The 115,343-nt window shown below is 47.1% G+C and carries 97 protein-coding genes, 1 tRNA gene, 1 pseudogene and 1 riboswitch (2 of these 100 cut by a window edge); of the genes and pseudogenes, 77 read left to right on the top strand and 22 right to left on the bottom strand.

The genetic code is table 11. From position 1 onward, the window contains the following. From cysS to nadA, 16 genes are all read left to right on the top strand, one after another. A protein-coding gene (gene cysS / locus OCV29_RS07220) for a cysteine--tRNA ligase (protein WP_073602787.1) crosses the window boundary here: on the top strand, positions 1 to 721 show its 3' portion. It extends 662 nt beyond the left edge of the window; only the last 721 of its 1,383 coding nucleotides appear in the window; the start codon falls outside the window, past its left edge; its stop codon occupies positions 719 to 721. A gap of 82 nt (positions 722 to 803) precedes the next feature. Then, a complete protein-coding gene (gene ruvC, locus OCV29_RS07225; protein ID WP_073602788.1) occupies positions 804 to 1,325 on the top strand; it encodes a crossover junction endodeoxyribonuclease RuvC in 522 nt (173 codons plus the stop codon). 83 nt (positions 1,326 to 1,408) lie between these two features. Beyond that, the gene (gene ruvA, locus OCV29_RS07230) at positions 1,409 to 2,023 is read left to right on the top strand and encodes a Holliday junction branch migration protein RuvA (protein ID WP_073602789.1); all 615 of its coding nucleotides are present in this window, start codon (positions 1,409 to 1,411) and stop codon (positions 2,021 to 2,023) included. Next, positions 2,020 to 3,024, top strand: coding sequence for a Holliday junction branch migration DNA helicase RuvB (gene ruvB, locus OCV29_RS07235; RefSeq protein ID WP_073602790.1), 1,005 nt, complete (start codon positions 2,020 to 2,022; stop codon positions 3,022 to 3,024). Before ruvA ends, ruvB begins: the two co-directional genes overlap by 4 nt. Positions 3,025 to 3,486: 462 nt before the next feature. Then, complete coding sequence (gene cydA / locus OCV29_RS07240; RefSeq protein ID WP_073602791.1) at positions 3,487 to 5,073, top strand: cytochrome ubiquinol oxidase subunit I; 1,587 nt, start codon at positions 3,487 to 3,489, stop codon at positions 5,071 to 5,073. 17 nt (positions 5,074 to 5,090) lie between these two features. Beyond that, positions 5,091 to 6,227, top strand: coding sequence for a cytochrome d ubiquinol oxidase subunit II (cydB, locus tag OCV29_RS07245; protein WP_073602792.1), 1,137 nt, complete (start codon positions 5,091 to 5,093; stop codon positions 6,225 to 6,227). A 15-nt stretch (positions 6,228 to 6,242) separates the two neighbouring features. Further along, positions 6,243 to 6,353, top strand: coding sequence for a cytochrome bd-I oxidase subunit CydX (gene cydX, locus OCV29_RS07250; RefSeq protein WP_073602793.1), 111 nt, complete (start codon positions 6,243 to 6,245; stop codon positions 6,351 to 6,353). Next, a complete protein-coding gene (gene ybgE / locus OCV29_RS07255) occupies positions 6,343 to 6,648 on the top strand; it encodes a cyd operon protein YbgE (protein ID WP_073602794.1) in 306 nt (101 codons plus the stop codon). Before cydX ends, ybgE begins: the two co-directional genes overlap by 11 nt. Positions 6,649 to 6,981: 333 nt before the next feature. Beyond that, on the top strand, positions 6,982 to 7,386 hold the full coding sequence (gene ybgC / locus OCV29_RS07260) for a tol-pal system-associated acyl-CoA thioesterase (protein ID WP_245796779.1): 405 nt from the start codon (positions 6,982 to 6,984) through the stop codon (positions 7,384 to 7,386). Continuing rightward, complete coding sequence (gene tolQ / locus OCV29_RS07265) at positions 7,376 to 8,065, top strand: protein TolQ (protein WP_073602796.1); 690 nt, start codon at positions 7,376 to 7,378, stop codon at positions 8,063 to 8,065. Before ybgC ends, tolQ begins: the two co-directional genes overlap by 11 nt. Next, complete coding sequence (locus OCV29_RS07270) at positions 8,065 to 8,508, top strand: ExbD/TolR family protein (RefSeq protein WP_073602797.1); 444 nt, start codon at positions 8,065 to 8,067, stop codon at positions 8,506 to 8,508. The genes tolQ and OCV29_RS07270 overlap by 1 nt, the downstream gene beginning before the upstream one ends. Before the next feature lie 11 nt (positions 8,509 to 8,519). Continuing rightward, positions 8,520 to 9,527: a cell envelope integrity protein TolA gene (gene tolA / locus OCV29_RS07275; RefSeq protein WP_073602798.1), complete on the top strand. Its 1,008-nt coding sequence runs from the start codon at positions 8,520 to 8,522 to the stop codon at positions 9,525 to 9,527. Between the two features lie 38 nt (positions 9,528 to 9,565). After that, positions 9,566 to 10,915 carry a Tol-Pal system beta propeller repeat protein TolB gene (tolB, locus tag OCV29_RS07280; protein WP_073602799.1) on the top strand — a complete coding sequence of 450 codons (1,350 nt, stop codon included), beginning with the start codon at positions 9,566 to 9,568 and terminating at the stop codon, positions 10,913 to 10,915. Between the two features lie 35 nt (positions 10,916 to 10,950). Continuing rightward, entirely contained in the window at positions 10,951 to 11,496 is a 546-nt protein-coding gene (pal, locus tag OCV29_RS07285; RefSeq protein ID WP_073602800.1) for a peptidoglycan-associated lipoprotein Pal, read from the top strand. A 20-nt stretch (positions 11,497 to 11,516) separates the two neighbouring features. Further along, a complete protein-coding gene (gene ybgF, locus OCV29_RS07290; RefSeq protein ID WP_073602801.1) occupies positions 11,517 to 12,275 on the top strand; it encodes a tol-pal system protein YbgF in 759 nt (252 codons plus the stop codon). A gap of 124 nt (positions 12,276 to 12,399) precedes the next feature. Next, a complete protein-coding gene (gene nadA / locus OCV29_RS07295; protein WP_073602802.1) occupies positions 12,400 to 13,443 on the top strand; it encodes a quinolinate synthase NadA in 1,044 nt (347 codons plus the stop codon). A 77-nt stretch (positions 13,444 to 13,520) separates the two neighbouring features. Here nadA and OCV29_RS07300 read toward each other — a convergent pair whose 3' ends face one another. After that, complete coding sequence (locus OCV29_RS07300; RefSeq protein ID WP_073602803.1) at positions 13,521 to 14,093, bottom strand: UPF0149 family protein; 573 nt, start codon at positions 14,091 to 14,093, stop codon at positions 13,521 to 13,523. Positions 14,094 to 14,386: 293 nt separating this feature from the next. Between OCV29_RS07300 and OCV29_RS07305 the strand changes: the two genes are divergently transcribed. From OCV29_RS07305 to OCV29_RS07345, 9 genes are all read left to right on the top strand, one after another. Continuing rightward, positions 14,387 to 14,827 carry an L-alanine exporter AlaE gene (locus OCV29_RS07305; RefSeq protein ID WP_073602804.1) on the top strand — a complete coding sequence of 147 codons (441 nt, stop codon included), beginning with the start codon at positions 14,387 to 14,389 and terminating at the stop codon, positions 14,825 to 14,827. 139 nt (positions 14,828 to 14,966) lie between these two features. Further along, entirely contained in the window at positions 14,967 to 15,173 is a 207-nt protein-coding gene (locus tag OCV29_RS07310; protein WP_073602820.1) for an alternative ribosome-rescue factor A, read from the top strand. Positions 15,174 to 15,356: 183 nt separating this feature from the next. Further along, positions 15,357 to 16,010 (top strand): hypothetical protein, encoded by a 654-nt coding sequence (locus tag OCV29_RS07315; RefSeq protein WP_073602805.1) that lies wholly within the window; start codon positions 15,357 to 15,359, stop codon positions 16,008 to 16,010. A 9-nt stretch (positions 16,011 to 16,019) separates the two neighbouring features. Next, positions 16,020 to 16,703, top strand: coding sequence for an ABC transporter ATP-binding protein (locus tag OCV29_RS07320; protein WP_073602806.1), 684 nt, complete (start codon positions 16,020 to 16,022; stop codon positions 16,701 to 16,703). Beyond that, positions 16,691 to 17,950, top strand: coding sequence for an ABC transporter permease (locus OCV29_RS07325; protein ID WP_073602807.1), 1,260 nt, complete (start codon positions 16,691 to 16,693; stop codon positions 17,948 to 17,950). Before OCV29_RS07320 ends, OCV29_RS07325 begins: the two co-directional genes overlap by 13 nt. After that, complete coding sequence (locus OCV29_RS07330) at positions 17,943 to 18,704, top strand: outer membrane lipoprotein-sorting protein (RefSeq protein WP_073602808.1); 762 nt, start codon at positions 17,943 to 17,945, stop codon at positions 18,702 to 18,704. Before OCV29_RS07325 ends, OCV29_RS07330 begins: the two co-directional genes overlap by 8 nt. Further along, positions 18,704 to 19,972 (top strand): hypothetical protein, encoded by a 1,269-nt coding sequence (locus OCV29_RS07335; RefSeq protein WP_073602809.1) that lies wholly within the window; start codon positions 18,704 to 18,706, stop codon positions 19,970 to 19,972. The genes OCV29_RS07330 and OCV29_RS07335 overlap by 1 nt, the downstream gene beginning before the upstream one ends. After that, the gene (locus OCV29_RS07340) at positions 19,972 to 21,033 is read left to right on the top strand and encodes a sensor histidine kinase (protein ID WP_073602810.1); all 1,062 of its coding nucleotides are present in this window, start codon (positions 19,972 to 19,974) and stop codon (positions 21,031 to 21,033) included. The genes OCV29_RS07335 and OCV29_RS07340 overlap by 1 nt, the downstream gene beginning before the upstream one ends. 5 nt (positions 21,034 to 21,038) lie before the next feature. Next, positions 21,039 to 21,827 carry a LytR/AlgR family response regulator transcription factor gene (locus tag OCV29_RS07345; RefSeq protein WP_073602811.1) on the top strand — a complete coding sequence of 263 codons (789 nt, stop codon included), beginning with the start codon at positions 21,039 to 21,041 and terminating at the stop codon, positions 21,825 to 21,827. Positions 21,828 to 21,919: 92 nt separating this feature from the next. On the opposite strand, the gene OCV29_RS07350 is transcribed toward OCV29_RS07345, so the two are convergent. Continuing rightward, positions 21,920 to 22,192 (bottom strand): hypothetical protein, encoded by a 273-nt coding sequence (locus OCV29_RS07350; protein WP_073602812.1) that lies wholly within the window; start codon positions 22,190 to 22,192, stop codon positions 21,920 to 21,922. A gap of 453 nt (positions 22,193 to 22,645) precedes the next feature. Here OCV29_RS07350 and OCV29_RS07355 point away from each other — a divergent pair. Beyond that, positions 22,646 to 22,733: transfer RNA gene (locus OCV29_RS07355), tRNA-Ser, on the top strand. Positions 22,734 to 23,018: 285 nt separating this feature from the next. Here the strand turns inward: OCV29_RS07355 and OCV29_RS07360 are convergent. From OCV29_RS07360 to OCV29_RS07370, 3 genes are all read right to left on the bottom strand, one after another. Beyond that, positions 23,019 to 24,323, bottom strand: a complete 1,305-nt coding sequence (locus OCV29_RS07360) for a hypothetical protein (protein WP_073602814.1) — start codon at positions 24,321 to 24,323, stop codon at positions 23,019 to 23,021. An 11-nt stretch (positions 24,324 to 24,334) separates the two neighbouring features. After that, positions 24,335 to 25,890 (bottom strand): IS3 family transposase gene (locus OCV29_RS07365; protein WP_370737238.1). Its coding sequence is split into 2 segments (ribosomal slippage): positions 24,335 to 25,437 and positions 25,437 to 25,890, totalling 1,557 coding nucleotides; the frame shifts between segments, so codons are not numbered across the junction. A 36-nt stretch (positions 25,891 to 25,926) separates the two neighbouring features. After that, entirely contained in the window at positions 25,927 to 26,163 is a 237-nt protein-coding gene (locus tag OCV29_RS07370; protein WP_139281724.1) for a hypothetical protein, read from the bottom strand. A 590-nt stretch (positions 26,164 to 26,753) separates the two neighbouring features. On the opposite strand from OCV29_RS07370, the gene OCV29_RS07375 reads away from it, so the two are divergent. Further along, positions 26,754 to 26,990, top strand: a complete 237-nt coding sequence (locus OCV29_RS07375; protein ID WP_245796982.1) for a hypothetical protein — start codon at positions 26,754 to 26,756, stop codon at positions 26,988 to 26,990. Beyond that, positions 26,977 to 27,318: a hypothetical protein gene (locus tag OCV29_RS07380; protein WP_073606155.1), complete on the top strand. Its 342-nt coding sequence runs from the start codon at positions 26,977 to 26,979 to the stop codon at positions 27,316 to 27,318. The genes OCV29_RS07375 and OCV29_RS07380 overlap by 14 nt, the downstream gene beginning before the upstream one ends. Positions 27,319 to 27,529: 211 nt before the next feature. Here the strand turns inward: OCV29_RS07380 and OCV29_RS07385 are convergent, their stop codons facing one another. Beyond that, the gene (locus tag OCV29_RS07385; protein WP_073606156.1) at positions 27,530 to 28,354 is read right to left on the bottom strand and encodes a hypothetical protein; all 825 of its coding nucleotides are present in this window, start codon (positions 28,352 to 28,354) and stop codon (positions 27,530 to 27,532) included. A gap of 475 nt (positions 28,355 to 28,829) precedes the next feature. Between OCV29_RS07385 and OCV29_RS07390 the strand changes: the two genes are divergently transcribed. Next, positions 28,830 to 29,039: a hypothetical protein gene (locus OCV29_RS07390; protein WP_073606158.1), complete on the top strand. Its 210-nt coding sequence runs from the start codon at positions 28,830 to 28,832 to the stop codon at positions 29,037 to 29,039. Positions 29,040 to 29,290: 251 nt separating this feature from the next. Beyond that, positions 29,291 to 30,556, top strand: coding sequence for a cytosine deaminase (codA, locus tag OCV29_RS07395; protein ID WP_073606159.1), 1,266 nt, complete (start codon positions 29,291 to 29,293; stop codon positions 30,554 to 30,556). 32 nt (positions 30,557 to 30,588) lie between these two features. On the opposite strand, the gene OCV29_RS07400 is transcribed toward codA, so the two are convergent. After that, positions 30,589 to 31,500, bottom strand: a complete 912-nt coding sequence (locus OCV29_RS07400; protein WP_073606160.1) for a LysR family transcriptional regulator — start codon at positions 31,498 to 31,500, stop codon at positions 30,589 to 30,591. 91 nt (positions 31,501 to 31,591) lie between these two features. On the opposite strand from OCV29_RS07400, the gene OCV29_RS07405 reads away from it, so the two are divergent. From OCV29_RS07405 to OCV29_RS07470, 14 genes are all read left to right on the top strand, one after another. Further along, positions 31,592 to 31,867, top strand: a complete 276-nt coding sequence (locus OCV29_RS07405; RefSeq protein ID WP_073606161.1) for a DUF1330 domain-containing protein — start codon at positions 31,592 to 31,594, stop codon at positions 31,865 to 31,867. 252 nt (positions 31,868 to 32,119) lie between these two features. Further along, complete coding sequence (gene trpS / locus OCV29_RS07410; RefSeq protein ID WP_073606162.1) at positions 32,120 to 33,142, top strand: tryptophan--tRNA ligase; 1,023 nt, start codon at positions 32,120 to 32,122, stop codon at positions 33,140 to 33,142. 268 nt (positions 33,143 to 33,410) lie between these two features. Continuing rightward, the gene (locus OCV29_RS07415) at positions 33,411 to 34,571 is read left to right on the top strand and encodes an MFS transporter (RefSeq protein ID WP_073606163.1); all 1,161 of its coding nucleotides are present in this window, start codon (positions 33,411 to 33,413) and stop codon (positions 34,569 to 34,571) included. 410 nt (positions 34,572 to 34,981) lie between these two features. Next, positions 34,982 to 37,150, top strand: a complete 2,169-nt coding sequence (locus OCV29_RS07420; protein WP_261887381.1) for a type VI secretion system Vgr family protein — start codon at positions 34,982 to 34,984, stop codon at positions 37,148 to 37,150. Further along, a complete protein-coding gene (locus OCV29_RS07425; protein ID WP_073605788.1) occupies positions 37,147 to 38,040 on the top strand; it encodes a DUF4123 domain-containing protein in 894 nt (297 codons plus the stop codon). Before OCV29_RS07420 ends, OCV29_RS07425 begins: the two co-directional genes overlap by 4 nt. A gap of 5 nt (positions 38,041 to 38,045) precedes the next feature. Next, positions 38,046 to 41,426: a toxin VasX gene (locus OCV29_RS07430; protein WP_139281696.1), complete on the top strand. Its 3,381-nt coding sequence runs from the start codon at positions 38,046 to 38,048 to the stop codon at positions 41,424 to 41,426. A gap of 636 nt (positions 41,427 to 42,062) precedes the next feature. After that, positions 42,063 to 42,725 (top strand): hypothetical protein, encoded by a 663-nt coding sequence (locus tag OCV29_RS07435; RefSeq protein ID WP_139281697.1) that lies wholly within the window; start codon positions 42,063 to 42,065, stop codon positions 42,723 to 42,725. A 358-nt stretch (positions 42,726 to 43,083) separates the two neighbouring features. Further along, a complete protein-coding gene (locus OCV29_RS07440) occupies positions 43,084 to 45,642 on the top strand; it encodes a hypothetical protein (RefSeq protein ID WP_073605791.1) in 2,559 nt (852 codons plus the stop codon). A gap of 3 nt (positions 45,643 to 45,645) precedes the next feature. Further along, positions 45,646 to 46,956, top strand: coding sequence for a hypothetical protein (locus OCV29_RS07445; protein ID WP_139281698.1), 1,311 nt, complete (start codon positions 45,646 to 45,648; stop codon positions 46,954 to 46,956). Between the two features lie 344 nt (positions 46,957 to 47,300). Then, a complete protein-coding gene (locus OCV29_RS07450) occupies positions 47,301 to 48,584 on the top strand; it encodes a hypothetical protein (RefSeq protein WP_073605793.1) in 1,284 nt (427 codons plus the stop codon). 344 nt (positions 48,585 to 48,928) lie between these two features. Further along, positions 48,929 to 50,212: a hypothetical protein gene (locus tag OCV29_RS07455; protein ID WP_073605794.1), complete on the top strand. Its 1,284-nt coding sequence runs from the start codon at positions 48,929 to 48,931 to the stop codon at positions 50,210 to 50,212. A gap of 856 nt (positions 50,213 to 51,068) precedes the next feature. After that, positions 51,069 to 51,839, top strand: a complete 771-nt coding sequence (locus OCV29_RS07460) for a hypothetical protein (RefSeq protein WP_139281699.1) — start codon at positions 51,069 to 51,071, stop codon at positions 51,837 to 51,839. A 553-nt stretch (positions 51,840 to 52,392) separates the two neighbouring features. Continuing rightward, positions 52,393 to 53,517: a hypothetical protein gene (locus OCV29_RS07465; RefSeq protein WP_073605797.1), complete on the top strand. Its 1,125-nt coding sequence runs from the start codon at positions 52,393 to 52,395 to the stop codon at positions 53,515 to 53,517. 642 nt (positions 53,518 to 54,159) lie between these two features. Further along, positions 54,160 to 54,444, top strand: a complete 285-nt coding sequence (locus OCV29_RS07470) for a hypothetical protein (protein WP_073605798.1) — start codon at positions 54,160 to 54,162, stop codon at positions 54,442 to 54,444. Positions 54,445 to 54,534: 90 nt separating this feature from the next. Here OCV29_RS07470 and OCV29_RS07475 read toward each other — a convergent pair whose 3' ends face one another. Both OCV29_RS07475 and OCV29_RS07480 read right to left on the bottom strand, forming a co-directional pair. Further along, positions 54,535 to 57,246: a cation-transporting P-type ATPase gene (locus tag OCV29_RS07475; protein WP_073605799.1), complete on the bottom strand. Its 2,712-nt coding sequence runs from the start codon at positions 57,244 to 57,246 to the stop codon at positions 54,535 to 54,537. Positions 57,247 to 57,257: 11 nt separating this feature from the next. After that, the gene (locus OCV29_RS07480; protein WP_073605800.1) at positions 57,258 to 58,196 is read right to left on the bottom strand and encodes a universal stress protein; all 939 of its coding nucleotides are present in this window, start codon (positions 58,194 to 58,196) and stop codon (positions 57,258 to 57,260) included. 323 nt (positions 58,197 to 58,519) lie between these two features. Here OCV29_RS07480 and OCV29_RS07485 point away from each other — a divergent pair, with 323 nt between their 5' ends. Next, positions 58,520 to 59,839 carry an MFS transporter gene (locus OCV29_RS07485; protein ID WP_073605801.1) on the top strand — a complete coding sequence of 440 codons (1,320 nt, stop codon included), beginning with the start codon at positions 58,520 to 58,522 and terminating at the stop codon, positions 59,837 to 59,839. Positions 59,840 to 59,927: 88 nt separating this feature from the next. Here OCV29_RS07485 and OCV29_RS07490 read toward each other — a convergent pair whose 3' ends face one another. Beyond that, complete coding sequence (locus OCV29_RS07490) at positions 59,928 to 60,941, bottom strand: sugar ABC transporter substrate-binding protein (protein WP_073605802.1); 1,014 nt, start codon at positions 60,939 to 60,941, stop codon at positions 59,928 to 59,930. A gap of 409 nt (positions 60,942 to 61,350) precedes the next feature. Here OCV29_RS07490 and OCV29_RS07495 point away from each other — a divergent pair, with 409 nt between their 5' ends. Then, the gene (locus OCV29_RS07495) at positions 61,351 to 63,675 is read left to right on the top strand and encodes a methyl-accepting chemotaxis protein (protein ID WP_073605803.1); all 2,325 of its coding nucleotides are present in this window, start codon (positions 61,351 to 61,353) and stop codon (positions 63,673 to 63,675) included. 24 nt (positions 63,676 to 63,699) lie between these two features. Here OCV29_RS07495 and OCV29_RS07500 read toward each other — a convergent pair whose 3' ends face one another. From OCV29_RS07500 to OCV29_RS07510, 3 genes are all read right to left on the bottom strand, one after another. Then, positions 63,700 to 65,082 carry a GGDEF domain-containing protein gene (locus OCV29_RS07500; protein ID WP_073605804.1) on the bottom strand — a complete coding sequence of 461 codons (1,383 nt, stop codon included), beginning with the start codon at positions 65,080 to 65,082 and terminating at the stop codon, positions 63,700 to 63,702. 161 nt (positions 65,083 to 65,243) lie between these two features. Continuing rightward, complete coding sequence (locus tag OCV29_RS07505) at positions 65,244 to 65,432, bottom strand: hypothetical protein (protein WP_073605805.1); 189 nt, start codon at positions 65,430 to 65,432, stop codon at positions 65,244 to 65,246. 189 nt (positions 65,433 to 65,621) lie between these two features. Beyond that, positions 65,622 to 66,635, bottom strand: a complete 1,014-nt coding sequence (locus OCV29_RS07510; protein WP_245796978.1) for a LysR substrate-binding domain-containing protein — start codon at positions 66,633 to 66,635, stop codon at positions 65,622 to 65,624. An 89-nt stretch (positions 66,636 to 66,724) separates the two neighbouring features. Between OCV29_RS07510 and OCV29_RS07515 the strand changes: the two genes are divergently transcribed. Next, positions 66,725 to 67,519, top strand: coding sequence for a TSUP family transporter (locus OCV29_RS07515; protein WP_073605806.1), 795 nt, complete (start codon positions 66,725 to 66,727; stop codon positions 67,517 to 67,519). On the opposite strand, the gene OCV29_RS07520 is transcribed toward OCV29_RS07515, so the two are convergent. Together OCV29_RS07520 and OCV29_RS07525 are read right to left on the bottom strand one after the other, a co-directional pair. Next, on the bottom strand, positions 67,516 to 68,064 hold the full coding sequence (locus tag OCV29_RS07520; RefSeq protein ID WP_073605807.1) for a hypothetical protein: 549 nt from the start codon (positions 68,062 to 68,064) through the stop codon (positions 67,516 to 67,518). The genes OCV29_RS07515 and OCV29_RS07520 overlap by 4 nt on opposite strands. Next, on the bottom strand, positions 68,061 to 68,522 hold the full coding sequence (locus OCV29_RS07525; RefSeq protein ID WP_073605808.1) for a MarR family winged helix-turn-helix transcriptional regulator: 462 nt from the start codon (positions 68,520 to 68,522) through the stop codon (positions 68,061 to 68,063). Before OCV29_RS07525 ends, OCV29_RS07520 begins: the two co-directional genes overlap by 4 nt. A gap of 85 nt (positions 68,523 to 68,607) precedes the next feature. Here OCV29_RS07525 and OCV29_RS07530 point away from each other — a divergent pair, with 85 nt between their 5' ends. The 11 genes from OCV29_RS07530 to OCV29_RS07580 all read left to right on the top strand — a co-directional run bounded on the left by OCV29_RS07530 (position 68,608) and on the right by OCV29_RS07580 (position 79,887). Next, a complete protein-coding gene (locus OCV29_RS07530) occupies positions 68,608 to 69,546 on the top strand; it encodes an MDR/zinc-dependent alcohol dehydrogenase-like family protein (protein ID WP_073605809.1) in 939 nt (312 codons plus the stop codon). A gap of 20 nt (positions 69,547 to 69,566) precedes the next feature. Beyond that, positions 69,567 to 70,073: a DUF4405 domain-containing protein gene (locus OCV29_RS07535; protein ID WP_073605810.1), complete on the top strand. Its 507-nt coding sequence runs from the start codon at positions 69,567 to 69,569 to the stop codon at positions 70,071 to 70,073. A 152-nt stretch (positions 70,074 to 70,225) separates the two neighbouring features. Further along, positions 70,226 to 70,705, top strand: coding sequence for an NUDIX domain-containing protein (locus OCV29_RS07540; RefSeq protein WP_073605978.1), 480 nt, complete (start codon positions 70,226 to 70,228; stop codon positions 70,703 to 70,705). A 136-nt stretch (positions 70,706 to 70,841) separates the two neighbouring features. Next, entirely contained in the window at positions 70,842 to 71,735 is an 894-nt protein-coding gene (locus tag OCV29_RS07545; RefSeq protein ID WP_073605811.1) for an exonuclease/endonuclease/phosphatase family protein, read from the top strand. A 210-nt stretch (positions 71,736 to 71,945) separates the two neighbouring features. Continuing rightward, positions 71,946 to 72,779, top strand: coding sequence for a hypothetical protein (locus OCV29_RS07550; RefSeq protein WP_073605812.1), 834 nt, complete (start codon positions 71,946 to 71,948; stop codon positions 72,777 to 72,779). Positions 72,780 to 73,112: 333 nt separating this feature from the next. Continuing rightward, a complete protein-coding gene (locus OCV29_RS07555; RefSeq protein WP_073605813.1) occupies positions 73,113 to 74,597 on the top strand; it encodes a PTS fructose transporter subunit IIC in 1,485 nt (494 codons plus the stop codon). Between the two features lie 84 nt (positions 74,598 to 74,681). Continuing rightward, a complete protein-coding gene (locus tag OCV29_RS07560; RefSeq protein ID WP_073605814.1) occupies positions 74,682 to 75,173 on the top strand; it encodes a PTS sugar transporter subunit IIA in 492 nt (163 codons plus the stop codon). Continuing rightward, positions 75,170 to 77,875 (top strand): glycoside hydrolase family 38 N-terminal domain-containing protein, encoded by a 2,706-nt coding sequence (locus tag OCV29_RS07565; protein WP_073605815.1) that lies wholly within the window; start codon positions 75,170 to 75,172, stop codon positions 77,873 to 77,875. Before OCV29_RS07560 ends, OCV29_RS07565 begins: the two co-directional genes overlap by 4 nt. A gap of 101 nt (positions 77,876 to 77,976) precedes the next feature. Beyond that, positions 77,977 to 78,786: a MurR/RpiR family transcriptional regulator gene (locus tag OCV29_RS07570; protein WP_073605816.1), complete on the top strand. Its 810-nt coding sequence runs from the start codon at positions 77,977 to 77,979 to the stop codon at positions 78,784 to 78,786. 11 nt (positions 78,787 to 78,797) lie between these two features. Then, on the top strand, positions 78,798 to 79,694 hold the full coding sequence (locus tag OCV29_RS07575; RefSeq protein ID WP_073605817.1) for an ROK family protein: 897 nt from the start codon (positions 78,798 to 78,800) through the stop codon (positions 79,692 to 79,694). Then, positions 79,648 to 79,887 (top strand): hypothetical protein, encoded by a 240-nt coding sequence (locus OCV29_RS07580; protein ID WP_139281701.1) that lies wholly within the window; start codon positions 79,648 to 79,650, stop codon positions 79,885 to 79,887. Before OCV29_RS07575 ends, OCV29_RS07580 begins: the two co-directional genes overlap by 47 nt. An 8-nt stretch (positions 79,888 to 79,895) precedes the next feature. Here OCV29_RS07580 and OCV29_RS07585 read toward each other — a convergent pair whose 3' ends face one another. Next, the gene (locus OCV29_RS07585; protein WP_073605819.1) at positions 79,896 to 80,135 is read right to left on the bottom strand and encodes an RNA recognition motif domain-containing protein; all 240 of its coding nucleotides are present in this window, start codon (positions 80,133 to 80,135) and stop codon (positions 79,896 to 79,898) included. Positions 80,136 to 80,686: 551 nt separating this feature from the next. Between OCV29_RS07585 and OCV29_RS07590 the strand changes: the two genes are divergently transcribed. Then, on the top strand, positions 80,687 to 84,157 hold the full coding sequence (locus OCV29_RS07590; RefSeq protein WP_073605820.1) for a PKD domain-containing protein: 3,471 nt from the start codon (positions 80,687 to 80,689) through the stop codon (positions 84,155 to 84,157). An 81-nt stretch (positions 84,158 to 84,238) separates the two neighbouring features. Here the strand turns inward: OCV29_RS07590 and OCV29_RS07595 are convergent, their stop codons facing one another. After that, positions 84,239 to 85,777 carry a methyl-accepting chemotaxis protein gene (locus OCV29_RS07595; RefSeq protein ID WP_073605821.1) on the bottom strand — a complete coding sequence of 513 codons (1,539 nt, stop codon included), beginning with the start codon at positions 85,775 to 85,777 and terminating at the stop codon, positions 84,239 to 84,241. A gap of 314 nt (positions 85,778 to 86,091) precedes the next feature. On the opposite strand from OCV29_RS07595, the gene OCV29_RS07600 reads away from it, so the two are divergent. Continuing rightward, a complete protein-coding gene (locus OCV29_RS07600) occupies positions 86,092 to 86,283 on the top strand; it encodes a hypothetical protein (protein ID WP_139281702.1) in 192 nt (63 codons plus the stop codon). A 77-nt stretch (positions 86,284 to 86,360) separates the two neighbouring features. Here OCV29_RS07600 and OCV29_RS07605 read toward each other — a convergent pair whose 3' ends face one another. Then, positions 86,361 to 87,134 carry a type 2 periplasmic-binding domain-containing protein gene (locus tag OCV29_RS07605; RefSeq protein ID WP_073605823.1) on the bottom strand — a complete coding sequence of 258 codons (774 nt, stop codon included), beginning with the start codon at positions 87,132 to 87,134 and terminating at the stop codon, positions 86,361 to 86,363. A 405-nt stretch (positions 87,135 to 87,539) separates the two neighbouring features. On the opposite strand from OCV29_RS07605, the gene OCV29_RS07610 reads away from it, so the two are divergent. The 6 genes and pseudogenes from OCV29_RS07610 to OCV29_RS07635 all read left to right on the top strand — a co-directional run bounded on the left by OCV29_RS07610 (position 87,540) and on the right by OCV29_RS07635 (position 96,760). Further along, positions 87,540 to 89,174, top strand: coding sequence for an ABC transporter substrate-binding protein (locus OCV29_RS07610; RefSeq protein WP_073605824.1), 1,635 nt, complete (start codon positions 87,540 to 87,542; stop codon positions 89,172 to 89,174). 70 nt (positions 89,175 to 89,244) lie between these two features. Next, positions 89,245 to 90,219 (top strand): ABC transporter permease, encoded by a 975-nt coding sequence (locus OCV29_RS07615; protein WP_073605825.1) that lies wholly within the window; start codon positions 89,245 to 89,247, stop codon positions 90,217 to 90,219. An 8-nt stretch (positions 90,220 to 90,227) separates the two neighbouring features. Continuing rightward, a pseudogene (locus OCV29_RS07620) lies at positions 90,228 to 91,218 on the top strand (ABC transporter permease). Continuing rightward, positions 91,215 to 92,204, top strand: a complete 990-nt coding sequence (locus OCV29_RS07625; RefSeq protein ID WP_073605826.1) for an ABC transporter ATP-binding protein — start codon at positions 91,215 to 91,217, stop codon at positions 92,202 to 92,204. Before OCV29_RS07620 ends, OCV29_RS07625 begins: the two are co-directional and overlap by 4 nt. A gap of 13 nt (positions 92,205 to 92,217) precedes the next feature. Then, on the top strand, positions 92,218 to 93,198 hold the full coding sequence (locus OCV29_RS07630) for an ABC transporter ATP-binding protein (RefSeq protein ID WP_073605827.1): 981 nt from the start codon (positions 92,218 to 92,220) through the stop codon (positions 93,196 to 93,198). A gap of 115 nt (positions 93,199 to 93,313) precedes the next feature. Further along, positions 93,314 to 96,760 carry a hypothetical protein gene (locus OCV29_RS07635; RefSeq protein ID WP_073605828.1) on the top strand — a complete coding sequence of 1,149 codons (3,447 nt, stop codon included), beginning with the start codon at positions 93,314 to 93,316 and terminating at the stop codon, positions 96,758 to 96,760. 219 nt (positions 96,761 to 96,979) lie between these two features. On the opposite strand, the gene OCV29_RS07640 is transcribed toward OCV29_RS07635, so the two are convergent. Next, positions 96,980 to 97,981 (bottom strand): LacI family DNA-binding transcriptional regulator, encoded by a 1,002-nt coding sequence (locus OCV29_RS07640; RefSeq protein ID WP_073605979.1) that lies wholly within the window; start codon positions 97,979 to 97,981, stop codon positions 96,980 to 96,982. Between the two features lie 645 nt (positions 97,982 to 98,626). On the opposite strand from OCV29_RS07640, the gene OCV29_RS07645 reads away from it, so the two are divergent. Both OCV29_RS07645 and OCV29_RS07650 read left to right on the top strand, forming a co-directional pair. Next, positions 98,627 to 99,910 carry a carbohydrate porin gene (locus OCV29_RS07645; protein WP_073605829.1) on the top strand — a complete coding sequence of 428 codons (1,284 nt, stop codon included), beginning with the start codon at positions 98,627 to 98,629 and terminating at the stop codon, positions 99,908 to 99,910. A 335-nt stretch (positions 99,911 to 100,245) separates the two neighbouring features. Beyond that, positions 100,246 to 101,586, top strand: coding sequence for an MATE family efflux transporter (locus OCV29_RS07650; protein ID WP_073605830.1), 1,341 nt, complete (start codon positions 100,246 to 100,248; stop codon positions 101,584 to 101,586). Positions 101,587 to 101,629: 43 nt separating this feature from the next. Here the strand turns inward: OCV29_RS07650 and OCV29_RS07655 are convergent, their stop codons facing one another. Next, positions 101,630 to 102,436, bottom strand: coding sequence for a PA3715 family protein (locus OCV29_RS07655; protein ID WP_073605831.1), 807 nt, complete (start codon positions 102,434 to 102,436; stop codon positions 101,630 to 101,632). A 202-nt stretch (positions 102,437 to 102,638) separates the two neighbouring features. Between OCV29_RS07655 and OCV29_RS07660 the strand changes: the two genes are divergently transcribed. Together OCV29_RS07660 and ribB are read left to right on the top strand one after the other, a co-directional pair. Then, entirely contained in the window at positions 102,639 to 103,112 is a 474-nt protein-coding gene (locus OCV29_RS07660; RefSeq protein WP_073605832.1) for a GNAT family N-acetyltransferase, read from the top strand. A gap of 108 nt (positions 103,113 to 103,220) precedes the next feature. Next, a riboswitch (FMN riboswitch) is annotated at positions 103,221 to 103,378 on the top strand. 102 nt (positions 103,379 to 103,480) lie between these two features. Then, entirely contained in the window at positions 103,481 to 104,137 is a 657-nt protein-coding gene (ribB, locus tag OCV29_RS07665) for a 3,4-dihydroxy-2-butanone-4-phosphate synthase (RefSeq protein ID WP_261887382.1), read from the top strand. Positions 104,138 to 104,283: 146 nt separating this feature from the next. Here the strand turns inward: ribB and OCV29_RS07670 are convergent, their stop codons facing one another. Both OCV29_RS07670 and OCV29_RS07675 read right to left on the bottom strand, forming a co-directional pair. Continuing rightward, positions 104,284 to 106,188 carry a methyl-accepting chemotaxis protein gene (locus OCV29_RS07670; protein ID WP_073605980.1) on the bottom strand — a complete coding sequence of 635 codons (1,905 nt, stop codon included), beginning with the start codon at positions 106,186 to 106,188 and terminating at the stop codon, positions 104,284 to 104,286. A 426-nt stretch (positions 106,189 to 106,614) separates the two neighbouring features. Beyond that, positions 106,615 to 108,231, bottom strand: coding sequence for a diacylglycerol kinase family protein (locus OCV29_RS07675; RefSeq protein ID WP_073605834.1), 1,617 nt, complete (start codon positions 108,229 to 108,231; stop codon positions 106,615 to 106,617). A 251-nt stretch (positions 108,232 to 108,482) separates the two neighbouring features. Between OCV29_RS07675 and OCV29_RS07680 the strand changes: the two genes are divergently transcribed. From OCV29_RS07680 to OCV29_RS07710, 7 genes are all read left to right on the top strand, one after another. Next, complete coding sequence (locus OCV29_RS07680; RefSeq protein ID WP_073605835.1) at positions 108,483 to 108,818, top strand: cupin domain-containing protein; 336 nt, start codon at positions 108,483 to 108,485, stop codon at positions 108,816 to 108,818. A 490-nt stretch (positions 108,819 to 109,308) separates the two neighbouring features. Continuing rightward, the gene (locus OCV29_RS07685; protein ID WP_073605837.1) at positions 109,309 to 110,628 is read left to right on the top strand and encodes an APC family permease; all 1,320 of its coding nucleotides are present in this window, start codon (positions 109,309 to 109,311) and stop codon (positions 110,626 to 110,628) included. Between the two features lie 19 nt (positions 110,629 to 110,647). Further along, positions 110,648 to 111,832, top strand: coding sequence for a M20 metallopeptidase family protein (locus tag OCV29_RS07690; protein ID WP_073605838.1), 1,185 nt, complete (start codon positions 110,648 to 110,650; stop codon positions 111,830 to 111,832). Between the two features lie 55 nt (positions 111,833 to 111,887). Continuing rightward, positions 111,888 to 112,664: a phytochelatin synthase family protein gene (locus tag OCV29_RS07695; protein ID WP_073605981.1), complete on the top strand. Its 777-nt coding sequence runs from the start codon at positions 111,888 to 111,890 to the stop codon at positions 112,662 to 112,664. Positions 112,665 to 112,883: 219 nt separating this feature from the next. Next, positions 112,884 to 113,264 carry a Rid family detoxifying hydrolase gene (locus OCV29_RS07700; RefSeq protein WP_073605839.1) on the top strand — a complete coding sequence of 127 codons (381 nt, stop codon included), beginning with the start codon at positions 112,884 to 112,886 and terminating at the stop codon, positions 113,262 to 113,264. Between the two features lie 23 nt (positions 113,265 to 113,287). Further along, positions 113,288 to 114,568: an L-cysteine desulfidase family protein gene (locus OCV29_RS07705; RefSeq protein ID WP_073605840.1), complete on the top strand. Its 1,281-nt coding sequence runs from the start codon at positions 113,288 to 113,290 to the stop codon at positions 114,566 to 114,568. Between the two features lie 208 nt (positions 114,569 to 114,776). Further along, positions 114,777 to 115,343, top strand: partial view of a methyl-accepting chemotaxis protein gene (locus OCV29_RS07710; protein WP_073605841.1) — the start only. The gene runs 1,074 nt beyond the window's last position; only the first 567 of its 1,641 coding nucleotides appear in the window; the start codon lies at positions 114,777 to 114,779; its stop codon lies beyond the right edge, outside the window.

Raw genomic sequence — 115,343 nt, forward strand, 5'->3', positions numbered from 1 at the left:
TGATATCCATGGTGGCGGCTCTGATTTACAGTTTCCTCATCACGAAAACGAAATAGCGCAATCTTGCTGTGCTCACAATACATCCTATGTTAATACATGGATGCACAGCGGTATGGTGATGGTTGATAAAGAAAAAATGTCCAAGTCACTGGGTAATTTTTTCACTATTCGTGACGTGCTGGAGTATTACGATTCAGAAACAATCCGGTATTTTCTGATGTCCGGACACTATCGTAGTCAGCTCAACTATAGTGAAGACAATCTGAACCAGGCCCGTTCTGCGCTTGAACGTTTATATACATCATTGCGGGGACTGGAGCCGGATGTGACTCCGGAAGGCGGAGAAGAATTTGTTCAGCGTTTTGAGGCTGCGATGAATGATGACTTTAATACACCGGAAGCTTACTCGGTTCTATTTGATATGGCTCGCGAAATCAATCGCCTGAAACAGGAGAGTCATGAAAAAGCAGGTAAACTTGCTGCACGTCTCCGTGAATTAGCGGGTGTCATCGGTATTTTATATCAGGATCCGGAAAAGTTTTTACAAGGTGATCAGAATTCGGATGAAGATGCTGCTGAAATTGAATCGTTGATTCGGATCCGGAATGAGTCGCGGGCTGCAAAAGATTGGGCTCAGGCGGATATGGCACGTGATAAGCTTACTGAAATGGGCATTGTTCTGGAAGACGGGCCTGAAGGAACGATCTGGCGCAGAAAATAAATTCAGCAGAATCATACGATTTCTGATATAGGGCTTATTTTGTAATAAGCCCTTTTTATATAGCGAGTGGTGACCTGTACATATGTCAGTAATTTTGGGAATAGATCCGGGCTCACGTATTACCGGATACGGTGTGATTCATCAGCAGGGAAGGCATTTACATTATGTCGGTAGCGGGTGTATTAAAACGACAGAGAAAGAACTACCGGGTCGTTTAAAGCAAATTTATGCTGGCGTGTCGGAGATTATTTTACAGTTTAGTCCGGATGTTTTTGCAATTGAACAGGTCTTTATGGCGAAAAATGCTGATTCAGCTTTAAAGCTTGGACAGGCCCGCGGCTGTGCAATCGTTGCCGCAGTAAACGCTGATTTACCGGTATTTGAATATGCGGCCCGTTTAGTCAAGCAGGCTGTAGTTGGGACCGGCGGTGCAGATAAAGCCCAGATTCAGCATATGGTTCAGCATATGCTGAAACTACCGGCTAAACCTCAGGCAGATGCGGCAGATGCATTAGGTGTTGCGATTTGTCATGCCAATACGAATAAAACTCTGGTTGCCCTCTCCGGAGTCGCCAGAGGTTCAAGGCGTGGGCGTTACCGATAGGATGCTTGTTCCGATGAATGATTACTGGCTATTTATCCAGTTGTTGGTTATGATCATTTTGGCTCATTAAAGAAGGAAAAATTGTGATTGGACGTCTGAGAGGCTTGTTGCTGGAAAAGCAGCCGCCAGAGGTATTACTCGAAGTGAATGGTGTTGGCTATGAAATTCAAATGCCAATGAGTTGCTTTTATGAATTGCCTGAAGTCGATCAGGAAGCGGTCGTGTATACACATTTTGTTGTCCGGGAAGATGCGCAGTTATTGTATGGATTTAATACCAAAGCTGAACGGGCATTGTTCAGAGAAGTGATTAAAGCGAATGGTGTTGGTCCGAAACTGGGACTGGCTATTCTGTCCGGTATGACGGCGAACCAGTTTGTAGACTGTGTGCGCAGAGAGGATATCTCGATGTTAATCAAGCTACCGGGGGTTGGTAAGAAAACAGCGGAACGGCTTGTGGTTGAAATGAAAGATCGCCTGAAATCCTGGACTGGCGGGGAAGGTGATTTGTTTGAAGTGAAACCAGAGCAGGATATTGTCCAGAGTTCTGTTTCTGCTAACGCAGAAGAGGAAGCCTTGAGTGCTTTACTCGCGCTTGGTTATAAACCTCAGCAAGCGTCAAAAGTGATTGCTCAAATTGCGCAACCTGACATGACCAGTGAAGCGCTGATCAAAGAAGCATTGAGAGCGATGATATGATAGAAGCTGATCGTTTTATCGCACCTGAAAATCCGGGCTTTAAAGATGAAGAAGTGATCGATCGGGCGATTCGTCCGAAATATCTTGCAGATTATCAGGGACAAAATCATGTCCGGGATCAGATGGAAATTTTTATTCAGGCAGCCCAGCTCAGAAATGAAGCCCTAGATCACTTGCTGATATTCGGTCCGCCCGGACTGGGTAAAACAACGCTGGCAAATATTGTTGCAAATGAAATGGGCGTGAATATCAGGACGACTTCCGGGCCCGTGTTAGAGAAAGCAGGGGATTTAGCGGCATTATTGACCAATCTTGAAGAAAATGATGTGCTGTTCATCGACGAAATACACCGCTTAAGTCCAATGGTTGAAGAAGTGCTATATCCTGCAATGGAAGACTATCAACTGGATATTATGATTGGTGAAGGACCAGCCGCGAGATCGATCAAAATTGATTTGCCACCTTTTACGTTAATTGGCGCAACAACGCGGGCAGGTTCCCTGACTTCTCCACTAAGAGACCGTTTTGGTATTGTTCAGCGTCTTGAATATTATCAGGTCGCTGATTTACAGAATATTGTATGCCGTAGTGCTGCGTGTCTGAATCTCTCAATAGACGCTGATGGGGCTTTGGAAGTTGCCAGAAGGGCAAGGGGTACACCAAGGATTGCGAACCGGCTGTTAAGACGCGTCAGAGACTATGCAGAAGTAAAAGGTGATGGCCATATTTGTCCGGATATTGCTGACAAGGCGTTAAATATGCTTGACGTGGATGTCCGTGGTTTCGATTATATGGATCGTAAACTGCTTCTTGCGATTATTGAGAAATTTTCTGGTGGGCCAGTCGGCCTGGATAATTTAGCGGCAGCAATTGGTGAAGAAAAAGATACGATTGAAGATGTGATCGAGCCTTATTTGATCCAGCAGGGTTATTTACAGAGAACCCCCAGAGGAAGAATTGTCACTGAGCGAGCCTTCCTTCATTTTGGATTGGAAAAATAATTTTTCGATAATGGTAAGTAAATTCAATGAGAATGAAATGTGATAAATGTCTCATTTATAGAAAAATAATAAGTATCAGAAATATTGCTAAGGTGTCTTTAATGTTAAATTATTGTTCTATTGTTGCAGGTTCATTCTCTCTTTTTTACAAAAAAAACTCATTCAATCTCTTTTATGTTTGATCTGTATCATTTCGCTGTGTTTTTGGTTGTTTTTTATTCTTTAGACTTGATCTGGATCAAGACGTCTCACCTATATAAATCCTTTGAAAGCCACTGTTTTTGGCAGTAGTATTTGGAAAAAATTGTACTTCAATTTGATTCGTTTTTAATTAAATAAAATACATTGACGCAACAATTTTAACCTTTTCTATAATTTTTATGATTCTGAAATTTAAGAAATTAATCATTTAATTAATTGTAAATCTGAGTGGTGTCTTTCAGCCGACACAAAGGAGTTATCATGATTGACGTTGTTGATCTATCGCGATTGCAGTTTGCAATGACTGCGATGTATCACTTCTTGTTTGTTCCACTTACTTTGGGTATGACTTTTTTACTTGCAATTATGGAATCACTTTATGTGATGACAGATAAGCAGGTATATAAGGATATGACCAAGTTTTGGGGTAAACTGTTTGGAATAAACTTTGCCCTTGGAGTTGCTACCGGGCTCACCATGGAATTTCAGTTTGGTACAAACTGGTCTTACTACTCGCACTACGTTGGGGACATTTTTGGCGCACCTCTTGCCATCGAAGCGCTGGTAGCTTTCTTCCTTGAATCAACGTTTGTTGGTTTATTCTTTTTTGGCTGGGACAGGCTGTCAAAGCGTCAACACCTTGTGACAACCTGGTTGGTTGCTTTGGGTTCAAACTTTTCAGCATTGTGGATTCTGGTGGCAAATGGCTGGATGCAAAATCCGGTTGGCGCGGAGTTCAATTTTGAAACGATGCGAATGGAGATGGTGAGTTTTGCTGAAGTTGTGCTGAATCCGGTCGCTCAGGTGAAATTTGTTCACACTGTTGCTTCAGGGTACACCACTGGCGCAATGTTCATTCTTGGTGTCAGTGCATATTATCTTTTGAAAGGCCGTGATATTGCATTTGCCCGTCGTTCGTTTGCGATTGCAGCGTCTTTTGGTATGGCTTCGGTTATTTCCGTCATTGTACTGGGTGATGAATCTGGGTATGAATTGGGTGATGTGCAAAAAGTGAAACTGGCAGCTATTGAAGCTGAATGGCATACAGAAGAAGCGCCCGCTGCGTTCACTTTATTTGGACTTCCGAATCAGGAAACCATGAATACCGATTACGCAATCAAAGTGCCTTACTTGATGGGAATTATTGCAACACGTTCTATTGATGAAGAGGTGAAAGGGTTGCGTGACCTTCGTCAGGAACACGTTGAACGTATCCGAAATGGTATGTATGCGTATGAAATTTTGCAAAAACTACGCTCAGGTGATACATCCACTGAAACGAAAGAAGCTTTCAATCAGGTCAAGTCTGATTTGGGATACGGTATGCTTCTGAAGCGTTATACCGATGATGTGGTTGATGCCTCTGAAGAACAAATTCAGGCGGCAGCGAATGATTCTATTCCAACGGTTTGGCCTCTGTTCTGGTCTTTCCGGATTATGGTTGCCTGTGGTGTGATTATGCTGTTGGTATTTGCTGCTGCATTCATTCAGACATGCCGTCAGAAAATCGAGCAAAAACACTGGATACTTAAAGCAGCACTTTTCAGTATTCCGTTACCATGGATCGCTGTTGAAGCCGGTTGGTTCGTTGCAGAATATGGTCGTCAGCCATGGGCGGTCGGTGAAATTCTGCCGGTACATGTAGCCAGTTCAGCACTGAGCGCAGGCGAAATCTGGCTGTCTCTGTTCGCTATTCTTGCCCTGTATACTGCATTCCTTGTCGCTGAAGTGTATTTGATGGTGAAATTCGCCCGTAAAGGACCAAGTAGTCTGAAAACCGGTCGTTACCATTTTGAGCAAAACAGTCATTCGGCAACCGATCAAGTTAGCCGCCAAGTTGAAGCATAAGGAAGGAGAAGAATATTATGTTTGACTACGAAATCTTACGATTCATCTGGTGGGTGCTGATTGGTGTATTATTTATTGGCTTTACGATTGCTGATGGATTTGATATTGGTGTTTGTGCCCTGGTGCCGGTCATTGGCAAAAGTGATACTGAGCGTCGTGTGATGATCAACTCAATTGCGCCTCACTGGGATGGTAACCAGGTTTGGCTGATTACCGCAGGTGGTGCTCTCTTTGCTGCATGGCCTCTGGTTTATGCGACATCTTTTTCAGGTTTTTATCTGGCGATGATTGTCACTCTGGCCTCTCTGTGGCTGAGACCGATCGGACTGGATTATCGTTCAAAAATTGAAGAACCGAAATGGCGTAATGCCTGGGATATCTGTATTTCAGTCAGTGGCTTTGTGCCACCTGTTATTTTTGGTGTCGCATTTGGTAACCTGCTTCAGGGGGTTCCTTTTGAATTGAATGAGTTTTTGATGCCCAGCTATCATGGTTCTTTCTTTGGCCTGCTGAATCCATTTGCACTGTTGTGTGGCGTGGTGAGTCTGTTTATGTTCCTGCTTCAGGGCTCTTCATGGTTGCAAATGAAAACCTCCGATCAGGTTCATAGCCGTGCGCGTCTTGTGGCTCAGATATCTGGTTTAATGATTACAGTCACTTTTGTGTTAGCTGGTTTTTGGGTTCAACATATTGATGGCTATGTGATTACCAGCCAGATTGATCCATCTGCTGCATCTAATCCTTTAATGAAAGAAGTCGTGCGCGAATCCGGAGCCTGGATGGCTAACTTTGAAAAATATCCTTTGTTATGGATTGCTCCGGCTCTGGGTGTCATTCTGCCTTTATTCGCTGCAATTGCATCACGTCTTGAAAAGGGTGGAATTGCTTTTCTTGCATCCAGCCTGGCAAATGCGGGTGTCATTTTAACAGCGGGGTTTGCTATGTTCCCGTTTGTGATGCCATCCAGTTTGTCACCTGTCAGCAGCTTAACGATGTGGGACTCAACGTCCAGTGAACTGACGCTGAAGCTGATGACTGGTGTCGCTGTTGTCATGGTTCCGGTTATTCTGGGATATACCGCTTGGTGTTACTTCAAAATGTTTGGCCGTCTTAACAATAAATTTGTTGAAGATAACAAAAATTCACTTTACTAATCAGAGGGTTAAGTTATGTGGTATTTTGCATGGATTTTAGGTGTATTGCTGGCTTGCTCTTTTGGGATTATTAATGCCCTGTGGTTAGAGCACTCAGAAATGATGGATAAAGATAGTGAAGAGTGAGCTTTACGACACTCTTGAAAAGTGGCATCGTCCTTTGGATAAGCTGGCTTTCAGATTGATGATTATGGGGCTTGGTTTTTTCCATGTGTCATTATTGATGTGGAATCCGCATACCTATGCGGATTCTATCGGTGGCTTTAACCTGATGGTGACCGTATTTTTAATCTGGTCAGTTTGTGCAAGTATGGTTTTTGGTGTGGGATTTAAGCCTGAATCGGTGATTTGGAAGATTGTTTTTAGTCCTTATATTTCAGGTTTAATTTTGCTGATATTTACCACCATGCGTTTAATATAAATCCAGTGTTGTCATTTTTCGTTTTGTGAATAGCGGGCCCGGTGCCCGCTATTTTTATGCTTTATTGAACAGTTATCATAAATTCCCGGTCAAACCATCGTAAATTATCGATGATGTGTCGCATTGTCATATAATAGCGATAAACTGGGTTGCCTGGATATTATGGCTCAGGAATGATGAAGGATTAATCAGGTCTGATTCTGAATCAGCAAAAATTGTTTAAAAAGAAGTAATACGCGCTGTTAAATCGTTTTTCTCTCATGCGAAAGCGACTAATTTGCGTTATAGTGCCCTTTCAAAATGCTATTCTTGGAGTCAGATGTGAGTCATTCAATCGCAACTTCCCGGTTTCCGATCACAATATACTATGAAGATACAGATGCGGGTGGGGTGGTATATCACGCCAATTATCTGAAGTTTTTTGAACGTGCCCGGACAGAAATGTTGCGTCATGAAGGAATCTCTCAGCAAGACTTGTTGGAACAAAAAACAGGGTTTGTAGTCCGAAGCGTAGAGATTGATTTTTTCAGAGGTGCGCGACTGGATGACCATCTGATTGTGCTGACTTCAGTTTCAGAGCGAAAAAGAGCATCGCTTGTTTTCTGTCAGGAACTGGTTAATCCTCAAAATGAGGTATTGTGTCGGGCAATAGTTAAGGTAGCATGTATTGATACACAAAAGATGAAGCCCAGAGGGATTCCCGAACAGCTATTTGCGGAGAGTTGCAGTGAGTGCTGAAATTTCCATTTTAGATTTATTTTTACAGGCTAGTCTCCTGGTGAAATTGGTGATGCTCATACTTTTAGGTATGTCCATCATGTCCTGGACCGTGATTTTTAAACGTAGTAAAGCGTTATCTGTTGCAGAAAAACAATCTGCCGTCTTTGAGGATAAGTTTTGGTCTGGTAATGATCTAACCAGCTTATATCAGGAAATCAAACAGAAGAAAGATCAACTGAGTGGAAGTGAAGAGATTTTCTACTCAGGATTTACAGAATTTGCCCGGCTGAGAAAAAACCATGCTGCTGAAGCTCACTTTGTGATGGATGGAACCGCTCGTTCGATGCGTGTTGCTGTTGCAAAAGAAGTCGATGAATTAGAGATGCACCTGCCATTTTTGGCAACAGTCGGATCGATTAGTCCTTATATTGGTTTATTCGGAACGGTCTGGGGGATTATGCATGCCTTTATTGCACTTGGTGCCGTTAAGCAGGCAACATTATCAATGGTCGCCCCCGGAATTGCCGAAGCGCTTGTCGCGACCGCCATGGGGCTGTTTGCGGCTATTCCAGCAGTGATAGCCTACAACCGGCTGACAAATATTGTGAGTAAACTGGAGCATAATTACGCAACCTTTTCAGAAGAGTTTCACAGTATTCTTCACCGGCAGGCAATGACGGGAAGGGAGCATGCTTAATGACCGGTTACCAGCCTAAAAAGCGCAGATTAACGGCGGAGATTAACGTCGTGCCATATATTGATGTCATGCTGGTTCTTTTGATTATCTTTATGGTGACGTCTCCGTTTATTACGCAGGGTGTTGATGTTGAGTTACCCAAGACAGAAACAGCAAAGCCGGCTTCCGAACTTGTTGATAAGGGGGACGGTAGTTTTGTCATTATTGAAGTGACAAAAGAAGGGAGTCTTGGTGTGAGTATTAACAATGAGCCTTTTAAGCGTGGACTGTCCATACAGGATGCTGTGGTGCTGGTGAAAGCTGAGCTCAGTCTTCACCCGAATGCGCCGGTTGCCGTTGGCGGGGATGCTGCCAGCCCTTATGCCAGTATCGTCCACGTATTGGACGAACTGAGTAAAGCCGGTATCCCAAAAGTTGGATTATTAACAGAGATTAAAGGATAGCTGCGTTATCCATGAAAAATAATAGACAACCCAAGCGGTCATATCTGGTTAAGCCATTTCTGTTATCTGCACTTTTGCATATTATTTTGATTGTTGCATTGGTGTGGGGGAGTGACTTTCACCGGGAAAAACCTGAACCTGTAGGAAGTATGGTTCAGGCTGTTGTGATTGATCCGCAACTTGTTCGTCAACAGGCTCAGGAGATTAAAGCCCGGCGTGAAGCGGCAGCGAAGAAAGAGCAGGCCAGATTGAATAAGTTGCGTCGTGAAAGTGTGCGTCTGGAACAGAACCGCAAAAATGAAGAAGAACGGATTCGTAAGCTGAAAGAGCAGAAAGCAAAAGACGCAAAAGCAGCCAGAGAAGCAGAAAAGCAGCGTAAGAAGAAAGAACAACAACGCATTGCTGAAGAAAAACGGGCAGCTAAAGCTGAAGCTGCAAGAAAACAGCAAGAAGCAGCCATTGCGAAAGCGGAGAAGGAACGACAGGCGAGAGAAGCCGCAGCGCAGCTTGCCGCTGAAAAAGCAAAGAAAGAGCAGGAAGCTGCGAAAAAAGCAGAGCAGGATCGTTTGGCTAAAGAAAAAGCCGCCAAAGTTGCCGCTGAGAAGGCAAGGAAAGAAAAAGCGAGACTGAAAAAACTTGAACAAGAGCGTAAGGAACGGGAAAAGGCGCTGAATGATATTTTTTCAGGGCTGGAGTCTGAGTCACAACAAAACAGTAGTGCCCGCAATCACTATATTTCAGATGAAGCAAACCGGTATGGTGCTATATATAAGCAGCTTATTCAGCAAAACCTGCTTTCTGAGGACAGCTTCAAGGGAAAGTCCTGTCGGGTTAATTTGCATTTAATTCCCGCTGGAAATAGTGCAATGCTGGGAAGTTTGAAAGTGCTGAGTGGCAATCAGGTTGTCTGTGCTGCGACACGAAGAGCGATTGCTCAGGTTGGTGCTTTCCCACTTCCCAAAAATGACCCGGATGTGGTTGAACGACTCAAAGATATTATTTTAAATGTTGAACTCTGATTCAAAATGACAAAAGTACCAGAGAAAAGGAAAAAATTGTGTTAAAGCGTTTGATTTTAAGCAGTATGCTTCTCTTATTATCAGGTATACAAGCCCATGCTTCACTTGAACTGGTGATCACCGAAGGGATTAATTCAGCAAGACCTGTGGCAATTATCCCGTTTCAATGGAAAGGCGCAACACCGCTGCCTCAGGATGTTTCTGGCGTCATTTCGTCTGATCTCCAGCGCAGTGGCAAGTTTAGCCCTGTTGCGACCAGTAAAATGCCGCAAACACCATACGATGAGTCCGACATTGATCTCAATGGTTGGACAAGTCTTGGTGTTGATTCATTGTTAACCGGAACCATTAAACAAAACGCTGCCGGTGATTATGTCATTCATTATCAGCTGGTTGATCTGATTCAGGCACAACTACAGAAAGGGAAAGGGCGTTCTCTGACAGAAGATGGACGATTGGTTGAATCCAAGAGCTACGTTTTACTCAACAATGTCGCTACTGTGCCTGGAAAAAGGATGAGAGAATATGCCCACCGGATTTCAGACTTGGTCTATCAGAAATTAACCGGTGAGAAAGGCGCATTTTTAACCCGGATTGCATATGTTGTGGTTAATGATGGAAAGAAATATCCCTATCAGTTAAGAATTTCTGACTATGACGGATACAATGAGCGCTTGGTTTTAAGTTCTAAACAGCCGTTGATGTCACCTTCCTGGTCACCTGATGGCCGCAAACTCGCCTATGTCAGTTTTCAGAATGGGCGGGCTGAAATATATATTATGAATATCTATACCGGAAAGCGGGAGAAAATATCTTCATTCCCAAGGCATAATGGTGCGCCAGTCTTTTCACCAGACGGCAAATCTTTAGCGCTGGTTTTGTCAAAAACAGGAAGTTTACAGGTTTATGTCATGGATTTGACGACAAAGAAAATCCGGAAAATAACGCGGGGTAGATCAAATAATACGGAGCCTTTTTGGTATCCGGATGGAAAATCTTTGATTTTTACCTCAGATCGGGGTGGTAAACCACAGATATATAAAGTAGATTTGTCTACTGGTGTGACAAGTCGTCTTACGTGGCAGGGATCACAAAATTCAGGCGGCCAAATTACACCGGATGGTAAATACCTGATTATGGTTCATAAGAACCGTTCAGAATTTAATTTGGCAAAACAAGATTTGGACTCAGGAGCGGTACAAATCCTGACAAAGACTTTTCTTGATGAGTCTCCAAGTGTTGCGCCGAACGGTGGTATGGTTATTTACAGTTCGATTTATAATAAAGCCAATGTCTTATCGATGGTTTCTATTGACGGACGATTTAAAGCTAGGTTACCAGAGACAAATGGACGCGTAAGGGCTCCTGCGTGGTCACCGTTTTTATAAATGAGTCATGATTAATAAATTAAAGGAAAACGAAGATGCAACTGAATAAAGTTCTTAAAGGGCTACTGATTGCGCTACCCGTATTAGCAGTGACTGCATGTAGTTCTAACGACAAAGCAGTAGATGCCTCAGGTAATGAAACAACAAACCAGACAACTTCAACTGGTTCTGAAAACACGACAGATACAACCGTTGTTTCTCCTGTTACTGAAGATAATGGCACATTGTCAGAACAAGAACTGAAAGATAAAGTTCTTCGGGATCAAACCGTATATTTTGCATTTGATAATTCGACGATTTCATCTGATTACAAAGACATGTTAGCAGCACATGCAGCATATCTCAGTCAGCGCCCAAATATGAAAGTGACAATCGAAGGTCACGCCGATGAGCGTGGAACGCCTGAGTACAACATTGCACTTGGCGAGCGTCGTGCAGAAGCGGTTGCAAAATATCTTCAGGCACTTGGTGTACAAGCTGATCAAATGGCGATCGTCAGCTATGGTGAAGAAAAACCACTGGTACGCGGTCATAATGAAGCAGCCTATGCGAAAAACCGTCGTTCAGTGATTGTTTACTAATTTTTCAGAGACATTCAAATATGTTCGGTAACCTACGACGACTTGTCGGGTTGGTTTTCTTAAGTAGTGCAGCAAGTGTCGCGCTTGCTGCACAGCCTCCTGCTCCTGTTTCCGACCTCAATTCAATTTCTGGTGCGTCTGGTACTGTCTCAAAAGTCCAGCAACTGGAACGCATGTTACAAAACAGAAATGAAGTGCAGCTCCAGATGCAACAGCAGCTGGACGAAATGGCTGATGAAATTCAGCATTTGCGTGGTATTGTTGAAAAAAACAGCCATGAAATGCAGCAAATGGTTCAGCGACAAAGAGAACTGTTTATTGAGCTGGACAGGCTGAGAAGTCAGGCAGGTAAACAGACAGAGGCCACCTCTGAAGAGCAGCAGCAATCCGCGGGCACTTTCAGTAGTAATGTCAGTGAACAGCAGGCTTATCAGGATGCTGTTGATTTGATTTTGAAGAAACGTGATTACTCAGGAGCGATCAGCGCCTTTAATCAGTTTCAGAAAGATTTTCCGAAATCCAATTTTGCACCAAATGCGCATTATTGGTTAGGTCAGCTATATTTTGCTAAAAAGCAGGATAAAAAGGCTGAGGAAAATTTTAAGGCCGTTTTGACATATAAGAAGTCAAATAAACGCGCTGATGCGCTTGTAAAGCTTGGTGATATTGAAAAGCGTCACCAAAATAAGCAACAGGCAAATCAATATTATCAGCAGGCGATCAAGGAATATCCGGATAGTGCCTCTGCAAAATCAGCTGAGCAAAGCCTGATCCCTTAAATCTATTTTCTTTGGAAGAACCACTCCTGTGGTTCTTTTTTGTTTGATCTTTGACTCAGTTTTGACTCTGTTAACCTGAAGTGTAAAATGCTCTGATTACCTGAAGTTTCGTGGGCAAAGAGCAATGAGCCACATATTAGATAAGATAGATACTGTATACCCTTTCCCTCCTAAACCAGTTCCGCTTTCAGAACAAGAAAAGCAAGATTATATTCGTAAGATTAAAACGTTGTTAGCCGAACAAAACGCTGTATTAATTGCGCATTACTATACCGATCCTGAGATTCAGGCTCTGGCTGAAGAAAGCGGCGGTTTTGTTGGAGACTCGCTTGAGATGGCAAAGTTTGGTAACCGTCATCCTGCGACAACCTTGGTGATTGCAGGGGTACGCTTTATGGGTGAATCAGCGAAAATTCTGACGCCGGAAAAGCGGATTCTTATGCCAACACTTGAAGCTGAGTGCTCTTTGGATTTAGGCTGTCCGGTTGATAAATTTACTGCTTTCTGTGATGAACATCCCGACCATACCGTTGTCGTCTATGCCAATACGTCAGCCGCGGTTAAGGCAAGAGCCGACTGGGTTGTGACTTCCAGTATTGCGCTGGATATTGTTGAGCATCTCGACAGCCAGGATAAAAAAATCATCTGGGGTCCGGACAGACATCTGGGTTCTTACATAGAAAAGCAGACCGGTGCAGAGATGCTGTTGTGGCATGGTGAATGTGTGGTTCATGATGAATTTTCAGCGGATACATTGAGAAAGATGAAAGCGATGTATCCAGATGCAGCCGTGCTGGTTCATCCGGAATCACCCGCCAGTGTGGTTGCACTGGCCGATGCGGTTGGTTCGACCAGCCAGCTGATTAAAGCGGCAAAGTCTCTGCCACACAAGCAAATGATTGTCGCAACCGATCGGGGTATCTTTTATAAGATGCAACAAATGGTGCCGGAGAAAGAACTGTTTGAAGCGCCTACCGCCGGAGCCGGAGCGACTTGTCGCAGCTGTGCCCATTGCCCGTGGATGGCGATGAATGGCCTGAAAGCGATTGAACTGGCTTTACGTGAAGGTGGTGAGCAACACGAAATATTTGTTGACGATGCAATCCGCGATAAGGCGCTGATTTCTTTAAACCGGATGCTGGATTTCGCTGCACAGATGAATCCGTAGCGCGTGCTGGCACCAGAACCAAAATAAACAAGGGAAGACGATGTCTTCCCTTGTTTATGTCTGACTTCATCTGAAGACTATTTTTCTTCTTCAGCCAGAGCTTGTCCACGTTGCGCCAGACCTGCAAGCATGGCAGGTAGTGCTGTATAGATTTCTTCAAACTGTTCCAGTCCTTCCGCTCCGGCATCCTGTAATGTTGCGAGTGACGTATCCGGATCATAAAGCATACTGACGGCCAGCAGCACACCACCGAGTAATGCACCATTCTCACTGTCTTCAGGCATCAGATTTTCCCAGTCATCATGGGTGAGCTGCCATCCCTGAAGTAGCCCTTCACATAAGTCACGAACATTCTGATTCACAATCTGTTCATGATCTGTTTCATAGCCTTCCGGCCAGTGCCAGCTTCCGGTCAGAAGTGCTTCATGGCTTTGATTCCAGAGCTGTACCACGGCTTCACAGTAGGATTCCAAATCAGAAGCCTGAGAGAAAGGTGCAATTTCAGCGCCGCCCCATAAAAAGGGAATCCACTCTTGCGGAGAGATTAAATAAGGAGATGCAGCCAGGGCGGTCACAAACCCGCGGGTCTGGGCTTCAGTAAAAAGTTGTTCGGGTTGTTCAGTCCGGGTGATCAGTTCATTCAGTGTCAATGGAATCGCCTTTTTATCAAAAAACTTGCTGTTTATGGTATGCGAAATTCTGCTGTCTTGCGAGGTTTTATGCCCGGATCACATCATAACAAACTATATGTTACTGGTTTTACATTATAAATAATTACACTCATAATGTTTTGAGAGCTAAAGAATATTAATCTGATAAATTGTTATTAAATTGGTTTTTTAAACTGGCTTTTATTTAAAAATATAGAAATTAATTCTTCTAATGGTGTGTTTTAATAGCGCCAAAATCTGGTGTTATTTTGTTGGTTATACAGGAGTGAAAAATGAACGCACCTTTTGGTATTCGTCACGCAGCCGCGGATACTTTTGCTATGGTTATTTTCTGTTTTCTGACAGGGATGTGCATTGAGGTGTTTATTTCAGGGATGACGCTGGAGCAGTCGCTTGCGTCCCGGCTTCTTTCGATTCCGGTGAATATTGTGATTGCCTTGCCTTACGGTTTGTATCGTGATGCTTTCTTGCGTCTGGGCCGGCGTTTGGGGGAGGGTTCATTGATCAGAAATCTCTGTGATTTGATGGCTTATGTGACGTTTCAGTCCCCCGTTTATATCGGAATTTTATGGAGTGTCGGTGCAACGATGGATCAGATTGTCACCGCAGTCACCAGTAATATTCTGATTTCCTGTGGCTTAGGGGTCGTTTATGGCCACTTCCTGGATATTTGCCGTCGCTGGTTCCGTGTGCCGGGATATTATCACGCCTGAGCGGGTCCTGATTATCCCCGGTTAGCATACACCGGGGAAAGCAGCAGTTGACAGTACAGCAAATAAACGAATAATAAGCCGTGTTTTTTGCAGAAGGTTTTTCACCTTCAGTGGATTCATTGATATGAGAGAAATGAAAATGGGAAAGAAAATAAAACGGACGCTTCCGTCTGACTTGTCCCCCGGATATGAAACGGGCCGGGGAGAAATCAAACATAATGCGTTACATGCTTTGGTCACAAGCCCGCTGTTTAAAACCAGAGTGGTGAAAGCGAAAAAAGGCAAGGGCAGCTTTCAGCGGAAGGCAAAACACAAGGGGAAAGAACCCTTTGCAAAGGCAGCGTAAGCGATTTTTGCAAAGGGTTTTTTCTTATCTGTTTTTTCTTTTCTTCTGGAGAGTCTGATCTCACCATTCACGCCGTATTTTTACATTTCATCCTGCAAAGCTGCTGTTCGTCAGATCGACCTGCCAACCGTCAGAAATCGCCATAGACTGTGATCATCAATCAACTTTGATGAGGAACAGACGATGAAATATCTCCGTTACATGAGGCTGACGGGGCTTTGCCTGCTGCTGGTCTCTGCAACCGTATCCGCCATTCCGGACGAACAGCTTATTGAACAATACAATCAGATTGCGACCAGCCATTCAGGGGACATTCGTGTCGTCATTCACAAGCTCAATGATCAGATTGAACGGGATGGCGCTGATGCCCTGAGTCTGATTTATCTGGGCAGTGCACAAACGCTTGAAGCAAGAGATGCATGGCTTCCCTGGAATAAAATGAAATACGCCGAGCGGGGGATTTCAACCATCGCAAAAGGACTGGGATTATTGCCCGGTGAAGCTGCAGAAACGGCTCAATATCCACTCCGGCAAGGCATGCCGGTACCCGTGCTGGCAAAAGCGATCGCAGCCGCAACTTATACTTCGCTGCCAGACATGTTTAACCAGTTTGATCGTGGTTACGACCTATATCTTCAGCTTTTACACGATCACGCTTTTCAGGCATTACCGTTGCAGCAAAGTGGCTGGGTGTACCGCAAAGCTATCGAAGCATCGATTCGCAATCATGATAAGCCACAGGCAATGGCATGGGTTGCGCAAATGCAGTCCGCTCAACCGGAAGCGCCGATCGTGCATGAAGTCAGGATGTTAGTTGACAAGGCATCATGGAAATAAGGAGGAGTTATGCTGGTATTTTCGAAGATGACTAAACAGTACCAATTGGGTGAAGCATCCGTTCATGCCTTAAATGATGTGTCGGGTCAGGTTCACAAAGGAGAAATGCTTGCTTTGTGTGGTCCCTCCGGCTCCGGAAAGAGCACATTACTCAATATTCTTGGCATGCTGGATATGGCCTATCAGGGACAGGTTTTGATGGATGGCAAGCCGTATCCGCAGCACGCCAGAGATGCAGCAGCTTTGCGCCGCTCCCAACTGGGATTTGTCTTCCAGCGCTTTAACCTGATCCCGGTACTGACTGCGACAGAGAATGTCGCTTATCCGCTGATGCTGAACGGGTTTGATGCGCGGGCGCAACGGGATAAAGCCCGGGAGATGTTGCAAAAAGTCGGACTGGACAATTTTTATGATCACCGGCCCGATCGTTTGTCTGGCGGGCAACAACAACGGGTGGCGATTGCCAGAGCCCTGATTCATCAGCCACAACTGGTGATTGCTGATGAACCGACCGCAAGTCTTGACAGCCAAACTGCTCATCTGGTCATTCAGCTGATGAAATCACTCGGCCATGAAATGGGGACCACATTTGTGATTGCCACCCATGACCCGAGAATGGCGGGTCAGTGCGATCGCACAATCAATCTGACGGATGGTTGTATTTCACAGGAGGAAATCCGATGGGCAGGTTAATTTCAAATGAAGTCAGGAAAGCCTGGCTGAATCTTCGCCGGAATGGCCGTCGTTCTGCGCTGTCTGTGCTGATTATTTCGATAGCAGTTTTTGCACTTTGCAGCACGGGCGGGTTTGGTTTATATACCTATCAATCCCTCAAAGAACAAACGGCAAGAAGTACCGGACATATTACCCTCAGCCAGCCGGGATATTTTGCAATGGATGAAGATTTACCGCTGGATCACGGATTAACGGATTACCGGCAGCTGGTGAAGTCTTTTATCTCTGCGCCGGAGATTCGCAGTATTCTTCCCCGGATTGAGCTCAACGGACTGGTTTCAAATGGCAATAAATCCACCATTTTTATGGGCATTGGTGTCGATGCTCAGGAATTTGACATGAAGGGACCATTTCTGGATGTGCTTGAAGGAAAAACACTGTCCGATCCAAATTCGCCGCGATATCGTCCGGACGAGCCTGAAGTCATGCTGGGAAAAGAGCTGGCAAAAAATCTCAAGGTATCTGTGGGTGACTGGGTCACGTTGCTGAGCACCACAACCGATGGCGCATTAAATGCGATTGATTTTAAAGTCCACGGGATCTACGCCACAGGCATTCCGGAACTGGATAAACGACAGCTCTACCTTCATCTCAGCGCGGCTCAGGATTTGCTGGTGACACAGAAAGTCAGCACCTTATCCGTCTACCTGTTTGATACCGATCAAACCACCGCGGTACAACACCGGATTGATCAACGGCTGAGCAAAATGAAGCTGGCGCAACCGGTCATCACCACGCCGTGGCAGGCGAGAGCATTTTTCTATGAGAAAGTGAAAAATCTCTATAACCGGATTTTTGCCATTATGGGTGGCGTGATGGCGCTGGTGGTGTTTGTTGCGCTGTTTAATACCATGACCATGGCAGTGACCGAGCGGACGCGTGAAATCGGTACGTTGGCTGCGTTGGGCGCTTATCCGGGAGAAATTATCCGCGGATTTTTGAAAGAAGCCGGATTGATGTCACTTCTCGGATGCTGTATCGGCGGCATCTTTTCCGGACTAATCGCTGCGGTGCTCATGGTCGCTGATATTCAGATGCCACCTGCACCGGGACGGACTGAAAGTTATCCGCTCTATATTTACTTTTCACCAGCTTTGTTTGGGATCGTCGCGCTTATCATTATTGTGATTTGCCTGATGGCAGCCTGGCTTTCTGCCCGTAAAGGCGTGAACAAACCAATTACGGAGGCACTGATCCATGTCTAAATTACTGATGCTATTGTTGAGTGCTTTGCTTTCCTGTCAGGTGATGGCGCAAAGCACAGACCAGATGCTCAAACGTGCGGACAGTTATCGACTGCAAGCGGGGGCTGCCAGAGTAACGACCGTGGTTCGCTTATATAAAAAACAGGTGCTTGATAAAACCCATCTGTACGAAGTGTATGCCAGACCGGATCGTCAGTCACTGGTCCTGTTTCAGTCTAAAACTGAAGCCGGACAAAAACTGTTGATGCTGGGAGATAACTACTGGTTGCTGATGCCGAAAAGCCGCCGGCCGATCCGGATTACACCGATGCAAAAGCTGCTGGGAGAAGCTTCCGTCGGTGATATCTCTTCACTGCGCTGGCAGGACGATTATCAGGCTTCATTGATTGGTCCAACCACACTGACCCTCAATGGTCAGGCAGTCAAAGCGAATGAACTGGCACTCACGTCTAAAACCAAAGGGGCCAGCTATGCCCGGATTACATTATGGCTGGATCAGCAGAACGATTTTCCGCTCAAAGCCGACCTGTACTTACGCTCCGGCAAACTGGCAAAGCAGGCTTTGTTCAGTGGCAAAGGCACGGCGGCAACCGGTGACAATCCGCCCATGATGGTCAAGACCATGACCTTGCTGGATAAAATTCAGCCGGCAAAGAAAACCGTGATTGAATATCAGGACAGAACACCGTATCAGCTGGCCGACAAATATTACAACCCGGCTTACCTGATCCGGCAGGCACAGGTCGATTTATAATGAAAGCCGGAATGTATTTGCTCTCGCTTCTCATTTTGGCCGGTGTTCGTCCGGCCGTCGCCGGGCCGCAGGTGGACTGGAGCTGGCAGGTGAGCGGTCGTGCTGAACAGTTACGCCCGCAGAGCCTGACGGGAGCAGCATTGCATCAACAGGTTCAGGCAATGGATACCCGCCTGGATGCTTCTTTTCAATGGGATGAACTGACCGGACTGGCCGCCATTCGCAGCCGGAATATATGGGCCAGTGATGAGACTGACGCTGATCATGATCTGATTCTTCAGGAGCTGTTTTGGCAATCCGGCACCGAAGTGGCGGGTATTCCGCTGGATATCAGCCTCGGAAAAATGCGTCTGGACTGGGGTGTCGGTTATGGTTACCGGCCATTAAACATTCTCAAACCCTATCAGAGAAATCCGGTTGGCATTCAGGTTGAAGAAGGTGCTGGCGTAGCGATGGCCTCTTATTTCGATGGTTTGGGAGAGTGGGCTTTTCTTGTCTCCGATGCGGGCTGGGCACGTGAAACCACGAATGATTATGAAAAAAATACCCGGCAAAAAGGTTTTGGTTTGCGCCGTTATGCTTTGCTGGGTGATACTGAACTACAGGTGATTGCCTATTATGATCAGATTCGCAGAGGATTGCTGGGCGCTTCAGCTGTAACAGTGCTGAATGAAGCATGGGAGATTCATGCTTCCGTGGTGGCGCAACATCAGTATAAAGCCTACCGGCAACAAAGCCTGTTTGCTCCGGTGACGCTGGAAACTGCGCATCATGCCTATCAGCTGCTGACCGGCATCAACTGGGCGGATATGGCCGGGGTAAATCTCATTGCTGAATACTGGTATGACAGCCGCAGCTGGCATCACAGCCAGTGGCGTCAGGCCCTGAAGCGCTCCCGGCAACTGGCACAGAATCAGGCCACATCGCCACTAGCGCTTTCCTATGCCAATGGCCTGAATCATGAGAATATTGTGCAACATAACCTGATGCTGCACGTGAGTCTGGACTCAGCTGCATGGAGCCAGTGGCAATGGAGCCGGCAATACTTATGGCTCAGTAATTTTGAACCAACTTTCGATGTGTTAATTTCGCCGTCGGATGGCGGCGTGATTGCCACTCAATGGCTGGATTACACACTCTATGATTCCGGACAAGCCAGTCTGATGCTTGAGCTGGCCGGGCGTTTTTATACCGGGCGGTCTGGTTCTGTTTATGCGGACCTGCCGGACAAACGGGTAATTTTGCTTAATCTGAAGGGGAGTTTCTGATGAGTATGCCAAAGCATCATCACAGTTTTGGCCGCGGACTGTTGATGAGTACCGTGTATTGTTTGTGTGTGGCTTTGATTTTTCAGGCGTTCCGGGTGACTTATGATACGGGCTACTCATTTCTGTACTCGATGCCGCAGGATTTACTGGTCAGTCTGGGTTTCGGCTATGGTGCGGTCTGTAGTGCGCATCTGATCATCCGGCTGAAACCATCACTCACCTTTAATCAGGTCAACGCACTGGCTTTGATTTGTGGGGTTTCACTTGGCAGCCTGAATACACTTTACTGGTCAAAAGATACGCTTCATGATTTCTTCATGGTGATCTTGCTCGGCTTAATTTTCTCATCAATCTGTTTTTTTATTTTCTATATGTATGAGTTAAAACAGAATGCGCAGCATGAGCTGGAAATTGCGAAACGCTTCCAGTCAGAGCAGGAAAAAGCGTTGATTCTCAGTCAGCTCAAACAGTTACAAAGCCAGATAGAGCCACATTTTCTGTTTAACACACTGGCGAATCTGAGTGTGTTGATTGATAAAGATCCGGCGGTGGCAAAAACGCTGCTGGGAAAACTGACAGATTTGCTCCGGGCGACGCTGAAAAAAAACCGGGGCGATCGGGTGACACTGGAAGATGAACTCAGCCTGATTGATGCGTATCTCGGGATTCAGCAAATCCGGCTGGGCGAACGGCTGCATTACGAAATTCATTGTGACGCCAGCCAGCATGCACTGCTTCTGCCGCCGATGCTGATTCAGCCGCTGGCAGAAAATGCGATCAAGCACGGGATTGAGCCTCAGTCCCGGCCGGGAAAAATTGAAGTGGATATTGAGGCGAAGAATGAATCGCTGCTGATTCGGGTGAAAGATAACGGGCGCGGACTTGACCCGCAGGCCGAATCAGGAATGATACAAGCAAGTGGCATCGGGCTGGAAAATATCCGCCAGCGGTTGCAGGCTTTATATGATGGACAGGCCCGCCTGACAGTGCGGGAAAATGAAACCGGTGGCGTGAGTGCAGAAATTGCACTGCCTTTATCCGGTTTGACTCAGGGAGTATGAGAATAATGAACCATCCGGTTTGTGCGGTTATCGCTGATGATGAGCCACTGCTTCGGTATCATCTGAATAAAATGCTGGCTGAAGTGTGGCCACAGCTGGAGGTTGTGGCCAGCTGTGAAGATGGCATACAGGCACTGAATCAGATTCAGCGTTTGCAGCCGGAGATTGTGTTTCTCGATATCAAAATGCCGGAAATGGATGGCATGACACTGGCGAAAAAGCTCCAAAAGACGCAACCGGACGACATGCCGTTGATTGTTTTTATCACCGCCTATGATGAATACGCGGTGCAGGCCTTTGAAGCCAACGCGATTGATTATCTGCTCAAGCCTCTGAATGAAGACCGTCTGATGCAATGTGTGGATAAGGTCCGGCAACGTCTTCACAGTGACCACCCACAGAAAAATATTCAGGCTATTATTGATAAGCTTCAGCAATTATCTGCGCCATCCGGGACGGGATATCTGAAATGGATACGGGTACAAAAAGGGCAGGAGATACATCTGATTGCCACCGCTGATATCCTGTATTTTAAAGCTGAAGATAAATATGTGTCGTTATATAAACAAAACGGACAGGAGACAGAAGAATTTTTGTTGCGGACACCACTCAAAGAGCTGCTGCTCCAGCTTGATCCGGAACAGTTCTGGCAAATTCACCGCTCTACGGTTATTCATGTCGCTGCAATAGAAAAAATCAAGCGTGATATATCCGGGAAAATTTCCGTCATCATTGGCGGGCAGAAGTTGCCGGTCAGCCGGGCAATGCAGGGGAAGTTTCTGCATAACTTCTGAATCAAACGGTCACCGCCTGATGGATGCGGCGACCGTTTGTCAGGGCAACAGCCCTGTAAATATATGCAGGTGAAAATCACCGGTTCAGTGGCTTAAAAATACCCCATGATTTTTTTCAGCATGTCCTGCCAGTTGTTGCTGTCACCGTTGGTGCCGTTCTGGTAAGAATAAGACTGCTCACTGCCATTTGCAGACTGATTGCTGTCAGAATTACTGTTCGAACTTTGCTGCCCGTAACTGTAAGAGTAAGAATAGGATTGACCATTATTGGATGTGTGCTGGTTTGAGTCAGCCGCGAATGCTGTGGCAGAAGCCAGACACAAAGCCGCAGTCAGACCAATAGGCATGAGATGAATCTTTTTCATTTTTTCTTTCCTCATAAATACAACATAGATGATACGCCAGGTATCAATGGAAATTTTCTTATTGCCTGTTCAGTGATGCAACGTCATCAACGGATGATTCGATGCTTCACTGCGGGTACATCCTACCGTGGGAATTGTGATGGTAATGTCATCGCCGGGATAAAATTATATTTTTTTATGTCAATTCAGCATTTTTTGGCCGCTTATTCACCATATCCACCGGGGCTTGTCGTTGTCCCGGAAGAAAGGGAGTTTGATGTTTTTTGAGCGTCAAAGTCCGCCATCCTGATGATAGTGTTGCTGGTTTTTTATCCGAATCATGACAGTGGAAGTTAATTTGTGACCATTTAGCACTAAAACATCAATATTTCTGGTTTTTATCCTTGACCTGACCAGCAAGAATCATTAAATTACCGCCTCGTTAGCCCGCAACGGCTAACCACAATCAGATTTGGTGAGTTGTCCGAGTGGCTGAAGGAGCACGCCTGGAAAGTGTGTATACGGCAACGTATCGAGAGTTCGAATCTCTCACTCACCGCCACATTAAAAACCCCGGCAGAATTGCCGGGGTTTTGTCGTATTGGGCTGAATTTTTCTAGCCCGCTGTAGCCCGCCGCGAAAAATGATAAACTTTGTCTTTTCCCAATTTACGCGACTCAAGACGTACCAGCTAAAGCTTTCGGTAGTGTGCAAATTTCTGTGTCAGTGACTTCGCTACTTTAGATATTTGGGTATTTTTCGTATGACTGTTTAGTTTGCATCAACCTGTCCAAATACCGCGGCAATTCGACTATTATAGCCTGATGCTTCCTCCAATGCTTTTACATTAGTACCCAGCTAACTCTGGGAGAGAAAACAGCTCTCTTGTTCTTGCTTTATCTAACCAATTAAATGCATCACTTACACCATAAATTTCGATTAATTCTTCTGCTAAGTCGTCATAATACAAGAAAAATAAGCTCATAACTAAGTTATCAAAAAAGTTTTTCTTATCAGCTATGTGCATGATACTCCTCCACACACTATTGCTATCTTCCTTGAAGTACATTGTTGATTCTTTCAGCTCATTTTCGTAAAAGGTAACATACCTTTCAGAAAATTGCTTATCACGAGCAAAATAGAATATCGCATTTAAACCAGCCAAGCTTTCAGGCGTTAAGTAACCATTCATATTCTCCCAAAACTTTGCCTTAACTTTTGCACTACGCTCTAACGACTCCATTGCTGAGTTAACATCAAGCTTAACCAAGCCACTTTTTTTACTTTGTCGAGATAATATCTCTGGATGTAAGTCCATCCAAAAGTCTAAGAACCAAATCAAGTCATACTCATCTATACCTTTGAGAGGTAAGCGAGAGTCTATTTTATGATTTAATTCATAGTTAGACTTAATAATGTCTATTGCTTTACTGAGGTCTCGACTTCCCAAAGAAAACTGCTCCATGAGTTTCTTTTTAGTCTCTTTAAAAGAATTATTTCTCCATGAAGTAATATTTGGAAGTTCATCTGCCAAAGAGAATAATTGTTGGCGTGATAGCTTTGTTGTGAATGTGTTTAGGGAGTATTCCTCTCTGAGGAATTCCGTAAGGAAGAGTAAGTTATCAAGCTCTTTTTCCAGTGAGGTAAACTTAGCTTTTAAAACATTAAAGTTGATGATAGCGACATCTGTTAAGTGCCTCTGACTCTCTCGATCAACGGCATATCTGAACGTTTGACCTGTTGCATCAACATCGGCGATATCTAATATGGTAGGTTTAATTTTTTCATTGAGCGCTTGATAACGAATATCTAGAGTTTCTGATTCTTGTTTAAAAAACGCCCAAATATTACCGATATCATGGGAACTTACCAAGTTGAATTCAATTCGACGCCCTTTCCATTTAGCAATAACTTCAAGGTCTTCGATTGCACCTTTTAACCTTAGCTCAACCGAATGTCTCATATTAAAGCATGCAGGATATACCATGTCATCTACATGAAAATGTGTATTTTCACGGTCAAGAGCTTGATCAATAATTAAGTTAGCCGCTTTAGAGAAGCCTTTTGCATATTCAACGTAACTAGGAGAACCATTGCTCCCAACACACGCATTTGCCGAAGAAGCGGTGTTTTTCAAGATAGTTGTCATCATCTGCTTAATATTTAAGCTGCTTTTTCTTCGTCAATTTCTGGTGTTTTGTCCGGGTTTAATTCAACCTTACCAACTGGCTCACAGTTCCTGATATTTCCTGACCAGCGCGCTGGATTCGCCTCTCGGTGTAACATCAAGACCTGTTTGCGGTTTTCTAAAATCTGTTTGTCTTTTCCATGATGACGCTCATCTGGCGTCACGTAATTGAGCGCACTGTGTTTGTGCTCCGTGTTATACCACTGAACGAATCGCTCTACCCATTCTCTGGCATCGTTCAGACTTCTAAATCCATTTGATGGCCATTGCGGGATATATTTCAACGTCCGGAACAGCGATTCCACATAAGGGTTATCATTACTCACCCGCGGACGGCTGTAAGAAGAGAGCACGCCAAGCTCTTCCATTTTTGCTTTCAGTGTCAGGGACTTCATCGGGCTGCCGTTATCTGAGTGCAGGACCAACGCCTGTTGAAAACATTTTTCCCGGAACACTGTCCGTTGCAATAATTCTGACGCCAACTCACCACATTCGGTTTCATGCACCTCATAACCCACGATTTTCCGGCTGTAAATATCTTCAATCAGATACAGGTAGTAAAACTGACCACGTACCGTTGAAGGCAGATAGGTGATATCCCAGGTGTGGACCTGATTTGGCTGTGTCGCAGTATAACTCGTTGGTTTTACAACTTTTTGTCGGCTCTTCTGGCGACCTCTCCCGGTCAGCTGTCCTGCTGCTTTTAAGACCCGGTAAAAACTCGATTCACTGGCAATATATTCTCCTTTATCCAACAAGGCCGGAACAATCTGCGCGGGCGGCAGACTGGCATATTCTGCAGTATTACAGATGTCGATAATCGCCCTTCGTTCCTGCTCTGAAAGCTTGTTGACCGGCGCCGGTCTCAATGCCTGTGGTCTTTGATCGGCCTGAACCTTTCCACCCTGATACCAGCGGCGGTAAGTCCGTAAATCAATCTGCGCTTCATCACAGGCTCTGATTAACCGGCAACCACTCTGGCAGGCTTCATGGATCAGTGCTATGAGACTTTTCCTGTCTTCGGTTGAGGTCAGTCGTCCCCGGGATCTTCCCCGTAAAAGGCTCTGAGCTTTTTTCTCAGCACCAGTAAAGCTGCAGTTTCAGCGAGTGCTTTTTCTTTATGTCGCAGCTCTTTTTTCAGGGCTTTGATTTCCTGTTTATCGGCCTTTGCCTGTTTTTTCGCTTCCGCTTCCCTTTCTTTAGCCGACATAAAGCCCTGCATACATTCACTGCGCCACTGATGAACCTGCTCAGGGTACAGGCCTTTTTCACGGCAGTACTGACTGAGCTCTGCTTCAGTCATAGAAAGGGTGTCGGCAACAACGGCCAGTTTGGTTTGTGCGGACCATTGTGAAGATGAAGTATGACTGTCTGGCAAAACGACTCCTGATTCTCTGAATGCTTTTCGCCAATTGTACAGGGTTGCTTCACAAATCCCTTCTTCTTTTGCCAGTTGAGCGACAGAAAGTGAATGTGGGGGTAACATTTTTTTCAGGATCGCTTCTTTTCTTTCTGGTGAATAGCGGGTCATCATTCCTCTTTAACCTCCCCTATGACTGGTTAATTTTTAACAGTGGCAACTATTCTGACAGAGGGGGGAAGGTTCACCTCCTCTAAAGGTAGAATTTGTTATCCTCATACGCTGAACCCCAATTAAAATATTGTGTTTTTCAATTTCAAGATTGAAATCTTGACCAAGTGAATCTCTTGAAAACACATAACTATCTTCATTTTCAGATAAATCAAACCTGATTATTTCACCAATCCAATTCGCAAACTCTCTTGCGCTACCACCAACTTCCAAAATTCCCCGTTTTCACTATAGAGCTAACGCTTTATAGACGAAATTTTTCCGTGTTTGCATTCCGTCTATGTTGCAGACACCCATTATGAGATACAACTGATATCAATTTGTCGTGTGAATCGAAAGATAATTTCGGGATAGAACTGCGGAAAGTTTCCGTATTAGCGTCCAAAGCATAGATTAGATTCATTTGGCCTATTGCAATGCTCGCTAGACAGTCAGTTCGTTGGGTCTAAAAAGCTTTGGCATTAATTTGCCAGCAATATACCAAAACGCATTCAATCGAATCAGTTTATTGATGCCCAAACCCGTTTAAACCCCGTTTAAAAACGCTCAAAGCACTGACCCCAGACCCATTGCCCCAACTCACCACTAAACCCGCTCAGAATCGCTTACAGCGCGTTATCTGTTTAATTATTAAACTTGATTCATTGCAATGCAATCCTATTGTTGGCAATATTCGATTTTTCAATTCTTGACGGGATATCATTTTGGCTAGTATTGGATCTTGCTCTATCAGTAACTTATAACTCTCTTCACAATCCGTTGAAGCCGTAAAAAAGATCCGGTATATCATGGAGCAGGGAAACATGATGGCATATTCTGTCGGTGCTGTGCCTTTGTTTAACCTGTTTTTAGATAAGGAATCAGCCCCGGTTCGGATGATAAGTATCGGCGGGTATGACTGGGTAGAGTTTGCCCGTGTTTTAAAGTCGGTTAACTCAATTATCAAAGATCGGATTCATTACGTCGCTGAGCCTCTGATATGGCAAATGAATGGTGATGAAGGTGAATTCTGGAGGTGTGTGTCTGGTGCGTCTTTGTAAAGTTTTATTTGTTTGTTCTGTTTTTTCATTGACAGCCTGTGCTTCATCCAGCTTTGAAGCCTCACTTGCCGCTTATGGAAAAAGACTGGATGAGTGCAGCGACATTGCGAAATCAAATACGAAACCATTTCCTGTGACGCCGTGGTTCAGTCAACTGAATCTGCAACAGAAAAAAAATGTGGTCCTGTTTATCTCTCTGGATAACCGGAATGCTTGCTCTAAGGCTGAGAAAGAAACGTTAAAAAAAGCTTCAGCCAGTGTTTCAGAAGAGAAAAGAAATGCATTGCTTGCGTTGATTCAAGAAACTGATTACCAGCAATATGTTTAGGGTTTGGATATGAACCAGATCCGACATATGCAAAGCCAGTATGCTCAGCCTTTTGATTCACTTCGTGTGGGTCAGCAGTTAGGGATACTGAAATAATTTAACGGATGGGGCATTGTCACAATCAATTCTGATAAAAATGCGCTCGGCAGAATCTGGAGCGCATTTTTTCTATATCAATTCATGTTTTTATTGATCCGCCAGTACCCGTAACTCAATCTTCGGCTTTCGGTTGCAGGAAGAACCACAGGGCAAAGCAGCTTTCACCTTTCACGTATTCACCACCCATCTCTTCTTTACAATTGTTGCCGTTAATCAACAAGGTATTGATGGTGTTGATGAGCCCGACGGTTTCAGCATATTCCAGTGTGCCGTAGCCAATTTCAATGTTAGCCCGGCCAATGTATAAATGTGTTGCAGGATCGATCAGACGAATTTCATCGCGAATACCGCTGAGGATGGCCGCTTTACTGCTGCTGTAATCCAGCAATACGGTGGGTTGAGCGTCCATTGCACTGGATGGAATGTTATAGACATCGGCATCAACTGCATCAATCGATAATACATCAGAGACGCCGTCAACAACCCCGCCAAGAAGGCCACCGAGCAGCGGTAAGGGGGAAGCCACATCCGAAACGCCATCCAGTAAATTCTGGATCAGAGGCAATGCTCTGTTATCGAGCCGGACCGCGCCATTGCTTTGTTTATAAAAGGTTTTTCCGCCCCACAGCTGATTCATGACATCATTGGTGACGGGAGCATTGATACGGCCAACCGGATAGCCCTGATATTCGCGGCTCTCACCTTCAGCCAGAAAATCTCCGGGGCTGACTATCTGCGACATATGTTCGGGGGCGCTGTTTAAAAATAAGGTTTCTAACCGTTCTGAGCTGAGCATGCCGGCTTCATCCAGATCTTCAATATCCTGAATGGACAACACGCCATCGCCGTTAAAATCGAAGTAATCATCGTAAGCGAATGAGAACTGTGAACAAAATAAGAGGGATGCGGACAGGATGAGCTTTGTGTTTATATTCATTTTATGTATCTCTTTGTGGCTGGTTATAATTTTTTGATAAGTTTGCTGTTGAATAGCAATAAAAACAAGCTTTTATAGCTTGATCAAATGAATATTGATAACTCCGTTCGGATTTCTGGGTTTTCAGATATTCCATCAACCCGCCTGTTCCCAATAATTGACACCCAACTTCACCAGGATTATCCTACCTGCTCACCGGCAAAATCCGGTGACGGGTTTGGTACCCCGCTATATTTTTACACGGCATATAAATGCCAGCTTTTTTGCTGGTTTTTTTATATGTGTTTTGGCACATCTTATTTTTGTTGATTTGTCTGAAATTCAGTCATTTTACATTCAAATTATGGTGGGCTGGACAATGGGCGCTTTTAGCGCGCCGCGTCCGTGTGAGCGGTAGTACCAACCTTGTTCAGTTCACCACCCATTCTTGGTACCTCTGAGTGGTGATTTCTTTTTCTTTCACACGGAGGCACTTATGCCCGCAACAATCGCTTATGATCCCAACCTTTCGCAGAAATCCCGCGAATATCTGATTCAGCTTGAGGATTATCTGAACGATATGAACCAAAAAAGCCCGGATGTTCGTGAGGTGTTGCTTTATCTGAACAAGCTGATCACCATTCATGCTTCGATAGGTCAAGCATATGCAAACAAGGTTCCGGCGCCGGAAAATACGCCGGTATAAACCCATTGTTCGAAACTAAGTTAATTCAGAGTCACTTCGGCTGAGGTGGCTCTTTTTGTATGATTCTTTTTGTACGATTCTTTTTATATGATAAACAAAGCGTTTCCTGTTTTGTCTCCATCTTCCGCTGTACCAACTGCCCCGTAAAAAGCGGTATAGTGGATGGCGGGATTATTCTGAAATATTGCATCTCAGAATGAGACAATCATGCGAAGAAATGATACGAATAAATCATGCGAAGGAGCTGCGTAATGAACGTGATCAACGCCTGTTTAAGAGGAAAAGAAGGGTACTACACCATCCGGTGCGATCAGGGACGGTTTCAGTCCATCACCCGGCAAGCGGGTATGATTGAAAAGACGTCTGCCGCTGCCGATACAGAGATTGATGCTCAGGGAAATTTACTCTGTGCGCCATTTGTTGAGCCGCACATACATTTAGATGCGGTCCTGACGGCAGGGGAGCCGCGCTGGAATATGAGTGGCACTTTGTTTGAAGGGATTGAATGCTGGTCGGAGCGAAAATCCATGCTGACACATGAAGATGTGCAGTCACGGGTATTAAAAACAGTGGAGTTGCTGATAGAAAATGGTATTCAGCACGTCAGGACGCATGTCGATATCACCGACCCGGAACTCGTCGCACTCAAAGCCATTCATCAACTCAGACCGGAAATTGCCCCATACCTCGACCTGCAAATTGTCGCCTTCCCGCAAGAGGGAATTTTGTCATTTCCCAATGGCACAAAGCTGATGGAGGAATCGCTTGTTCATGGGGTGGATGTGATTGGTGGTATTCCACATTTTGAATACACCCGCGAATATGGAGTGCAGTCGGTTGAATGGCTGATGGCACTGGCTGAAAAACACCATAAGCTGGTGGATGTTCATTGTGATGAAATTGATGATGATGCCTCCCGGTTTCTTGAGGTGCTGGCCACGACAGCGTTAGAGAAGGGCATGGGCGCACGTGTAACAGCCAGTCACACCACCGCAATGCATTCCTACAATAACGCCTATTGCTCTAAGCTTTTCCGTTTACTGAAAAAATCTCAGATAAACTTCATTTCCTGCCCGACGGAGAGCATTCATCTTCAGGGGCGGTTTGATACCTACCCCAAACGCCGGGGTATAACCCGCGTCAAAGAGCTGCGTGAAGCGGGGTTAAATGTCTGTTTTGGTCAGGACTCAATTCAGGATCCGTGGTATTCCCTTGGCAATGGAAAATTACTCCGTGTTTTAGATTCTGGCTTACATTCCTGTCAGATGATGGGTTATGAAGATCTGGCGACTGCGCTTGATCTGATCACAGAAAATGGTGCAAAAGCGTTAAACATTGCCGATCAATACGGCATTGAGGCCGGAAAACCGGCGAACTTTATCATTCTGGCAGGTCAAAATGATGTTGAGGTTATCCAAAAACAAAGTGAAGTGCTGTATTCAGTCCGGGAAGGCAAAATCCTCGTCTCACGCAAACCAGCGGAGTTTGAAGCGCGGGTTTCCCTGAGCCGAGGTTAACGGGTTGGGCGAATACTAAAAACCAACACGCCCTAACCGCCACCCGGATGAAACTTATTGAAATAATGACAAAATAACTGATAAAAGCGGCTGACGTGGCGGGGCTTTTCCTTGCTGTACTGATGAAGAAAGTAAAAATGCCAGCTTTTGCCTGTGACGTCCGGCAGCACCCGGACTAACCGCTCGCTGAGCAGCTCCGGCTCAACCAGAAACGCCGGATAGAGCGCAATGCCCATATCATGCAAAGCCATTTGCAGCACGGCGTCTACGCCAGTGGTGACAGCGCTGGGTCTGATGGTTATCTCCCTCTGTCTGGACTGTTTGAGGTCAAACAAAGGTAACGTGTCATATTGCCACGGTGCCTGAATAAACTGATGTGCCGGCAGGTCATCAATGCTTTCTATTTCCCCGTGTTGTTTGAGATACCTTGGTGAAGCACAAAAGATCTCCGTCACTTTGCCGATCGATAATGCCCGGTAATGACAATCTTTCAGATTGCCGCCAAAAATTGCTGCATCCAGATGATGCTCAATCAAATCCTGCCAGCGGCCCGTGATGATAATTTCAGGCTTGATCAGCGGAAATTCAATGCACAACTGCCGTAGCGACGGCGCTAAAACGTTCTTATCAAACAGAGGCGGCACAGAGACCCGAAAGCTGCCACTGGGCTGTTCTTTAATACTGTCTAACTCAGTCAGTGCGAGACTCAGCTGCTCTCTCAGCAGTTCGCTGCGCGCCAGTAAGCTTTCACCGACAGCGGTTAAAATCACACCGCGTGTATTGCGCACTAATAGCTGTTGCCCGGTGGCTTCTTCCAGCCGTTTTATCTGTTGGCTGATTGCTGATTTACTGAGGCCGAGTTTTTTCGCGGCCTGCGTAAAAGAGCGTTTTTGCGCGACTTCAACAAAGATCAACAGCAGGGGAGCAAGTTTGTAAGTGTTCATAAAATTAAACAATGCGTTAAATTTTCGTCTGTTGTTTAATATTTCACGACTCTCTAAGCTAAGTCAACGCCAATAAGAAGAGGAAAAAACAATGACTTGTTTCGTTGTCGTCGATGCGACGCCGGTTGAGCCGGAATTTATTGCGCAATACAGCGCCAAAGCAGCCGAAACCCTGGTGCCTTTTAACGGCCGGTTTCTTGCCAAAGGGGAAGTCACGGTCCTGCATGGTGAAGCGGCTCACCCGCTGAAAGCCATCATTCAGTTTCCGGATCAAGAAAGTGCACAAAACTGGTATCAGAGTGAAGCGTATCAGGCCCTTATTCCGGTCAGGAATCAAGGCATGATCAGCCATTTTCATCTGGTTTAACCAAGACGGTCTTTCTCAGGTAAAAGGCCTGCGCAATGCAGGCCTTTTATCCTGCTTCCTGCATTGATTTCTGCTATAGATACTGATACGTTGCACACATGAAATATCACGCAATTCCCACATCATTCTCTTTTTGGTGGCGCTCTGAATAGAGCGGCGCGGAATTCTCACATTCTTAAGCTGCTGGAAGGTAGCTAAGACTGTGTTCTCTTTTTATCTCCGGCAGCGATCTTTTTATACGGAGATAATTTTATGATCAATAACCATTGTGCTGTTCAGCCTGATGTCGTTTTAACCGGTGACAGAGCCACGGGGCCTTTACATCTGGGCCATTATGTTGGATCGCTGAAGCTGCGAACACGGCTGCAGGACGAGTACGAACAAACCATTCTTGTAGCAGATATGCAGGGGCTGACGGACAACGCAAACCATCCATCGAAGGTGTCCTCAAACATTTTGAATGTGGTGGCAGACTATTTAGCCGTCGGAATTGACCCATCGAAAACCACAATTTGCCTTCAGTCTCAACTGCCTGCTTTAGCTGAGTTGACAATGTATTACAGCAACTTAGTGACCATTTCCCGTCTGGAACGCAATCCGACAGTGAAAAGCGAGATTCAAACTAAAGGATTCGGACGTTCGCTACCGGCCGGATTTCTGACTTATCCCATCTCGCAGGCGGCTGATATTACCGCCTTCAACGCAACCTTAATACCGGTTGGCGATGATCAGCTGCCAATGCTGGAACAAACCAATGAAATCGTCAGAAAAATCAACACACTCGCCGGGAAGCCGGTGCTCAGTGAATGCCGGCCATTACTTAGTCATGCTTCACGCCTGCCGGGGACAGACGGTAAAAATAAGATGTCGAAAACCACCGGCAATGCGATCAACCTCGGTGCTTCAGAAAAAGAAATCCGCTCTGCGGTGAAGTCGATGTTTACCGACCCGAACCATCTGCGGGTGGAAGACCCCGGTACGATCGAAGGGAATGTTGTCTTCACTTATCTGGATGCATTTCACCCGGATGCTTCTTATGTCGCTGACCTGAAAGCACATTATCAGCGGGGCGGTCTGGGTGACGGCACAACCAAAAAAATACTCGAAGAATGTTTACAGGAACTGCTGCGTCCGATCCGGGAAAAAAGAGCGGAGTACTTAAGTGACAAAGGCCAGCTGACTGACATTCTGGCCAAGGGAACTCAGGTTGCCAGAGTCAAAACAGAGGCAGTACTTTTCAGTGTGAAAGATATCTTTGGTTTAAACCTTTTCTGAACCGGGTATGTCTGTGTCCGGTCGTTTTATAAAATATCAGCTTCAGACAAATGCTTGATAAAATCTGCAAAAAAGATCAGCCGGATGACGCCGGAACAGGCACAATATACGGCTGATCGCTTCAATTCCTGAACGATAAATTTTCTTTATCGTTCAGATAATAATCTTTCGTTTTACTCCACACATCTAAAGCCTCATAGTCGCGGCAAAAAATGCACGAAGTTTCATTATCTATGATTTCCCGCGATTCCCTCAGGAGGTAAAACGAGTGGAAAACACAATTGATTTCACCGCGAAACCGGGATTTAAAGTTCCTGTGATTGCGTTAACGCTATATGCGGTTGCATCTGGCTATCTGATGAGTCTGATTCCATTGATGCTGGATGAATACGGCATTAATGCGGATAACGCGGGCTGGTTAGCAACTGTGTTTTATGCTGGCTTGCTTGCGGGAGCTGCCATTTTTGAGCCTGTGGTCAAACAGGTCGGTCACCGGATAGCCTTTATTGCCTGCTTAATCCTGCTGATTGCGACTGTGATTGTTCTGCCGCTATCACCAGCCATTCAGGTATGGCTGGTCGCACGATTTATTGCGGGCATTGCGGTAGCCGGTGTATTTGTCATTGTGGAATCCTGGTTGCTTGCCGGAGAAGCGTCGGGTCGTGCCCGGCGTCTGGGGCTATACATGGGCGCGCTTTATGGCGGCACTGTACTTGGCCAGCTCGCTATCGGTTGGGTTGGCATTCAGGGGAGTATTCCCTTTGTGGTCATTTTATCGATGTTGAGTTTATCGGTCATCGTGTTGTGGTTTGTGCCGACTCAACAACCTCAGCATAGCCACTCTGAGTCGTTATCACTCAAACAGATAACAAAGCTGAATCATGCTGCTATTATTGGTTGTTTTGTCTCCGGGCTGACACTGGGGGCGATCTACGGTCTGATGCCGGTTGAATTAACCCACCGGCACGTATCTCAGACAAGCCTGAGCATTTTAATGGCTTTAGTCATTTTAGGTGGAATGGCAGTGCAAACGATCATTCCGGCTTTGATTCAGGTTGCAGGGCGCACGCTGCTCATCGGATTATTTTGTCTGCTTGGTGTCTTTGCGGCAGGGCTGGTGATTTTAAGTGATCATTTGGGCGTGTTGGCGGTGAGCTTGTTCCTGATGGGAATGGCCGCTTTTTCACTCTATCCAATCGCCATCAATTTGGGCTGTGATAAATTAGAAGAAAGCTATATCGTCTCTGCAACTCAGGTTATGCTGTTTTGCTATAGTGTCGGCTCGGTGGCGGGGCCGGTTATCGCAGACAGTTTTATGGAGAACAAGCAAGGCTTGATGGCTTACTTGCTTGCCACGCTGATGACAACAGCAATCTATATGTTTATTGTTGGTATTCATACTAAAAATCATTTGGTTGCCGGGAAATAACCAGACGCTACCGGCCGCTGTTTCATCAATATATTTTATCTTTCCGGTGACTGATACCAATCCTGTGAAATACCTGATCATCCGGGTCAGGTGCAGCAAGCAGACAAAGGCATGGATGTCTCTGTCTGAGCGTACATAAATTCAGCGTTCACAGATGTCTTGAGCGGTTTGCAGAACCAGATTCCTTGATCAGAAAATCAGTGGAATTGGTGTTATTTTGGACGGTTATCCGGAACATAATAATGACATCAAAGTCACCTGAACGCCCAATAAATGTGATGTTGGTTCATATAATATCAATTCACTGATAAAACTCATTTTCCTCTCTCCGCAAATCTGTGAGCGGCATGTAAAATGCTCTTCCGCTTTATTAAACAGCGTTTCAATAACAACGAAAAGCAGGCTAATCAATGAGAAGACTAAATTTTAAGCTGACCATCGACGGGATCAGTGACGATACCCTCGTCGTGCGTGGTTTTCACGGGGACGAGTCCATTTCAGACGCGGTCGACAGCAGCGGCAATCCGTATTTCGGCTACCGTTATCACATTGATTTAGCCAGCCGCAGCAGTTCCAGCCTGCCCGCGAAAAAAGTTATCGACAGCAAAGCGCTGCTGGAAGTGATCCGCAACGGCAAAGTGGTGCAGAAGGTTCACGGCGTGATCCGCGCACTGGACAAACACGACACCGGCCACCACCACACCTTTTATTCGATCACTCTGGTGCCGTCGCTGGAGCGTTTGGCTTTGCGGCGCAACAGCCGGATCTTCCAGCAGAAAAATGCCCAGGACATCATTTCAATCATCCTCGGTGAAATGGGCATTTCCGACTTCTGTTTTGACCTCAAACGCACGCCAGCCGTGCGCGAATACTGCGTCCAGTACCGGGAAAACGATCTGGCTTTCTTCCACCGCCTCGCGGCCGAAGAAGGCATGATGTATCTATTCACCCACGAAGACAGCAAACACATGCTGGTGATCACCGACCACGACAAAGGCTTCCCGAAACTCGGCGGCAAAGCGCCGTATAACTGCCTCTCCGGTGGTGCGAACCCGGACGGTTATATCTCGTCGATGACCGAACGTAAACGCTCTGAAGTCAGCTCGATTGAAATGCGTGACTACAGCTTTAAAAAGCCGGACTACAACTTCTCACAAAAAGAAGACGGCACGGCGATGGATTATCAGGAAGAGATGTACGAGCATTTCGACTTCCCCGGCCGCTTTAAAGACGACGGTAACGGCAAAGCTTTCAATAAAATTCGATTGGAATATCTGCGTCGTGCGGCTCACACGGTTACAGGTAAAAGTGATGAAACCAAAATTCAGGCCGGACAACGGTTTGAAGTCAAAGAGCACGATGATGATGCGATGAACCGGCTCTGGCTGGCGGTTCAGGTCAGCCACACCGGCAGTCAACCGCAGGCGCTGGAAGAAGACAGCTCAGGCGGTGCAACCGACTACAGCAACCAGTTCACCTTAATTCCCGGCGACAGTGTCTGGCGCGCGCATCCGCAGCCGAAGCCCCGCGTTGATGGTCCCAGTATTGCGCTGGTGGTCGGCCCGCCGGGAGAAGAGATTTACACCGACGAACATGGCCGGGTGAAACTGCATTTCCCGTGGGATCGCTACGACGGTTCGGACGATAAAAGCAGTGCCTGGATCCGCGTTTCACAAGGCTGGGCTGGCGGCCAGCAGGGCATGGTGACCGTGCCGCGCATCGGCAATGAAGTCATCGTCAGTTTTCTTCATGGCGACCCGGATCAGCCGATTGTCACCGGCCGGACGTATGATGCCAGCAACACCCCGCCGTATGCCTTGCCAGCCAATAAAACCAAAACCGTGCTGCGCACCCAGACGCATCAGGGCAAAGGCTACAACGAGCTGAGTTTTGAAGACCAGTCCGGCAGCGAAAAAATCTACCTGCACGCGCAGAAAGATGTCGAAACCCTGATCGAAAACGACTCGACCACCGACATTAAACACGACCGCCACGAGACAATCGAAAATAACCACTTCGGCAATGTCAAAAAAGCCGATCATCTGGTGATTGAGGGCGAGCAGCGGATCAAAATCGCCAAAAACCGCACCGTCAGTGTCGATAAAGCATTCCACCAGAAAGTCGCCGGTAAACAAACCCTCGATGCGGGCTCAGAAGTGCACCTCAAAGGCGGCAACTCGGTGGTGCTTCAGGCGGGTAGTGAAATCACCATCAAAGTCGGCGGCAGCTTCGTCAAGCTCGATCCGGGCGGCGTGAGTGTGGTCGGCCCGGCGATTAACCTCAACTCCGGCGGCAGCGCAGGCAGCGGCAGCGGCTACGGCGGCGAAGATGCGGTGATGCCAAAAATCCTCGAAGCCCTGGAGCCCCCCGAAGAGCTGGTGCCGCCAGACATCACCGGCATGACTGGCGCGGAAGCGGTGATTGTGGATTATGTGGAGAAACCCAAGCCGAAGACCAAACTAAATACGCCCAAGCGCTCTGTGGATGTGCCGAAACAAATCGCGACCATGAAATCAGCAGCCAAACAGGGGCAGGGGATATGCCAGATCTGTAAAAAACAAGCAGAGGCAAATTCATGAGCTTACCGGATCTATACCAAAAAGAAGGCATGTTTCTTTACGCGTTGCTTGATGGCGCACAAACAGAAGAAATTGCCAGAAAAGTGATCGAGCTGGAATTAGAGCAACCGGTCATGCTGTTGTTTGGCGGAACGCCTCTGGAAGACTTGCTGCCAGTCTCTCCCCTGTTAGTCCGGGTGACCACGCCCTCTGCACTGGCGCCGGTTCTGGAAACAGAACAGACACAAAATGCAACGATGCTGATTCAGTCTCCCCATGACTTTGATACGGTGTTTGACTACTGGCAAAACCGCTTGTTTGCAGCCATGCCTTATGGGGAAGAGCCGGTGATTTTCCGCTTGTATGATCCACTGATTTTCTCAGCATTTCAGACAACAGACAGAGGCATCGAAAAATCAGCCCTGTTCGGCCCGTGTGAAACCGTATGGTGCCGGGACAGAGTCTCAGGTCAGTGGATGAGCTACCATCCTGAGTTTCAGGTGGATAAAGACATCTGGTCGGACGAAGCCCTTCTGCCGCTGACAGAAACGCATCTGGAAGTGCTCACTGATACCAAAATCAGTCAGGTCCGGTTACACCTGAACCGACACATTCAGCAGTATTTTCCGGATTTATGCAGTAACGCCGGGGAAGCCCAACAGTTCACCCAAGCTTTATACAATAAATCAATGGCTTATGGATTTCAGGACTCACAATCGATGTTCTATTTTGTCAATATCTGGTGCTACCTTGGCAGTGCCTGCATTGATGACACGCAATTTCCGGAGATTGCCCGCTTGCTGACACAGCCCGGCGCACAAACGCCACAGCAACGGATTCAGACCGCCGCTCACCAGTTAGGCGATTATCCTCAAAACCGCACGCACTGTGCCGCAGATTATCTTAGTTGAGGGATATGATGACCAATTCAGTATTACAGGCGAATAACGCAGCGGCGGCTCAGGCTGCTGAAGATGTTGCCAATGTCATGGGCCTCTGCCCGCATATGAAAAAAGACATTCAGCTGGTGCCGATGCGTTATGCCATCAGCGAAAAAGATGACCAGCTGGATAAAAAGCTCAATGGCAGTTTGTACCAGGACAAAGCGATCCCGCTGGGGATTCGTCCGCTGGAGGCAGGCTGGTTATATCTGATTCACAGTAAAACGCCGGATAAGCTGTATGAATATGAGGTGAAAGCTGACCAGAGCCTGACACCCCGCACTTTTTCTAAAGGTGATGCGGATTTTAAGGCTGAAGGGAAACCACAAATTATCGTGCCCAATACCGGTTCGGTGAAAGTGATGTTCACCCCTCTGCCACTGGTGCCGGAAGCGGCAGAGATACTGCTGAATGCTTCTTCGGATCAATCTGAACTGATGAACCGGGCTTCCCTGAGCAGTTATGATTCAGATAAGGGCTGTAAAGGCTTGATCCCGACGGACAAGGTTCCGGACGGCATTGATTTTGTTGCTCAGGTCACAGACCCGGCGGACGAGCATGATAACGGCATTTATACCTGGCTGAAACATGCGATTTTGCAGCAGGATGCCCAGCCGGTGATTCAGTCTTCCGTGCTGCCGGATTACGCAAAAAACAGTGCGTTGCTGCTGGTGAACGATGTCTGTGCGGATATTGCTGATCTGGCTGAGTGGCAAAACCGGCTGAAAACGCAGTACAAAGATCACTGCGATAAGGAAGTCAGCGGGCATAAAAATATTGAGCGGTATGAAGTTGGTAAACTGCTGGAGAAGATGTCAACAATCGATTTTTATATTGAGCAGGATACGAAAGCCATTCTGAAACAGTATGGTGTTTCTCTGGATGATAAAGATGAGCAAAGTGCTTTTATTGATAAAGTGAAATCTTATTACGAAGCGCTGAGTGAGCCGAAAAACCGGGTGACCCAAAAAAGAACCAACTATAACGGTGATACGATTTATGTGACGACCAACCCCGCGGCAGAAGCACTGGAAGACACACTGGTCAGTGACTATGACCTCAATAAAGACAAACTGTCCCCCACGACCCGTGAAGTATTTGGCCGGTATAAGACGCTGATTGAAGGGGGTTATGCCGGAAAAGACGGGATAAAAACCGTGATTGATAACGATGGTATGACATCCTTTATTGATGAATGGGAAGCTTATGGTCAGGAAATGACAGAGAAGCTAAACAGGCTGAATGCACTGGCAAAGAAAACTGCACCACACTGGCATATGCTGGCGGCTTATCTTTCACCACAGAATCCTGAACAATGGGATATCAAACTGACCACCGAAGATATTCTGACTGCTTTTTTTAACCACAATGATGATGATTGGCTGGGACAGTATTACATGGGGACTGATTCATTCCCGCTGTCGGTTTATGATGATCTGGTCAAAAATGAAGCGCAGATCAGTTTCAAAGATGGTGCGTCAATCCGCAAAAAATATCAGAGTATTGCAAAGGCACAAGAAGCGATTGGGAAGTTCGAAGATAAAATTGCCAAAGCGAATGAAATGGGGAAACTGAACCAGATCACCGATGAGAATATTAAAGCCCGTGTGTTGCAAAGTCTGGCGCTGAAAAATGACCGGTTTGTCGCTTCTCTCTCAAAGGCAATGAAAACTTCAGGCGATAAAATGAACTTTCATCAACGGCTGGCAGCATCTCTGGACAATCTGAGTGACGGTACAAAGCAACTGATGCACCTGAACTTTGTTGTGAATGACATCAAATGGCAATTGCCCGATGCCGGAGCAGCGAAAACACTACAGGGATTGACTGAAGAATTACACACACTGAGTCTGGAGCTGAAACAGACAGAGCTTTTAGATCACCAACTCAGAACCGAAAATAATAAGATCCTGAAAATCAATAATAAACAAAAACGTAGCAGAGCCCGTGCCGCCTACAATGAAAAAGTCAGAGCAGCTGATACAGAGAAAAAACGCCTGAAAGCTGCCTATCAGACTAAGTTTGATGAAATGATGCAACATGCCGGTCCGGAGGTGAGTATCGGTGTCAGCACGGCCGGAGCATACCCGATGAGCCGGTTGCTTGGTGAAGCAAACGACCTGCTGGGCAGCTGGCAGGGGAAAAAATATCTTGCTGGTCAGACTCTGCGGGAGATGTTCGTGCAGGAGGGCGTGTACAGCCCGGTTAAAATTGCTGAACACTCAGCCAGTTGGGTATTGACGGTCACTTACCTGTTCAGTGCATGGCACGCATGGGAAAAGTATCTAGATGAAGAGAAAGATGCAGATTTACTCGTGCTTCTTTCTTCAACGGCAACCGCATCCGCATCGGTTCTGTCTCTGGCTGGCACATACCGAAGTGCATGGCTGGCTGCTTCAGCCGCTGTGTTGGGAGAAAAAAACTATCAGCAGGCAGTACTTGGTCGACTGGCTAACTGGACGATATTCAGTAATACCATGGCATCTGTATTGGGAACGATTGGTCTGGGTGTGAAAACGGTTAATGCGGTAGAAGATGCCTTTCATGCATGGAAGCAAAATTTTCTCCTGATACTATCATCATCGGTACGTGCGGTGTCATATTTGGGTGCAACGATCGCGAGTGGGACTGAATCTGTCGTATATATGTATCAAGTGGCAAAGGTGCTGAGAGGTGCTACTAATGTTGCTATAACTGGCTCTATATTGGATTTTGCAGCTATACTGATTCGCTGGCAAGTTTTGGCTTGGGCTGTAACTTTGGTGTTTGATAAGCTTTGGCAGTACTATCGCTGGCCGCCGGTGGTGGATTGGGCCAGCGATACTCTATGGGGAGAAAATGATCAGGGCTGGTCGCTGAGTCAGCACTATCAACAGCTTTCCCCGTCGCTGGTGCAACCGACCTTACAGACTCAGGCGGTGAATAATCATTATCACAAAGGTGGTTCGGAAGAATCAGAAATTCAGTTGAAGTTGTTTCTGCCGCAAATTCAGTTACCGGATGCAGCCAACTGCAAGCTGGCTCTGAATGGTTTTTCACCATCCAGCCAGAGTTATGGCAGTAGCTGGCATAATCTGTTACCCCAACTCAGCCGCGAAGCCATAATTATCCGTAAAGCCAGAGGATGCGAGATAAACCTTTATGTGCGTAGTGATATGATAGCCTTGCTCGGGCTGGATTTGCTGCAATTACAGGTTAGTATCAGCTCAGACGGAGAGAACTGGCACAAGTCGGGCTGGCTGATTAATCTGCTTGATCTTTCTACCCCACCGGGGGCTTTCCCTGAAATGGTGGAAGTGATGGTGTCACCGGCTAAACATTTACGGCTGGCTTACCCCTTAACCCCATGGAGTTAATGGATGGATATTCAACAAACAGATAAAAATAGTTTTAAAATGGCATATTGGCGTTTGCGTTGCGGGCAAAGAGAGAGCGAGAATGGCATCGAAAAGTTGGCTTTGGCACCTTTACCTATTGCAACCTCAAATTTATCATTGAATATCAGTAAGTTCTTAAAAGTAAATACCCAGGGATTACTTGAAATAAGAGGACAAAGCGCCAGTACAGGTCGTAATCAGATAGCTTTATGGGGGATAGCTTTTTTTCTGGTTATTACCAATTTGCTTTGGTTTTTTGTACCACAAGCAATTTGGATGATGTTACCAGTTTTTTTATTATCAATACCTTTGGAGATTGGTATTGTTTGGACTCTGACTACTGATAGTGTTGAATCAGCTAAAGTTAATATCTCACCATTATTTCACTCACAAAAACAAAAGGTGTTGATTTCATGGCAATCGAATATACAGCTCCGACCAAGTCTATTTGGTAATATTTCCGGGCGTGGTGTTAGTAAAGGCTCTGACTGGAAGATATTTTGTGCATTTTTTGGAGCGATGATGTTAGAGGCTGGGTGGGCTCTTCTGTGTTCTGAACGAACGTTACCCCAAGCCTGGCTAATAGCTACATTTGGTTTTATTCTAATCGGATGTGTGCTTCTTTATTTTCCAATCAAACCCTGGATTGTTTATTTTTTCCAGTCTAAAAAAAATCCGCCACAAGATCATTTAGCAGCCATCCCGTGGGAAGAGGTTTCAGTCGAGTTCCATCAGCTCAGTGCTGTCAGTTATGTCGGCCCGCGAAGTATGTACCAGCTCAGCATTCGCTGCCCGTTGCCGGATGAATCAGAGCGCGCTTTTACGATTGGCTTACCGGTTTATTCACAGCAAGAAGCTTTTTGCCTGTATGAACTGATCCGCGATTATATGGAGCATGGCGCGAAAGGACTGGAACATACAGCGGCTGCTGAATTACAGACCGAAGCACCAGACTATGGCCGGGTAGCATACTGGCGTGAAGTGAAGCAGCATCTGAAAAATCCGCTGACATATCCGTTTTGGCAACTCTGGAGTTTGATTTCGCTGCGTCCTTTTGCGCACTGGTATATGGAATATCTGCTGGATGTATTACCAAAGAAAAACATCCACCGGGAAGCTGCGATTCAATGGAGCCAGCCCATCCCTGAATCTGAGTGGGCGAAGCCCAGTGAGCAACTTCAGGAAGCAAACCGCCGGGTGCGGGAGCTGTATGCCAAAGGGCTGGACTGGGAAAGCCCGGAAGTACAGGCCGTATTGCGGGCGTATGAGCGGGTTTAGGCGCTGTTGGTGCCACGCTCCCAACTCAAGATTTTCACTGAGGCAGGCGCGATGAACGTTCAACTGCTCAATGAATCAGGAAGCGCATTCAGGGATGAATGTGCAGGTTTTTCAGCACAGGGAAGTGCTTAAAAACCGGTTCCGGCCAGCGCTCGTTGCAGCCAACGGCTCAAGAGCAGTTTTGGTTCCTTTTCCTGCATGAAAAGGGACCGGGGCGCGTGCTAATCAAGCCGCTTGGTTCGTTGCAATCAATCCGCGTCCTGAATCGGCACCAAAGCCTGACGCTTTTATCTTTAAGATGATGCGTTCAATCTGGCTTACCCCTTAACCCCGTGGAGTTAACAAACTGCTGGAGAAGATGTCAGAGATTGATTTTTATCTTGAACAGGATACGAAAGCCATTCTGAAACAGTATGGTGTTTCTCTGGATGATAAAGATGAGCAAAGTGCTTTTATTGATAAGGTGAAAACTTATTACGAAGCGCTGAGTGAGCCGAAAAACCGGGTGACCCAAAAAAGAACCAACTATAACGGTGATACAACGCTTGTGATAACCAACCCAACCGCAGAAGCACTGGCTAAAACGCTGGCAAATACCTATGAACTGAATGAAGAGAAACTGGCACCACAGACCCGTGAAGTATTTGACCGGTATAAGACGCTGATTGAAGGCGGCTATGCCGGAAAAGACGGGATAAAAACCGTCATTGATAACGATGGCATGACAGCATTTATTGATGAGTGGGAAGCTTATGGTCAGGAAATGACAGAGAAGCTAAACAGGCTGAATCCACTGGCTAAAAAATCAGCACCACACTGGCATATGCTGGCGGCTTATCTTTCACCACAGAATCCTGAACAATGGGATATCAAACTGACCACCGAAGATATTCTGACCGCTTTTCATTCCAATAATAACGACGAGTGGCTGAAAAGCTATTATACAGGAACGGATAGTTTCCCTTTGTCGGTTTATGATGATTTGATCAAGTCTGAAATTAAACTGACGCCGACGCAGATTCGTTCCATCAAAAAGAAATTTCAAAGTATTGGCAAAGCGCAGGAAGCTGTCGGAAAGTTTGAAGACAAGATTGCTAAGGCAAATGAATTAGGGAAACTGAACCAGATCACCGATGAGAATATTAAAGCCCGGATTCTGCAAAGTCTGGCGCAGAAAAATGAATTGTTTGTGGCCTCCTTGTCAAAAGCAATGCAGCCTTTTGATGGCCTGAAAAGTTATAACCAGCGGCTGGCAGGGATGCTGGATAATCTGAGTGATGGGACGAAGCAACTGATGCATTTAAATTATAAATTCAATGACATCAGCTGGCAGGTACCGGATGAAAAAGCCACTAAAGATTTGCAGGATTTGCATAAAAAAATGGAACAGTCTGCCAGTGATTTAGCCGCGGTAGAACAACGCATCAAAGATATCCGGAAAACCAACCCGAAGATCCTGAAAATGAAAGGCAGCCAGCGCACTGCTGCGCGAGCGAAATATCATCGGCAGATGAAAGCGGGCCGGATAGAAAGGGATCAAATCAGAACCACCATCCGCAGTCAGTTTGAACAAATTATGCAGCACTCCGGCCCGGAAGTGAGTATTGCGGTCAGTGCGACCGGATCTTATCCGATGAGCCGGATCATCGAAGAAGCGGAAGGGATTCTGAAAAAGAAAACCGTGGTCGCGGGCATGACCCTACGGGAAATGATCACCAAAGACGGCAAAATAAGCGGTGCACAGATTCTGGAACACTCGGTCAGTTTTGCGCTGACGGTGTCTTATCTGGTGAGTGCATGGCATGCATGGGAAAGCTATCTGGACGATGATAAGCAAGAGGGTGAGCTGCTGGGCCTGCTGTCAGCGAATGCTTATACCACAGCATCGGTTTTATCACAGGCCGGTACGGTGCGCACGGCATGGTTAACGGCTTCTGCCGCTGCGATGGGTACCGAAACCCACCAGACGGCGGTGCTCGGGCGTTTAGCCAACTGGACCACTTACAGTTCTACGGTGGCTTCTGTGCTGGGGACAATTGGGATGGGGGTCCGGACTTTTAATGCCGGAAAGGACTTTTTTGCGTCAAGAAATTCTAAAAACCTATTTATGATAATATCATCGCTAGCTAGAGTGGCAGTTAGCTCTGTTGGGTTGTTTTATAGTGCTAGAGAGTCTTATCTTTTAACGAAAACATCAATTGAATTGGCAAAAGGTATTTTGTTTGCTGAACAGGCAAGTCTAGAAGCTCTTTCTATAGCCGTAAAGTATATTCGAATAAATGTGTATCTATGGATTGCTTTTTTAGTGATCGATAAAATTTGGCAATATTACAAATGGCCCCCAGTGGTCGATTGGGCGAGCAACACCATCTGGGGTCAGTCCGATCAAGGCTGGAGTCTGGATCAACATTATGAAGAACTCTCCCCGCAACTGGTGCAGCCGTCACTTAGTTATGAGGTGGTGAATAACCAGTATCATCCCAATGGGCCGGAGGAATCTGAAGTGCAGCTGCGGCTGTTTTTACCGTCAATCATGCTGCCCACAAAGACGAACTGCAAAATCTCTTTGAATGGTTTTGAATCCAGCAGTCAGGTGATTGCCGGCAGGACTGTGCCCTATGCCGCATGGCATAACTTGTTAACTGGTCTGAAAGATGAAGCACTGGTAACGGTGAAAAATAATGGCTGTGAAGTGTGTTTTTATCTGCGCAGTGATCTGATCCAACGGATGAAATTAGACCAGATCCAGTGTGGTGTTTCTATCAGCCAGAACGGAACCGACTGGCATGAGATGCGCTGGCGAATTGATATCCTCGATAACTCTGTCAGCTGGCATCATCAGCCGGAAATGATTGAGGTGACTGCCGGAAAAGATGATGCGTTCAATCTGGCTTACCCTTTAACCCCGTGGAGTTAACGGATGACTATTCAACAAACCAATAAAAATAGTTTTAAAACTGCTAACTGGCGGTTACGTAGTGGGCAGAGGGAAACAACCTCAAGTGGCGTTGAAAAACTGGCACTGTCTCCTTTGCCAGTTACTACAGGTCATACACCCTTGGCAGTAACTAAGCTTATTCATATAAACGAACAGGGGGTACTGGAGTTAAGGAATGTTAGTCTTGCGATTGGAATTACTCAAATGTATTTGTTGAGTATTTCAATTGGTACTTTATTAATTACTATGCCGTGGATATTAATTAGTATTTATAATGTTTTTATTCCTTTTTTTCCTATGTCTTTAGGTTTTTCTTTATTGATTGGAGGAGCGTTTTATTATCAAATAAAGGACTCATATAGAGCAGCTATAAGTGATATACCCATAATTTTTCATCCATGCAAAAAAGAATTGCTGATTTCTTGGGTAAAGCAGCAGTCTTTACGACCGTCATTATTTGGTAGTCTGAATAACGATGGTTATAGTAAAAGCTCAGATAAGCTAGTTTTCTGTACGTTTATTGGTTTTTTGTTTTTTAGTGTGTCATGGGCAATATTAAGCGTTGGACTATTTATAAATATTCCAAATGAAAAAGATGAAGTTATACAAATTGTATGTATAGCTATGATGTTAGTTGGATTGATTGTACTTTATTTTCCTCTTAAACCCTGGCTCACCTATTTCCGCGAATCCAGAAAAAATCCAACACAGCACTATATAGCCGGTATTCCATGGGAAGAGGTGGCGGTTGAATTTCATCAACTGGGCGCAATGGGTTATCTTGGTGCCCGCAGTATGTATCAGTTAAGTTTGGTTTGTCCGTTGCCGGATGAAGCTGATAAACGCTATACCGTCAGCTTGCCGGTATATTCACAACAGGAAGCTTTTTGCCTGTATGAATTGATCCGCGATTATATGGAACATGGCGCCAAAGGGCTGGAACACACCGCAGCAGCCAAATTGCAGACTGAAGCTCCGGACTATGGCCGGGCTGCCTTTAAGAAAGAGCTGGAAGCCAATGAAGGAAATCCGCTCTGGGTGATTTGGCACACGCTGACCCTGCGCTATTTTGCCCACCGTTATTTAGAATGGACACTGGATGTGCTGCCAAAGAAAAACATCCACCGGGAAGCTGCGATTCAATGGAGCCAGCCCATCCCTGAATCTGAGTGGGCGAAGCCCAGTGAGCAACTTCAGGAAGCAAACCGCCGGGTGCGGGAGTTGTATGCCAAAGGACTGGACTGGGAAAGTCCGGAAGTACAGGCCGTATTGCGGGAGTATGAGCGGGTTTAGGTGCTGTTGGTGTCACGCTTCCAACTCAATATTTTCACTGTGGCAGGCGCGATGAACGTTCAACTGCTCAATGAATCAGGAAGCGCATTCATGGATGAATGTGCAGGTTTTTCAGCACAGGGATGTGCTTAAAAACCGATTCCGGCCAGCGCTCGTTGCAGCCAACGGTTCAAGAGCAGTTTTGGTTCCTTTTCCTGCATGAAAAGGGACCGGGGCGCGTGCGAGTCAGGCCGCTTGGTTCGTTGCAATCAATCCGCGTCCTGAATCGGCAGCAAAGCCTGACGCTTTATCTTTAAGATGATGCGTTCAATCTGGCTTACCCTTTAACCCCTTGGAGTTAATGAATGACTGTTCAGCAAACCAATCAAAATAACTTTAAAACCGCACACTGGCGTTTGCGTAGTGGGCAGCGGGAAACAAGTCAAAGTGGTCTGGAAAAACTAGCTTTGGCGCCTTTGCCTGTTTCTACAGGTCATACGCCACTGGCGGTAACTAAGTTTGTCCATATTAATGATCAGGGTGTTTTGGAACTTCGCAGTATTAACCCAATGATTGGGATGATACAAATTTTATTATTGTTTACTCTTTTTATGCTCAGCTCCGTAATAATTGCTTGGATATTGATTATCCCTGATATGTTTTTGGTAATGCTCCCTATAGCAATAATGTGGACAGCATTTATTGGTGTAATGGTATATTTCCCGTTTAAAGATACTTTCATTGATAATTCTAATGATGCTCCAATTGTATTCAACAGCCAAAAGAAACAAATTTTGATTTCATGGAAAGAGCAAAAATTGTTACATCCTTCTTTCTTTGGGAATCTAACTAGTGCCGGATATAGCCAAGGATCAAATAAGTTAATATTTTGTCTATTCATCGGATGTTTTTTATTTTTTATAGGGTGGATAGTATTACTAACTGAAAGTGAACTTGTTTTGGTCATTTTGGGTTTTGTATTGATATTAGTTGGATGCATACTTTTATATCTCGCTTTCAAACCCTGGCTGACCTATTTCCGCGAATCCAGAAAAAATCCGACGCAACACCATCTTGCAGGAATTCCATGGGAAGAAGTGGCGGTTGAATTTCATCAACTTGGTGCAATGGGCTATCTCGGTGCCCGGAGTATGTATCAGTTAAGTCTGGTGTGTCCGTTGCCGGATGAGGCAGATAAACGCTACACAGTCAGCTTGCCGGTGTATTCACAACAGGAAGCTTTTTGCCTGTATGAACTGATCCGCGATTATATGGAACATGGCGCCAAAGGGTTGGAACATACCGCAGCAGCCAAATTGCAGACCGAAGCTCCGGACTATGGCCGGGCGGCCTTTAAGAAAGAACTCAAAGAGAATGAAAGCAATCCACTTTGGGTGATTTGGCACACGCTGACCCTGCGCTATTTTGCCCACCGTTATTTAGAATGGACACTGGATGTGCTGCCGAAGAAAAACATCCACCGGGAAGCTGCGATTCAATGGAGCCAGCCCATCCCTGAATCTGAGTGGGCGAAGCCCAGTGAGCAACTTCAGGAAGCAAACCGCCGGGTGCGGGAGCTGTATGCCAAAGGGCTGGACTGGGAAAGCCCGGAAGTACAGGCCGTATTGCGGGAGTATGAGCGGGTTTAATGCCGTTGATGTTACATCCCCACTCGATATTTTCACTGAGGCAGGCGCGATGAAAATTCAAACGTTCAATGAATCAGGAAGCGCATTCATGGATGAATGTGCAGGTTTTTCAGCACAGGGAGGTGCTTAAAAACCGGTTCCGGCCAGCGCTCGTTGCAGCCAACGGCTCAATAGCAGTTTTGGTTCCTTTTCCTGCATGAAAAGGGACCGGGGCGCGTGCGAATCAAGCCGCTTGGTTCGTTGCAATCAATCCGCGTCCTGAATCGGCAGCAAAGCCTGACGCTTTTATCTTTAAGATGATGCGTTCAATCTGGCTTACCCCTTAACCCCGTGGAGTTAAATGAATGACAGTTCAATCAACCGATACAAACAATTTTAAAACCGCTTACTGGCGGTTGCGGAGCGGGCAGCGGGAAACAACCCAAAGCGGGATAGAAAAACTGGCGTTGTCACCTTTGCCAATTGCTACAAAGTATACGCCATTAGCGGTGACTAAATTTATTCATGTAAATGAACAAGGCTTACTAGAATTACGAAATATTAATACCCAAATCGGATTGATACAGATGCTTTTATCAATTGCCTTATTAATTCTGGGGTCAATCGCTATTGCGTGGGGGGGGCTAGTAGTATATTCAGCTTGGTTTCTGTTGCCTATGCCAGCTATATGGACGTTGGTTATGGGAAGCCAAATGCTTTTTATGTTTTACGATACTTTTCATGATTCTTATGAGGATCTTCCTATAGTTTTTAATTCACAAAAAAATGAGCTATTAGTTTCGTGGCGGGAACAAAAATTATTGCGCCCCTCATTTTTTGGTAATTTGACTAGTGCCGGCTATAGCAAAGGATCTGATAAATTAATTTTTCTTGTATGTGCAGGGTTCTTTTTATTTTCTTTTGGCTGGGCTATGTTGCCAGGTCTTGAAGATCGTCTGTGGATTATTATTTGTGTAGTTTCGCTTGTATTGGGTGTAGGACTTTTATTCATCGCTTTCAAACCTTGGCTGACCTATTTCCGCGAATCCAGAAAAAATCCGGTGCAACACCATCTTGCAGGAATTCCATGGGAAGAAGTGGCGGTTGAATTTCATCAACTGGGCGCAATGGGTTATCTCGGTGCCCGGAGTATGTATCAGTTAAGTCTGGTTTGTCCGCTGCCGGATGAGGCTGACAAACGCTATACCGTCAGCCTGCCGGTGTATTCACAACAGGAAGCTTTTTGCCTGTATGAACTGATCCGCGATTATATGGAACATGGTGCCAAAGGGCTGGAACACACCGCAGCAGCCAAATTGCAGACTGAAGCTCCGGACTATGGCCGGGCTGCCTTTAAGAAAGAACTCCAAGAGAATGAAAGCAATCCACTTTGGGTGATTTGGCATACGCTGACCCTGCGCTATTTTGCCCACCGTTATTTAGAATGGACACTGGATGTGCTGCCAAAGAAAAACATCCACCGGGAAGCTGCGATTCAATGGAGCCAGCCCATCCCTGAATCTGAGTGGGCGAAGCCCAGTGAGCAACTTCAGGAAGCAAACCGCCGGGTGCGAGAGCTGTATGCCAAAGGGCTGGACTGGGAAAGCCCGGAAGTACAGGCCGTATTGCGGGAGTATGAGCGGGTTTAATGCCGTTGATGTTACATCCCCACTCGATATTTTCACTGAGGCAGGCGCGATGAAAATTCAAACGTTCAATGAATCAGGAAGCACATTCATGGATGAATGTGCAGGTTTTTCAGCACAGGGAGGTGCTTAAAAACCGGTTCCGGCCAGCGTTCATGACAGCCAACGGCTCAATAGCAGTTTTGGTTCCTTTTCCTGCATGAAAAGGGACCGGGGCGCGTGCGAATCAAGCCGCTTGGTTCGTTGCAATCAATCCGCGTCCTGAATCGGCAGCAAAGCCTGACGCTTTTATCTTTAAGATGATGCGTTCAATCTGGCTTACCCCTTAACCCCATGGAGTTAATGGATGGATATTCAACAAACAGATAAAAACAGTTTTAAAACTGCTCACTGGCGGTTGCGTTGCGGACAAAGAGAGACCGAGGGTGGTATCGAAAAGCTTGCACTCTCTCCTCTGCCTGTTGCGACTGAACAGCTGCCATTAACAATAAATAAATTTTTGCTGATTAATCCACAGAAATTGCTGGAAATACAAGGTCAAAGTACAAATGTCAGCCTTAACCAATTTAGTCTATGGGGGCAAATATATACGCTTGGAGCAATATTTTTTCTTCTATGGTTAACATCAACTGATTTATTAGTGGTGTTACCAATATTAATATTGGTAACGGTTATTTTAGGGAGCATAGTTTGGCTTCGATTTTCAGATAGTATTCACTCATCTAAAGTAAGTATTTCACCAAGTTTTCATCCTCAAAAACAACAGGTACTAATTACTTTGCAAACTGGAGATATACCTCGGCCGTGTTTAGTTAACGATAGTTCCAGTCAAAGTGCTGGATGGCAAATTTTTTGTGTCTTGGCCGGAGCTATTACTTTCTCCAGTGGATGGATGCTATTGTGTGGGGGAAAGCACTTAACTCAACTTTGGCTATCTATTGCAATTGGTTCAATAATATTTGGGAGTTTTTTTCTTTACTTTCCAATCAAACCCTGGATTGTTTACTTTTTCCAGTCTAAAAAAAATCCGCCACAAGATCATTTAGCAGCCATCCCGTGGGAAGAGGTTTCAATCGAGTTCCATCAGCTCAGTGCCGTCAGTTATGTCGGCCCCCGCAGTATGTACCAGCTCAGCATTCGCTGCCCGTTGCCGGATGAATCAGAGCGCGCTTTTACAATTGGCTTACCGGTTTATTCACAGCAAGAAGCTTTTTGCCTGTATGAACTGATCCGGGATTATATGGAGCACGGTGCGAAAGGACTGGAACACACAGCGGCTGCTGAATTACAGACCGAAGCACCAGACTATGGCCGGGCAGCATACTGGCGTGAAGTGAAGCAGCATCTGAAAAATCCGCTGACATATCCGTTTTGGCAACTCTGGAGTTTGATTTCGCTGCGTCCTTTTGCACACTGGTATATGGAATATCTGCTGGATGTATTACCAAAGAAAAACATCCACCGGGAAGCTGCGATTCAATGGAGCCAGCCCATCCCTGAATCTGAGTGGGCGAAGCCCAGTGAGCAACTTCAGGAAGCAAACCGCCGGGTGCGGGAGCTGTATGTCAAAGGGCTGGACTGGGAAAGCCCGGAAGTTCAGGCCGTATTGCGGGAGTATGAGCGGGTTTAGGTACTGTTGGTGTCACGCTCCCAACTCAATATTTTCACTGAGGCAGGCGCGATAAAAGTTCAACAGCTCAATGAATCAGGAAGCGCATTCATGGATGAATGTGCAGGTTTTTCAGCACAGGGAGGTGCTTAAAAACCGGTTCCGGCCAGCGCTCATTGCAGCCAACGGCTCAAGAGCAGTTTTGGTTCCTTTTCCTGCATGAAAAGGGACCGGGGCGCGTGCGAATCAAGCCGCTTGGTTCGTTGAAATCAATCCGCGTCCTGAATCGGCAGCAAAGCCTGACGCTTTTATCTTTAAGATGATGACCAGCTGGATAAAAAGCCCAATGGCAGTTTGATCAGGACAAAGCGATCCCGCTGGGGATTCGTCCGCTGGAGGCAGGCTGGTTATATCTGATCCACAGTAAAACGCCGGATAAGCTGTGTGAATATGATGGCAACCCACACCATTTTACTGCCTCGGTACTTGGTGACGGAGATGAGCAGGTGGTGCAAGATACGGCCCTTAAAGCCGCTTTAACAAAACTGCAATTAACTCCCAAAGGAGACTATTGATGAAGTTATTCCCTTATTTTGCCGGTCAGCAAACCGAGAAAAACCTGGGGCGCAATACGGTGCTGGCTCCCTTGCCGGTTAAAACCAGACTGAAACCGGCTGAAACCGATGCGGTGCTGACAGCAAAAACCGAGAGTTATATTGAGCTGGGCAGTTATGGTGGTTTAATTTTGCAAACACAGATGCTATTGATTAATTTTTTGGTTTCATTCATAGCATTTCTCTATATATATACTGATCTAGGTGGAATCAGTGGGGTTGTGGGAAGAAGTTATGAAAGAGTATTTATTAATGGGCAGTGGGTATCTGAACTAAGTTATTTTCTAGTGTTTATGGGAATTGGACTTTTATCTTTGGGCCCACTCTCATTTGGTCCGGCATTTCTGGCTATGATTCACACTCACCGCGATCTCGCCCGTGCCTTACCGATTCGCTTTCACCGTCAGCGGCGGGAAGTGATGATGAGCCGCTGGAATAAAAGGAAACAACAGACAGAAATAAAATTCTTCCCGTGGGAGTCGGTGTGTGCGATGGCCGGGGAAGGCACCGCTGTGGCCCCAAATATGGTGATGCGGGAGGGCAGCCTGTTTATCGGTGCTTATGATGACGTGGCATCCGGTTATTTCTGGGCTTCGATGCGCATTAGCGCATTAGACCGCACTCATGCCGCGATGAAATGGGAGATGATCCGCAGCTTTATGGAAGACGGCCCCAAAGCGATTGGTGAATCACAGCCGGTCACGATGGAGGGCATGGTGCAGCAGTACTGCGATGAGCAGGGGATCAAGCGGAAGCATTTTCCTGATCACATCAAAAACTGGTGGTATCTCAGTGGCCGGATGGTCGCGATCTGGCGGATGAACTGGGTGATCCGCAAGTTACAGAAAAAGGCAGAGAAGTTTCCGCAAGTGGCGGAGTGGAGCAAGCCGCTCCCTAAAGAAGAATGGGCTAAACCCAGTGAAGCACTGAACTTTTTCAACCGCAAGCTGGCAGAAAATGAATACCAACGTGGCAAGACGATTTTGACAGTCAATGACCTGCGGGAAACTTATGGCCCGGCGTGGGAAGAATCGCAGCGGCGTCGCAAAGAGAAAAAGCAGGCTGCGGAAAGTTTGAACGCCTGATCCGGATAAAGGCGTGCTTCACGATAAGCCAAGCCAGCAAATCATTCTTCTAAAGGGGCAACATGCCCCTTGCTTTGTCTACGATAACCCTGAAACGGAATCCTCCAGCGCTTGATGTCGCAGAGCATGTAAGGTGATCAGGTTATTCAGATAGTTTTGTATCTGATCTATCATCTTAGCATCCACCGGGTCTAATCTGTGGGTGGTGAGCTGAACAAGGTTAGACCTACCGCACTACCGTAACGGCGCGCCGAAGCGCCCTCGCTCATCTAATCCGGTGGAAAAATTCAATGTACCACTACATATCCTGAGTAACAGAATCATCAATGCTTTGATGAAATCACCAGCATGCATCTTGACGTCACCTGATTATATGGCCAAAAACTGATGCTGTGTGTGATAAAAAATTTGTCTTGACGATAGAAATTTATTGTGAAATTACTGCTTGAAAATCCTTTGGTAACCTTTATCTTGTGAGGGTCGGGAGTTGCACCGTAAATGAATCACAGGTCACTGATCGATGATTAAAAAAAAACGTTTTTACGGGGAAATAATGTGGGTTTTATGAGGAGCTGAACAGGTTATTTTCTGAACCCCATCACCGGAAAAATATTTGCTTCTATTTCATTCAGAGAGACAAAAATGAAAAAGTTGTTTGTACTATTAAGCACATTAATTCTGTCAGTTTCAGTGACGGCTTTTGCAGATGATGTTCAGACTGAAGAGTCAGAGACCTGGGAAACGACAGAATCTGAAGTGTTGCCTGAAGCGCCAAGGGAAGTCATTAGCGATGCGCTGGATTCATGCTCGTCCTGGGCAAAAGATGATGGCATCGGGGAAGATGATCTGGCGCCATATCTGCTTAATTGCGTGAACGGCATATTAAACGAACAGGGCTATTTGTCCGTATCATCTATCGACCAATAAAACCTTTCCAGCGACTTTGGCCGTGTTGTACCAGAGTCGCTGAATGCATTCAGAGGTGACATCCTTTTGCCCTGTGAATGCGACTGTGACTTACCGCATAATCGCCAGCCGGATCTGCTTTTCTGTCTCAATGATCACAAACAGCGCTATACCAATCCCGATAATCAGCACATCATCCCAGAATGGAATCGGTGCGGTGGCGAAAACTGTCTGCAAAGGGGGCAGGTAAGTGATGGCAAATTGTGCGACGGTGACCGCAAGCACCACGGCCCAGACGACTTTGGTGCCTTTGACGGCATCCCATGTCAGCGATGTGCCGTGAATATTACGGATGAAAAAGAGCTGGAAAATCTCCATCACCACCAGTGTGTTTAGTGCCATGGTGCGGGCCAGTTCAATCGGATAACCCTGACCAACTGCATAATGGTAAATCCCAAATACCCCGCAGGAAAATAACGTGGAAACCAGCACGATATGCCAGACCAGATGACCGGACAGCAGTGGTTCATGGCGCGGCCGGGGCGGGCGGCGCATCGTGGTGGGTTCTGTGGGCTCAAATGCCAGTGCAATTCCCAGAGTGACAGCCGTAATTAGATTGACCCACAAAATCTGCACTGGTGTGATGGGCAGCGTCATGCCCAGCAGCAGGGCAAGAATAATCGTCATTGCTTCACCGGCATTGGTGGGTAAGGTCCAGCTGATCACCTTTTTGAGATTGTCATAGACGGTCCGCCCTTCGCGCACTGCGGCCGCAATCGAGGCAAAATTATCATCGGCCAGCACCAGTTCAGCGGCTTCCTTGGCTGCCTCAGAGCCTTTTCGTCCCATGGCAATCCCTGCATCAGAACGTTTCAGTGCCGGGGCATCATTAACGCCGTCGCCGGTCATGGCGACGGTCATACCGTGTGATTGCAGCGCCATTACCAGCCGTAGTTTATGCTCCGGACTGGTGCGGGCAAAAATATCACAATCCAGCACTGACTGGCTTAATGTGGCATCTTCCATCTGATCAAGGTCGGCGCCGGTCAAAACCTTATCCGGATTTTGCAGGCCGATTCGCTGACCAATGGCGGCGGCAGTTTTGGCATGATCGCCGGTGATCATTTTTACCCGGATTCCTGCCTGATGGCACTCTGCTACGGCGACGATAGCTTCCGGGCGGGGCGGGTCAATCATGCCGGTCATACCAATCAGTGTGAGTGAATCTTCCACATCACTGTGTTCAAGCACGGTATGTTCCGGTGACACCGATTTTACGGCAAAAGCCAGAACCCGCTGGCCCAGTGCCGCAACCGATTCTGCTTTGGTATTCCAGTAGGTGTAATCCAGTGCTTCGGTATGGCCGTCTGCACTGCGCTGATTATCGCACATGGCCAGAATCCGTTCGGGAGCGCCTTTCACAAAGATAAAGGCATGATGGTCGTGGTCGTGGTTCAGGGTCGCCATGAAACGGTATTTTGAGTCAAAGGGAATTGAATCTGTGCGGGTCCAGACGGATTGTTCTTTACGGACATCCATATTCATTTTTCCTGCCAGCGCAAGCAGGGCACCTTCCATCGGGTCGCCTTCCACATGCCAGACACCATCCTGTTCACGTAAGCGGGCATCGTTACAGAGAGTTGCAGCCCGTGCCAGTTCTTCCAGCACATGATGCTCTGAAGGAAATACCGGTGAATTTTCCAGCAACAGTGTGCCTTCCGGTTTGTAACCATCGCCCTCGATCGTAAACATGTGCCAGTGATCGAGGACCGAGGCCACCATCATTTCATTGCGGGTCAGGGTGCCGGTTTTATCAGTGCAGATGACAGATACGGAGCCCAGCGTTTCGATAGCGGGTAAGCGCCGGACGATGGCATTTCGCCGGGCCATGGCCTGAACGCCAATGGCAAGAGTAATGGTTAAAACCGCAGGCAGCCCTTCCGGAATGGCTGCAACGGAGAGCCCGACAACGGCCAGAAACATTTCGGTAAAGGGATAGTGAGCCACAAAGTAACCGAATGCGAGTAACAGTGCCGCGAGCAGCAGGATTAAAATGGTGAGCCATTTCGCAAACACTCCCATCTGGGCCACTAGTGGCGTCGTCAGGGTTTCGACCTCTGAAAGTAATCCGCTGATACGTCCGATCTCAGTCTGAGCGCCGGTTCTGACCACCAGTCCCTGGCCCTGACCGGCGGTTACCAGCGTGCCGGAAAAAGCCATGCAGCTTCTGTCCCCCAGCGGCGCATCGGCTGCGACTGCGGCAATGTGCTTGATAACCGGCACCGATTCTCCGGTCAGAATGGCTTCCTGAACAGACAAGCCATGTGTGGTGAACAGGCGCAGATCTGCGGGGACTTTATCACCAGCTTCCAGAAGTACGACGTCACCGGGAACCAGTTGTTCACCTTTGATACAGATGCGTTCACCGTCACGGATGACATTGGCCTGGGGAGCCAGCATATGCCGGATCGCATCCATCGCTTTCTCTGCTTTACCTTCCTGCAGGTAGCCGATAACCGCATTGACAAATACGACGGCCAGAATCACGCCGGTATCCATCCAGTGGTTCAGCAAAGCGGTAATGGTGGCGGAGCCAAGCAATACATAAATGAGGATATTGTGAAATTGTTGCAGAAAGCGCATCAGTGCGCTGCGTCTTGCGGCTTCGGGCAGCCGGTTCGGCCCGTATTTTGCGTGCCGTTGCTCTGCTTCATGCTGACTCAGCCCGGTCATCCGGGCCTGTTGTCGTTTCAGGGCGTGCTCAGTCGAGAGATGATGCCATTCGGTTGGGGCTTCTTTTTCTTTGTCTCTGTCTTTTCGCATACGCGCCTGCCTTAGCCGGCTTTCACCGGAGAAATAAATCCCTGTGGTTTGAGCCCAATCAGTGAGCAATTGAGTTTCTGAACAATATTTTCAGCCGTGTTACCAATCATAAATCCGGGGATACCGGTGCGGGCAACGGTGCCCATCACCAGAATATCGATGGGTTTTTGCACCACAAAATCAGGGATCATCTCGGTTGGTTTTCCGCGTAGATGGTGAATCAGATGTTGGCCGCTGATGCCGGAATCCCGGATCAGTGCTTCCAGTGCAGCACGATGTTCATCATGGATCCTGAGCACGGTCTGATCGATTTCGTCGTCTGAGGTTTTTATCCACATATTGCCGCGTAAATAGGCTTCGAACTCGTAATCCCAGCATGAAATAATATGTAATTCACCACTGCAGCTGTCAGCCAGCGACCGGGATAACGCCAGCATCCGTCTGGATAAGCTTTCTGCGGCTTGTTCCTGAGATTTGGGGTCAATCGCGACCGCGACCTGAATTTGCTGGTGTGAATGCTCAATCGGACGACACAGCCAGACCGGAACCGGGCACTTGCGCAGTAAATTCATGTCAATGGTTTTCAGTCCGCACCGGTTATCCTGTGATTCTGCTTCTTTGATCACCAGGTCATGCTGGTGTTGAAGGACGTACTGAATGATATTAATGGCCGGGGTTTTATCACTGACAAAATCGATTGATACATCTACGGCACCTTCTGCGAGCTTCAGCGCATCCTGAGTTCTTTGGATCCGTGCCTGAGTGATCGTCAGTAAGGACTCTTGATAGTTTTGCTGATAGTCGGGAAATTCAGCCGGAAAGTCAGGGCAGACAATCAATACTTTGAGTGGGGCATGATTGTTCCGGGCCAGACTCAGGGCCTGTTTAAGTCCTTCGTTTTCATCTGTTGTACCATGACTAACGTAAAGTAAATGGCGGAAATGCTGCATATCAAGACCCCTTTTCCCTGTAATAATCCTTCAGAAAACAGCTCCGGAAGTATGTGACCGGAAGGTGTTGCTGCATCAGTGTTTCTTCCCTGATGTGTCAGGGAGGTTACTCATGGCAACCTGTAAAATAAGTGTAGAGGGTTCATGCTGAAAATGGGGGAAAACACCTTGATATTTATTAGCCGGTGTGCTTATTTTTTGGTCTGTTTCACACTCGTGGCGTTCTTTTGAAATGGTCAGGATATTTGACTGCATACATGGCTTTGGGTGCACTGATGACCGATTTCGGTTAGTCTGTCATTCTGTTTCAGGGAGGAGAGTCAATGAACCGCGACAGACTGGAAACAATGTATGGGTATCTGGTGAATGAAGAAGATGCCAGAGCCTGTAAAGCTATCCCGGAGTCAGCCTGCAAAGAGGTACCCGGTAATTTCATGAAAATCATCTTTGCCCAGTTTTTTACCAAACTGGGGGATGCTTTGATTAATCCGAAAGTGACTTTACCCTGGATCATGCAAAGTATCGGTATACCGGCTTCATTTGTGGCCTGGCTGGTGCCGATCAGAGAATCTGGCTCGTTATTACCACAGCTCGTGATTGCCAGTTATATCCGGCGGTTATCTGTCCGTAAATGGGTCTGGGTTTGTGGGAGTCTCCTGCAGGCGGTGGCCGTCCTTGCGATTGGTTTGGTGGCGATGTCTTTTGAAGGAAACACGGCTGGCTGGGCGATTCTGCTGCTTTTGTCGGTGTTTAGCCTGGCCCGCGGATTAAATTCGGTCGCCTCAAAAGATGTGTTAGGAAAGACGATCCCTAAATCCCAGCGGGGGCAGGTGAATGGCTGGTCAGGCAGTGCGTCCGGATTTGTGACGTTGATTTTTGCCGGATTGATGGCCATCTCCCATTTTTCCGGCTGGCAGGGGAGTGGTGTTTTCTACGGTGGTTGCCTGATTTCAGCAGCAGTGGTCTGGTTGATCGGCGCAATGATCTATGGCCGGATTGAGGAATATGAAGGGGAGACGGAAGGGGGAAAAAATGGCTTGCTTGAGGCATTAAAGCAGTGTCATTTATTGTGGACTGACCGTGCTTTTCTTCAGTTTGTTCTGACCCGGACTTTGTTTCTTTGTACTGCGCTCAGCGCGCCTTACTATGTGTTGCTGGCTCAGAAAAACCATGGCAATGATATCTGGATGCTGGCCTTATTTATGTTTGCCAGCGGGCTGGCTTCTTTGCTGGCCGGGCCTTTCTGGGGAAAATTTGCAGATAAATCCAGCAAAAAGGTGATGATGCTCGGGGCATCAATGAGTGCGGTGACTGGGGGGATATTGTTTGTGATTGATACGGGTTTGCCGGGATTGACTCAGTCATACGGGTTATTTCCCGCCCTGTACTTTATGGTGTGTATTGCCCACGATGGTGTCCGGGTCGGACGAAAAACCTATCTGGTGGATTTGTCTGAGGGAAATCAAAGAACCCGCTATGTTGCGGTGTCGAATACAGTGATTGGTCTGATGTTGCTGCTGATGAGTAGTCTGGGGCTGCTGACACAGCTGATCTCATTGTCGCAGCTGGTGCTGGTATTTTCTGCGGTGACGATTGCCGGGGTGCTGCTGGCGGCCCGTCTTCCGGATGTTTCCCGGACCTGAGATGGCCTGAGTGAGCAATGCGCTGAAAATAAAGGAAAAGCGCCGGTAAACGGCGCTTTGATGAAGTTGCTTTGACGCATTTTTCTGTTTACCAGCACAGCGATAAACCGTCACCGGATGACTTGGATGCAATACCGGAGACCGGTGCGTCAGTAATTAACTCAACGCCGGTGTTGAGGAAATCCAGCCCTTCAGTATTCTGCGGTTTTTTGCCGGTTTGAATGAACGTATTGATTGCCTCAACGCCCATGGCGGCCATTCGTAGCGGGAACTGCATGGATGTGGCACCAATGACACCGGATTTCACATTTTCAACCCCTTCACAGCCGCCGTCGACAGAGACGATGAGCGCATCTTTTTTGCCAAAAGCAGCTAATGCTTCATAAGCCCCGATGGCTGCAGGTTCATTAATTGTATAGACGACGTTAATGCCGGTATCTTTCTGGAGCAGGGTTTCAATCGCTTTGCGTCCGCCTTCCACAGAACCTTGTGTGACTTCATTACCCACAATCCGCGCATCTGTCTCGTCACCAATATCCTGAGCGTTGTTTAAATCAATGCCGAATCCTTTCAGAAAGCCCTGATCCCTGGCGACATCCACACTGATTTCATTGGCATTGAGATCCAGCAGTGCAATTTTAGCAGAACCTGCTTTATCACCGAGTTTGGCTTTTGCCCACTGGCCAATCAGCTCACCGGCTTTAAAATTATCTGTGGCAAATGTTGCATCAGCAGCACTGGCCGGGTCCAGTGGCGTATCGAGGGCAATCACCAACACGCCTGCCGAGCGGGCCATTTCAACCACAGGGACAATCGCGGCCGGGTCACTGGGGGTAATTAAAATCCCCTTGGCCCCTGAGACCACTAAGTTCTCAATGGCCTGTGCCTGTGATTGATTATCACCATCGAACTGGCCAGCAAAAGTTTGTAGTTCAAGCCCCAGTTCATCTGCTTTTTTCTGAGCCCCTTCCTTCATTTTTACAAAAAACGGATTGTTATCAGTTTTTGTTATCAGGCCAACAATAGGTTTCTCTGCTGCTGCCACACCACCACTGAGCGCCAGACATAAGGTATAACTCAGAACTTTAATCAGTTTATTCATATGACGATTTCTCCGGTACCTTTGTGTTTCACGTTTTTAAATATAGTGTATGCCTATCATTTTTGTTGATTACATAGATTTTAAATATGTATCTGTGTCGGGATATCTGGTTGAAACCGTGATGAATCACGGTTTCAGGAGACTTGAGCTGTGGATTTATCGACATTTATGATCTATCAGCTAAGGTTATTTATAGGTAATTAAATATCACACAAAGTAATTGGATCGTGTTTCTCTTTCACAGCCTGACCTGTCGTCGCCTGAAAATTGCTCAATCAAGGCCAAGGCGCGAAAAGAGTGGTTGAGTGATGCTATGCAAGCGATGTTCTTGCATGTTTACGGTTGTCGGCCGGACCCGCTTATTTGGGTCATCAGTTTGCTGAAATGTCGATCAGGAGCTTAGTCAACGATGAATATTGGTTCAAAATTTATTCTCAGTATCGTCTCTATTGCCACCCTGGCCGTTGCCAGTACTGCCATTGTGCTGGCAACACTTTCTTCAGATAAAACAGAAGAGATTTTGCTGGATGCACGGCGTGACCAGATGATCTCGTTACGCAATGTTGCCACCGAAATTCTTCATCAATATTTTGGTTCGCTGGAAAATCAGATTCTGAGTATTTCACAGCAACAATCTGTGATTGATGCGACCCGGAATCTTTCCTCTTCCTATAAGCCATTTGCATTTTTTGTCGGCCGGACTGATCGTCCGGGTCAACGAGAAAAGCTGCGTCAGTATTATCAGGATAACATTGCGGCTCAATATTCACGTTTTAATCCCGGACAGCGCTTTGATACCAATGCGGTGATTGACGCGATGAGCGATCCGACCATTGCTCTGCAAACTCAGTATATTGCGGCGAACCCTAATACGCTGGACAGCAAAGACAATATGCTGTTTTCCTCTGATAAAACGTCTTACACCACCAACCATAAAAAATATCATCCTTACTTTCAGGATTCATTAAAGCGGTTTCACCTGCAGGATATTCTCTTACTGGATACCAACGGAAATGTGGTTTATTCGGTAAAAAAATACATCGATTTTGCTGCTTCAGTGTCTTCGGCGGCTTTTGCCGGCTCCGGACTGGCAGAGGCGTATAACCGGGCCAGCCAGCTGGAGAGTTCCGGTTATGCGTTTGTTGATTACGCCCCTTATCCGGGTGCATCCGGATTACCGACCGGCTTTATTTCTGCGCCTGTTTTTGAGAAAAACAAGCGGGTGGGTGTGGTGGTTTTGGCGCTCTCTTCTGTGAAACTGACCGAGCTGATGACCTATGGATACAACTGGGAGGCATCCGGATTGGGTCAAACCGGTGAAACCTACCTGATCGGGGCCGATCAGACGCCGCGCAGTGCCAGCCGCCTGTTGCTGGAACAACCCGAGGCCTATGCCGCGCAGGTGAAAGCGTTAAATTACCCACAACAAGAGATTGATAAAATTCTGGCAACGAAAACCAACGTGGCATTTCAACAGATCAAATCGCACGCGATTGATGAGGCGTTTAACGGAAATGCCGGGACAACCATTGACAGTAATTATCTGAATCACCAGGTCCTGACGGCTTTTGCTCCGCTGAATATCATGGGGCAAAAATGGGTGCTGCTGAATGAAATAGAAATGGCGGAAGTGACCTCGAAGCTGGGAGCGATTCAAAAGTCATTTTTGGTTTATGCGGCCATGACAGCGATTGTGGTGATTATTCTGGGTGGTGTTGCCGGTGCGGTCATTACACAAACAATCGTGCGTCCTATTCGTGAAACCAGTCACTCACTGATTGATATTGCAGAAGGTGAGGGCGACTTAACCAGCCGGTTAAACGCAGCGCGGAAAGATGAGCTTGGGGAGCTGGCGACCGGATTCAATCAGTTTGTAGCAAAAATTCATCAGCTGGTGCTCGGGATTAAAGGGTCGATGGAGGGGCTGAGCCGCACAGTTGATAACATGAATACCGTCGCTGAAGAGGGAAGTGAGTCGGCCAATACGCAACAAAAAGAGACAGAAATGGTGGTGGCGGCAATTAATCAGATGGCTGCTTCTGCACAGGAAATTGCAGGTAATGCGATGAATGCTGCCGATGTTGCCAACAGTGCAGACACAGAAGGAAAGCATGTTCAGTCGGTCGTGGATAATGCGATTTCCTCGATAGAAGGTTTATCTGAGGAAATTGATCAGGCGTCTGTGGTGATTACAGAGCTGGAAGGTAATGTTGGCAATATTGTGGCGATTCTTGATACGATCCGGGGCATTGCTGATCAGACGAATCTTCTGGCACTGAACGCTGCGATTGAGTCTGCACGGGCCGGAGAGCATGGACGGGGCTTTGCGGTGGTGGCCGATGAAGTCAGGGCGCTGGCGAAAAAAACACAAGACAGTACAGAAGAGATTCAGGAAATGATTGAGCGGCTGCAAAAAGACTCGATCCATGCCGTCAATGTGATGGCTTCCAGTAAAGCCAACGGTGAAAAGAGTGCCGATATTGCCCGGACAGTTGGGACTTCACTGATTAAAATTGCAGATTTTATTTCAACGATCAGTGATATGAATGCGCAGATCGCCGGCGCGTCAGATGAGCAAAAAACCGCGATAGAAGAAATTAACCGCAGTATGGTTGAAATATCCAACAGCGGCCAGCAAACCTTATCGGGAGTGAATTCGATTACCCAAAACAGTGCCGATTTAAGGGCGCTGTCGCACAGTCTGGAGGAGCAGATTCAGCAGTTTAGGGTTTAATTTACTGATATGGTTTGATGATCCTTATTTGCCACAATGCTGGTATATCACAGAGCGGTTTCTGCCATCATTTTTAGCCTGGTAAAGCATTCGGTCGGCGAGTTTGATTGAACTGCTGATATCCGGCCGGGAGGCCGGAATTGTTGTCCCGCCAATGGAAACCGTCTGGCGATAAGGCTGACCGCACAGGATACCGAAATCTTTCGACTCCAGAGCCATCCGTAACCTTTCTGCAGTTGTTTTTGCTTCTTGCTCCGGGGTGTTGGGTAAAAGAACCAGAAATTCTTCACCCCCATAGCGACTGACAATATCATGCTTTCTGACTTCGGACTTGAAGACTGCGGCTGCCGTTTTTAAGAATAAATCGCCGGTATCATGTCCAAAATTATCATTGACGGATTTGAAGTGATCTAAATCCAGAATCAGAATGGAAATGTCTCCGCCATATCTGGACTGGGCATTCAGCGCTTTCTGGATCTCATACTCCAGCCCGCGCCGGTTATATAAACCGGTCAGCGGGTCTGTGACCAGCAGTCGCTGCATCTCTTTTTCCGCCAGCCTCTTTTTTTGTTCCGATTTGCCCAAAATAATCGTGCTGATATAAATCAGTACCGACATAAAAATGGCGGCCAGGGTTACAAATAATTCGTAGGCTGATAACAGGTCCATTTGGTCAGACAGGTGTGGCAGGGCGATACCGACAATCAAACAAAATGAGAGGGAAAACAGAAACTGCATTCTCGCAACTGTCCCGACCAGATTGGGCGTCATGAATAATTTGATCGCGCCTTTGTTGGCAGTCATTCCCAGCCCTGAAAGCGCGACCATAAAGCAGATGATCACGGTCGATACTGACATCTGAAAATACAGTTGTTGCGCATCAAAAAAATACCCGAGGCTGGCAGTAAAAGGTATTGCCAGTCCGGTCAGGGTGAAAAACTGGAATGCATAATACTTTTGGCGCAGCCGGAGCATCACCGCGACGATATAGAACATACAGGTCAGAATCATGTTATTGCCGATGGCATCAAACTGACCATCGGCCATTTGACTGAGCAGGAAGCCGGTCAGGGTAATGACTTTATCGTGAAAGAAAAAATTAAAGCCAAAATCAAAAAAACTGATTAATCCGGCCAGCAACACTACGGACAGGAGGAAAATGGGTTGGTGGAACTTGACCTGATAAAACAGGTGGCTCATACAAAGCATCAAGGCGATAACAATCGCCACCGGATTGGTCGCTGCCAGCGACGGATGTATTTGTGAGAAAAGAGAGCTGCCGGTGATATCGACGGTCAACAGTGCAATACCGAGCAGGATAGTGATGGTATTGAGGTACTTACCTGCGGTCATTGCCAACAGCATCAGAGAATACTTTCTTGCCGTAATTTTCTTCCCTGTTGTCATCTTCTCTCACCTTGTCATGCGCTGTTACTTATAAGATTAGACGCATCAGGTCATGATTGCTTTCGCCTGAGAAAGATTAATGGATGTTGAGTCAGCATGTTACCCGGTGATGATGGCTGTTGGTTCTGTTGAACCGCACGAGACACCGCAGATGAGTCAGGTTAACTTAACGATGCCTGATATTGTTCAATCACGTCAAGCGGTGCGCTGATGATGGCGGTTTCAATCAGATCACCGATTTGCTCTTTCTCTTCGCCGCTTGCCTGTTCGGACAGTGTTTCCAGATCATTCAGTGTTTGCAGTGTCACTGGTCCTTCCAGCAACGCTTGTGCCTGTTCCAGTAAAGTCATAACAAGCTCCTTTCATCGTATTGGTTTAAGTTTATACACAAATCCCGTGAAGGTGCATTTTTCAGGCAATATCCGGGACATCTTCAGTTCATTTCGGGGTCACTCCTCTAAAACCAAAGCGGCTGATCGCGGTCAAAGCTGTGAATCTGGCGTATTTTTCTGCTCATTTTTGCTAACTGTTGCTCAAATTTACAACAGTTGAGGCTGTCCGGTTGCATTTTCCGGGAAACCCGCCTGATCTTCATTCAGCCGGGCTGGCAGATATTGCTGCAAAAATCCAAGAAAAACGGTGATTTTACCGGGGCGACGGAAGCGATCAGAAGACATCAGAGCGACGATATCAGCATCAGCCAGCCGGTAGCCGGGTATCAGTTCGGTCAGTGCGCCGGATTGAATTTCGGACCGGACATCCCATTCCGAACGCTGAATAATACCTTGTCCGGACAGACACCAGTTTTTGGTTACCTGACCGACGTTGCTCGATAAAACCGGTGCTATCCGGACGCTGAGCGTTTGTAAATTTGTGCGATCAGTAAAGCGCCACATGGTGGCATCTTCATCATTTTCCCGCAGGGCAATACAGCGATGGTGTGCCAGATCGCGGGGATGATTCAGGTTCGGTGCCGACTGAATATAAGCGGGGGATGCCAGCAGTAAACGCCGGTTTTTCGCCAGGACAACTCTCTTGAGTGATGAATCTTCCAGATGACCGATATACAGCATGATATCCGGGCTGTGATGGGCAGACCATTTTGGTGCATCGGATAAATTCAGTTCGACGTTGATGGCCGGATAACGGCGTTGAAATTCCGCAACCAGCGGGCCGATATGGGAGATACCGAGCCCCAGTGGTGAGACGATTTTAAGTGAGCCGGAAATCGCCTGTTTTGCATCAGAAACATCCTGCTGAAGATTTTCCAGCTCAGTCAGAATATGTTGTCCCTGCCGGGCCAGAAGCTCACCTTCGGCGGTAAGAGAAATCGAGCGGGCATTTCTTTCTGCCAGCACCACCCCCAGTTTTCGCTCAATTTGTTGCAGCCGCTGGGAAACACCCGGCGGAGTGACATTCATTTTTCTTGCGGCCGCTGCCAGAGAACGGCTGGCGGCAATCGTGATAAAAAATTCGATATCTTTTGATGTGAGCATGAAGAAAAAATTAATGATGGAATAAGAATAGATTAATTTAACTACATGATCCGGCATGTTACAACATTCGTCCTGGAGAAATAACATTCGTCACGGAGAAATAACATTCGTTGCGTAGAAATAACGACCGTGATAAAGGAGCATGCATGGAATATTTATCGTTGTTGAATGCCGGAGACGGAATTTATCTGTTTTTGTTTGTGGTCTCGGTGATTGCCGGCATTGTGGATGCCATTGCTGGTGGCGGGGGATTAATGACTGTACCGGCACTGTTGCTGGCGGGGTTGCCGCCGATGGTTGTTCTTGGTACTAACCGGTTGCAGGCCGTGGTCGGAGAGCTGACGACTTCCGTGATTTTTCTTTCCAGCCAGCCGTTACCGCAGAAAGGTTTGATCACCGGGCTTGTTTGTGCCTCCGCCGGGGCGCTGGCCGGTTCTTTTGCGGTCAGCCTGATTGATAAAGAGGCACTGGAAGTGTTGTTGCCGGTGCTGATGTGTGCCATTACCCTGTATTCCGTGATGTCGAAGCAGCTGAAGTCGGTCACTGAGGCCCCCGCGAAAATGTCTTCATCCCGCTTTATGGTGCTATGTGGCGTATCGATTGGCTTTTATAATGGCTTTTTTGGTCCGGGTACCGGTTCATTATGGATGATTGCTTTCGTGATTTTACTCGGTTATACCCTGCGTCAGGCCAGTATGATGACCAAGCCGCTGAATCTGGCCGGTAATGTGATTTCCCTGATTTTATTTATCGTCCTGGGCCATGTCGATTATACGCTGGGGATGGTCATGGGAATCGGACAAATCATTGGCTCACTGGCCGGAAGCCGGTTTGTGATTTCACATGGTCACCGGATCGTCAGGCCGGTATTTATTTCAGTCACAGTATTGATGACAGCAAAACTGATCTATGAACATCTCTGGCAGACAGCGCTGGTTTAACTGATCTGTGATTCTTTTGCTGCCTGATTCCGCATGTCCTGAAATGTTGCGAACAGAAAACCGGCCAGTGCCAGCAGGAGACACAGGGCTGAGCCGGTAAATTTCCCGGTGGCACAAAGATGGGCCATACGCGGCCAAAGTGTGTTTTGTGATCCGGTCAGAAGCTGTATCAGCGCGTAATTTTCCGTGAAATCACACAATGCCGTCAGTGGGCACAGAAATGAGAAGTACCGGATAAACCGGGCAACGTTCAATGAATAGCGGGCTGTCTTTTGTGTGATGAGCCGGAAACCGGACATACCCATAATGAGATAAAGAAAAATATACAGATAATCCAGTCCGATACTCAGCCCCGCAGCCATCTGGCCGGTTGCACCCCATGCAGTGAAAGCCTCATGTGCATGTTGTATTGTCCCGATCAGCTCAAAAGAGATGATTCCCTGTGGGGTGACATCATTTTTCATATAAGGATCGATTGAAAATACACCGATGTTACATACACAAAACAGGATAAAAGACAGAATAAAAATTTTTCTCAGGCTCATCTCTGGTCTCTCCGGGGTTCAAGCATGCGGTAGAGCAATCTCTGAAGGTTTTGCTGTTCCGGTTCAGTGAGTTTTCCGGTCAGGGGAGTCAAAGCCTGTTGTACTTGTTGATACAGTGCCTGAACCAGAGTTGCCCCTTCATCCGTCAGCAGTACATCCGTTGCTCTGCCATCTTCCTCATTCGGCTTTCTCAGTACCAGCCCTCTTTTTTCTGCACGGGCGATTAACCCGGACATGGTCTGTTTTTCCAGTCCGAGATACTCAGCCAGTTCAGCCATTCTCGGGCGCCGGTCTGCCAGTATGCCCAGTACCCGGAGCAGCGTCAGTGATACGTCGTTTTCTGCGGCAATCTTATTCAGGACGGCCATGGTTGAGAATGCGGCCGGTACGAGCGCATCAATCAGGCCTTCGCTGGCCGAATTGAATTGTCTGGGTGGATGTGGGTTATGTATTTTCATGACGCTTATGTTGACATAGTTCGTATTACGAATCTATTATAGTTCGTTATACGAACTAAATTTTAATCCAACCGGAGAAAGGGTTATGAAAGCAGCTGTTATTACCTCGTTTAATCATCCCCCACAATATGCTGATATTGCCGAACCTGTTCCGAAACATATTCAGGAAATGCAGGTTGATGTTCTGGCGGCGGGCTTACACCATCTCACCCGCGGCAGAGCAAGTGGCGCACATTATTCATCAGATGCTGTGCTGCCTTTTGTTCCCGGCGTTGATGGGGTTGGCCGCGGAGCGGACGGCACTTTGCGTTATTTTGTTCAGGCACCGGGACAACCGGGGTCGATGGCGGAAAAAACCGTGATTATGCCCGAGTACAGTCTCAGGCTGCCTGAAGTTTGTGATCCGATCCGGGTCGCAGCCGCGATGAATCCTGCGATGGCATCATGGCTGGCGCTGCGTTGTCGTACCGGATTTTTGCCGGGCCAGAAAGTGTTGATTTTGGGAGCCACCGGCAGCTCGGGTCAGATGGCTGTTCAGGTTGCGCTCTATCAGGGGGCGGCTGGGATTATCGCGGCGGGACGAAATCAACAGAAACTGGCGGCACTTGCTGATTTGGGAGCGACCGATACCGTCACTTTGACTGATCCGAAACTCGGGCAGCTGGCCAGCGAGGTGGATGTGGTTCTCGATTTTATCTGGGGGGAAAACACCGGCAAGCTGATGATGTCGTTGCTCAAATACCGGAAAGATCGTACCCAGCAGCTGACGTGGATACACGTGGGGTCAATGGCGGGAGAAGAAGCACCTATTCCGGGAGCGCTGCTGCGATCAGCCGATGTTCAGATCATTGGCAGCGGGCTGGGGGCAGTTGACGCACAGGAGATTCTCACCGAACTACCGTTACTGGTCAGTGAAATTGTATCCGGGCGGCTTTTCATTGATGTGAACGTTGTTCCGCTGTCTGAGGTCAGCTGCGTCTGGAACATGGTGAACAGCAGTGAACGGATTGTACTGACACCTTAACGGCACCTGCGGAGGATAGCATGATGAAAATGAATGAAAAACTTCGTGTGAGAATCTGGTCGACACCTCTCACTATTGGCTCTTTTATTCTGATGAGCCTGAGCGGCATTCTGATGTTCTTTGATATTGTGCCGGGATATATCAGCTTTGTGCATGAATGGTTTTCGTGGATATTTTTGCTGGCTGTGGCCGGTCATCTCACGATGCATTTCCGGCCGTTGAAAAATCATCTTCAATCTGTATGGGGCCGGACGAATGTGGTGATATTTACCCTGATTCTGTTGATCTCTGGTTTTTCTTTCGGCCGGATCACCGCCCCTCAGCTGAAATGGCCGATTGCTGAAATATTAGTCAACGCGCCGTTATCTGCACTGGCCGATGCGAAACGGGTCCGACAGGAGACATTTATCCAGAATCTGGCGTCGCACGGCATTCTGGCTGAACCGGGTCAGACGATCAGGGAGTTGGCACACCGGTACGATACCGATGAATTCCATCTTTTGGGATTAATCATTCTTGACGAATAACCCGTGTGAGCCGTCCGTATCCCGCGCAGCAAGCCGTTTCAGAAAATTTTTGACACCAGCCCCTTGCGGGAAATGAGTGAATTTCTCTTGTCGATCCCCGGTGCAGCCTGCAGTATATGTGCTCTTGTATGAAAAATCCGGGGAATTCAATGATGGAACACCGTATTCGTGCCGCAGGGATTCTTATCTCTGACGCATCTGTGCTATTGCTGAAAGTGAAAGACTCAACCGGGGAATACTGGATTCCGCCCGGCGGTGGGTTTGAAGCAGGCGACCTCAGCACCAGAAAATGCCTGCAAAGAGAATTTCTGGAAGAAGCCGGAATTGAGGTTGAAGTCGGAGCGTTAATTTGTGTCCGCGAATTTCTTGAAGCATCACCACAGCGTTACAACGCCGAGTTTTTTTACCATGTGACTCATTTTACCGGTGAACCGCATATAAGGAATCTGAAGGGCCTGAATGACGAAGCGTTTATTCAGCAGGTTGAATGGGTACCGCTGGATCATTTGGCCGGAATCAGAACTTACCCGGCAGATATTGCACAGCTGGCCGGCATGATTGAAGCCAGGCAGTTTTCTGTGCATCTGGGAAGTTACCGGCAGGGGAATGATGAAGTGACAAATCATCTTTAACCCGTCTTGTCTTGATTGCGTTCGTCTGAATCGCAACGTCATGAAACGATCATTTATCTATAATAATATGAATTTATATTCATATGGATTATATTCGTATTATTGATTATTCATGATGACAGATAAGGAAGAACAAATGATAAAGCGGAACCACTTTTTCAGGCAGGGAATACTGGCAGGATTGATTGTCTGTACGACGATCGCAACTTCTTATGCAGCAACCACCGCCGGAACTTTTTCAACGTTAACATACAATGTTGCCGGACTCCCGCAGATTGTCTCCAGCGCTGAATCCAGTCGTAAAGAAGCAACCGGTCTGATCAGCTGCTATGTCAACGAGTTCGATATCGTTAATGTGCAAGAAGATTTTAACTATCATGCGGCGCTTTATGATACCTGTAATAACCATCCATACCGTTCGTCTACCTCGGGTCCGGCCGGATTTGGCAGCGGGCTGAATACCATGAGTCGTTTTCCGTTCAGCAATATGCGCCGCGAGTCGTGGGATGACTGCAATGGTGTTGATTGTCTGACCCCCAAAGGTTTTACGGTTGCAAGAGTATCTCTGGCACCGGATGTGATTGTCGATGTGTATAACCTGCATGCGCAGGCGCAGACGGGTGAAGAAGATTTAATCGTCCGGCGCAAAAACCTGCAGCAGTTACTCACATTTATCTCGTGGTTTTCTGCCGGCCAGCCTGTGATTGTGATGGGGGATACCAATACCCGCTATACGCGTTCAGGAGACAATATCCGTATTTTCTCTGAGGCTGGTTTTCAGGATGCCTGGCTCACGTTGCTGCGTGATCATCAACCGCCTGCAGCAGGTGCTGACGCGTTGGTTTGCATACCAGCCACAACCTCTGCAACCTGTGAGATCGTCGATAAAATTCTGTATCGCAATTCGGACAAAGTTCAGCTGAATCTGGTCGACTATATGGTCAGAGAAGATGATAAGAATGATCAGGGACAGCCGTTGTCTGATCATCCCCCGGTTGCCGCCTGGTGGCGATATACAGTGACCCCCTGAATCACGCATCCTGTCGTCACTGCGAGGTTTTCCTGTCGTCATTTTGATGTTTTTCGGTCGTCATTCAGAGGTTTATTTGTGGCACCGGAAATTGAAACGACATACGCTCCGGGTTTATAGTAAGCAACGATTATCAGATGGAGGCACATCTGACTGATGTGCCTGATCGGATAATATACCCAGAGCGTGCTCTAAGGAGAAGAAGAAAATATGACATCCGGAAATCAACTTGAAGCGTTACTTGGTACACATTTGTTAGGCGTGATGGGAACCTATCCTGAGCAGGGAATGGATGTTTACATCTGTGGTGTGCATCTCTTATCCGATACCCGACTGAGGCTGATTTTTCCCAAGGGGCATCAGCTCAGGCCGGATCAGCGGGTGACCCTGCATCTGGATAACCGGACCGGTGTCTCTGAATATGATGCGGAATTAAAAGTTTACCGGTTATCTTTTAAGGGCGTGGTTACGGAGATTTCTGAGTGGGAAGCCATCATTGAGGCTGTGGAATATCAGGTATTTTATGGTCTGTCAGCTGTGATGGAATACAAAGCGGCAGGTTATGATTTCCCGGAGGATGCCAGACAGCCATCTCCTTTACCAGTGACTCCCTTAGAAATATTGCCTGCAATCGATGATGCTGAACACGACAATAAAATCGGCGTTCTGTTGACCTATGCTGAGCAACAGCCGCATACCACAGTCATGGCTTTTTTATCGACCAAAGAAGATGATATTTTTTTCATCACCTTTCCCAGCACATTTAAATCCAAACTGCTGAGACGTAAAAACCGGTGTTATTTTGCTATCGACAGCCGGGCGACATTTACCTTCGAACACGCGATTGAGTGGAATTACAGCATCATCGAAGGGGAAGTGTTTCAGGTGCCGGCAACCCACCCGGTATTTGCACAGATACAAGAACTTTTCATTATGAAGAATCCCTGGGAGATGGGTTTTTTCAGTCATCCTGAAGTTGAGATGTATCACCTGAAAGCGGCTCATGTTGTGTGTCCGAAAAAAGCCGGCTTTTCCCCTGTTTAAGCGTACAGGATGTCTTGAGCGGTTTTCGGAACCAGATTCATTCTGATCAAAAAATAAGCGGAACTGGTATTACTGATGAAAATATTATCTTTAAAATGGTCATTTTTTGAAAAAAAGATTCAAAATAATATCTATTGTGACCGGTATTAAACTTTAAAATGAAAGTTTTTTGCTAAACCGCCAGACAGGAGTATGGTGAAAACTATCACCTGACCGTGGCAAAAAAATTGTCAGATGGAAAAAACAGTCGGGCCCAAAGGCCAGACCATAAAAAAAGAGTCAGTGTGATGACCTGTTTTTAATCCCTACATTGATGCTGACAAGGCGGTAATCATGATGAAAGTAGTAGCAATAACCTCCTGTGCTGCGGGTATCTCGCACACATTTATGGCAGAGGAAGCCCTGATAGAGGCGGGTAAACAGAATGGTTATGATATCCGGGTGGAAACTCAGGGTAACATTGGCACACAAACTCCGCTGACCGAATCTGAGATTGCAGCGGCTGATTTGGTGATTATTGCCAGTGATGTCACGATTCCTTTAGCGCGTTTTGCCGGTAAACGGGTCTATCAGGTTTCGACCAATGATGCCATTGCAGATGCCGCGCAAGTCATCGAAGCGGCCAAAACCAAAGCCGAAACCGTATCCGATGTGATTCAAAGTGCCAAAGGCACTCAGGTTGGGGGCGGGGTGACCATTGGAACCTCCAGCCACAATGCTTTTTTCCGACATACCATGAGTGGTGTCGGCTACATGATTCCGATGGCGACTTGCGGGTTGTTGCTGGCACTGGCGAATATTTTTGCATTTAACAGTGATGCACAGGGACACCTGGTGAACTGGGGATTCGATGAAACCACAGCGCTGGGCTATTTCATGTCGCACCTGTTCACCGTTGGTAAAGTCGGTTTTACCCTGATGATCCCTTTGTTTGCCGGATTTGTCGCGAACTCTATCGCTGATCGTCCGGCGATTGCACCGGCCATGATTGGTGCCTATATTGCCAATGATCCGACATTTCTTGGCACCAAAACCGGCGGGAGTTTTCTGGCTGCGCTGCTGATTGCATTTATTGTCGGTTACTTTGTGCTGTACCTCAAACGGGTGCCGTGGCCGAAAATTCTTCGTCCGGCTGTGCCGATTATGATTATTCCGGTGATCTCTACCTTCTTTATCTTCATTTTTGTCCTTTATGGCATCGGAAAACCTATTTCTCTGGCGATGGATACCATGTATCACGGATTAAATGTGCTGATTACCGAGTATAAAAGTTCCTCTTTCCTGATTGGGGCGGTGATCGGTGGCATGATCGGCTTTGATTTTGGGGGACCAATCAACAAAACCGCTTATGTCTTCAGTACGGCTGTGTTTGTCGACACGCTCGGACAGTATGGTGTGGAAGGGGCTAATCTGCTGCCGTTTACTGCGGTTCAGGCCGCGATTTCTATTGCGCCGCTGGGGGTGTTTGTCGCTTCGCGGCTGTTTAAGAATAAATTCAATGCTGAAGAAAAGAATACGGCGAATGCGGCATGTGCAATGGGACTGGTCGGGGTATCCGAAGGTGCAATACCGTTTGCTGCGGCGCATCCGTTGCAGGTCATTGTTGCCAGTGTGTGTGGCTCGGCGCTGGCTGGCGGTTTGGTTGGCCTGTGGGGGATTAAAAACTATGGCGGTTTGGGGTCACCGCTGGGGACCGTTATCGGGTATATCGAACAGCCGGTGCCGGTTGTGTCCTGGCTGCTCTGTACCGGTGCCGGTATTTTACTGACAGCAGTGATCATTGGCTTCTGGCGTCCGAAAATCGCTCAGGCTGAATAATAACTCAGGCTAAGTTAAGTAATGACATAGAAATCATGACTTGGTCAGAAGAGCGGGTCTGGCAGAATAAATTGAGGAAAGCATATGTTGAGCAAATGGTTTAAAAAATCGTCCGGGGAAGTTCGCCCCTCATTTCAGGCGGATCACGTGATCCGTGACCCCAACTCCACCAGCCGGGATCAGGCGCTGAAGTTTATTGCGCAGCAGATGTATCAGGCCGGTTATGTGGGCTCTGCGGACACTTTGTTCTCTGCATTAGTTGAACGGGAAACCAAAGATACGACAGGTTTCAAGAATGGGATCGCCACACCACATGCCAAAAGCAAGCAAGTGAAACATGCCGGGATCTGGGTGGTGCATTTTGACCATGATATTGTCTGGGAAACCATGGATGACAGCCCGGTGAAAACCGCGGTGGCGTTTGCGATTCCGGTCAAAGGGGATGAAACGGCGATGGCGCCTCTGATTGCGATTTCGCGTGCCAACATGAAGCAGGAATTTCGTGATGTGCTTAACCATGGCGATAAAGCAGCGATTACCGAGGCAATTGAAGGTGTCACCGGAGGCAAAATATGAGTGAAAAGACAGTTCATGTGATACCGCATACCCACTGGGATTTTGAATGGTATTTCACCCATCCGGAATCTTCGGTACAGCTGGTTTATCATATGGATGATCTGCTTCAGGCCCTGAGATCAGGACAACTGAATCAATATATTCTTGATGGTCAGATGAGCATTGTGGAGGACTATCTTGAACTGGTGCCGGAAAACCGGCAAGAATTGCAGCGACTGGTAAAACATGGTCATTTAAAAACCGGTCCCTGGTATACGCAGTGCGATCAGTTGATTGTGAGTGGTGAATCCATTGTCCGGAATCTGTTGTTGGGTATCCGGGCGGCGGAAGCACTGGGAAAATGCTGGATGATGGGGTACGCGCCTGATGCATTCGGCCAGAGCATTGATATGCCGAAAATTTATGCCGGATTTGGTATTCAGCACAGTGTGTTCTGGCGGGGATTATCCAGTGATACCTGCCCGTGGCGTGAATTTAACTGGCGGAGTGAAGATGGCAGCGAAGTCAGCTGTTATCAGATTCGCAACGGTTACTATCTGGCAGAACCACAGATTGCCGGTATGGCGCCGGATGATATTGTTGCGATGGTGTCTCAGGGCAGTCGCAGCACACATGTGCCGTTTCCTTTTGGCGCTGACCAGATCAAAACCGATACCGGGCTGAAAGATCGCCTTACCCATTACAATCAGCATACGCATGCCGGACATCAGTTTGTTGAAAGCAGTTATGAGGCTTTATTTGCCGGAATTCAGGCTCAGGTGAGCGAACCGTTTATCGTGGAAGGAGAGATGATTGATGCTCAGTTCTCTAAAATTCACCGCTCTATCTATTCTACCCGTTATGATCATAAGCAGCTTAATGATCAGGTGGAAACCCGCCTGACACATGTTCTTGAGCCTCTGATGGTGCTGGCGGATCATTTGGGCATTCCGTATAAGTCATCGATGGTGAACAGTATCTGGAAACAGCTGTTACGCTGTCACGCACATGACAGCGCCGGCGGTTGTAACAGTGACCGGACAAACCAGCAGATTTTGCAACGTCTGGTGCATGCCGATCAAATGTCTGCCGCGGGTGTTGACTTTTTGCTGCGTAAATTATCGGAATCTGTGGGTTGCAGTGATGTACCGGACAAAGTCGTATTTTATAACACGCTGCCATATGCCCGTTGTGATCGGGTGATTGCCGGCATGGATACAGAGCAGCCGCATTTCACCTTACATGATGAAACCGGTGCATGGGTTGACTTCACTGTGCTGAAGTCAGAGCGTTGCTATCGGGGTTCTGTCCGGCGCAGTGAAAATGAGCATGATCCATCCCTGTATTACTATCAGCATCAGATTGAAGTGATGCTGGCACTGCCCGCGCTCGGTTTGCGTTGCCTGCATGTCAGGGAAAACTCACCGCAGTCAGGGCAATCACAGCAAATGGCATGGCCGGAATTAAAACATTCGCAGTCACCGCTGCAAATGGCTCACAGCCAGTGCACGATTACCTTTGCTGATGGCCGTCTGACACTGGATGATCATCAGACCGGAGCTCACTGGCCGGACTTTCTCTTTGTCCGGGATATGGGGGACGACGGGGATAATTATGACTATTCTCCCCCGGAACAGGACTGGATTCTCCGGCTGGACTTCAGCGACACTGACGTTCAGGTCAGGCATACGTCACTCAGCCAGACCATGATGATTGAAGGTTCCTGGTTGTTGCCGGCTAATCTGGCAGAACGTCAGCAACAAAAACGCTCCGTAAAAGTACCGTTTCGTCTGGAATTGACGCTGGCGGATGAACAGCCGCTGGATATCCGGCTGGAGATTGAGAATCGGGCCTGTGATCACCGCATGCAACTGGTGTGCAGTACGGATGTGATGACCACTGACAGTGTGGCGGATACACCATTTGGTACCGTCAGCCGCCCCCACTTACATCCGAGAATTGATGACTGGCGGGAGAAAAGCTGGAAGGAAGAGCCGTCCTGTATTTATCCGTTGTTGCACCATGTCTCTTTGTGCCATCCGGAAAAATCACTGACACTGCTCAGCTGCGGGATCAAAGAGTATGAAGTCATTCAGCCGCTGAAAGGAGACACCAGTGGCTCCGGGGAAAGTGGAGATCTGGCACTGACACTGTTTCGTTCTGTGGGCTGGCTGGGTAAACCCGACCTGAAACGTCGTCCCGGTATCGCTTCGGGGCAACAGTTCAAATACATTCCGACGCCGGACAGCCAGTTGCTGCAACGGATGTCGTTCCGGTCAGGACTGATCGTAAACCGACAGTTTAATCCGGCAGAGATCATGCAGCAGTGGCAACGATTCGCGGTGCCTGCCCTGAGTTATCAGCAGCAGGAGCTGAATCGCTTTACCAATACGATGAAGTATTTCGGTGTGAATCCGCTCGAACAGCCAGTACCCGCGTTACTGAGCCTGCTTCATGTGGATGCGCCGGGACTGGTATGCAGTGCCTTGAAACGGGCTGAACCGGATGGAGACGGAGAGGGCGTGGTGATTCGTCTGTATAATCCATCGTCTTCTGCGCTGGACCATGCAGGAGAAATTCAGCTGCCGGCCGGCGTGACACAAGCCTTTGAAGTCAACCTCAATGAAGCTGTGTGCAGGGAATCAGCGATTGAAGCTGGCCGTGTCCGGCTGGGGGTGTTTGCACCGAAGCAGGTGAAAACCTTCAAATTTTTGTCAGTCTGATAAGACCAACCGAATCAGACGCGTTATGATAAGAACGGCTCCCTGCACATGCAGGGGGCGGGGAAACAGGGTTTCAGGCAGTCAGGATCCGGAAGAAGAGAATGAATAACGATTTGCAAATGACCATCGCTTATGCACGGGTCAGATTTACCCGTAAAGAGCATCAAATTGCTGATTATCTGTTGGCGAATCCGGTGCCGGATAAGATTGAGCAACTGGCAAAACAGATCAATGTCTCTGCTTCTTCGCTGACCCGGTTTACCAAAAAACTGGGGTTTTCTTCTTTCAAGGAGTTTTACTACCGCTATCAGCAGCAACTTAATGAAAAAACGCCGGTCACGGCGGATGATCAGCACAGTGCGTTGCATCATGAGTATATCAATATTATTCACCGGGTTTATGAGCTGCTTGACGGGGAAACGGCAGAGAAACTAAGCCAGGCAATCCATGCCCGGCCCGGATTTCATGTGTATGGTGCCGGATTCAGTACGCTGGCAGCCCAGGATCTCAAGCTGCGTTTCCGGCGGCTGGGAAAGTTCGTTGATATCATTGCTGATGTCGATTCTATGGATATGTACGGCCCGTTGCTGCAGGCCGGTGATTTGCTGTTGGTGATTTCGCTGAACGGGCGGAATGAGCGGCTGGTGAAATATCTTCATACCCTGAAAGAGCGGGGCGTCATACTGGTGTGCATGACGTCTGACAAAAAATCACGTATGGCCGCACTGGCGGATTATGTTTTGCTGACCTCATCACTTCACGGGGAAGAATCAACAGGTATGATTTCGGCGCAGTTACCTTTACTGATGGCCATTGATTTTCTTTATTGTCATTACATTACCCAGTTTCGTGATTCGATCGATACCTGGATGGAAACTGAGAAAAGTTATCTGCTTCCGAAATCTCAATAAACAGAGGATTTATGTTAATAGGATTTGATATCGGCGGAACCAAAACGGAAGTGTGTGTGCTGGATCATTCAGGCCATACACAGTTCAGACACAGAACACCGACGCCGCAGACTTACGATACGTTTGTAGCCACGGTTGCAGACCTGATTGTTCTGGCAGAAAAAGAGGCTGGCGAGTCGTGTCAGCAGGTTGGCATCGGTCTTCCGGGTGCTGTCAGTCCGGCGACCGGGCTGATTAAAAATGCCAACTGTACGTTTTTAAACGGTCATGATTTGCAGGCTGATTTAGCCAAAGCCAGCGGCAAGACGATTCATATCGCAAATGATGCCAACTGTTTTGCGCTGTCGGAAGCCGTTGATGGTGCCGGTAAAGACGGTGTTGTGGTCTTCGGGGCGATATTAGGGACTGGCTGCGGCGGCGGCCTGATTCTGAATCAGCAGGTGTGGGGGGGCCGGAATGCCATTGGCGGCGAATGGGGTCATAACCCGCTGCCGGGGTATACAGAAGAGAAAGATGGCCCGGTGCGTCCCTGTTATTGTGGCCGGGATAACTGTGTCGAACAGTTTATTTCCGGTACCGGGCTGGAAAAAAGCTACCGGATTAAAACGGACAAGACACTTGCAGCTCAGGATATCATCGCACTGATGCAGCAGGGCGATGTGGTGGCCGGTGAATGTTATAAGCAGATGGTTGATCAGATGGGCAGATGTTTTGCCGCGCTGATTAACGTGCTTGATCCGGATGTGATTGTCCTGGGTGGTGGTTTGTCGAATGTGGATGAATTGTACCGGGACTTACCTCAGGCAACCATGCCATATCTGTTTACAGATGTCGCAGAGTTATGTTTTAAGAAAGCAGAATATGGAGACAGCAGCGGAATTCGCGGCGCGGCGTGGCTGGGACGCTGATTTGATGTTCATCCGGAAAAAGTACCAGCCTGAATGCTGGTACTTTGTACGATCCTACCCAAACAGCCTGCATTTTGAAAAAGCAAAGAAAATCATGGCGATGGTTGAAACCGGAAATGAACCGGTATCATCACCCAAAAAGCCGGTGCAGACGCAAACCGGCTTTATCTGGTGTCAAAAGGTCTGGTATTAAAAGCAGCGTTATTGCTGTGCTTGTTTGACCCGGATTTTGCTTTTGTCGACACGGGCCAGATTCAAATGAGTGATGGCTGCTTCCGCTTCATCCTTCTCCGGCATTTCAACAAATGCGAAGCCCTTTGAATGACCCGTTTCCTGATCTAAAACCAGTGTACATCCGGATACTGTGCCGTGGGCAGAAAACAGCGCACGGATTTCGTGCTCCTGCATTGTTCGTGCGAGATTTCGAACTAAAAGTTTCATAATAAACCGCTTACTTCATTAAATTCGCGGTGATTGTCTCAGGTTCAACGGGATAAACCAAGTGAATGATGATCATGATGTTGCCGGCAGGCTGGATGAATGATTGCCGGACATGCTGCCTGATGAGTAGCGTGGTTTACCGTTGTGCGTGTTGTTGCGCATTGTGTGCACTGTCATGCATTTTGTAGCAATTGGATTTCAGAGTCTCATAAACAAACCATGAACAGTTCCGAATAACGGTATAAAAAACATTAATTTATCTTGAATTAATCCCCCGCAAGGAGAGATCCTTTTTCAGTCTGTTGACTCTGACCTGATGACACAGAAATGGTTTAGCCAGAATTGAGTGTCCCCCCTGAAAGCTGGCTCAATGATCATTTCCGGATGTTTTTTACTGAGCAACAGTCTTTCATACCCGTCTGGCTCAGATTGACCATGAACCAGATGGGTAAAGGGTGGTCAATCACCACCATAAGGCAGTACAAAACAATAATAAGACTCTGACCGGACGTGCTGCACCATACAATATGATGACCCGAAAGGAATGACTCATGAACAAATGGCTAACCGTCACGGCGATGGCTTTGGCAGGTTCTGCTCAGGCAGAAATTGCCGCGACTCATATTTACCACAATCATATGCCAAATTTCTGGCCCTACTACGATGTCAGTCAGTACGATCAATTACCCACCGGCGCCCCGATACGTTATACCTACGACGGACAGGTGGTTAACTTAAAGAAAAATCCGCCACCAAATTATACTTTTTATATTCCGGGAAGCGGGCTGCCGATGCCTCATGATGATCTGACATCTTACTATACGCATCATGCAAAAACCGGCGCGTACCTGTCGTGGCCGATGGATACCGCGAAGGCAAATCATGCGGCGCATCCGCTGAGCCAGACTCAGGTGACGATGTCTGCGGCGGTGATTAATAATGTCCAGAGTTTCGCGGAACTGGGAAACATGGACGGTTACAATCAAGGCTGGGGGAATTACTGGAAGGACGTCCGCAACAGTGTCAAAACCAGCCATAACTTTCATGCGCTGGAGACGATTCACTTTGCCGGCCATCACTCAATGGGGCCACTGGTCGGGGATGACTATTTCCTGAAAGACCTGATTTATCAGAATGTGACCTTAGCACAGGATTATTTTCTGGGTGATAGTTTTACATCATCAAAGGGCTTTTTCCCGACGGAACTCGGCTTCTCTGAGCGGATTATTCCGGTATTAAATAAACTGGGCATTGAGTGGTCAGTATTGGGAAATGTCCACTATTCCCGCACTTTGCGTGATTATCCGTATCTCAATGATCCGGGCGTTGACACGCTGGTTTCACCACCGAACCGGGCGGATATGCAAAACACCAGCGACCAGGGAAGCTGGAAGTCTCTGCCCATGTTCAATGAACAGCAGGTGACACACAACAAATTTCCTTTCGCATCCATTCCTCACTGGGTGCAGTATGTTGACCCTGAAACAGCTGAAGTATACAAGGTTGCCGGTATACCGGTTGAGCAGGCCAGTTCATGGGAAGAAGGCTATCAGGGGAGTGTGACCGCGGGTGTGTTGAAAGATTATGAGTCTGATGCTGCTGCACTGGGGCGCAAGCAATATTTTGTGATTGCCCATGATGGGGATAACTCTTCCGGCCGGGCCGGTGATGGCGGGACCTGGCTTAGTTCCGGAAATGTGACCTACGCTGATTCCGGTGTTGTGGGGATGGGCGTTGAGGAGTATCTGCTGGCCAATCCGATTCCTGCCGGTGATGTGGTCCATGTGCAGGATGGCTCATGGATTGATACCCGTGATTCTTCCGCCGATCCGACCTGGTATCACTGGCATATTCCAATGGGGGTCTGGTCTGGCCAGATGAGCGATTTTAATACAGCCAACGGGACGAGCTATACCGCTTCGCGGCAGCATATGGTGTCATTTGAGCTGGGTTATCACTATCTGGAACGAAATTTTGCCCTGTTGCAGGCTGCGGAGAATTATGCGAAGACAGCAGAACAGATCTGGCTGGATGATAACCCGGATTACTGGCATCCGAGTAGTGATCGGGACCATCAGGTCACTTATGACGGCAACCAGCTTAACCCGTGGATGATGTCTTATCCGGTGAAAGGGGATGAAAATAATAACTATGCAGGTGGTGCGAATCCGGCAGAACTGGGTTGGTATTTTTTAATTGCATCGATGGATTCCGGTTTTGGTTATTATGATGAGAATGTGGATGATGGCGTTAAACCCACGATTTCGTTTAATCAATCGCTGCACTTTACCACGCCATATGTAGAAAAAAATATCAGCAAGGACCGGACCGGACCATCGGTCTGGTGGCCACAGCGATATCCTTATAATCCTGGGAGTGTCAATAACAGTAAGGCGGAAGGCTGGGCAACCGTCTATGCGGATACACACTTTGCGGTCTACACGTATGCCTATGATGTGAGCGGGGTGAAAGATATCTCAGTCAAAATCCGTCCACACAAAGATAAATGGGCCAGTCCGACGGATAAAACTTATAAATTGTATTCCCCTGCATCCCACAGTAATGATCCTCAGGTCGATCCATCCCGGGTTGGGGCGTGGCAAAGTTATCCGATGAAAATGCGTGACCTGAGTAAAGATATCAATGGTGTCAGCTGGCAGGCATCCGGCAAGGCAACCTTTCAGGTGGTCCCTGCTGAAAAAATCGGGAATTTGTATTACACCTACTTCAATCAGTATCAGGATCAACTGCTGGATTACTATATTGAAGCAACAGACAGCAAAGGCAATGTCACCCGGTCTGATATTCAGCAGGTCTATGTGGGTGCCGGTCGCTATACGCAACAGGATAATAAAACCGTTGAGGATGTGAATGGCACTATTGCCGGGACGGATGTTTTCTTTACCGCTGATTATGTGCCTGAGAGTGAACGCCCGGTCGCAGTGATTACGCCAGAAGGCCAAAGCGTTGAAGAAGGTACAGTTGTCACCCTGAGTGCGGAACAATCCACTGATCCGGACGGTAAAATTGTCTCCTACCTCTGGAATACAGGTGAAACAACCGGCACGATCACGGTGACGGTAGACAAGCTGAGCACCTATTCGGTGACAGTGACGGACGATCAGGGGAATACTGATACGGCCAGTGTCACCTTCAGTGTGATCGGTCAGGTGGTCGCCAGCACGATTTATTATCAGAATAGCCAGGGCTGGGATAAGGTCTGTCTGCACTACAGCGTTGATGGCGGCGCCACATGGACGACCCCTCCGGGTGAAGAGATGACTCAGGTTCAGGATAACTGGTACAGCTTGAGCGTTGAATTACAGCCGGATCATGATTTGGAGTTTGATACCAGTGACTGCAACAGCAGCTGGGACAACAACGGAGGGTCAAACTATCAGGCCGGGCAGGGTGAATGGCAGCTGAGCAGTGGCACTCTGTCTTCAGGGAAACCGGATGAGCTGGCAAACCTGAAGCCTGTCGCTGTGATTACGGCGTCTGCGACTCAGACAGACATCGGTGGCAGCGTGGATTTTAGTGCCAAAGATTCAACTGACAGTGACGGGACGATTCTCAGCTATGTCTGGAGTAATGGTGCAACCGGTGAAACCACCCGGATGACTTTTGATACGGCGGGTGTGTTTACCATTGAACTGACGGTGACCGATGACGGCGGGAAATCAGCGACAACGACCCAAACGATTAAAGTGGTCGATCCTGATCAGCCTTTTACTGCAAATCTGAAGCAGCTTTATTTCCGGGGCACACCAAATAACTGGGAGACGACAGCAATGTCACTGGTCGCGGACAATACCTGGCAGGCCGAAATTAATTTTGATGGTCAGAGTGACCAGCGTTTCAAGTTTGATGTTGAAGGTGACTGGAGTCATAACTACGGTGATAATGGCGCTGATGGCACACTGGATCCATCCGGCAGTGATATTTACACCAGTGTCACAGGGCGTTATCTGGTGCAAATGAATGATGCAGACATGAACTATCAGCTGATCGCTGTTGAGTAGCAAAACGCATGTGCCTGCGACGATAAAAAGCCGGAGCGTGACTGATGCTCCGGCTTAAAGAGGCGCTTTTAAACAGAGCCTCTATTTAAAAGAGCGCCCCATGGAAGATAACCGGTCAGATTTCTCTCTGATATCTTTGGATAACTCTGCAACCAGTGTTGCCCCTTTAAGGTTATTCTGAGAAGCATCACGTATCTTTGAAACGTTCACATTGATCTCTTTGGCGACCACAGATTGCTGTTCGGTTGCTGTTGAGATTTGCAGCGAAGCATCAGATATATTTCCGATAATCTCTCTCAGAGAAGCAATGGCCTGACTTGTCTGTTCTGCAGCTTCTATCGAACCTGCGGCGGACTGCCGGCTGCATTCCATGGATTTGACCAGCTCAGCCAGTGCACTTGTGACCTGCCCCATGGTTTCCTGAATACTTTCGGTGGTTTTGTGTGTACGTTGACTCAGGGAGCGGACTTCATCTGCCACAACAGCAAAGCCCCGGCCCTGTTCACCGGCTCTTGCTGCTTCAATGGCCGCATTTAATGCCAGAAGATTGGTTTGCTCAGCGATTCCCTGTATCTCAGCCATCAGGGAGTTAATTGAGTCGAGTTTTTCAGATAATGCTTGTGTGGAATGGGTTGACTCTTCCACATTATTGACCACAGAACTGATGACAGAGCTGACCTGAGTCACCTGTCCGACCGCTTGATGACACTGTTCCGAGGCGAGTTGGACCTGATCTGAAGAGGTGGCACTGCTGTTGGCCACTTCTTCGATTGATGCGACCATTTCTTCCAGCGAGCTTGAAACGCTCTCGAGTTCCATCGATTCCTGTTCAACGTTACTTTGGGAGGCGATGGCTTCATCACCCAGGGAGATCGCCTGCTGTTTCATGACCTGACAACTGTCTGTCACCCGGCCCAGAATGGTACGGACTTTTCCTTCATACATTTTCAGCTGAAAATCAGCGATGTTGTCAGGATGCTCGCTATAAACATACCGGGACACACTGTCGTATTGCGCTTTCAGTTGATCTTCATACTTTGGCTGACGGAATAACTCAGGCCAGAATAAGCCAATGAAGACCAGCGGAATCAGGATATCTGCTATCAAACCGGCGACAGTCGACAAACCGATGATTGCGCCAATCAGCAGTAATGCGGCGAATGAACGAAACTGGATGGTTTTGACCATGGCCAGCGGTGCTGTTGGCTGACCGCGATTAAGCCGGGCGTACAGTTTCTCAGCCCGGTCCTTCACCTTTGCGTCGGGCAGCGTCCTGACCGACTGGTAACCGATACACTGATTATTTTCGTAGATTGGTGTGACAAAGGCATCCACCCAGTAATAACGGCCGTCTTTGCAGCGGTTTTTAACGGCGCCACGCCAGGGTTGCCCTGCCTGCAAATGTTCCCACATATCTTTAAAGGCTGCCTTTGGCATATCCGGGTGCCGGACAATGTTATGATTTTTCCGGTGCAGTTCTTCAAAAGAGTAGCCAGCAACCCGACAGAAAGCTTCATTCGCATAGGTAATGACGCCTCTCAGATCTGTGGTTGATACTAACTCTTCATCTTTGCCAAATGTCACTTCTTCATTCAGGATGGATTGATTTCGTTTTCGCATTCACATGACTCTCTGCTGATTGTTCATCTGCTGATGAATCTTTTTTTGTATTGATCCGGCCGATACCTATTAGCATAGATAGAGCAAGCTGACTTTTTGTAATTAAGTTTAGAATTGTGTGATGAATAATATTTATTTTTTTATTAAATTCCTTACATATAAATTAATTGTGTAACATTATGTTTCATTTATGTGTTAATTTGAAGGCTTGCAAAATGCATTGTTTACAAAGTTGTGAATTATTTATCAAAATAAAAACAAAAACTTAAAGGACGCTCATCTCAGATCATAGTGAATCAGCGGAGAAACCTGACATGAAACACGTGATGCCGGATATCGATGGAACCCTGATTCAGTCGTATGAATTTGATGAAAAATATTCTCTGGACGCGGGCTGTGAAACGACAGGGATTGAACTGATGAATGATTGGGAAATGTGTCCCAATGTGACGGATCGGAGAATTCTGCAAACCTTTATTCACCCAGAGCGTGTTTATCTTTCATAACCTCCAGCAGGAACGGCGATGAAAGATAAACACGCTCTGGTCTGTTGGCCCCATCCGTGGGTTTTGCCGGAAATGATTCAGCAGTAAAAAAAATCAAACCCGGTAAAATCTTCCGGTAAAAACGGGTTATCCAGATAAATCACATGCCGGTGTTTTAAGCGGGCACGACGGATGTATTTCCCATAATGCCGGTAGACCAGCTGCGCCATTTCACCGCTTTCGCAGCAATGTTGCGCTCTGGTATTCAATAACCGTTTCAAATCGGGTCGTAACGGGGAAACATAGAACACCAGTGGCAGCGGATAGTAGATTAATGTGGTGGGCTCGATACACAGATCTTTTGCAATCTCCGGATGCTGGCTGAGAATTTCTTCAGCTTCATTGATACCCAGAGAGACATAATCACATTCCCCCTGCTGCAATGCATGAAGGATATCCCTGATGTTGCCTGCCTCACAGACCGGAAGGTGATTATGGCGGAATATGTCCGCGTCAGCCCATGTTGCAGGAATACCGGCTGTTTTTTCCTGTAACAAATCCAGTGTGACGGACTGAAATAAGGGAATATCATTCCGGCGGATAATGAGCAACCGACAGCCGAGAATTCCTTCACAAACCGGGTGGGGGACAGAGAAAAACTGACGGTGTGAGAATTTCTGGTTGCCAGCCACGGTCACGAATAAATCGACACCACGAAAAAAGATGTTGGACTCGTCTTCTGCGTTTGGGTAGTCGGTCATATCGTTCTGAATCTCTGAAGGAGACTCAGAACCAGCAAGCAGATATTGCAACACATCCAGCTCATGATGTTGTCGTGCCGTTGATTTATTACCATTCCAGAAAATGACCATTCTTTTCTCCTTGCCTTCATTGCCAGCAATTCGCTGTAAAAAACATCACCAAAGATCAACAGACCCGGATTGGATCTTAGATCAAAATGACCATGAAAAGAAAGCGCTTTCTTTGTGATATTGTGTTCAAATACGACAAAAAATAATGCAGCGCTGTTCTGTGAGGTTGTCAGGCGTATTATTCTGGCATTATTAAAAGTCATTGACTGATTGAGTATAAATATAACTTATTGTTAAATAATATTTTTTATTTTGTTCTTCTTTTCTTTGTTCAACTGTGGCAGATAACATTTATGTGATCACTGATTCGTTTTAACGAGATTTTATTTGAAGAATACTGAGAAAATGAACAGAATCATAAGAAAGCGCTTTCTTTTATGAATTTGCAATAAAAAGGATAATGTGATGCAGAAGAAAACCCTGATTGCCTCTATTGCTGCTGGTTTCATATCTATCGCTGCTCATGCCAGTCAAGAGATTAAACAAGGCGGAACACTGACCGTGCCGATTATTAATACGGGATTTGTGCAAAATTTTAATCCGTATACGACGAAAGATTTACTCAATGGCATCATGTTTGAGCCTTTACTGGTGTTCAATAATATGACCGGTAAAACGGATTTCCGCCTGGCAAAGTCTTATCAGTATTCCGGTGATTTAAAAACGCTGACACTGACATTACGTGATCAACTGAAATGGTCTGATGGCAGCCCGCTAACCGCTGATGATGTGGTCTATAGCCTGACAATGACAAAAGCGTATCCGGCATTTGATCTGAAAGGGATCTGGTCCGGAAAGAATTTACAGTCAATTACAGCGAAAAATGCAACGACGGTTGTTTTTCAGCTCAAAGATGCTGACTCAACATTTGTCTGGAATCTGGAAAACTATCATATTTTGCCCAAACATATCTGGTCCAAAGCGTCAGACCTGAGCAAGTTTACTAACCCGAATCCGGTTGGCAGCGGACCAATGACCACGGTGAAATATGTCAAACCACAGCAGATGAAGTTGTGCCGTAATCCAGCATATTATCTTGAAAACCGTCCGTATCTGGATTGTGTGGTGTACCGCTCATATAACGATAACTCTCAGATTCAGCCTGCGCTGATTAAAGGAGAGATTGACTGGGGGTCGAACTTTATCGCAGATGTTGAGTCCACATTCGTGGCCAAAGACAAGGCCAATAACCATTTTTGGTATCCACCAAATGATGCGATTCATCTGTATATGAATACCAGGAAAAAGCCGTTTGATGACCTGCGGGTGCGTCAGGCGTTGTCGATGGCTTTGGACCGCAAGGCGATTGTCGATATTGCTGCTTATGGATACCCGACTCCCAACTTCAATGTGGGTGGCATCGGTGAGCTGTATAAAACTTATATTGATGCCAAAGTGAATCAAAAATACGGCTATCTGACCAGATATGATGTAAAAAAAGCCCGGTCTCTGCTGGATGAAGCCGGTATTGTTGACCGCGATGGTGATGGTTTCCGGGACAACAAAGACGGTTCGCCCATTGACCTGAAGATTGAAGTCGTCAACGGCTGGACGGACTGGATTCAGGTGGTGCAGATGGTCAGTGAATATTTTGCTGATGTCGGTGTGAAAGCCGGTGTCAAAATGGTGGACTGGGCGGTCTATGATAAAAACCTGAAAGACAGCAATTACACCATGGCTATTAACTGGTCACTGGTGGCAACGAACCCGATTCTGGCCTATCAGGATTATTTTTCCACCGCCCGTATTGGTAAAACATGGCATGCTGGTCATGGCATTCATACTCCGGAAACCGACAAATTAATCGAGAGCTTCGGCAAGACAGCTGATGCGGGTCAACAACAAGAGATTCTTTCTCGCCTGCAGGCGTTTACTGCGCAGCAGATGCCATTTATTCCGTTATTTTCTAATCCGACCTGGTTCCAGTACAGCACGAAAAAGATTGTCGGCTGGCCGGATGCTGAGCATCCTTATGTGCAGCCCGTCTGGTATTACGGCGGTAAGCGCGTGATTATTTTAGATCATTTGCATCTGAAATAACCGGTGTGTATTGAATAAGGCAGCGGAGCCGTGATGTCACAATGACGGCTCCGGTGTAAAAGGCTTGGGTATGAGATTTTTATTTCGGCGCTTTAGTTTTTACTTTACAGCTTTTCTGATTGCGATTTCTTTCAACTTTATGTTGCCCCGTTTAATGCCGGGCGATCCGGTGGATGCCATGTTTGCGGCAGCACAGGGCAGAATGGAGCCATCACAAATGGATGCGGTACGTGAGATGTATGGCTTTGCTGACGGTAATTTGTTTGAGCAGTATATATCGTATCTGAAGAGTGTTTTTACGCTCGACTTAGGGCCATCGGTGCTGATGTTTCCGGTCAGTGTTTCTGACGTCATTGCAATGGCGCTGCCGTGGACGATGTTTCTGGCGCTTGGATCCCTGATTGTGTCATTAATTATCGGTGTCAGTATCGGGACTTACGCCTCGTATCACCGGCAGGGATTCTTTGGTCAGGTGGTGCCGCCGGTGCTTGCGTTCATCAGTAATTTTCCTTACGTCGTAACCGCTTTGCTGCTGTTTTACTTTTTGGGTTTGAAACTGTCGCTGTTACCGCTGGCTTATACCTACGACCCGGCCATTGAACCCGGACTGACAACGGAATTCATCGGCAGTGTTGCCAGACATGCTGTGTTGCCGGTGGGGTCAATGGTTGTGGTTGGCATTGCAACCTGGGTGTTTAACATGCGTAATGCGATGATCAATGTGCTGGGCGAAGATTATGTCACCATGGCTGAGGCAAAGGGCCTGAGTGGTTTCAGGGTGATGTACCGGTATGCCGGGCGCAATGCGATTCTGCCGGTGGCAACTGCGATTGCGATGGCGATTGGTTTCTCATTTGCCGGTTCCGTGATGACGGAGGTGGTTTTTAACTATCAGGGATTGGGAAATATTCTGCTCAAAGGCATTGTTGCCCGCGATTATCCGCTGATTCAGGCGATTCTGCTGATTCTGGTGACGGCAGTACTGACCGCGAATTTCATCGCCGATTTACTCTATGTCTGGCTTGATCCCCGGATTTCAAACTGAGGTGTCATATGGATAATTGCATGAATTCAGAACCATCATCCGGGCCGGAAAAAAGGACTGCTGAGCCACGTTTGTCCCGGAAAAAAATCACCAAAGTGTTTGCTAAAGTTTATGCATTTTTCTACGGCAATCCACCGGCTATTCTGGGCGGATTATTACTGACGATTATTCTGACAGCCGCTGTATTTGCGCCGGTTCTGGCCACGCATAATCCGGATAAGCGTGTTGCCCGGCCACATGTGGCACCGAATGCAGAATACATACTCGGGACAACCCGGAGCGGGCGGGATGTGTACAGTCAGGTCATTTATGGGGCAAGAAAGTCGCTCACAGTGGCGGTTTCTGCCGGCATTATTGCGATGTCACTCGCCGTCTTCATCGGTGTTTCTTCGGGGTATCTGGGCGGGAAAACAGATGAGCGGCTGAACTTTTTAACCAATGTTTTTCTGGTATTTCCACAGTTGCCGCTGCTCATTGTGCTGGCTGCCTTTCTGGGGCAGGTCAGTTCGCTGGTCATTACCCTTTTGCTCGGGGTGACGTCATGGCCATGGGGCGCGCGGGTCATCCGTTCGCAGACGATGGCGATTCGTCACAAAGAGTTCATTATTTCGGCTGAAGTCATGGGAGAGTCGAAAATTCGGATTATTCTGGCCGAAATATTACCGAATCTGACTTCGATCGTGTTTGGTGGATTTTTAGGCACGGTGATTTATGCAATGGGAGCCGAAGCCGGGCTGGGGATTCTGGGACTCGGCGATGCAACAGAGGTGAGCTGGGGCTCGATGTTGTACTGGGCACAGACCTCTTCTTCTTTATATACCGGCGCATGGTGGGAAATGCTGGTACCTGCACTGGCGCTGGCCATGACGGGGGGGGGCTCTGGCGCTGATAAATATGTCGATTGATCAGGTCAGTAATCCGAAACTGAGAACCGGGCCACACATGAAACTGTGGCGCAAACTTAAAAAAGAAGCGGATAAACGACGGGGGTTGAAATGAGTTATCTGTCCGGCAGGCCTTATTTGTCTGATGCTGCCCCGTTACTGGAAATTCGCAACTTGTGTGTGGATTATGTTTCTCCCAACGGTGTGGCCCGTGCTGTCAATCAGGTGAGTCTTTCACTGGCGCCGGGGGAAACACTGGGGATTGCCGGTGAGTCCGGCTGTGGAAAAAGTACGCTGGCTTTTGCGATCTCCCGGCTGCATAAAGCGCCGGCACTGATTTCAGAAGGTGAAATTCTTTATCAGGGGACGGATGTCCTTAAAATGAATGAGAGACAGCTGAGAAATTTCCGCTGGAATGAAGTGTCTGTGGTGTTTCAAAGTGCGATGAATTCCCTCAACCCGGTGATTACCATTGGTGAACAGTTGACGGATGTGATTCGTGCTCATAAAAAAGTGACCGCCCGGCAGGCCAGAGAGCGTGCAGCCGAACTATTGAACATCGTTGGTATTCATGCTGACCGGCTGCAGAGTTTTCCACATCAGTTGAGCGGTGGCATGAGACAGCGGGTTGTCATTGCAGTCGCGCTGGCGCTGGAGCCTAAACTCATCATTATGGATGAGCCGACTACTGCGCTGGATGTGGTGGTTGAACGGGAAATTCTCAATGAGCTTTATGACCTGAAGCGTCAGTTTGGTTTCTCGATTCTGTTTATCAGCCACGATCTGAGCCTGATGGGTGAAATTGCTGACCGTATTGGCGTGATGTATGCGGGGAATCTGATTGAAATGGGTGAGGCCCGCCATGTGTTCGGTGATCCACAACATCCTTATACCAAAGGTCTGATTTCATCCTTTCCGACCATCCACGGCCCGAAGGAGCGATTATTTGGTATTCCGGGCCATCCCGTCAGCCTGCTCAATCTTCCGCCCGGATGTAACTTCCGCGAAAGATGTCATGTTTGTGATGCCACTTGCGGGAAAAAAGAACCCGTACTCAGACAGGTTGCCAATGGCAGTCTTGTTTCTTGCCATTTACTGTAGACAGGAGAAAATCATGGACACAGCGAATCAACCGGAAGTGATCTTATCTGTCAGTCATCTGGTCAAAGATTTTCCTGTCGGCCAGTCTCTCAAGGCTGAGCTGATGCGGGCCGTCAATGATGTCTCTTTTGACTTATGCAGAGGAGAAGCTTTAGCGATTGTCGGAGAATCCGGTTCAGGAAAGAGTACCGGCGCAAGAATTCTGACCCGGATTGATGATGAAACGGCAGGTGAGATACATTTCAAAGGCCAGCCGCTGGCAGAGTTTATCCGGCAGAACGGGGCGCTGGAATATGCCCGGCAGGTCCAGATGATTTTTCAGGATCCCTTTGGTTCTCTCAATCCGGTTCATACAATTTTTCACCATATCGCCAGACCATTACTGATTCATCACCGGGCGAACAAGCGGACTGTCCATGCGCGGGTATATGAATTACTGGAACTGGTCGGCTTATCTCCGGCAAAAGAGACGGCTGAAAAGTATCCCCATGAGCTGAGTGGCGGACAGCGTCAGCGGGTCGCGATTGCCCGCGCGATAGCGGTTGACCCGGAAGTCATTCTGGCTGATGAACCGATTTCGATGCTGGATGTGTCCGTTCGTCTGGGGATTCTGAACCTGATGTCCGATTTGAAGGACAACTATGGTATTTCATTTATGTATATTACGCACGATATAGCAACGGCCCGTTACTTTGCAGAAAAGACCGCGGTGATGTACGTCGGACATATGGTTGAGTGGGGAGATAGTGACAGTGTCACTCAAAATCCGCAACACCCATATTCACAGCTGCTTCTGTCGGCGGTGCCTGAAGCAGGCAGGACCGGAAAGAGAGCGTTGTCAGCAAAAAAAGGAGAAATTCCGCTATGGAAGCCGGATAGTGTGGGGTGTCCGTTTACATCACGGTGTCTGAAAGCCAGCGAAGTCTGTGCACAATCCCTTCCCGGGCCAACGAGGGTGAGTGAGGGGCATTATGCGCGTTGTCATCATCTCTGAAAGGCGGATGACAGGAACAATTTTAAATACAGTCTATTTTTTATAGCTTAAAGAAAGCGCTTTCTTTGTGGGTCCTGTAAGCAGAAACAGGCTTTCTTTAGCCGGGAATGAAATTATGAATCTTGAGCATCAAATGAATTCAAAAACAGAAGGAAAGTTCGTTGAACTAAAGGGGGAACGCTATTATCAGATTGAAAATGTCGATCAGATGGCACCTTTTTTCATCAGTGTGGTTTCTTCAGGCGATCACTGGCTGTTTATTTCATCAGCAGGTAGTTTATCCGCGGGCCGTATCCGGCCTGAGAATGCACTTTTCCCTTATAAATCGGTGGATCATATTCACGAAAGTGCCGGGAACACCGGGCCGAAAACGATTATCTGGGTGAGAGACAAAGACAAATGGTGTATGTGGGAGCCGTTTAACTCACATCACGATCATCTGTATATCGTGACACGTAATCTGTATAAAAGCGCTCTGGGCGATAAGATTCTGTTTGAGGAAATGAACCATTCACTTGGCATGCGATTCCGCTATAGCTGGAATACCAGTGAACGTTTTGGTTTTGTTCGCCAGAGTGAACTGACGGATTTGTCTGGTTTGGATCGGGAAACGGAAGTACTGGATGGTATTCAGAATATTCTGCCATCCGGCGCACCACTGGCGGCACTGCAGACCCGGAGCGCTTTGGTTGATGCGTATAAGTGGAATGAAAAACTGCCGGAGAGTTCACTGGCTCTGTATAGCATGTACGCCAAACTGAGCGACCGTGCGGAACCGGCGGAGTCTTTAAGAGCGACCACGGTGTTTAGTGTGGATGAGGAAAGCCGCTGTATTTTGCTCTCCAGTCAACAACTGAATGACTTTCGTCACCGGCGGCCGTTGACCGGGGAGGATTTAACCCGCGGCGTCCGGGGAAGCTACTTTATCTGTAAAACCGGCTTGCTGCAGGCTTCTCAGAGCAAATCATGGATGATTGTCGCCGATATTGATAAGAGCCACAGCGATATTTCCCGGTTGAGGGCGGTGATGTCGGATTCATCCTGCCTTGCCAGCGTGATCGAAGACAGTGTTGCGTTAAACCAGAAAGAGCTGATTGACCTGATGTCCGGCGGGGATGCCTGGCAAATGACGGCAGATGAAAATACGCACGTCCATCATTATGCCAATGTGCTGTTTAATTCGATGCGGGGTGGTATTTTTGAGAATAACTATGAAATTAATAAGCAGGATCTGATCGCTACCATCGGCAGAACCAACCGGTTGATCGCAGATAAATATGCCGATTTCTTTGATTTGATGCCAGATGCCTTCACTCATGCAGATTTGATGAGTGAATTGACTGAGTCCGGTGATCCGCAGCTGATTCGTCTGGGGTATGAATATCTGCCGCTGACCTTTGGCCGCAGACATGGTGACCCGAGTCGTCCCTGGAATCATTATGAGATTAAGCTCAAAGATGAGCATGGTGAGAGATTACTGTCTTATCAGGGAAACTGGCGGGACATTTTCCAGAACTGGGAAGCGCTGGCGCTCAGTTATCCGGGGTTCATTTTTTCTTTTCTGGCTAAATTTGTGAATGCTTCCACGATCGATGGCTATAACCCGTACCGGATAACCAAAGAAGGTGTGGACTGGGAGATACTTGACCCGCAAGACCCGTGGAGCAATATCGGTTACTGGGGAGATCATCAGATCATTTATCTGCTTAAGTTTTTCGAATTAGCTGATAAGTATCAATATGACGGATTGGTGAAGCTGATGGCTCAGGACATTTTCAGTTATGCCAATGTGCCGTATGAACTCTGTTCGGTTGAAAAACTGTTTGAAAATCCGAAAGACACCGTGTCATTCAATCATGCGCTGCAACACCGGATTGAAGCACGGGTACAGCAGATGGGGAGTGATGGCCGGTTAATCGCAGACCGCAATGGTGAGGTTTATCTGGTCAACCTGACTGAGAAAATGTTGGTACCACTGCTGGCGAAACTCAGTAATCTGGTTTTGGATGGCGGTATCTGGCTCAATACACAGCGCCCTGAGTGGAATGATGCAAATAATGCGATTGTCGGCAATGGTCTGTCGATGGTGACGCTGTACTATCTTCGTCGCTACGTGAGTTTTATGCAGAAGCTGATAAAGGATATACCATCAGCCGTTGCTGTCTCGAAAGAAGTCCTGGAATGGGCATTGAATATTACCCGGATTTTACAGGATGCAACACAGGCGATTCATCAGGGAACGGTGAACCGGCAGACAAGGAAATCGATTCTGACACGGCTGGAAAAAGCGGCAGATGATTACAGACAGCGGGTCTATCACCTGAATGGCTTTTCCGGGAAAACTGTTGTTGAAACTGCTGTCTTGAGAGAGTTGCTGACATTGAGTGAGGCCGTACTGGATGCTTCCATCGCGGGTAACCGCCGCCAGGATGGTCTGTACAATGCTTATAATATTGTGACTTACAGCCGTGAAAGTTTAACGATTGACACGCTTTATCCAATGCTGGAGGGCCAGGTCGCTGTGTTGAGTTCTGGTGTTCTGACACCGGCGCAGGCTGTTGAATTGCTTGATCATCTGTTTACCAGCGAGATGTACCGTGAAGATCAACACAGTTTTATGCTGTATCCGGACAGAGATTTGAGTTCATTCCTTGAGAAAAACCTGATTCCGGCTGAATGCGTCCGGCAGAATCCGCTTCTTGTCAGCATGACAGAAAAAAATGATCGGCGGATTGTGCAGACGGATGATGCCGGAGCATCTCATTTTCATCCTGAGTTTGAAAATGCGGCTTTACTGCGTGAAGCGATTGACCGTGTCCGGAGTGACTATCCTGAACAACCCGAATGTGCCTGGCAGCAACTTGAGCAATTGTATGAAACGGTCTTTCACCATAAAGCCTTTACCGGTCGCTCCGGTACGATGTTTGGCTATGAAGGGCTGGGTTGTATCTACTGGCATATGGTTTCCAAGTTACTGCTGGCAGTACAGGAAAATTATCTGGCTGCCTGGAGACAGAATCCTGCAAGTGAGGAAACGGGCCGTCTGGCCAGTTATTACTATCTGGTTCGCGAGGGGATTGGTTTCAATAAAACGCCGGATGAGTATGGTGCATTTCCGACCGATCCCTATTCCCATACGCCGAAGCATGCGGGCGCTCAGCAACCTGGCATGACAGGGCAGGTGAAAGAAGAGATCCTGACCCGTTTTGGCGAACTGGGCCTGATGGTGAATTCCGGGCGTATTTCTGTGTCGCCAACCCTGTTGAAAGCCAGTGAGTTTCTCAGTCATTCATCTTTATTTACCTGCCTGAATTTATCCGGGGAACAGCAAAGCTACGTTTTGCAAGCCGGTCAGCTGGCCTTTACATTCTGTCAGGTGCCTTTTATTTATCAGCTGACAACAGAGCTGAGCGGGACGGTGACACTGACACTCAAAGATGAAACAACGGTGCTTTACGACTCTCTGACGCTTTCGACTGATATGAGCGCCAGTATTTTTGAACGTAAAGGTGAGATCAGCAAGGTGTTGGTCACGGTACCTGAATCGATCATGATGAAATAGCGGTATTTGTCTGACTGTTTTTTATGGTGATATTTTTGGGGAACATGTGCTGATAGATCATGTTTTTCATGACGATGCTTATCAATCACAATGACGTTTTATCATCCTGACTCCTTCGGAACAAACAATTCGTCATCATTACCCCGGCCCCACATGAGTGGGGCTTTTTTCTTATGATGGTCGACTGGCCTGATGAAGTTTGATCGGTCGGCTGAGGGATTATGAGGTGAGATTTTTGACAGACTCTCTGATGACCAGCTCAGGGATCAGTTTATGTGTAAAGGATGCTTCCCGCTTATTGACCAGCGCCAGAACCCCTTTGGCTGCTTCAACTCCCATTTCATCCACAGGGAAATTGATAGTCGTCAGTTTTGGCCGGATGTGCTGACTGTGCGTGTCGTTATCAAAGCCAACCACAGAAATATCTTCTCCGATTGATAAGCCGCGCTCTGCGGCAACGTCATACACGGCGAGGGCTATATTATCATTTTGACAAAAGATGGCGGTGATCTCCGGGTCTCTGTCGAGTAACCGGCGGGCGACTTCATGATTGCCCTGATGGTCAAAACGCCCCTCAACAATCAAATTGGCATCAAACGCAATACCGGATTCACTGAGTGCATTACGATAACCCTGCAAACGATCCCGGCTGTCACATTTGCTCAGCTGACCCGAGATACAGGCAACTTTATGATGACCATTTTCCAGTAAATACCGGGTTGCAAGATAACCACCCAGTTCATTATCAATGTAGATGCAGTGTGCTGCGATTTCAGGAATATACCGGTTCAGCAAAATGGTGGTTTCCTGTTGCCTGACGACTTCTATCAGTTCATCGTCAGAAAGGGTATCGGAATGAATAATTAATCCATCGACCTGTTTTGACTGTAAAAAATTAATTGAGTCCACTTCTTTGGTATGAGATTCCTGACCACTGGTCACAATCAGGTGAATATTATTCCGGCGAACGGTGTCTTCAGCGTGATGCATGAGAGGCCCGTAGAATGGGCCGTCCAGAGAACCAACCAGCATGCTGATGCTGTTTGACCGGCTGGAAGCGAGTGCCTGTGCAAAGGCATTTGGTTTATAACCCAGTTGCTCAATCGCATCGAACACTTTTTTCCGGTTGGCTTCCTTGACGGTCGGATGTCCGTTCAGTGCTCTGGATACGGTGGACTGAGATACTTTTGCCAGTTCCGATACTTCTTTAATTGTTATCAATGAAACGCCCTCCCGATGATGTTTCAAAGAGATATACCCAAGTAACCTCCATCCTGAGGTCACTTGGGTATAAGTTGCTGAAAATACTATTTTATACTCAAACAACCTGAAGATGCATTATTCAGCGAGTTTCCTTTACCGCCGGGTTGTTGAGGTTGTGTGTGATGCATCCGATTTTTCCGTTTCAGTCCGGCATTATGTAAATCAACCATGAAGAAAGCGCTTGCAAGAAAGCACTGCATCCACAGGTCCATTTCTGTGTCACATCACTTCGAAAGGCGGGTGCATTCCTTCAGTTTTTTCCTTGAACTGGACCTGTTTTTGATGACGCTCTGGCGCCCATCTGGATATATCTTAGCACGGGATTGAATGACTCATCAGAAGAATCATTGTCATCAGTTTGATTCGGAATGTAAATCATCTTATTGATAAAAGAAAGCGCTTTCTTTTCTGGTATTGATCACGGTTTTGATGTGTTAGATTGTTTTATAGTCATTTTTTGTCTCAGGCAGGTCGTTTTATTCTGTTATTAAGGGTAAATCGTGCTTTTTTGTTATTCCCTGGGGGGAACTGCCTGATTTTTTATAACTATAAAAGAAAGCGCTTTCTTTGTCGGGGCGTAAAAATGTGAAACATGGAGTGAATATGAAACTTTCTAATCTTACGATGGCGTGCCTGGTTGCTACGGCCAGTTTATCGGCAGTGCCTGCGGCTTATGCTGAAAAATCTGATGGGTTTGAATTTCACGGTTATTTTCGTGCCCTTGGACTTTACAGTAAAAATGACGATTTCAAACGTTCTAAATTTCCGGCCTCAAAAGAGCGTCTGGGTCGTTTGGGAATTGAATCTGACAGCCATTTTGAACTGGCTCTGCAGAAAAATTTTGAAAACGATACCGGGCAGAAAATCCGGATTAAAACTCGTGCTGGTGCGGATAATGCCAAATCCGCCGGGGTGAATCAGCTGGGTGAAAATGCGGATGCAGCAAACAGTGATATCGGCATGGTCGAAACTTTTGTTGAATTTGATGGCGTGACAGAGACCGGGACACTCTGGGGCGGCACCCGGTTTTACGGTAAAGATAACTACATTTTCATGACCGATTTTTTCTATACCGATATGTCTGGTACTGGTGTGGGGATCGAGGGCATTGAGCTGGGTGGCTATCAATGGGATTTTGCTTATGTCGCCAGTGATGATGCTGAAGGCGATTTTTGGGCAACCAATGCCAATAACCCGATGCATGCATTGCATGTTGGGGTCGATTTGGGTGGCGTTGAACTCCATGCCATGGGGAAATACCTGCCTGACAATGATGTTGACGGCACTCAATATGCAGATAACGGGCTGGAGATGACGGCTATCGTGCATACAGATCAGTTCTTTGGCCTGTCAGACAAAGGGTTTACCAAATACATTGGCCAGATAGGTAAAGGTCTGGGGTCCGGGCAACTGCTGGGCGGGACATTGACAACATATAATGCATGGAAACCAGGCAATGGTGCGCTTGAAGGTCCATCGCAAATGAAGAAAGTTGAAAGTGGTGATATTTCAGCCCGCGCTTTAATCTGGGGCGGCTACTTCTTTGAGAGCGGTGTCAGTGTTTTTCACTCAATTCAGGGGCAGTATAACGATTTGGATAACGGTGGCAAAGACAGCTGGTTGTCGGCAATGGTCAGACCAACATTTCCGGTTTCGCAAAATTTTTCTATCGTGACTGAAGCTGGTTATCAGTATAACCGCTGGGAAGATGCCAGTGGTTCAGGGGATCACGCGACCAACTATAAACTTACGGTTGCCCCGACAATTGTGGTCCCAACCGGCTTTGGTCCCGCACCTGAAATCCGCTTTTTAGCTACATATCTGGATGGGTCGATGCGGGATAAAGCCGATTTACTGGTCGGTATTCAGGCGGATATGTGGTGGTGATTTCTCTGGTCTGAGTCTCCGGTTCTGATTGAATGAATCGTTTTACACTGGGTCACAGAGGGGTGCAGTGTAACGTTCATCCGGGTCAACAGACTCTGGGGAAAACTGATATTGAGGACTAAATACCAGTTCCTGATTGTAGGTCACTCAGGCAGATATCGAACACAGACACGCATAAACCCATCCTTGGGGCTCTGCCGCGCCTTCCCTGGCGCGGAAGGTCTGCTTATCGATATCTGCCTCGTTACCAAAAGTGGAGCATATTTAGGAACAGGTATTTAGCTTTTATTGAGGAGAAGCTTTGATTGAGGAGAAACTTTTATTGAGGAGAAGCAATGGGAACGGCTCAGGCACTTAACAAACGTATGTCTATTGTTGCCCTGACATGGCCGATATTCGCAGAAGTGCTGCTCCGGACGGCGTTGGGGACGAGTGATGTCTTTATGTTGAGCAGTTATTCCGATAAGGCGGTGTCTGCGGTTGGCGTGATTACCCAGCTCACCTTCTTTCTGATCATTATCTCAGCATTTGTCAGCAGTGGCACCGGCATTCTTATCTCTCAATATAATGGCGCCGGGCGATCAGAAGAATCTTCTCAGGTTGGCGTGGCAAGCGTCATGTTATCGCTTGTGATCGGTGTGTTGCTGAGTCTGCTTGCGGTGGCCGGAACAATCTGGTGCTTACCTTATTATGGTATGGAAGCACAGGTCGAACAGTATGCCGCAGCGTATCTGTTGATTACCGGCGCGATGACTTTCAATCTGACGATCAGTATTGTACTGACAACGATTTTGCGCAGTTATGGCTATTCCCGTTCGCCGATGGTGGTTAATTTGATCAGCGGTATCTGCAATGTCATTGGAAATTATATTGCCCTGTTTCAGCCCTTTGGACTTCCGGTCTATGGTGTAGAAGGGGTCGCAGTGGCAACGGTGTGCAGTCAGGTGATCGCAACACTGATGCTCTGCTATATCCTTGCCCGCAGTGATATCCGGTTACCTTTATCCGGCTTCCGGGTCATTCCGAAGGCGATATATACCCGGATTCTCAGTATTGGCGGGATGAATGCCGGTGAGATTCTCTCTTATAATCTGGCACAGATCTGTATTACTTATTTTGTGGTGCAGATGGGGACGTCATCACTGGCTGCGTTTACTTACGCTCAGAATATTTCCCGTTTTTCTTTTGCTTTTTCCCTGGCTCTGGGACAGGCTGCACAGATACAAACCGGCTATTATGTCGGTCAGGGACGCTCCGGAGTCATTCTGAAAAAAGTGCAACGCTATTTTGTCGCCGGATTTCTGGTTTCAATGATTGTAACAGGGTCGGTTTATCTTAGCCGGGATCATTTGCTGCCACTTTTTACTCAGGATGCCGATATTTTACATCTGACCGGCAGCTTATTATTGATTTCTGTGTTTCTTGAAGCCGGCCGGGTATTTAACCTGATTTTTATCTCTGGTCTGAAAGGTGCCGGTGATATCAAATTCCCGGTCCAAATCGGCATTGTCAGCATGTGGGGAAATGGTGCTTTTCTCTCCTGGCTGCTGGGGATCTTTTGGGGGCTGGGTGTGCCCGGCGCCTGGATTGCGATGTCGGCGGATGAAATTATCCGGGGATGGATGATGATGCTTCGCTGGCGTTCAAAGGTGTGGATGAAAAGTGCCCGGTTTTAGCCGGCTTGTATGCCGGGCATGGTGCCCGGCAGTCTGAGGATTCCTAAAATCCTGCAATTGCGTCCGGCACCTGATAAATGCCCTGACGATATCTGAGAATGTGGGTGAGTTTCTGTTCGGGTTGATTAGACTGGATACATTCTCCCTGAACCATCGTCGTGGTATAACTCTGGCGGGTTGTTTTGACGATGAGCGGTGCAAAATGATCGTGCTGTTTGTTCTTGCCCATCATAATGACACTTTTGTCTGAACTGAAATCCCCGTCACAACGGCCATCATATTCGCCCCCATCACTGCTTACTTTCAGATAACTCATGACCCGGCTGACTTGCTGATGGTCATAAAAATAAAGGCTGAGTAATTCCATGCTGAAAGGATTGACGGATGATGAACCGCTTTTCAGTATTCTGACACCAAATGCTGTGGTGTTCTCATTCAGCTTATACCGGGCAGTATCCAGTTTGATCTGAGAGACGTAGATTGCATCTGAAGAGAGCGTGCCTCTTTCTGTATAGTGGCTGAGAATCTTGTTCTGTTTGACGGAGACAATAAACAGCTCCAGATCGGCATCAATGGCTTCTCTTGATTCTTCCTCATTGAATGCGGTATCGGCTTTCACTGCGATAATCGCCAGTTCCGGCCGGGCCGGCCAGATTTTGCACTGGGTGACGGTGTCATACAGCGAAACAATCCGTTGCCGTTTATCATGCAAATGTAGCCGTTCTCCGTAGTCGCCCATTTCTGCGTGTGGGTAGGCTTTCATCAGCGTATTAAGCACACCGTGGTCACAAAATCCTGCCGCGTGTGAGGCAGCGGAAAAAAGCAGAAGAAGAAAAGGAGAAAATTTCATTTGTCGTCCTGTCATGATATAAGCAAGTGGATTGACGGCAACCGGCACCCGGTTCACCCGTTTTTATCTGTTGGGTTATCACACCGGACAATAAAGGATGCTGCGATTAAAAACAACATTTTTTATTCCGGAAAAAAGGGTCAGGGCCAGTGAACCCGGCAGGGGTGGAGTGGATGAGAAAATAAACAGAAGGAAGTCCATCGTGAAAGCTGAATTTAAACCGGTTAATCCTGACAAAGATTTCTCATTTTGCGTGGCAGCCCGCAGGGATGCTTATCTTTGCAGTTTTGGCAGTGAGAAAGGATTTGAGACATTTCTGTCAGGCTATCAGGCGCGCATGTGTGAAAGGCTGACGCAGCCAGAGTGGCACTATTATCATGTCTGGGTGGATGGGGAGATCGCCGGACAACTGGAATTTCGCAATGTTTCCCCGCAACCGGAAACGGGTTATGTGAATCTGATTTATCTGCGTCCGGCATTCCGGGGCGCCGGGCTGGCTGATGAATTGCAGCAGTTTATCTGCCGGACGCTGTCTCAGGCCGGATGTAAACAGATGATGCTATCTGTCAGCCGGACCAATCAGCGGGCGCTCAGTTTTTATAAGAAATCAGGCTGGAAATATTTACGCCCGAATCCGAAACATCCGTTGACTGACTTCCTGTTGTATGTGCTTTAAAAATTAACCAGTCCTGCAAGCAATCTTGTCAAGTATGAGATTGATCCTTGCCTGCCTGTCTCAATTGTATTAATTTGCTCTGGTAATTGATACAAAGACATATTGAATTAAAATTCTCAGGGCGGGGTGTAATTCCCCACCGGCGGTATGTTCCCGGCACAGATTTTTAACCGGGAATGAGCCCGCGAGCGCCCGGTTATCCGGGGTCAGCAGATCTGGTGAAAAGCCAGAGCCGACGGTAATAGTCCGGATGAGAGAGAATTAAAGCACGCTACACACTGGCCGGTACCGGTTCGGGTGTAGTGCATGTTTGTTTTATCCCTCAAGATCTGCCCTGATTCTGGTCATAAAAATAACTGGAGTAAACCATGAATCAGATTTCTCTTCTCGCCGGTTTCGGCGATCCGCTTACCCGTGTTGAAAATGCCTTGTCTGCTTTGCGGGCTGGTCAGGGTGTTTTATTGCTTGATGATGAAGACCGGGAAAATGAAGGCGATATTATTTATTCAGCCCAGCATATCACCGCACAACAAATGGCGCTGATGATCCGTGAATGTACGGGGATTGTCTGTCTGTGTCTGACAGAAGCGCATGCAAATCAGCTTGAATTACCACCGATGGTAGAAAAAAATAACAGTGCGAATCAAACCGCTTTCACAGTCACGATTGAAGCGAAGCGTGGTGTGACAACAGGTGTGTCTGCTCAGGATCGTGTGACGACAGTCAAAACGGCGATTCATCCACAGGCGAAGCCATCAGACCTGGCCCGTCCCGGCCATGTTTTCCCGCTCCGGGCGAAAGCCGGTGGTGTCATGACCCGCAGAGGGCATACTGAAGGGACGATTGATTTGATGAAGCTGGCCGGGCTGCAACCCGCAGGGCTTTTATGTGAGCTGACGAATCCGGATGGTACGATGGCGAAAACGCCGGAGATCGTTAAGTTTGCTCAGTCACATCAAATGCCGGTTCTGACCATTGAGGATATTGTGTTATATCTGACACAAATGAATCAGAAATCCGCCTGATCAAAGGGATTTTCATTGCAGGTAAAAAAACAGCGCTTTTGGGCGCTGTTTTTTATGGCTGAGAATCAACAAATCCGGCAGAAAGGGTATGTTGCCGGGAATCATATGCTTTTCGGCAACGTTGGCCTGCCCGCAACAGCCGTTGTTTATATTTTAAACTGATTGACGATAGACACCAGAGACTGATTGATTTTTGTCACTTCTTCAGCGTCTTGCAGCACTTGTTTACCATTGCTGTCTAACTGGACGACAATGTCGCTGATGGCGGTCATATTCTGACTGAGTTCCTGAGTCACGCTACTCTGTTCTCTCGCGGCTGTTGCGATTTGAGAACTAAGCTCGCTGATTTCATCGACATAGTTTGTCATGGTTTCGAGGCTCTCTGCGACTTGCCCTGAGCTGTCAGCAGTTTCCTGACACCGGCCTTTGGTATTGTCCATCGAGCTGACCACAAACTTCGTTCCTTTTAACAGGTTTTCGAGTGCCGTTTCAATTTCCTCTGTGCTGCTTTTGGTTCTGCTGGCCAGGTTTCTGACTTCATCGGCAACAACAGCAAAGCCACGGCCTTGCTCTCCGGCACGGGCTGCTTCAATGGCTGCGTTAAGCGCCAGCAAATTGGTCTGTTCAGCAATATCACCAATCACCTTGAGAATAGAATTAATGTTTTGTGTTTCATCATTCATTGTCTGAACATCGTCGACTGACTTATTCACATCGGTAATTAATGCCGACACCGTCTCCTGAGATTGTGTCACTATCTTGCGGGACTCGATACTGGTTTCATTTGCTTGCTGGGTCAGATTTGCTGTATTTGCTGCATCGGTTGCCATTGCATTGGCAGTGGCGTTCATTTCTTCGATCGCAGCGGCAATCTGTTCCGTTTCTGACACGTGGTTTTGGATAATGTCGCTGTTTTCCCGGGAGCGATTCCGCATTTGTTCCGCATTGCCCTGCAAAGAAGTGGTGGCGCGGGTAATCTCAAGCATCATATTTTGCAGATTCTCGATGAACTTGTTCACTCCCTGAGAGATTTGACCAAGTTCATCATCGGTGTCAACTTTCAGTCGCTGAGTCAGGTCTGCATCGCCACTGGAGAGGCTTAAAACCGTTTCTTTCAGGGAAAGTACAGGCCGGTATATCATCTGGATGAGTGCGTAAGCTGCAAGTACACTGATAATCACAGCAATCGTTGTCACAAGAATCGCACTGTTTCTGGATTGTGCGAGTTCGGAAAATGCGACGGATTCACTCAGCCCGATGGCAAAATACCAGTTTTTATCTCCGGCCTGAATCCGGTGCGAGAAGAGAATTTTGTCTTCTCCGTCGAGTGTGTAGTTGATTGTGGCACTTTGCTGGCTGAGTGCTTGTTGTGCAGCTTCTTTCAGCCATGGAAAGTCGGTCGCTTTTTCTCCGGTTTTGACAGCCTTGGATGAAGAGGCCAGTACCGTTGAATCCTGATTAAGAATTAATGCCACAGCCCCCGGCATATCATTCACACTTTTCACAATATCATCGAGAAAATCCAGCGTCATATCTGTCATGATTGCTCCGCCTTTCATTTTTTCAATGATCGTGATCCAGTAGCTGTCACCGGCACCGGAATAGGGTTCAGTGACGGTGACTCCGGGCGCATTACGCCCGTCCTGATACCATGATTTTGTGCGTACATCGACGGCTAACTTATGATTGGGCCAGGATTTGGCAGTCTGGTTCCAGTATGCATCTCCGGTTTCCAGTGCAATCACTGCACTGGGCAGGTTCATCGCATTGGCCAGAAATTTTGTCTGTTCTATCAGGGCCTCTTCTGTCCCCTGAAGTGGTTTATTCTTGTACTGTGTAGCGAGCTTATGAATACCGTTGACTTTTTCGCTAATCATCGTTTCGATGACTGCGGCTTTTGAAGACGCGTATAACTGACTTTCACGCTTGATCGTGTTTGTCAGTATATCTTTTCCCTGTAAGTAGAGAACCATACTGGATAAAGACACAGAGAGTCCTACCAGCAGTATGACAAACAGAAGTAGTAATTTTTTCAGTCCAAGTCTTTTCATAAAAATTAATTCCATTTCCATTTTTTCGTACAATCGTATGACATGTTTTTTTTCAATGGTTTATTGTAAAAAATCACTGGTGATATTAAGTCTGTTGCAAAAAATATATGTTGAGCCTATTGATAATTATCATACTCATGTTGAAAAACATACAAATTTTGCAGTTCTGATTTTGTATCTTCAGGGAATTTGTTATTGAAGTAATCATAGTATATGTAGCTGCAGGGAACACAGGCACATTGTAAATGAGCTGGCGAAAGCCCGGTTATCCGGGGCTGACAGCGATGGTGGAAAGCCAGTGCTGAACGATGATAAACCAATCAACACTGTTTTTGATGCAGCATCGCACGGTCTGTTAATCCGTACCTTGCGCAGAAACCAATCTATTCCGGGCCAGCAGCCTCTGGCTGGACAGGCATCTTGAGGTTATCCGGAGAGACACACATTGAGTGATTTTTTGTGTATTTCGATGATGAGATGATCTCCCTGAAAGGGTTCACCATCAACCACATAGTCAAATACATGATCTGCCTGAATTTCAACCCGTTCAGCGGTTTGATAACGAAAGTGTTTTGGTGTGTCCTTAACACCTAATGCAGAGAGTGTGATATCGGATAGTGCTAAGATACGTCCGCTGACCGTATTTGATTCATCAAGATAAGTCATATGAAGCAACCCATCTTCAGGTGTCGGCTCACTGCCACCTTGTGCTAAAACGGTTGTAAAAGGAGCTGTATTTGCGATGACCAGACTTCTCACCGTCAGTTCTTTTTTGGGTTGGTCATCAATCTGATAGGTAAGCTCTGTTGCTTTATCTTCAATAATGGCATTGAAAAAACCACTCAGGTAGGCGATTTGACCTTTTGCATTTTTTTCTTCACGCTGGGAGTATTCGATCATTTGTTGCTCAAAACCGATACCTAGCACTAAAAGCATTAAAGAATCGTTGCAGTAGGCTGTGTCAATTTTTTTTGTCTGTCCGGACAGTATCGCTGCACATGGTTTACCAACCGGGTTGGCTTTCGTTTCGATCCCGTACAAAACGTGACACAGTGCATTGGCAGTGCCAAACGGGATCATACCCATGCGCGTATCACTGCCGTTAAGCACGCTTGCTACTTCCGATAAAGTCCCATCGCCGCCCGCTGCTATCACAAGCTGAACGTCATCAGAAATGGCTTCTTTGGCCAAATCATTTGCAGATAAACCGGGTTCAGTGCAGCGGATGATCAAGCGATATTTTTTGGTTAATTCGTGGATGAGTTGTCGTTGATATATTTTCCATTTGCCACCACCAGCGACGGGATTGGCGATTAACCATGCAGGAGAATCAAGTTTTAACAGGCCTTGTGACTTCATGCTTTTCAGGATGGATACCTGATAAGAGTTCAGCCGGGCCGTGCTTCTCACATCGTTTAATTGTTTCAATACCTGTTCGACACTTAATGTTGTGTCTTTACTCAGGAGATAAGCTGCGACCACAAAGACAGAACGTCCTCTTCCCAGTGCACAATGAACGACAACAGACTCGGACCGGGAAACATGTAAATCAATCCAGTTCAGAGCATGTCTTAATCTGTCAGATTTTGGAGCTTTGTGATCCAGAACGGGAATATTTAAATAATCAAACTGTTTATCAGATACAGCGCTCTCCAGACCGGCAAACTCAGCGGTTACATCAACAATAGACGTAATATCTCTGCTTGATAGTTCATCCAGCTCAGAGCGGAGTAAACGACGGGATACATATAAATGAGACGTGATTTTATGGATTGCCGGGACAGGGTCATGTGCTCTGGCCCAAAAATTGTAGGCCTTGACACCGAGTAAAAATGGTATGAATGCCCAGCGGATCCACCAGGTCAGTTTTCCATCTTCTGATTTTTTAAATATGGATGGAATATCGTACAAATAGGCGACCACAACCAAAGCGAGTGAAGTGCCTGTCCATACTAAAGCAATACTGGTTGCTATATTGGGGGCAAATACCGCACCAATAAAACAAGAGATTGCAATCAGCAGATAATATTTAACAATAAACATATTGTGATGCCTCACTTAACTGATCATTGTGTATCAATAAGAGAATTGAGTTTATATCGCTTCAGTATTGATTATCAGACAACTGGTCGTTTCTGATTATGTAAGAACAGCTTAAGCAATTTCTTCCGGACAGTCACGATAAATCCCTTTCAATTCAATCTGCTGACAATTTCTGACAATCCTTTCGGCTAATCTTGCTTTCGGCTAATTTTTCTTTTGGCTAACTTTGACGGACACACTGAAGAGGCACAATGATGAATCAGACAATATCCGCAATGAGCAGGGATAATGAACGGGAATGGTATGATACGCCATACGCAGGGGTACGTTTTAGCTGGTTGTCGGAACATACAGAACCGGGAAGAGCGGCGGTGCTCAGGTTCGAATGCGGTGGCAGGCTCCCGGTCCATTATCATCCGGGATGGGAACAGATTTTTATTCTGGAAGGACAATTTCAAATTAACGATCAAATTTTCAGCCGGCACGATTTTGTTTTTCTGTCAGCCGGTACCCGGCACAGCGTAGAAGCACTCACGGCAGGATCCTATCTTACCCTCGCTGAAAAAGAAGGGGTGGACATCGGTTGAATGAAAGATAATACCATTCTAAGTAACTTTCTGATCTGGATATATCTGGTTCCGCAAACCGCTCAAGCCATCCATGGGCGCTTCAACAAGGGCATCCATGCCCTTGTATGTTTGCTCCACCAGACACATCCAGATGATCAGTTTATTTTCCAGATTGGTATAAACACACTCTGGGCTGCATCTCCTGCTCAGATTGTGAAACCTGCCAGACTTTCCTTGCTTTTTCTCCACACAATCTTGTTGTGGATCATCTCTGAAAAATATTTTCTACAAATAATATCTGTATAAGATTATTTTTCTTTAATTGCATTATCTTAGAGTAAATTATGTGATTTTTTTCTTCTTTTTCAGGCGTATGCTGATCGTCAATCAGTGAGTTCAGGCTGCATAAAAATAAGAATATCCCCAAACCATCTGAATCATGCATTCTCAGGTTGTTCGGGCTTATCTCCGGCATGAAATGCCGACCCTACAGTGCAAGGTTGTAATCATGACAGAAAAACAAAAAAAATTTGGCCTTTGGTCGATTGTTCTCCTCGGTTTTAATTCAATTATTGGTTCCGGTATCTTTTTGCTTCCGGCATCACTTTACAAATTTGCTGGTGACTGGTCCGTTGCGATTGTATTTATCACTGGTGCTTTAGTGGCAACCATTGCTTTGTGTTTTGCTGAAGCGGCCGGCTATTTCAGTAAAAATGGTGCAGCTTATGTTTATACCAAAGAAGCCTTTGGCAAATTTGCCGGTTTTGAAGTTGGCTTCCTGAAATGGTTTATGCAGTGCATTGCCTGGGCGGTGATGGCGGTTGCTTTTAAAAATATTTTATCCGCTACCTTTGGTTTCTCCGGCAACTTACCGCTTTGTTATCTGATTGTGACCGGGACTGTCGTGTCGTTGACTGTGCTGAATCTCTCTGGGGTGAATGCGGCAAAAATAGTCAATAACCTCTCGACTATTGCCAAAATGTTGCCGCTGGTCTTCCTGATTGTGACTGGCATCTGGTTCATCCATCCGGAAAATATTATGCCCGGCAATGCATCACAGGCACATTATTCTCTGGGTTCTGAAACACTGACTTCTGCACTTGTACTTGCCTTCTATTCATTTACTGGTTTTGAAACATTTGGTACGGCTGCCGAAGATATGGAGAATCCCAGAAAAAATTTACCCCGCGCTATTTGCATTTCTCTGGGGATAGTCATGATGTTTTATGCGTTGGTCATGGCTGTGACTGTCGGGGTGTTGGGCGAATCTGTTGCTGAATCGAATACGCCTCTGGCTGATGCAGCGCAGGTAGTTGCAGGAGATTTTGGTTACTGGTTGATCACAATTGGCTCCATTATTTCAATCGGCGGGATTAATGTGGCGGCATCATTCCATATTCCGCGGGCACTGCTGCCGCTGGCTGATGACCAGATGATCCCGACATTTTTTGGCAGAAAAAACCACAATGATGTTCCCGTGGTCGCTATTCTGGCTTCCTGCATTGTGACGGTACCGATTGCGCTGAGTGGGTCATTTGCCCAGTTAGCGATGTTGTCTGTGGTTGCCCGTTTTGTTCAGTACATTCCCACCTGCCTGAGTGTGCTGGTCTTCAGACATCGTTTTTCAGGGAACGCCGAAGCACAGTCTTCGTTTAAAGCGCCATGTGGCTGGCTGATGCCGGTGGTTGCGGTTGGTCTTTGTCTGTATCTGCTTGCAGACCAGCCACCAGTAAAGATTGTCGTTGGTTTAAGTTTTATGGCACTGATTTCTCCTTTCTTTTTGATGGCGCAGAAGAAAGCGAAGCAGATGAAAGAAGTCAACGCCTGATTTCGGGAGAGGACTGGTTATGATTACCTCAATCAAGCATGAAATAATTGATGAATCTCTGGCAGAAGATGCTGTCAGGTGGCGCAGAGATTTACATCAGATACCTGAATTGCGGTTTGACTTATACCGCACGCAAAAATATCTGACGAATTTACTCGACACATGGGACGTGACTTATGACACAGGCTATGGTGTAACAGGTTTGGTCGTGACCTTGTGTGGCACCAGACCCGGTAAAACAATCGCTTTTCGTTGTGATATGGACGCACTGCCGATGCGTGATGAATCCGGTGCTGCGTGGGCATCCCGGATGGATGGTTGCTCTCATGCCTGTGGCCATGACGGACATATGGCCGTCATGCTGGCCGCCATTCGTCATTTATCGCTTCATCCTGATTACTGTGGTTGTGTCAAAGTGTTGTTCCAGCCTTGTGAGGAAACCGGGCAGGGGGCAAAGGCGATGATGAAAGACGGATTGTATGAAGCGCATCCGTATTCTGAATTGTATGGTTTTCATAATATGCCTCGTTTGCAGGATAAAACCGTGCAGTTGCGCTACGGAGCAATTACCGGTGGCGGAGAGAGTTTTTCGCTGTCTGTCCACGGTAAAAGCGGCCATAGCTCGGTGCCACATCAGTGTATCAATCCGATTAGCGTGGTGTGTGAAATCGTCAGTGGCTGGGACAAAATCACGCAGGCAATTCAACATGATATGGCAATTATCGCAACCTGTAAGATTGAAGGCGGAACCGCGGTGAATGGCATCCCGCAGCAAGCTTTTTCAGCTGGAACGATGCGTTATTTTGAGGCGCATATTGCCGATTACATGAAAGAACAGATGCACAGTATTGCTGAAAAAGTCTGCCGGAAATATGGCGCGACTTATGACTTACTGTTTGAAGTGTTGTGTCCGGCCACCATTAATACCATCGATCACAGTGATGTTGTGGCTGAGTGTGCGCGGCGAATTTATGGTCAGGAACATGTGTTGACTGATGTTGCGGCTTCCCCCGGTGGCGAAGATATGCAATTCTTTGTTAATGATAAGGTTGAAGGTGTTTGCTGGTTTATGGTCGGAACAAAAGGAACCAATCTTCACACGGCGACTTTTGATTTTGACGATACATCACTGCGTGACATCGCCAGTCTTATCGTGAATATTGCCCGGCATCGTCTGGGCGGAAAAGACAAAGACAGGATTTAAGCAATCATGTTTATGGATGACATCAAAATTTATGGATAAAAAGAAGAGAGAACATATGAAATTAACCATGAAAAACTCAGTATTGGCAATGACACTCCTGACCTGTATGAATGTATTTGCTGCACCGGTTTATTTTAATTCTGAAGAGGGCATGAATCGCTTGCTGCATGCGGATCACCGTTCAGATTTTCCCCGTCTGGCTAACTATTACGAAGCGCAGGAAAACAAAGTGTTCTGTGGCGTTGCCACGATTACCATTGTGCTGAATGCCTTGAAAGTGAAAGCGCTGGACCAGGCCACGGAGATTCCTTACGACACCACACTGGTCGGTTCTGATGAGAAAGGGTATTTTCCGTCCAAAAATAACTGGCAGCCTTATTTCCACCGGTACACCCAGAGAACCGTGCTGACGCACTCACCCAAAAGTCGTCTGGAAATTATGGGTAAACCCACTGCTGAGTTTGATTTTGTTGATTATGGTTTGCAACTGGCACAGTTTACCGACATGGTGAAATCAAATGGCGTGCATATCCGCACGGTTGAGCTGGCGAAGCTCGACAACCCGGCAGCGGTAAAAGCAGACATGATCCGGGCGCTGGATAAAAAAGATAACTATCTGGTTGCCAACTATAGCCGCAAGTCTGTTGAACAAAAAGGTGGCGGTCATCTTTCTCCGGTCGCGGCTTATGACAGTCAATCGGATTCATTTCTGGTTCTGGATGTCAACAGTGCCAAATATCCGTGGGCATGGATTGATGCTGATAAATTCATTCAGGCGATGCACACCAAAGATGTCAGTGCGTACCGGGGATATGCGGTGATTTCAAACTGATTTCAGGCTTCTGATACGGCTTTTATGGCGGTCTGATCATACCCGACAGGCCGCTTCGCCCAACAATCAATTCTCGCTGAACAAGCATCCTGGGATCTCCCGGGTATAGATAAGCGACTCATCTGATGAGCATCGCAGCGGGTTTTTATTGCCCGTATTTTGTAAAAAACGAAACACGTAAAAACAAAACACAAAGAACAGAGCAAAAGGAATGAAAGCATGAAAAAAATCATTGATTCACCAGCGGCTCCTGAAGCCATCGGTCCATATTCCCATGCAACAGGGTTTGACCAGCTGATTTTCACCTCGGGCCAGTTACCTGTCGACCGGGCAACCGGCGCGGTGGCAGAAGGCGGGATTACCGGGCAGAGCATTCAGTCTCTTGAAAACCTGAAACATGTGATTGAAGCCGGAGGAGGCACTATCGACACGGTTTTAAAAACCACGTGTTATCTGGCTGATATCAATGATTTTGCGGCATTTAACGCCGTTTATGCGGATATTTTCCAGTCGGATTGTCCGGCAAGAAGCTGCTTTGCTGTGAAAGATCTGCCGCTGGGCGTTCTGGTTGAAGTGGAAGCCATTGCACACAAAGCATGATCTGAGCAAGATCGGGAGACATTATGAAAAACACATCACATCAACAACTGATTGAACTGATCAGAAGAGCGGTGAAACCGGCACTGGGTTGTACGGAGCCTATTTCAGCGGCCTATGCGGCGGCGGTTGCGATGCAGGCATTTGACAGCAGAACCCCGGACCGGCTGGACGTGTATGTGTCTGGTAACCTGTATAAGAATGCGATGGGTGTGTTTGTGCCGGGCACCGGAAGAACCGGACTGCATATCGCTTCTGCAACCGGGGCGCTTGCCGGTAAAGCCGAAAAAGGGCTGGAAGTGCTGGCAGATATTACCGCCGGGGATGTGGAAAAAGCGCAGCGTCTTATTGATGAGGATCGGATCTTTGTGCATCAGGCACAGACGGATGAATTTATTTACTGTTCAGTCACCGCGACCTGCAACGATATAGAATCATCGGTGACGATTTGTGGCAGCCACACCAATATTGTCAGTCAGTCTGTGAATGGGGTTGCGACCTTTATTGCTGAGAGCGATACGAAGGCAGAAAACAGTTTGAGTCCGGGAGATATCGGGATCGATATCAAGACTATCTATACCTTTGCAACGGCAGTTAATTATGACGATATCCGCTTTATCCTTGATGCGGCGACACTCAATACGTCACTGGCTGAAGAAGGGATGAAGAATCATTATGGGTTAGCTGTTGGTAAAACGATTCAGGAGAACATTCAGTCCGGTATTTTGTCGGATGATTTGAATAACCGGGTGCAAATGTATGCTGCTGCTGCATCAGATGCAAGAATGGGCGGTGCAACTTTACCGGCAATGAGTAACTATGGCAGCGGAAATCAGGGGATTGCCGCGACCATGCCGGTGACTGTCGTGGCACATCATTTCGGCGCGGATGATGAGCAACTGGCCCGTGCACTGGTCATGAGTCATCTCAGTGCGATATATATCAAGTCACATTATCCGCCGTTATCCGCATTTTGCGGAAACACCGTGACCAGCGCTGCGGCAGCGATGGCAATGGTTTATCTCAGTGGCGGCAGTTTTGAACAATGCTGTTACGCCATCCAGAATGTGCTGAGTGACAGCTCCGGCATGGTGTGTGATGGGGCCAAATCTTCCTGTGCACTGAAGGTTTGTACCGCATCGGGTGTCGCCGTCAGGGCATTCCTGATGGCTATTCAGGATAAAGTTGTGACCGGGCAGGGTATTGTGGCGCATGATATTGAGCAGACGATCAGAAATGTCGGGCAACTGGTCAGCCATGGTATGGCCGATACGGATGTGACCATTCTGGAAATTATGTCGGCCTGAGAATCAAAAAAATTTTTAACCCCGGATCATCTGATACCATTCTAAGTCATTTTCTGATCTGTTTATTTTCCAGATTGGTATGACAGTAAGTAAGCCGGGTCAGCTGGTCCGGTCTGACTATCAATATTATAGATAAAACCAAACAGATTTCCTCCGAGCTTCACAGTAATTTAGTCATCATTCAATAATGAGATTCAGAGGATTTTTTATGCGGCAAATATCGATAACCAACCTGGTCAGGCTGAATATGCTGATTGTTATTCTTGCGATTGCAGGTCTGAGTGTTTATCTCATTGCTTCGCTGAATCATGTCCAGCTTCAGTTTGGTAAGGTGGTTGACCGGAATGTAAATTTGCTGACAACCATTTCGGATATGCGTTATTACACGGTCACTTATCGCCGGTTTGCGCTGGACTACGGACTGACGACCAGCACCAGTGAACATCATGAGATCATCAAAACGATTGAGTTTAACGATCAGGCCGTTGCTGTGGCTTTGCAACGGATGAAACAACTGGCCGATACGGGTGAAATTCAGCAAAATGTGGCCTCATTCGAGCGTCATATCCAACAATACAGGGCCATGCAGCAAGACTATATCCGTCTGATTGATTCAGGAAGAATCGAGGATGCCCGGAGAAAAATGCTTGGTCCGATGCTGGCACCTTTCAATACCATTGTGGAAAATCTGACAGACTTTCAGTCAAGACTCCGGCAACAGGCGATTGATATCCGCGATGAAAAACGCCGGGAAATTTCGACGGTTATTCTCCGC

This window comes from Vibrio aerogenes, assembly GCF_024346755.1.
GTDB classification, from domain to species: Bacteria; Pseudomonadota; Gammaproteobacteria; order Enterobacterales; family Vibrionaceae; genus Vibrio; species Vibrio aerogenes.

Bases quoted from the DNA above. Each gene is read 5' to 3' on its own strand.
- OCV29_RS07360 (WP_073602814.1), bottom strand. From the start codon at position 24,323: ATGATGACAACTATCTTGAAAAACACCGCTTCTTCGGCAAATGCGTGT.
- ruvC (WP_073602788.1), top strand. From the start codon at position 804: ATGTCAGTAATTTTGGGAATAGATCCGGGCTCACGTATTACCGGATAC.
- OCV29_RS07455 (WP_073605794.1), top strand. From the start codon at position 48,929: ATGACAGTTCAATCAACCGATACAAACAATTTTAAAACCGCTTACTGG.
- OCV29_RS07545 (WP_073605811.1), top strand. From the start codon at position 70,842: ATGATAAAGCGGAACCACTTTTTCAGGCAGGGAATACTGGCAGGATTG.
- OCV29_RS07570 (WP_073605816.1), top strand. From the start codon at position 77,977: ATGAATAACGATTTGCAAATGACCATCGCTTATGCACGGGTCAGATTT.
- OCV29_RS07505 (WP_073605805.1), bottom strand. From the start codon at position 65,432: ATGACTTTACTGGAACAGGCACAAGCGTTGCTGGAAGGACCAGTGACA.
- OCV29_RS07580 (WP_139281701.1), top strand. From the start codon at position 79,648: ATGGAGACAGCAGCGGAATTCGCGGCGCGGCGTGGCTGGGACGCTGAT.
- OCV29_RS07305 (WP_073602804.1), top strand. From the start codon at position 14,387: ATGAACGCACCTTTTGGTATTCGTCACGCAGCCGCGGATACTTTTGCT.
- OCV29_RS07465 (WP_073605797.1), top strand. From the start codon at position 52,393: ATGAAGTTATTCCCTTATTTTGCCGGTCAGCAAACCGAGAAAAACCTG.
- OCV29_RS07520 (WP_073605807.1), bottom strand. From the start codon at position 68,064: ATGAGCCTGAGAAAAATTTTTATTCTGTCTTTTATCCTGTTTTGTGTA.
- OCV29_RS07440 (WP_073605791.1), top strand. From the start codon at position 43,084: ATGTCAGAGATTGATTTTTATCTTGAACAGGATACGAAAGCCATTCTG.
- ybgF (WP_073602801.1), top strand. From the start codon at position 11,517: ATGTTCGGTAACCTACGACGACTTGTCGGGTTGGTTTTCTTAAGTAGT.
- OCV29_RS07550 (WP_073605812.1), top strand. From the start codon at position 71,946: ATGACATCCGGAAATCAACTTGAAGCGTTACTTGGTACACATTTGTTA.
- OCV29_RS07420 (WP_261887381.1), top strand. From the start codon at position 34,982: ATGAGAAGACTAAATTTTAAGCTGACCATCGACGGGATCAGTGACGAT.
- ruvB (WP_073602790.1), top strand. From the start codon at position 2,020: ATGATAGAAGCTGATCGTTTTATCGCACCTGAAAATCCGGGCTTTAAA.
- OCV29_RS07490 (WP_073605802.1), bottom strand. From the start codon at position 60,941: ATGAATAAACTGATTAAAGTTCTGAGTTATACCTTATGTCTGGCGCTC.
- OCV29_RS07695 (WP_073605981.1), top strand. From the start codon at position 111,888: ATGAAATTAACCATGAAAAACTCAGTATTGGCAATGACACTCCTGACC.
- OCV29_RS07345 (WP_073602811.1), top strand. From the start codon at position 21,039: ATGAACCATCCGGTTTGTGCGGTTATCGCTGATGATGAGCCACTGCTT.
- OCV29_RS07500 (WP_073605804.1), bottom strand. From the start codon at position 65,082: ATGACAACAGGGAAGAAAATTACGGCAAGAAAGTATTCTCTGATGCTG.
- OCV29_RS07375 (WP_245796982.1), top strand. From the start codon at position 26,754: ATGATGGCATATTCTGTCGGTGCTGTGCCTTTGTTTAACCTGTTTTTA.
- ribB (WP_261887382.1), top strand. From the start codon at position 103,481: ATGAATCAGATTTCTCTTCTCGCCGGTTTCGGCGATCCGCTTACCCGT.
- OCV29_RS07565 (WP_073605815.1), top strand. From the start codon at position 75,170: ATGAGTGAAAAGACAGTTCATGTGATACCGCATACCCACTGGGATTTT.
- OCV29_RS07475 (WP_073605799.1), bottom strand. From the start codon at position 57,246: ATGCGAAAAGACAGAGACAAAGAAAAAGAAGCCCCAACCGAATGGCAT.
- cydB (WP_073602792.1), top strand. From the start codon at position 5,091: ATGTTTGACTACGAAATCTTACGATTCATCTGGTGGGTGCTGATTGGT.
- OCV29_RS07480 (WP_073605800.1), bottom strand. From the start codon at position 58,196: ATGCAGCATTTCCGCCATTTACTTTACGTTAGTCATGGTACAACAGAT.
- OCV29_RS07540 (WP_073605978.1), top strand. From the start codon at position 70,226: ATGGAACACCGTATTCGTGCCGCAGGGATTCTTATCTCTGACGCATCT.
- OCV29_RS07320 (WP_073602806.1), top strand. From the start codon at position 16,020: ATGCTGGTATTTTCGAAGATGACTAAACAGTACCAATTGGGTGAAGCA.
- cydA (WP_073602791.1), top strand. From the start codon at position 3,487: ATGATTGACGTTGTTGATCTATCGCGATTGCAGTTTGCAATGACTGCG.
- OCV29_RS07525 (WP_073605808.1), bottom strand. From the start codon at position 68,522: ATGAAAATACATAACCCACATCCACCCAGACAATTCAATTCGGCCAGC.
- OCV29_RS07470 (WP_073605798.1), top strand. From the start codon at position 54,160: ATGAAAAAGTTGTTTGTACTATTAAGCACATTAATTCTGTCAGTTTCA.
- OCV29_RS07350 (WP_073602812.1), bottom strand. From the start codon at position 22,192: ATGAAAAAGATTCATCTCATGCCTATTGGTCTGACTGCGGCTTTGTGT.
- OCV29_RS07555 (WP_073605813.1), top strand. From the start codon at position 73,113: ATGATGAAAGTAGTAGCAATAACCTCCTGTGCTGCGGGTATCTCGCAC.
- OCV29_RS07595 (WP_073605821.1), bottom strand. From the start codon at position 85,777: ATGCGAAAACGAAATCAATCCATCCTGAATGAAGAAGTGACATTTGGC.
- OCV29_RS07400 (WP_073606160.1), bottom strand. From the start codon at position 31,500: ATGAACACTTACAAACTTGCTCCCCTGCTGTTGATCTTTGTTGAAGTC.
- OCV29_RS07535 (WP_073605810.1), top strand. From the start codon at position 69,567: ATGATGAAAATGAATGAAAAACTTCGTGTGAGAATCTGGTCGACACCT.
- OCV29_RS07560 (WP_073605814.1), top strand. From the start codon at position 74,682: ATGTTGAGCAAATGGTTTAAAAAATCGTCCGGGGAAGTTCGCCCCTCA.
- tolA (WP_073602798.1), top strand. From the start codon at position 8,520: ATGAAAAATAATAGACAACCCAAGCGGTCATATCTGGTTAAGCCATTT.
- OCV29_RS07390 (WP_073606158.1), top strand. From the start codon at position 28,830: ATGCCCGCAACAATCGCTTATGATCCCAACCTTTCGCAGAAATCCCGC.
- codA (WP_073606159.1), top strand. From the start codon at position 29,291: ATGAACGTGATCAACGCCTGTTTAAGAGGAAAAGAAGGGTACTACACC.
- OCV29_RS07690 (WP_073605838.1), top strand. From the start codon at position 110,648: ATGATTACCTCAATCAAGCATGAAATAATTGATGAATCTCTGGCAGAA.
- OCV29_RS07340 (WP_073602810.1), top strand. From the start codon at position 19,972: ATGAGTATGCCAAAGCATCATCACAGTTTTGGCCGCGGACTGTTGATG.
- OCV29_RS07585 (WP_073605819.1), bottom strand. From the start codon at position 80,135: ATGAAACTTTTAGTTCGAAATCTCGCACGAACAATGCAGGAGCACGAA.
- OCV29_RS07515 (WP_073605806.1), top strand. From the start codon at position 66,725: ATGGAATATTTATCGTTGTTGAATGCCGGAGACGGAATTTATCTGTTT.
- OCV29_RS07310 (WP_073602820.1), top strand. From the start codon at position 14,967: ATGGGAAAGAAAATAAAACGGACGCTTCCGTCTGACTTGTCCCCCGGA.
- OCV29_RS07590 (WP_073605820.1), top strand. From the start codon at position 80,687: ATGAACAAATGGCTAACCGTCACGGCGATGGCTTTGGCAGGTTCTGCT.
- OCV29_RS07425 (WP_073605788.1), top strand. From the start codon at position 37,147: ATGAGCTTACCGGATCTATACCAAAAAGAAGGCATGTTTCTTTACGCG.
- OCV29_RS07605 (WP_073605823.1), bottom strand. From the start codon at position 87,134: ATGGTCATTTTCTGGAATGGTAATAAATCAACGGCACGACAACATCAT.
- OCV29_RS07335 (WP_073602809.1), top strand. From the start codon at position 18,704: ATGAAAGCCGGAATGTATTTGCTCTCGCTTCTCATTTTGGCCGGTGTT.
- OCV29_RS07405 (WP_073606161.1), top strand. From the start codon at position 31,592: ATGACTTGTTTCGTTGTCGTCGATGCGACGCCGGTTGAGCCGGAATTT.
- OCV29_RS07675 (WP_073605834.1), bottom strand. From the start codon at position 108,231: ATGTTTATTGTTAAATATTATCTGCTGATTGCAATCTCTTGTTTTATT.
- OCV29_RS07270 (WP_073602797.1), top strand. From the start codon at position 8,065: ATGACCGGTTACCAGCCTAAAAAGCGCAGATTAACGGCGGAGATTAAC.
- OCV29_RS07450 (WP_073605793.1), top strand. From the start codon at position 47,301: ATGACTGTTCAGCAAACCAATCAAAATAACTTTAAAACCGCACACTGG.
- OCV29_RS07670 (WP_073605980.1), bottom strand. From the start codon at position 106,188: ATGAAAAGACTTGGACTGAAAAAATTACTACTTCTGTTTGTCATACTG.
- OCV29_RS07600 (WP_139281702.1), top strand. From the start codon at position 86,092: ATGAAACACGTGATGCCGGATATCGATGGAACCCTGATTCAGTCGTAT.
- cydX (WP_073602793.1), top strand. From the start codon at position 6,243: ATGTGGTATTTTGCATGGATTTTAGGTGTATTGCTGGCTTGCTCTTTT.
- OCV29_RS07530 (WP_073605809.1), top strand. From the start codon at position 68,608: ATGAAAGCAGCTGTTATTACCTCGTTTAATCATCCCCCACAATATGCT.
- OCV29_RS07510 (WP_245796978.1), bottom strand. From the start codon at position 66,635: ATGCCGGATCATGTAGTTAAATTAATCTATTCTTATTCCATCATTAAT.
- OCV29_RS07650 (WP_073605830.1), top strand. From the start codon at position 100,246: ATGGGAACGGCTCAGGCACTTAACAAACGTATGTCTATTGTTGCCCTG.
- OCV29_RS07330 (WP_073602808.1), top strand. From the start codon at position 17,943: ATGTCTAAATTACTGATGCTATTGTTGAGTGCTTTGCTTTCCTGTCAG.
- OCV29_RS07325 (WP_073602807.1), top strand. From the start codon at position 16,691: ATGGGCAGGTTAATTTCAAATGAAGTCAGGAAAGCCTGGCTGAATCTT.
- OCV29_RS07315 (WP_073602805.1), top strand. From the start codon at position 15,357: ATGAAATATCTCCGTTACATGAGGCTGACGGGGCTTTGCCTGCTGCTG.
- OCV29_RS07385 (WP_073606156.1), bottom strand. From the start codon at position 28,354: ATGAATATAAACACAAAGCTCATCCTGTCCGCATCCCTCTTATTTTGT.
- nadA (WP_073602802.1), top strand. From the start codon at position 12,400: ATGAGCCACATATTAGATAAGATAGATACTGTATACCCTTTCCCTCCT.
- pal (WP_073602800.1), top strand. From the start codon at position 10,951: ATGCAACTGAATAAAGTTCTTAAAGGGCTACTGATTGCGCTACCCGTA.
- OCV29_RS07430 (WP_139281696.1), top strand. From the start codon at position 38,046: ATGATGACCAATTCAGTATTACAGGCGAATAACGCAGCGGCGGCTCAG.
- OCV29_RS07575 (WP_073605817.1), top strand. From the start codon at position 78,798: ATGTTAATAGGATTTGATATCGGCGGAACCAAAACGGAAGTGTGTGTG.
- OCV29_RS07485 (WP_073605801.1), top strand. From the start codon at position 58,520: ATGAACCGCGACAGACTGGAAACAATGTATGGGTATCTGGTGAATGAA.
- OCV29_RS07685 (WP_073605837.1), top strand. From the start codon at position 109,309: ATGACAGAAAAACAAAAAAAATTTGGCCTTTGGTCGATTGTTCTCCTC.
- trpS (WP_073606162.1), top strand. From the start codon at position 32,120: ATGATCAATAACCATTGTGCTGTTCAGCCTGATGTCGTTTTAACCGGT.
- OCV29_RS07495 (WP_073605803.1), top strand. From the start codon at position 61,351: ATGAATATTGGTTCAAAATTTATTCTCAGTATCGTCTCTATTGCCACC.
- OCV29_RS07625 (WP_073605826.1), top strand. From the start codon at position 91,215: ATGAGTTATCTGTCCGGCAGGCCTTATTTGTCTGATGCTGCCCCGTTA.
- OCV29_RS07445 (WP_139281698.1), top strand. From the start codon at position 45,646: ATGACTATTCAACAAACCAATAAAAATAGTTTTAAAACTGCTAACTGG.
- OCV29_RS07630 (WP_073605827.1), top strand. From the start codon at position 92,218: ATGGACACAGCGAATCAACCGGAAGTGATCTTATCTGTCAGTCATCTG.
- OCV29_RS07610 (WP_073605824.1), top strand. From the start codon at position 87,540: ATGCAGAAGAAAACCCTGATTGCCTCTATTGCTGCTGGTTTCATATCT.
- OCV29_RS07645 (WP_073605829.1), top strand. From the start codon at position 98,627: ATGAAACTTTCTAATCTTACGATGGCGTGCCTGGTTGCTACGGCCAGT.
- OCV29_RS07700 (WP_073605839.1), top strand. From the start codon at position 112,884: ATGAAAAAAATCATTGATTCACCAGCGGCTCCTGAAGCCATCGGTCCA.
- OCV29_RS07680 (WP_073605835.1), top strand. From the start codon at position 108,483: ATGATGAATCAGACAATATCCGCAATGAGCAGGGATAATGAACGGGAA.
- OCV29_RS07705 (WP_073605840.1), top strand. From the start codon at position 113,288: ATGAAAAACACATCACATCAACAACTGATTGAACTGATCAGAAGAGCG.
- OCV29_RS07635 (WP_073605828.1), top strand. From the start codon at position 93,314: ATGAATCTTGAGCATCAAATGAATTCAAAAACAGAAGGAAAGTTCGTT.
- OCV29_RS07615 (WP_073605825.1), top strand. From the start codon at position 89,245: ATGAGATTTTTATTTCGGCGCTTTAGTTTTTACTTTACAGCTTTTCTG.
- OCV29_RS07655 (WP_073605831.1), bottom strand. From the start codon at position 102,436: ATGAAATTTTCTCCTTTTCTTCTTCTGCTTTTTTCCGCTGCCTCACAC.